Source organism: Kordiimonas lipolytica (assembly GCF_001550065.1).
In genome coordinates, this window is the sequence record NZ_LRUB01000017.1 from 280,517 (window position 1) to 391,465 (window position 110,949).

Sequence of the window (110,949 nt, forward strand, 5' to 3'; positions counted from 1 at the left end):
TGGTTTATGCTAACCCCTGGGTTGAAGGCGGGCAAGCTGCTTTTCAGAGGCTGAGCGCCTCGCCCATCTCGCGGATAGTGTCGATTTTCTGGTTTAGCGGCGACCAGTCGTCGCGCTCGGCGATGTGGGACCAGATGTCTTCCACTTCATCAATCAGCATGGTGCAGGGCGCGTCGCCGTGGAAATAGGGGTGCTTCAGCGCGCCGGGTTTTGCAGGACTATAGCCCTTGAGCGCGTCGCAGAGCTCGCCAAATTCTTTGTAACGCTCTGCCTTGGGGCTGGCCATGGCGCGGTTTTCGCTGATGCCGCCGCCGAACCAGTCGAAGAAGAAGCGCTCATAAGGGAACTGTTCCCTCAGCATGAAATTGTTGATGAGTGTGAGGAGCGCATCATCAACCTTGTCGCCCTTCGGCTTGATGCCCAGCCGCGCCAGCAGCTTTTCACGTAGCGCGGCAAGATAGATGCTGGGGAAGGGCGCCAGCACATCCTTCAGTGCCTGTTCCTCGCAGATATCCGCCAGCGCGCCGCCAAGTTGGTAGATGTTCCAGTGCAGCGCATCGGGCTGGCGGCCGAAGGCATAAAGCCCGGTCTCATCGAAATAGGCAGCGGTGAACTGCAGGTCCATTTTCGGCAGGAAGCGCCAGGGGCCGAAATCGAACACCTCGCCCGAAATATTGATATTGTCTGTGTTCAGTACGCCATGTACGAACCCGGCGGCCATCAGTTCGGCGGCCTGCACAGCCACTCGTTCCATCACAAGGCCAAGGAAATGAAGAGCCTTTTCAGCGGCGCTGCCTTTCATTTCGGTATCGAAATAATATTTCAGGCAGTAGTCCACGAGCTTCGTCAGCTTTTCCTTATCGGTGAAATAGGCGTGGCGCTGGAAGGTGCCGATGCGGATGTTGCCGTGGGTCAGGCGCACCATCACGGCGGAGCGGGTGGGTGAGGGTTCATCCCCGCGCATCAGGCTTTCGCCCGTTTCGATAATGGAGAAGGTTTTTGAAGTGTTCACCCCAAGCGCTTCCAGCATCTCGGTCGCCATGATCTCGCGCACGCCGCCCTTCAGGGTCAGCCGCCCGTCACCGGACCGGCTGTAGGGCGTGGTGCCGCTGCCTTTGGTGCCAAGGTCCATCAATCGGCCCTGATCGTCCCGCATCTGGGCGAACAGGAAACCGCGGCCGTCGCCGATATCCGGGTTATAAACCTGGAACTGGTGGCCGTGATAGCGCTGGGCCAGGGGCGAGGGCAGATTGTCGTCCAGTGGTTCGAAGCGGGCGAAATGTTTGACCCAGTCGTCATCCGACAGGTGATCAAGCCCGACCGACCTCGCAGCCCGGTCATTCCTGTAGCGTTGGATCGCCTGCGGAAAATCAGCCGCCTGAACCGGATCGGCGAAACCTTCACCGAGGTTCAAGAAGGCGGTTTCGGGGCGATAAGTCATCGGCCCTCATTGCTTTCCGGGAAGCCCCAAGTGATATGATCGCTTATATTGGGGCGGGGGCGTTCGGTTGGCTCGTCTGCCTGGTTGCCAAAGAACAGGAAGCCTGCGATCTGCTCGTTTGCCGAAAGGCCCAAACCGTTCGCGACCGTTTTGCTATAGGCCGCCCAGCCGGTCAGCCACTGGCTGGCAAAGCCAAGCGCTGTTGCGGCCACCAGCATGTTTTGGCAGGCCGCGCCGATGGATAGTTCCTGCTCAAGCACTGGGATTTTGTGATCAGGGTTGAGGCACATGATGGCCACCACAAGTACAGGCCCCTGACTAGCGTAGCCCTTCATTTTTTCGGCGACCCTCGGGTCGCGCTCATCTTCAACCACCAGGCCTTCGGCAATCAGGTCACCCAGCTTCTCACGCTCAGCGCCCGTGAGTACCAGGAACCGCCAGGGCGCCAGTTTGCCGTGGTCTGGCACGCGCATACCGGCGGCTAGAATCTTCTCCATCTCGGCCCGGTCGGGGCCCGGTCCAACCATGTCCTTCGCCTTGACGCTGCGGCGGTTCATTAGAAGATCATAGGTGGCTTCGTTGGGCGTGTTGAAGGACATTGATTGACTTTCAGTTTATCGTCGGTTGCTGGCAGGGATATTGGGGTTTGCCCTGCGCCTGTCAATGGGATTAGCCGCCGGTAGGGTCCAGATGTTTGTAGAATATGGTCGTGTCGCCGAAACTGTCATCGGCTTCAATGGTGTAATGGGGCACTGTACCAACGCACGTATAACCCATGCGGGAATAGAGGCCTTCTGCAATATCGCCGGTGGCTGTATCCAGCATCAAAAGGGTGCGGCCTTTCTCCAGGGCGAGCCGCTCCAGCGCGATCATAAGGTTGCGCCCCACGCCGATGCCGCGGGCATCCGGATGGACCATCAGTTTCTGAACTTCCGCCCTGTGGCGGCCGTTGGCTTTCATGCAGGGCGCCAGCTGAACGGATCCGATCACCTTGTCACCGACATGGGCAATCAGCATCCAGACCTGGCCGGATTTCAGTGCGGCATTGACATCATGCCAATAGGCTTCAGCTTCTTCCGGCTCAAGCGGCGCGTGAAACCCGATGGAGGCCCCTTCGCCCACAGTGCGGACCAGCATGTCGACAAAGGCGGGCAGGTAATCTGTCAGGTTGGCTATCTGTTCGATCTTCATCCGAGCTTCCTGAAAAGACGTAAGAAGGCATGATCACCTTCTTGTTTGTTTTCAACATCATACCCATGCGCTATAGCTACTGGCAATCAAGCCCGGAGGAAAAAGATGAAAAAGATTATCGCTGTTGCTGCCATGACCGCAGCGCTTGCAATGCCCGCCGCAGCCGAGGTGGTAGGCGTGAACCCGTCTGCGAAGGTGGATGAGGCAACTGGCATTCGCGTTCCTGCGGGCTTCAAAAGCACTGTATTTGCAGACGGCGTGGGCTTTGCCCGCCATATGGCCGTGTCCGAAAGTGGTTGGCTGTATGTGGCCTTGATGCGACCGCAGGACGGGTTTGGCGCGGTGGCGCTGAAGGACACGGACGGTGACGGCAAGGCGGACGAGCGCAAATATTTTGCACAGGGTTTAACTGGCACCGGCATGGGTATTGAGGGCGGCAAGCTTTACTATGGCACCAACACCTCGATCCTGCGCTGGGATGTGCCGACTGATGGCGCACCCGTGGGTGAAGCAGAAGTGGTTGTGAGCGGCATGGAAGACCGCAGCCAGCACGCAGCCAAGCCTTTCACCTTCGATGGTGCCGGGCACATTTATGTGAACATCGGTGCGCCATCGAACGCCTGCATGGAAAAGATGCGCACCAAGGGCTCGCCCGGCATGGACCCATGCCCGATCCTTGAGGAATTTGGCGGTATCTGGCGTTTTGATCTTTCGAAGGCGGGGCAGAGCCAGGCAGACGGTATGCGCTATGCCACCGGGGTCCGGAACGCCATGGCGCTGGATTGGAACAGCGCGGCTGACAGCCTTTATCTGGCGCAGCATGGCCGCGACCAGCTGCAGAGCTTCTTCCCCGATCTTTATGACGCCGAAGCCAGTGCCAACCTGCCGGCGGAGGAGTTCCACCGTGTGGGTGAAGGCGCGGATATGGGCTGGCCATACGGTTATGTGGACCCCAGCAACGATGGCCGGGTGTTGATGCCGGAATATGGTGGCGACGGCAAAATGACGACTGACCGCGGCCAGATGCCGATGATCGCCTTCCCGGGGCACTGGGCGCCGAATGACATGATTTTTGTCAAGGGTGACAAGTTGCCGATGGGCTATAAGAATGGGGCGTTGATCGCTTTCCACGGTAGTTGGAACCGGGCGCCTTTGCCGCAGGCTGGCTACCGCGTTGTATTCGTGCCGATGGACGGGCAAGGCGAATTGGCAGGTGACTGGGTTACCTTCGCGGACGGCTTCCCCGGCATGGAAGTGGTAAAAAGCCCCCGCGATGCCAAGCACCGGCCTACGGGCCTTGCGGAAGGGCCGGACGGCGCTATTTATATTTCCAGCCTGATGTCGGGCGGACGCATTTATCGGGTGACGTATGAAAGCAATTAATCTTGGAATGGTCGCGGCAGTGCTGGTTTCCAGCACCGCCATGGCGGAAGACGCGCCGGTTGATGTGCGCGAAGTGAAGGGCAAGGCGCTCTATGAAGAGCACTGTGCTTCCTGTCACCAGTTCGACGGTGGCGGCGTGCCTATGCTGCAGCCCGAACTTATCGACAAGCCGCGCGCCAATGGCCCGGTTGGCGGCGTGATTGACATGATCCTGTTCGGCAGCGCCGCCATGAAGCCGACGGACGAAGATTATTCGAACGAGATGCCGGCTTTCGCGCATCTTTCAGACAAAGATATTGCCCTGATTGCCACTTATGTACGCACGCACTTTGACAATAATGGCGGCCTCGTCACTTCTGACGATGTCCGCGACCGCCGACCAGCAAACTGACCCGGAAGCCGAGAACGAGTATTGTGTTCAAAACCCGGAACAATGCGAAGAGATATGGCTCTTCCATGAGATATTGGTGTCGCAAAGGCGCTTGGAGGGTGCCGCTTCCGGTAGCTCCGAAACTATACTGGAGGTCAGGAAGTCTTCGGTAGACAGGCTGGACAAGGTCTTGGGAACCGTCCCGGGTGTTGGCCTGTTCCGACGGGCTGACAGCCGCACGGCGCATCCGACAACACAGGGGCTTTCCATGCGCGGCGTTGGTGCGAATGGGGCGGGGCGTGTTTTGGTCACGCTGGATGGTGTGCCGCTGAATGATCCGTTCGGTGGCTGGATCTATTGGTCGTCTCTCAATTCCCTGGATGTTGGTGATGCCGTTGTACGCAAGGGCGGTTCGCCCGGCGCTTTCGGCGCGCAGGCCCTGGCGGGGCAGGTTGATTTGCGTAGCACAACGCTTAGGGATGCCTATGACGGTGCTCGCGGATGGCTTGGCAGTGACGATAGCAAGAATATCGGTGTTCGCTATGTGAAGGAATTTAAAGGAGGCTCGCTGGCGCTTTCCGGCGGCTATTTCGATACGAATGGCGATTATCTTCTAGCCGAAAATCAGCGCGGGTCTGTGGACGTGCGTGCCGCCTCAGAAACCGCCTATATCGGTATCAATGGCGGCTATGAGTTTGAAGATGCCTATGTTGTAGGGCATGTTCGGTATTTCAAGGAAGACCGGGTGAATGGCCTTAGTCTTGCTGTCAATGAAACGGAGGCGTTGGACGCTTCGTTGACCGTGACGGGCTATGCGGATGCTTTTGATTGGGAGCTGATCACCTATTACCGAACACGCGATTTTGCCAATGTTTTCGCTTCGGCCCGCGATGACCGGACGACCGAACGCGCGGTGCTGGACCAGTTCGACGTGCCTGCGTGGGGGGCGGGGGTGCTGGCGCGCGTGCAGTTTGATGGGGTTGAGTTCGGTATGGATGGCCGCCGCATGAGCGGGGAAACCAACGAACGCTTCCGCAACCTGGGTGCGGGCTTCACCCGCCAGCGCCGGGCGGGCGGTGACCAGTGGACGCTCGGGTTTTACGGTGAATACAGTCATGAGGCGGATTGGGGGGCTCTCTCCGCCACGCTCAGGTATGACCGCTGGCGCACCTACAGTGGCGTGCGGGACGAATATAACATCGAGGACGGCTTCCCCGGCTTCGCTTCGCCAGACCGGTCAGACCTTGTGCCCAACCGCAAGGGCGGCGGATGGACGGGCCGTGTGGGGTATGAACGCGCACTCACCGGTGCGATCGATATGCGCGCGGCGGCCTACAAGACCTGGCGGCTTCCGACGCTGAATGAATATTACCGCCCGTTCCGGGTGGTGAATGACATTACCGAAGCCAACCCGAACTTGACGCCTGAAACGCTCTATGGCGCGGAAATCGGCTTTGACTATGAACCGCTGAATACAGTGAAGCTGTCTGCCACCTATTACCGCAACTGGCTGAAGGATGGCGTGGGCAATGTCACCATCGGCTTCGGCCCGGGCTTTTTTCCGCTGGGCGGCTTTGTGCCGGATGGCGGTGTCCTGAGGCAGCGGGCAAACGTGGATGAAAGCATCACCGACGGCATTGAGCTGGATGCAATGTTGGAGCTTGAAACCCACTGGACGCTCTCCGCCAGCTATCTGTATGCCCGCGCGCGCATCACCAAATTTGACGCCATGCCGGAACTTATTGGTAAGCACCCTGTGCAGACACCACGCCATACCGCCACAGTGCGGGCGGCATATTCTGGCGATGGTTGGGATATGAATATTGAGGGCCGCTATGCCGGTGGACAGTATGATGATGACCTCAATACCCGCCGCCTGGATGCCATCTTCACAGTGAATGCCGGAGCCCGATATGACATTTCAGGCAGTTTCACCCTGACGGCCCAGATGGAAAATCTGTTTGACGCCAAGGTGGTGTCGGCGGTAACTGCTGATGGGCTTGAGACTCTGGCTCAGCGCCGCTTCTGGCGTATCGGTCTTGAAGCCAGCTTTTAGGGGGACATTGTGGCAGTGCCGGTTTTTCATCTTCTCTTGTGCCGCAAAGGCGACAAGCTGCCGCCCTATGTGATCCAGCTGGCGAAAGGCTATAACGCCCAGCTTTATATCGCCAACAATGAAAAGCATGTGCGCACGATGCTGCGTGAGCATCCCATCGACATGGTGCTGATTGGCAGCGGCCTGTCAGCTGAGGTGCGCGGTGCCATGGTGCAGGCCATTGCATCAATCCGCTCAGACCTTTCCATCCACCTTAATGGTGACGTGGAAGGCGGACTATCCTTCCCGCAGTTTATGGAAAAGACACTGTCGGCCTACCTACCCAAGCACTGACTGCTTGCTTTCCGGTATTTTTCTGCTACTACAAAAATCATAAAGAAAAGCTGGCCAACGAGCCCGCAAATATACGACAACGACAGCTTGAGGAATAAACCCATGAAAGCAATCAACGCTATTATTATGTCCGCCGCCTGCCTGACGCTGGGGGCTTGTGCCATCACTATCGACGGCGATGACCATCCACGCAGCTATGACCGCGGCCACGACAGCGTGACAGTAACCCTGCCAAACGGCGACCGTGACCGCTTCTCCTGCCCTGAAGGCACCAGCACGTTTGTTATCAACATGAAGGACGAAGGCAAAGGCATGGTCTATGGCTGCCGCACAAATGGTGCACCGATGCCGGTTGTTGAAGAATAATTGGCGCTATGGCGAAGCGTTTGAAAGCCGGGCATTGCCCGGCTTTTTTGTTGGCTACAGCCAGCGGCGCACCCGCGCCTTGTAGGCTTCAAAGGCGTCACCAAACTTGTCAGAGAGAAATGCTTCTTCCTGCCTGATAATCAGGCTTACGAAAACCCAGGTCAACGCAAGGCAGGTCATGGTAAACAGCCCTGGCGCGACAACAACAGCACCGATTAGGAACAGCATGATGCCAACATAAATCGGGTTGCGGGAAAACTGGTACAGCCCACCGGTGACAAGGTCCATGCCTTCTTCCGCGTCTGGCGGCAGGCCGATGCGCCAGCTGTGCCCCATGTCCATCTGGCTGATCACGGCGATCAGGATGCCTATGGCCATCACCGCCACGCCCCAATGGGCATAGGCGAAGGGCTGCACCATCAGTATGTCATCCAGTGCCGGCCAGAAGGGGCGGGCGAACAGATAGAGGTTCAGCACAATGCCTATGATGCCGGCACTGGCCTCAACCGGGTTACGCTTGCGCCCCAGAAACGCCAGTACACTGACCCCCTCACGCTGGCGCAGGTGCAGGATGCGCGCGAAGCCCCATAAAAGGGCCAGTCCGATCAGGGCCGGTGGGCCATATAAGTTGATGGTGGTTATGCTTGGCATGATATGTCTCCGCTATGGGAAATCCCTTATTCATGCCAAGCATAAAGGTTGAAGCAACTATAAGCTCAAGCCCTTATTTGCCAAATATGCCAGGTTGTTCAAGTTACACTTTTGCTTTAATGTTGCGACACCACGGAGCCAGGGGGGATCATGAAACAGTTCGCTGCATTTTTGCTGGTGGTTTGCGCGGCCATTGCGCCCGTGTGCGCCGAAGATATAACCATCGGGAAAAGCTACACGTTTCATTCAGAAATTCTGGATGAAGACCAGTCCTATGGCGTTGCGCTTCCGGTTGGATATACGCCTGATCAATCTTATCCGGTGATCTATGTACTTGACGGCTGGGAGCTGCAGTTCCAGGCCGTTACAGCTGTTGCGCGCGCCCAGAACATGATGGGGTCCTTGATGCCTGGCGCCATCGTTGTGAGTCTGCCAAGCAACGATCGGTACAGGGATTATTTTGCATCGTCGGATGACACGGATGATGAGGGTCATCACCAGCCATGGATGGCGGCAGCTGGCGGTGGAGAACGCTATCTGCAGGTGCTGCGGCAAGAGGTGTTCCCCCTTATTGAGAAGGCCTACAATGTGAAGCCTTACCGGGTTCTGGTTGGCCACTCAGCAGGCGCGGCTTTGGGGCTTCATGACTTGATGAGCGGAGCCAACAGCTTCAACGCCTATCTGATGATCGATCCGCCGGTTACCATGCAGAGCGGATATCTGCTGAAACTGTCCCAAACCATGGAAGAGGTCGGGGCGCCTAAATTGGCCTTGTATCTGTCATATGTGCCGCATGACGACGGCAAACATATTGCCGCGTTGCGGGAGATGCTGGCCAATATTGAAGCGCGGGCTCCAAGCGGCTTTCGGGCGACCAGCCAGCTGTTTGAAAAGGAAACTCACCAGTCCGTTCAGCTTGAAAGCTATGTTTATGGCCTGCGCGCCATATTTGACGGCTACACTCCACCACCCATTGAGGACGCAGCAAAGGACCCGATGCTTCTGGCGAAGCATTACGCTGGCTATTCAGGCAAATTGGGCGTGGAGTTCCTGCCAGACCAGGCCTTCACTAATACTGTCGCCTACAATGCGTTGAATTATTACCAGTGGCCGGAAAAAGCGCGTCAGCTCTTCCAGATGAATGTGGAAAACTTCCCTAAGTCCAGCTGGGTATGGAGCGGTATGGGAGATTATTACGCAGGCATCGGGGAGACTGAGCAAGCGGCCAAAGCCTTTGAAAAGGCCTTGGCGCTGGAAGCGGACAATTCCTATGCGGCGCAGCGCCTGAAGGACGTGCAAGCCAAACTACAGTAAGCTCACTCTGACTGCATGCCAGCAGCCGTTTCCCGCGCGGCGAGGTCTGCAGAGATGGCCTGGAACGCAGTGACGATCATATCTTTCTGCGCTTTGTTCGCCGGGTCGTTGAAGCCTTTGTTGGCGCTGGTTTTCGCAATCACGATGCCTGTCGTCGGGTCCACATAGATGAACTGGTGATAGATGCCCGCTGCGAAAAAGTCGCCGTGTGGGTTTGTTGGTATCCACCACTGATATCCATAGCCAAACGGCGTTTCCGAGCCCGGGTTGTCGGCGCCGGGCATAAGATGCGGTGCTTCCGGTGTTACGGACGCCTTGACCCATTCGACTGGCACGATCTGTTCATCACCCCAACGGCCTTCATTGAGGTACAGCCGCCCCATCCGCGCCATGTCACGCAGGCTCGCCTGCAGGCCGCCCATGGCCACTTCCATGCCGTGCCCGTCGATCAGGAAATAGGCGTCCTGCTCCATGCCAAGGGGCTGCCAGATTTTTTCCTCAAGAAGCTGGGTGATGGTTTGCCCCGTCACGCGCTTCAGGATCATGCCAAGCACATGGGTGTTGACGCTGACATAGTCGTTATAGGTGCCGGGTTCACGGTCGCGCGGCAGGCTGGTTGCGAATTCGTCGAGGCTGCCACCGGTGCCGATGGTCATGGACATCCGGTTAACGTCTGATGTCAGGTCGCCGTAATCCTCGGTGAAGCGAATGCCGGTGGACATGGTGAGCACATGCCTGAGCGTCACGCCGTCATACCCCGTGCCCTTGAACTCAGGCAGATACTTGGTGACCGGATCGTCCAGATCGTCGATCAGGCCGTCGTGCATCGCAATGCCGAAAAGCGCGGAGATGAAGCTTTTGGTCACGGAAAACTGGATGTGCCGGTCATCCGCCTTTTGCCCCTGGTAATATTCTTCAAACAGGATCGTGCCGTCCTTCGCCACCAGAAGGCCTGTGGTGCCGGTCTCGACCATCAGGTCCTTGATCGACCGTTCTTCGCCGTCATAAATATAGCTGTCGGTGATAGGCTTCAGGTCATAGTCAAAGGCTGAAGGCGTGCCGCTCGCATGCACGGTGGTGGTGTTGAAAAATTCCTTGGTGTTACGGTAATTTTCCGTCAGGTGCTCCACGTCATAGAAACTGGCCATGCGGTAGAAGGCCTGGCCCATATTGACCGCATAATAGCCAAGCGGCACAAGAATGATGATAACCACGGCCCAGAAACCGCGTTTTTTGAATACGGACATAATCCCTCCCCAGGACCCCAAATACACCAATACTGATATTTTTATCAGTTATAGCGGAAGTGGGGAGAAAGCCCCACTCAAAAAAATTTAGGCGCTTCAGGACTGTTCCGGTCAGGCAGAGGCATTCAGCTTGATGATGTCCCAGTAGCCGGTGCGGATTTCCATCTCATCCCCGAAGCCACGCTTGAGCATCAGGTCATGCACCTCCCGAAGCCGCCAGCATGGCACAAACGGCAGCATGTGGTGCTCGATATGGTAATTGACGAAATAGGGCGCGAATGTTAGCCGCTCCAGGGGATTTGCAAGGGTGGTGCGGCTGTTCTTCAACGGGTTTTCAAGGTCTTCCATGGTGGCGTGTTCTGCAATATTGCGCACCCGCAGGAAAAGCTGCTGTGTGGTCATGAGCGGCAACAGCCAGCACAGGAGGAACAGGTCCATCCTGCCCGCCAGCGCAAAGCCGGTGATCGTGAGCGCATAGAAGGCGATCGGCCCTGTATAGAAGGCGCGCAGGCGTTCCCAGCGGCCTTTTTTCTCACCCCATACATAGCGGAAGATGCCCACTTGTGTTCGCAGGAAAACGATACCTGTGAGGTCGCGCAAGATCTTGCGCGCCATGCTGCTTTTTGACACTGGGAAGGGGGTATAGAGATAGTTTTCCGGGTCGGCGTCCGTACGGGTGAAGCGGTGGTGCGCCATGTGCCGCTTCCGGTAGGTGTTCATGCTCAGGATCATAGGCCAGGCGGCCAGCGCCTGCGAAAGCTGTTCATTCAGCCAGCGCGTCTTGAACAGCATGCCGTGGCTGCCTTCATGCATCAGGATCGCCAGCCCAAGCTGGCGGCTGCCGACAATGATCAGGCACAACACCAGGGTGGCGGGGTTCGGGAACAGGGCATAGAGCGCAGTGCTGCCGACAATCAGCCCCCAGCAGTGAAAGAGCAGCCAGAAGCCCATAAGATCCGACCGCTGCCGAAGCCGGTGCGATTCCTCTTTCGTCAGAATATCCGACGGTTTGATGCTGTTCCACTGTGTCGACATGCGTGTCCCCCGACCGGTCTTGTCGTCTTTCATTAATGATAATCATTATGCATGATGAAGGCTGGGTTCGCGAGTCTTAAAAACAATAGCCACGGTGATGGGGCTCAGCTTGCGCAGTAGCCCTGAAGTTTGAACCGATGGCCTATTTGAGAGTGCCTCATTGCGTGCTAGCCTACATCCATGCGTCACCATGTTAGTCGTTTGATATCATTGCTCGTTCTGATTCTGGCCTCGCCCCTAAGTGCGGCGCACGGCGTGGGGGATGCCGCTCTCCTGGAACATCTGTCGCGTCCGCCCATGCTGGCGGCGGTATCCATGTCGCGGGACGGACATTTCCTGTCTGCGCTGCGCCGCAATGGAGATCAGTCGGAACTGGTGGTCTGGTATGCGGACGCGGGGGTTGAGGAAGCCGAAGTGCTGCCCTATGCCTTCGAGGACCTCGACTGGTTGGCCTGGGTTGGCGGCGGGCGGCTTTTGCTGTCGCTGAATGAATATGGCCTGGTTCTATATGACGCCCATGTTCGTCGCCTGAGGCCGTTGATCGACGGTGAGGGGCCCCGCCCGGGCGATTTACCACCTGTGCTCCTGAGCTCGCTGCCGGAAGACCCGCGCCGAATTCTGCTGCAGTGGGAAGATCCCGGCGTGCCTGGCTATCCGGCGGTGTACCGGGTTGATGCAGTGTCGGGCGAAAGCGAAAAGATCGTCGGCGGATGGAAGCCGGTGATCCGCTGGTGGGCGGCGCCGCAAGGGGAGGCGATCCTGGGCGAGGGGTTTGTCAGTCGCCGTCACCGCTTGTTCGCACCGCGCGCTGACGGCAGCTGGAAGATGATCCGCGACCGGGACTATTTTGACGACGATGCGCTTGCGGTTCTCGCGGTGGAAACCGGTGGCGCAACGGCGCTTGTGCTGTCGTCGCACCAAAGCGATACCCGCGCCCTGTGGCGGATGGATGCCCGCAGCGGTGATTTTATCAAGAAGCTGGCCGGCCATGACCGGTTTGACATTATAGCTGCCATACTGGACCCGGAAACCAACATGGCCGTGGGCGCTACGTTTGAGGAAGACGGGATTGAAGACATTGTGTGGGCCAGCCTGCACCGCGACAGGCTGCAGGAAATGGCAAAGCGGGCCAAGGTTCCGAACCTCTCCCTGGTTACAGCAAGCGTGGATGGCAGGCGCCAGCTTTACCGGGGCCGCCTTAAGCACGCGCCGCCACGCTATTTCCTTTATGACGCTGAGATCGATCTCCTGAGCCTGCTGCCTTATGACCCAGCAGATGACACGCTGCCCTCGCCCGATACCGAAGGGGTTTGGATTGATCTTCCGAAAGGAAAGGGGCAGATGCATGCCCTTCTTAGCCGCGCGCACACCCGCCGCGCAATTGTGCTTGTACATGGCGGGCCCGTGAAGCGGGTGACGGCAGGCTACAACCCTTTTGTCAGCTGGTTGACCGCCAATGGATACAGCGTGCTGCAGCCCAATTTCCGCGGCTCCAGCGGGTTTGGCGAAAAGTGGCGCCGGGCAGGCTATGCCGAATGGGGTCACGACATGCAGGATGATGTGCGAACGGCGACGGAGTGGCTGATTGACCAGGACATTGCGGAAAGGGGCCATATCTGTGTGGTTGGCGGTTCCTATGGCGGTTATGCTGCGCTCATGTCGGCGATCAAGGACGATGATTTGATCGGTTGCGCGGTCAGCCTCAATGGCGTGACGTCGATTGAGCTTCTGATCCGCCACCTGAAGGAGGGGCGCTTTCACATGCTGACCATCCCGCGTATTCAGGGACGGCTGTCGAAATGGGCGCTTCGGCGCCGGTCGCCGCTTAACCGGGCCGACCTGGTGCGAGTGCCTGTTCTGCTGTTGCATGCAACGCATGACACCAACGTGCGTTTCGAACATGGCCAGTTGATGCACACTGTCCTGACCCGACTGGAAAAAGACCATAATTTCATTGTACTGCAAGGGGCAGAGCATCAATTGAAGCGACCCGCCGACAAGCGCATCTATTACAGGAACACGCTGAATTTCCTGGATGCTCACATCGGGTCAAGGGCGCCCTGACGGGAATCAATAGTGATGCTTGCTGTTTGTGCTACTTGATGGCTAGAATGAGTTCAGTTGTCTTGTATGGCGTGGGGCCGAGTTTCAAGTGTGGTTGATGGTTACGTGGTAAGTCTGAAAAAGAGGGCAGATGGAATGATACGGGTGGCAGCAGTGTTGCTGTCGCTTGGCTTCCTGTCTTCCCTGCCTATCCATGCCGAAGACGCGAGGCCAATGAAAGTGATCATGCCGCTTTGGGGGCCCAGCATCCAGGCTGATGGCACAGGCATGTTTGTTGATATGTTCCGCTTTGTGCTGAAGGGCCATGAAGACCGCTATGACATTGAATTTGTCAGTTACGACAAGGCGTTGCGTCTGCTTCTCTATAGCGATGTCGATTGTGCCTATCCGATCAGCAAAAAGACGATCATGGTCTCCATGAAGCACACAGACCCGGACCAGATGGTCCAGTCTCTGCCGGTTCTTGTGTCCAAGACTTATCTATTCTCACGTCCCGGCGAGCCGGTCTTCAGCGGCATGGACCAGTTGAAAGACAAGCTTCTCATTCAGATCAGGGGTGAAAATTATAACCATAACTTCAGGATGTCCCAGGCCCGCTTCTGGAACGTGGATACGGAAATCGAAAAGGTACGCGTGCTTCTGGAAGGTCGGGGGGATGCCATGCTTGGCAGCATGCCGGAAATATTGATTTCCTTTGCGGAACTTGGTGTGGAAATACCGCCTTATGATCCTGGTTTTACAGTGCTGGATTATAATAACGCCATGACCTGCCGTTCATCGCCTAAAGCCAGTGCGCTCGTTAACCTGTTCAATCAGCGAATCCGCGAAACGGTTGAGGACGGTAGTTTGCGAGCCCGAGCAGTGGGCCATGGCGTGCCCGAGAGTGTAGTGGATGCATTCCTGCCAAAGCTACCACACTGATAAACCAATCACTCTCTGATGCACCACCATAGAAAATTGGCTTATTTGAGCCGATTTTGCTTCCCGCTTTTCCCGATTTGTGGTTTGTAAAGGCGATGCTTTCCAGCAAGAGAAAGCCAAAGACCTAAAAATGGGGAGTGGCCGCGCCGTCATGATGCAGCGGTCCAAGAGAATATAAAAGGGGTAGAAATGTCCGACACTGTTGTCTCGACCGAAGGGTCACAGGAAAAGGAATTCCTGGGCCACCCGATTGGCCTAACTATCTGTTTCCTAACCGAAATGTGGGAGCGTTTTTCATACTATGGTATGCGTGCGCTTCTGATCCTGTTTCTGACGAAGCACTTTCTGTTTCCTGCCGGTGAGGCAAGCCTGATTTATGGCGCGTACACTGGTCTGGTTTACATGCTTCCTGTGGTCGGTGGCTATCTGGCCGACCGCTATCTGGGTAGCCGTAAAGCGGTGACCTTTGGCGCTATTCTACTGGTGGCAGGGCATATATCGCTGGCCTTTGAAGGGCCACAGGCAGTTATTGACGCTGCGGGCGATGTGACGCGCTCTGATGTGCATGTGTCCGTCTTCTTCCTGTCGCTGGCGCTGATCATCACGGGTGTTGGCTTCCTGAAGGCAAACATTTCCACCATCGTGGGTGCGCTTTATGGCCCCAACGATCCTCGCCGCGACGGCGGTTTCACCATCTTCTATATGGGCATCAACCTTGGTTCGCTTCTGGCAACCATGATTGTTGCAGGCATTGGTGAAACGTACGGCTGGGGTTACGGCTTTGGTCTTGCCGGTATCGGCATGCTGTTGGGCCTTGTCGTTTTCTGGAAGGGCCAGCACCTTCTGGAAGGCCGCGCAGACCCACCAAACCCGGAAGAGCTGAAAAAGCCGATTTTCGCAGGCCTCAGCACCGAATGGTTGATCTATATTGGCGGTCTTGTGGCTGTTGGTGTCATGTGGTGGCTGGTGCAAAACCAGGCGCTTGTGGGCTCCCTTCTGGGCGGCACCGGTGCGCTTATGGTTGCGATCGTACTGGCTTACGGCTTCACAAAATGTACGAAAGAAGAGCGCGAGCGCCTCTGGGTAGCCACGATCCTGATCGTGTTCCAGGTGGTGTTTTGGGCGCTTTTCGAGCAGCAGGGCTCCAGCCTGACGCTGCTTGCAGATCAGCAGTTCAACCGTGATCTTGGCCTTTTCTCACTGACGGCTGCGCAGGTTCAAACCATGAACCCGCTCTTCATTGTGATCTTCGCGCCAATCTTCGCCTGGATGTGGGTGAAGCTGTCGAACCGCGGACTTGAGCCCTCCACCCCTGCTAAATTTGGCATTGCCATGCTTCTTGTGGGTGTCGGCTACCTGCTGTTCTCCTATGGTCTCGGCCTCACAGATGGCCCAAACAAAAGCTTCTTCTGGCTGTTTGTCATCTATCTGTTCATGACCTTGGCAGAGCTTTGCCTCAGCCCGGTTGGCCTGTCGATGATCACCAAGCTTTCGGTGGCGCGTCTCGTCGGCATGATGATGGGCATGTGGTTCCTGTTCACCGCCTTTGCAAACTTCGTGGCGGGCTTCCTTTCCAGCCTGACAGGTGCGGAAGGCCACGGGACAAGCTCGGGCGAACTCAGTGTTGACGCAACAATCGAGCTCTTCCATTCCGTTGGCCTGCTGGCCGTTGGTATTGGTGTGGTTCTGTTTGTGCTGACGCCACTGATGCGCAAGTGGATGCACGGCGTTCACTAAGCGCTGCGACTATGAATATTGGACGGGGCCTGCGGGCCCCGTTTGCGTTTTCGTTGCTTGCGGTGGATTTCTTGGCCCCACTGAGCTGCGGAACGGCTTAGGCAGGTTTTGGGTCTATTAGCGCCTTCACTGCAACGGCATGTAGGTCAACTGTTCCGGCGGCACATATTTGTGCAGGATGGTGGTATAGTCCTCGGTGCTCTGGAAATCCTCGATCGCCTTGTCTATGGCCTCCACCGTGGTGCGGGGCACCGTCAGTTTCGACAGGATAAAGTGGATATAATCGTCATTCAGCAGCGCCGGGTGCACGCCCACCCGGTCGAGGGCGTTCATCTTCTTCAGGATATGGATGCCGTTGAACAGGTCATTGAACACCACGTCCACCCGGTCTTTCACCAGCCAGGTGAACAGAACCTCATATTCGGGTGTCTGCAGGATATATTTCCTGAGTTTCGGGTCCGCCTTGTAGAGCGCCGCGAATTCGTCGCCGTACCAGCTGCCCAACAGTATGCCGATCCGGTTCTTGCCTGAAACCACATCGGCGATGGACATGACATTCTTTTTCTCAAGGTCTTTCAGGCGCATGAACATCACCATGGTTTCACGCCGGTAAGGCCGGGTGAACCAGGCATATTGTTCACGTTCTACCATGCGCGACGCTCCCAGTGACCCGTCTATGGTGCCGAACTTGATGGCCAGAAGGGTTCGCTTCCAGGGCATGACCTTGAGCTCGAACGCGCATCCTGCGGCGCCGAAAGTTTCACGCAAGAGCTCTATGTCCAGGCCAGTGGGGGTGCCATTCTCATCGCGGTAGTGATAGGGCTGCCAGTCAAAGAAGGCGATGGTCAGCTTCTTGGAGCAGGCCGCGTTTTGCGCGCTCGCTGGCAAGGAGAGAGAGGTCAGGATACTCACAACAAGGAACAGTGCAGCATGTCTGGTCATGGCTTTTCCCCGAAGTAATGGGAAACTATAGCATATTTTGCGCGGTTTTGGCCAAGAAGATGCGCCTTTTGGGGCGCTATGGTTGCTGGCCTGCAAACTTCTCGAGCAGGGCGACAGGCAGGTAGCGTTCCGTAATACGGTCTATTGTCCCGTCCTCTTTTAGCCCGGTGATGGCATTGTTGATTGTGGCGACATCTGCTTCGGTCTGTGTCTTACGGCTGAGAAGGATATGAACGCTGTTTACATGCACAGCGAAGGGCAGCAACTGAATGGCGCCGCTGCCAACCGTTCGTTCGGCAACATACCTGCCACCGGCGACGTCATTGACAGCAACGTCAACAAGCCCTGCTTCAAGGGCCCGGAAAAGATTTTCGAAATCCTCGAATGTCTGGATACGTGAGCGGAACACCGGATTGTCTGTGCGGGCCTTCTCGAAAGCCGGGCCGTACCAGCCACCCAGCACAACCCCGACCCGCAGCGGTGTGCTTGTCAGGGCGTCAAAGGATGGCGGCCTTGCTTCATCGACCATGTCGGCGCGCACGAATGCACCGATCACTTCATCTCGCACCGGGACAGTATAATGGCCAAATATGGCCCTGTCTTCGGTGAAGGAAACGGTTGGCATGCCGTCCAGTTCCCCCAGCTCGATATTCCTAAGCGCCCGCTTGAAGGGGATGCGGATAATATGGAGGCTGCAGCCCGCCCTGCCAAAGATCGCGGCCATCAGCTCAATATCCAGGCCGGATGCGAACTGGTCGCCTTCCCAGATGGTGTAGGGCGGCCATTCGATCGCCCCCAGCGTGATCGTTCTGTCGCAACCTTCCGCACTCGCTGGCCGGTCAAGCGCGGCCAGCCAGAAAAGGGTCAGGGCACAGATAACAGCACGAAAAAGCAATTGCGGGTCCTTTCAGGATGCATAGTGCCCCTGAGGAAATTAAATATTTGTGAATACTGGTATGTTGGCCAGTCAGTCGTATTCGTGGTGTTCGCCTGTGCTTGACGGTGCTGTCTAGCCGTTTTGTCGCCGGGCATTTTCTGCTATGGCGGCCCACTTCTTCTGGGTTTTTCGGTAATGACCGGTAGCCCGCCGCAAGCGCGCGGCAACTTCGTCAAATATATGCATTGCAGCATCGGGCTGACCCGAATACTGCAGCAGCAGGCCGTATCGTACGCGCGCTTCTTCCCCTGTCGCATACCCGATGAGGTTTTCGTATGACCCAAGCGCGGCTTCAAGCTGACCTGCTTCTGCAAGGCCGCGGGAATATAGCAAATGCCCTTCCTGGCTATTGAAGCCCGGGTTCTTTTCCTGCAACAGGTCCAGTATCTCCACTGTCTGGTCCGGGCGGCCTTGTTCCAGACTCAACCGCGCCTGTCTCATCAGAATGTGTGGATCGTGCTTGTGGGCGCCTTGCAGGCAGGTCTCGATATGAGGGGCCGCTTCATCCCACTTTTCCAGCGCCATCAGGGCATCGGCAAGGCGCAACCGGTTTTCGGTGCTTTCGACCATATCGAAGGCATGATGTGCTTCCCTCAGCTCCCGTTGTGGGTCCAGGATTTTGACGGCCCCTTTTTTCAGGTTGCCAGCGGCGCGGGTGTTGCCAGCATCAGGCAATACCTGAGTAATGAGATAAATAGCACAGCCAATTCCGGGGGCCATAATGACCAGCCAGATCCAATATTTGTCCCGCCCGGTTTTCACCACATGATAGGCACACCCCAGCTGCAGCAGCACTAGCATAACGAAAATTGGCACGTGAACCCCCTGCATGCTTCCCAGAATGCCCGAACGGTACTGGGTGTCAGGGTCGGAGGCAAGAATTTAGTGTGAAGGGTACTTTAATGGCTTAGGGCAGCAGCAGGATGCGGTTGAAACGGTAGACGTATATCTTGCCACGGTCATTGATATCAATGCGCCAGAAAAGCGTCTCTCCGCCGGATGTCCGCCAGTCCTTGAGGATGAAATCCATCGGGTGCGGGCCAGCTTCTTCTTCGACCACAAGGTGGAAGCCGATCATGCGTTTGCTGCGCTGGCTGAAGAAATATTTCAGTCTTGCGCCTGCGGGCGTGGTGCCGCTGACGGTGAAGGCCAGTTCGTCGGCGAATTCCTCGATCGTCACTTCGCGGTCAATGGTCTGAAGTTCAGAGGCAGGGAACAGGGCGCGGCGATGGAACTGATGCCCGTGAACAAAAGCCGCCATGGCGGGTGTGAGCGTCCTGCGCTCGCCGTCCTCGCCTTCAAACCAGATCGTGCCGTCCGTATCGCCGTAGGTTACGGTGCCGTCCTCGCTGATCATGGTGAAGCGGGCGTCGCCACCAGCCGGTGTGCTTATGCCGCTCGTGACCACTGTGTCATAGGTGCGGCCTTCCACGGTGACATTGGCGCTGGCTTCAATGCGGCCCACATCCTTTGCCTCGCTGTTCCATCCGATTGCCTTGGCGGCTTGCTCGAACAGCATCTCGGGCGTGGGCAGGTCTACGGGCTGCGCCCATGTCCGCGTGGGCGCAAGAACAAGAAAGAAACAGATCAGATACAGGCGTACGGGCATGCCAAAATTCCTCAGTTCGGAAGAATCGCAACCTACCACAGGCAGAGCGCCTAAAACAGCGCCGGGATTTCAAAACGGTTCGTCCTGCGGAGGGAACGGTTCGTCGATCTGAACGAAAGTAGCAATGCTTTTTGATGACTCGGATTAACACGCTTGATACGCTCCGGCGACACGCTGCCAAGGGACAGGGCAGTAACATGGAGAGATTAGTATGAAAAAAGCAATGACGCGGCCCTCATGGCTGCGATCAGGGCTCGCCATCACCGCTATGGGGCTTGCGCTTGCCGCATGCCAGCCAGGCGAGGAGCAGGGCGAGTTTGTCGAGATCAACAAGGATCCGTATCCATCCAGCTACACGCCGCTTCCAAGCAAGCCGACGCTGATCACCAATGTCACCATCCTTGATGGCAAGGGCGGCCGTATTGACGGTGGCTCGATCCTGATGGAAGGCGGCGATATCAAGGCCGTGGGCCAAAGCATTGAAGCCCCCGCGGGCGCTGAGGTGATTGACGGCGCTGGCCGCTGGGTGACACCAGGCATCATCGACACGCACAGCCACCTTGGTGTGTATCCAAGCCCGGGCGTGCGGTCGCATTCAGACGGCAACGAAGTGGGTGAGCCGGTAACGGCAGACGCATGGGTAGAGCATTCCAACTGGCCACAGGACCCGGGTTATATCCGTGCGGCCGCTGGCGGCATTACGGCGCTGCAGCTGCTGCCGGGTTCCGCGAACCTTGTGGGTGGCCGGGCGGTCACGCTTAAGAACGTACCGGGCCGCGTGGCGCAGGACATGAAGTTCCCTGGTGCCCCATACGGCATGAAGATGGCGTGCGGTGAAAACCCGAAACGCGTTTACGGCGAAGGCAAGAATAGCCCGGAATTCCGTCCGCATACCCGTATGGGTAACGTGGCGGGTTACCGCGCAGCCTGGGCAGAAGCGCAGGATTACCAGCGCGCCTGGGACAAGTATGAGCGCGACTATAAGGCCGGCAAAGACGTTCTGCCGCCGAAGCGCGACCTGAACCTTGAGACGCTTGCGGGCGTTCTGAACGGTGAAATTCTTGTTCACATGCACTGCTACCGCGCTGATGACATGGGCACCATGCTCGATGTGATGAAGGAATTCGACTATAAGATCTCTAGCTTCCACCACGCTGTGGAAAGCTACAAGATCGCTGATCGCCTTGCTGAAGACGGTGTCTGCTCCAGCATGTGGGCAGATTGGTGGGGCTTCAAGATGGAAGCTTATGACGGCATCCGCGAGAACATCCCGTTCGTTCACAAGGCCGGCGCCTGCGCGATTGTCCATTCCGATAGTGACAGCGGCATCCAGCGCCTGAACCAGGAAGCAGCCAAGGCCCTTGCCGACGGTCGCAAAGCCGGCGTTGATATCTCCAAGGAAGAAGCATGGCAGTGGCTGTCGCTCAATCCGGCGAAAGCACTGGGCATCGCTGACGAGACCGGCACGATCGAAGTGGGCAAGGACGCCGATATCGTTCTGTGGTCTGGTGATCCGTTCAGCGTTTACACCAAAGCCGACAAGACATTTGTTGACGGTGCCGTGGTGTTCGACCGCCATGATCCTTCCCGACAACCGGTGATGGATTTCGAGCTTGGCCAACCAGGTGAAGGAGACGTGAAATGAGGAATTTGAAATCTCTCATGGGCGCCTCCCTGGTAGCCCTGATGACAGCGGGTGTTAGTGCGGAAGATATCGCCATCACAGGCGGTACGGCCTTCACCGATGGCGGCAGCGGCAAGGTGGAAAACGCCACCGTGCTGATCCATGACGGCAAGATCCAGTCTGTAACGGCTGGCGGTGATGTGCCTGCGGGCTACCGTACGGTGGATGCGTCAGGCAAATGGGTAACCGTTGGCTTCATGGTGTCCGGCAGCAACCTGGGCCTGATGGATGTGCCGCTTTCCGGTAACCTGAATGATGCCCGGGCAACTGGTTCATCGAACGGCATGGGCCTTCAGGTGAAATATGCCTTCAACCCGGCATCCACGCTGATCCCGGTTACCCGCATTGAAGGTGTGACCCGCGCGGTAACGGGCTTCTCGGGCTCGAAAGACATGTGGCGTGGCCAAAGTGCTGTTGTGGCGCTTGCCGGCGATGACATGATCGTTGCCGACTATGTGGCCCTGTCCATCGATATGGACGAAGGCGCGGCCAGCTCGAACGGTGGCAGTCGTGCAGCCCTTTGGGACACGGTCATCACCACCCTTGAAGGCGCGCGCCCAAGCGGCGACGACGACAAGAAGGATGACGAGAAGAAGGACAAGAAACCCAAGTATGACAGCGGCAAGATGGCTCTTGAGCGCGTCATGAAAGGGGAGGTTCCGCTTCTGGTCGAAGTTGAGCGCAAGGCCGACATCCTGAATGTCATCGAACTGAAGAAGCGTTTCGGCATCAATGTGGTGATCACAGCAGGCGCAGAGGCCTGGATGGTGGCGGATGAGCTTGCGGCAGCCGGTATTCCGGTGGTGCTGGACCCATCCCGCAACCTGCCGGAAGACTTCGACACGCTTGGCAACACCAGTGCCGCCGCTGGCCGTCTGCATGCGGCTGGCGTAAAGGTGGCCTTTATGGCGCCTGACACGCACAACAGCCGCTTGGTTGTCCAGAACGCAGGCATCGCGGTTGCCATGGGCATGCCGTGGGAAGCCGCGGTTGACGCCATCAGCAAGAACCCGGCCGAAATCTTCGGTGTGGCGGATAGCTACGGCACTATGGAAGCTGGCAAGGACGCTGATGTTGTGGTTTGGGACGGCGACCCGCTTGAAGTGATGACCAGCGCGGATGCGGTGTTCATTCGCGGCGAGGAAGTGCCGCTTGTGTCACGCCAGACCAAGCTGCGCGATCGCTACAAGGAGCTTTCGCGGTCTCCGGCTTTCAATAAGTAAGCCGACATTGCGAAACACAGAAAGCCGGGGTCATGCCCCGGCTTTTTCATGACAAGAACAGGAGGCTGGAATGCGAGGAATAATCATCGGGATGCTTTTGGGCTTGGTTGCCTTCAGCCCTGCCAGCGCAGGGGAGTTGGCGGAGCGTTTCTCTGCCGCTGCAGGTGACGGCGTGAATGTATCCTATTTCATTCTGGATGATGCGGGTGGCACCGCCGACCAGGCAGGCGACAAGCTTTACCAATCCACGCCTGTGCGTATCGCGAGTGTGACAAAAACCTTCGTGGCGGCGACGGCGCTTCGGCTGGTGGAAGAAGGCAAGCTGGATATCAGCAAGCCGATCAACCACTATATTGACGCGCAGTATGATGACCTGTTGACGTCCGACGGCTATGACACGTCTACTATCACCGTTAGGCACTTGCTGAGCCACACCGGCGGCTTGGTGGACCACACCCACGGCAAGCCTTTCTTCGAGACGTTGCTTTCTGACCCCAGCCACCACTGGACGCGCGAAGAGCAGATAAAGGGGGCTGTCGATTGGCTTGACCCGCTTGGTGCACCGGGCGAGAAATTCAGCTATTCCGATACGGGCTATGTGCTCTTGGGCCATATCATTGAGAAGCAAACAGGCCTGACGCTCGCGGCGGCTGTCAGGCGCTATCTGGCGCTCGACAGCCTTGGCCTCAAGAACACCTATTGGGAACTGGTGGAAGAAAATCCGGATGCCGAAGCACGCCGCGCACACCAGTATTTCCAGGGCATGGACACACACGACTGGAGCGCAACGCTGGACCATTATGGTGGTGGGGGCTTGGTTTCCACCACACAGGATATGGCCACCTTCTTTGCCGCCCTGTTCGGCGGCAAAGTGTTCAAGGACAAAGGCACGCTTGACCTGATGCTGTCACATGACGGCCTGCCGACAGACAGCCCCTACAGGCTGGGCATCTTTGAATATGAAGTGGACGGTGTGACCTTTTATGAGCATTCCGGCTTCTGGGGCACGCTTGTGATGTATGTACCGGCTGAAAAGCGGGCCATCGCGGGCGCGGTGCTGCACCAGAAGCACTTCAAAGCCATGCGCGAGGCGATGGTTGGAGTGATTACTGCAGGCAAGTGATGCCAGTCCGAAGGACCAGAAAAAGGCCGGGTTTCCCCGGCCTTTTTTGTTATTTATATTTCTCGAACCAGGCGAGGATGTTTTCCACCTTGGCCACCAGGCGTGACGGGCGCCCCGCAATGCCGTGCGGGCTGTCGGGCACGCGCACCATCAGCGTGTCGACGCGCCGAAGCTTCAGCGCCTGATAGAACTGCTCGGTTTCCGAAATCGGCGTGCGGCGGTCCGCCTCGCCCGTGATCAGAAGCGTCGGGGTTGTCACATTGCCCACCAGCGAAAGCGGCGAGCGCTTCCAGTAATGTTCCACATGCTCCCACGGCATACCGGGGAACTGGTAAGGGATCTGCCCCAGATAGCTGTCAGCTGTCAGCACCTTCGATATCCAGTTGATCACAGGCTTGGCAACCGCCGCCGCGCGGAAACGGTCCGTCAGGCCAATGGCATAGGCGCTGGCGATGCCGCCTGCTGACCCCCCGGTGATGTAAAGTTGGTCCGGGTCAATGAAGCCAAGGCCGATCATGGCATCGACGCCTGAGTTATGGTCGGCGAAATCAAACTCGCTTGAGTATTTGTTCTGCAGAAGAAGCGCAAAGCGCTCGCCGTAACTGGTGCTGCCCCGGTGGTTATCATAGAAAACCACATAGCCTTCCGCCGCAAAGCGCTGCATCTCTGCCGAGAAATTCGGGCCGTACGAAAGGTGAGGGCCACCGTGGATTTCCAGGATCAGTGGGTATTTCTTGGCTGTGGGGTCAAAGCCCGGCGGCGTGATGTACCAGCCGTGGATTTCCTCCCCATCGATGGACGACTTGTAGGTAATTTCGTGCGTCTGCCCGAGCGTCTTGTGCCCAAGCGCGTCTTCATTCAGGGCTGTGAGCTGCCTGGTCTTGCCGTCACGCACGGTAAAGATATCTGCAGGCCGCGTGCCGCTGCCGCGTGTGAAGGCCACGGTGCCGGCCTTCATGTCAAAGTCGCCGCTGGTGTAGGGGCGGCCAAGCGTGGTGCCGCCTAAGGCGTCCGCCACCATCCGGCGTTTGCCGCGGGTGTCCGTATAGTGCACTTCCGCCAGTCCCCGGTTTTCCATCATGAAATAAAGGCCACGCCCGCGCGCGTCCCAAATTGCCTTGTCAACTGACCGGTCCAGATCTGCTGTCAGGCTTGTTGCTTCACCGCCCGTCAGCGGCATCAGTTTCAGTTCGCGGTTGCGGTATGCGAGTTTTTCACCGTCGCGGGCGAGGAAGGCAATGGTCTTGCCGTCAGGCGATACCGTCGGCGCTTCCTCTGAGCCGGGCGTGTTGGTGACCTGGCGGATCGTGCCGCCCATGCTCACAGCGAACAGGTCGCTGTCACGCTGCTGATATTCCCAGTCCTCATTCCTGTTGGCAGACAGGATAATCTCGCTGCCGTCTGGCGTGAAAGCAAGCGGGCCGTGGTGGTTAAATTCGCCGCTTGTCAGCTGGCGGGCGCTGCCGCCGTCAGCCGGGATGATGAACACATGTCGGAAGGCCGGTTTAAGAATGCCCTGGCCGTCGCGCTGGTACCGCGCCTTCGAGACATATTTCACCTGATCAGACCATGTGGCGCCCTCCGGCTTCTTCGGCATTTTGACCTTCAGCGGTTTATGGTCAGCGGGAACCCGCATGGTGAAGGCGATCTGTTTACCGTCAGGCGACCAGCTGATGTCGCGCGGGCTTTCCTGCAGGTTGGACAGAAGCGCCGTGCGGCCGCTCGCGAGCCACAGCACATAAAGCTGGGTGCTGCCTTCTTCGTTCGAGAGATAGGCGATGCGGTCACCGCTTGGCGACCACACAGGGTTTGAAAAATTCTTGCGCCCCGACATCAGCGGCATATGGCTTGTGCCGTCAGCATTCGCGATCCACAGGTTGGTGCGCGTGCGGTCGGTCATGATGTCGTTGCTGCGGCGTTCATAGACTACCTGCTTCCCGTCAGGGGACACCGCAGGGCCTGTAGCATATTCCAGATTGAAGATGTCTTCTGCGTTGAACAGCGTGGAATTTGCCTCTTCGGCCCATGCAGGTCCGAAGGCTGTCAATGCTGCCACTAAGAAGAGTGCGGGTTTAAACATGTCTTTGTCTCCCTGACAGCTGGCGAATGCCAGCCTGAATTATTCTTGTGTCGCCTGTTTGCGTTTTCCCTGCCTGTAGGCGGCGATCCGAAGGCCAAGGGCAACAAGGCCCAGGATGGGAATCCAGCCCTTCGGGCTTGGTTCCATTATCAGTTTGGGCGTCGACGTGATCATGAAGATAGCCCATATATAGTAGCTGCCTTGCTTATGCAGGCGTTTCCAATGCTTTGCCCCGAATGCCCTGACCCCAGCGTTGTTTGAGGTGAGCGTCATCGCAAGCAGAAACAGATAGGCGAGGCCACCTGCAAATAGCACAGGAGCGGGGCGGCTGGCGTCCGTCAGCGCCAGGTTCGACAGTACCAGCACACCGTGCGTGCCGTGAATCAGCGCGAATGACAGGCCGATGTAGCGGCGGTTTCGCATCAGGAAGCGGGGCCCTGTGCCCGGTGCTAATCGCGCCAGGCTGGAGGCCGTGAACGCGAAAAAGAAGAAGATGAAGCCCATATGGGCCGTTGGGATCATCATGTCCGGCAACGCGGCAACATAGCCGCCAGCCGCAGAAATTTGGCTTGTGATAAACGCCGCCAGAAGAAGTATGACCGGGACAAATATCCTTTTGCCTTCAAAGAGTGCCAACATTCCTGAATTCCCCTTCCTTTCATTGTCGCCTGTTCGGTGCCGGTGTCCAAAGAGTTGACAGGAGCGTCCAGCCTAATGAAAGTCTGACCCAGATACCAAGAAAACAAACACGACAATTAGCGAGTAGCAGCATGCTTGAGATGAAACCGCTAACGGAAGCGGATCTGGAAGCCTACTTCGATCTTTTCAATGACCAGGGCCTAGCGCGAAATGCGGGGACGGTGCCGCATCCGGTTGACCTTGACTGGGCGCGTGAACGCATGATCTCGCGCCGAGAGGCTGAAGCCAATGGCGAGCTCAAGGACCGAGGCTTTTTTGAGGATGGTCGCTTTGTCGGCAGCGGCGGCTATTTTTTCAGGAATGGCGAGCTGGAGATCGGCTATTCCGTGCATAGGAACGAGCGCGGCCGCGGCCTGGCGACACGGATGGCGCGGATGGTGGTTGCCATGGCGCGGGAGGATCGGCTCAAGGGGCCGATCATTGCCAACTATTTTACTGACAACCCAGCTTCTGGGCGGGTTCTTGAAAAAGTTGGTTTTGCAAGAGCCGGGCTTGGCACAGGAACATCCATGGCGCGCGAGGGTGAGATTGAGAGCCAGCGCATGGAGCTGCGGGGAGATGTGCGTGTTGTTGATCCCGTTGTCAGCGATTACCCCGTGCTGTTTGAGCAGCAACTGGACGAAGACGCACGGTGGCAGGCTGGTGCCAGCCGGGTTTATGCCAGTGCCGGGGAATATCAAGCTCACATGGAGGCGGCGATGGCGGCCGGTGCCGTTCGGCGTACGATACTTCATGAAGGGCATGTTGCGGGGTATCTGGCATCGTCTGACCGCCAGGGTATGCGCGAGGTCAGCTATTGGCTTGGAAGGGCACATTGGGGGCAGGGTATTGCGACCAAAGCGTTGGCGGAATTCCTTGACCAAATGGGCACACGAAAGAGTGCCCTGTGTGCCCGTGTGGCCAAGGATCATCCGGCGTCGCTGCGCGTATTGGAAAAATGCGGCTTCGTGCGTATTGGGGAAGACAGCTTCTACTCCGACACCCGCGGGGAGCAGGTCGAAGAATATATCTACCGACTTAATAATCGTTAAATACGATTATTATATTCGTTAATATTCGTTGGAATAGATAAATAGTTTCCACCATATTCAAGGGGAAGCGGCGCCCCGGCTATACCCCTTCCTCACCCTAGTGGCCGGGTCGCTGTCTTCCCAGTTCCTCGCATGCTTCGGTTGATAGCCCCCATACATCGACTGAAGCTGTCGTCCTGCCGCTCCCGGAGATTTCGGGAGCGGCTTTTTTTATTCATAAATCCGGAGGGTTAGGGGGGCGAGCGTTGTCCCATAGGCAAAACAAGACGTGCCACAGGGAGCAAATATGTCAGAAGGCTGGGCAGAACCGGCACTGCGCCAACAGATTGAAGGTCTGGTTGCGATGCTTAATCGCGGTCAGGTTCTGGAAGCCCTTGAGCAGTTTTATGCCCCGGAGGCCCGGGTTTTCGAAAATGACTATCTGTTTGCGGAAGATCGCCTTGAGGCGCTTGCAAGGCAGCGCCCTTTCATTGAACCCTGCCTGTCTATCGATGGTGATGTGAGGCTTGTCTATCAGGATTTGGGGCGCGGCATTTCGGTTTTGAACAACCAGACACGATTTGATCACCCTGAATATGGCCGGGGTCAGATTGACGGCATACATGTGCTCTATTGGCAGGGCGAGCGGGTGGTTCGGGAAAATTATTTTTCCGGATCCAAGGCCGGTGAGGCGCTGACCTTTTGGGAAACTCTGGCTGGCTCTGACCCTGCATAGCGGGCGGTGTGCGTACCGAAGATGCTAAGGGTGTTCAGCGCCAACTTCCTTGATGACTTTTCCCAGGGCTTCAAAGGTAGAGGCGCGTGGGTTGGTTTTCCGCCAGATCAGGCCAATGGTCCGCGTGGGAACGATATCCGCGAAAGGCAGAACCTCCACTCCTGTACCTTCGGTCAGGCCAGCCTCAACGGCCATGCCAGGCAAAAGGGTAATGCCGTGACCTGCTGCAACCATTTGCAGAATGGTGTTGAGGCTGGTGCCGGCCATTTCACGTCTGGCTCCACGGCCAAGAAGCTGGCAGGCCTCCAAGGCATGGTCGCGCAGGCAATGGCCTTCCTCAAGAAGCATCAGCCGCTTTTCATCCAACTCTGTTGATTTGATGCCGCCTTTCGGCGCTTCGCCTGCGGGGAAGGCAACCAGGAACGGATCGTGGAATAGCGGCAGTTCTACTACGTCGCCGCAGGCATAGGGCAGGGCATATAGCACCAGATCCAGCTCACCTGTGCGCACCAGTTCACAAAGCTCCGCCGATTTGTCTTCCCTCAGATGCAGTTCAAGGTCAGGCAGCTTCTTGCTGATAGCAGGCATGATCTTGGGCAGCAGGAATGGCGCTATTGTGGGGATCACGCCCATGCGGACAATACCCTTCAGTGGGTCTTTGGCAGAGGTTGCCAGATCTGTGAGGTCATCCACATCATTCAGGATGCTTTGCGCCCGGCGGACGATTTCTTCCCCAAGTGCGGTGAACATTACGGAGCGTTTGGTGCGCTCTACCAATTGGGTACCCAGAAGGTTTTCCAGTTCTTGCAATCCGGCTGACAGGGTCGACTGTGTCACGTGGCAGGCATCAGCTGCTTTGCCGAAGTGATTGGTCCGGTGCAGGGCCACAAGATATCTAAGCTGCTTCAGGGTGGGAGGAAAGCTCATCGATCAATCCGATTAAATTGCCTGATATAAATTTACCTTGTCACTATAGGTGCCGGCCATGTTTTAGCCAAGCTGAAATCGCGGATATGGCAGGGTGCCTGAATATGGTCACATTTCGCCTCTTTACTACCCGCGCCTGTTAATTGGGGGCAGTGTTTCCAGTTCTATTTTCCTGTGATTGTTTAGCGAAGCCTGGCTTTGGCCAAAAAAATGGCCGGGTAAAAACCCGGCCCGAGTCACGACAGCGAGGATAGTACGGCTGCAGTCACGCAACCGTAATAGGAGTGGGCGCAGTCGAGTCGCGCCCTCTCGCACCTCCTAAGAAACCAAATATCGGCCCTCGGGTCAATGCCTGTCTGCTTCAAATCGTTCAAATCCTTGGTTTTCAGTCATTTTTTCGGGGTGCAGCGCAGCATTTTCTACACTTTGGTGCACTCGGTACAGTCATAGTGGAGTGTCGCAAAATGCTTCGCGTGATCAGGCTTAAGTGATTCGCGCCCAGACCTTAGCCGCGGTTAATGAAACCGTCCGTTACCTTGCATGCCGCAGGGCCTAGAAGCACGACGAAAAGGGTCGGCAGGATGAAGAGAATGAGCGGCACTGTAAGAGTTGCAGGTAGGCGTGCCGCCTTTTCTTCCGCCAGCATCAGGCGCTCGTTTCGGAACTCCGCTGACAGAACCCGTAGGCTGCTGGCAAGCGGTGTGCCATAGCGTTCACTTTGCACAAGCGTCGTGACCACGCCCCTGAGCGCAGGCAGGTCTACACGTTCTGAGAGGTTCAATAGCGCCTGACGCCTTTCCGGCAGGAAGCCAAGCTCAATGGCTGTGAGGGAGAATTCGTCCGAAAGTTCGGGGGCCGCACGACCAAGTTCTTTTGCGACCCTGTTGAGGGCGCTGTCGAGCGTCAGCCCTGCTTCGGCACACACCACGAGAAGGTCAAGGGCATCCGGTAGGGATTTCCTTAGCGCGTCTGTACGTTTGGCTTTGATGTTAGAGACATACATGTCGGGCAGCTTGAAGCCCAAGAGGACAGCAGCGATCGAGAAGACTGGATACATGCCCGCCTTGCTGGACCAGACACCCATGCCGTAAAACATGGTTACGGCCAAAAGCCCCATAATCAACGGCATCGTCAGGCGGGCCACCTGAAAAATCACCAGCGCATCTTTTGATCTGAAGCCAGCCTGTGTCAGTTGGGCTGAGACTTTCTGCGTCTGTTCCTTCTGCAACAGCTGTAGCTTGTCGGCAAGCTTCCGCATGGCACCGACACCGTCTACCTTCTTGACTGGCGAGCGGCGCTTGGAGGTGGTCATCAAACCAGCCTTGAGGGAATCGCGCCTGTCCTGCAGGGACTTCACGCGGCCTTTCATGGGGTCGCGGACCAGGGCGGTCTGATAGATGGTGTACATCACCAGAAGCGCCACAAGCCCTGCAACCACCGAGAGGATATCAATGAACTGAATACCAAGAATGTTTTCGATTTCCTGCATCGGCTTTTAGACCTCGAACTTGATCATTCTGGACATGATGAAGATACCAAAGCTCATCCATAAAAGCCCGCCAATGCCGGCCATGATAGCTTTTGGATGGGTGAATAGAATGATGCCATAGTCATAATTGATGGCGAGGATCGCACCTAGCATGATGAAGGGCAGCAACCCGACGATCCAGGCACTGGCCTTGGCTTCTGACGACAGGGCCCTTACCTTGAGCTTCATGGCTTGCCGGCTACGCAGAATATTCGACAGGTTGCCCAGGGTTTCAGCCAAGTTGCCTCCTGTTTCCCGCTGTACCACAAGTGAAATCACGAAAAATTTGAAGTCTGGTGTGTCCAGCCTATCAGCGGTTTCCCAGAGTGCTTCTTCAAGCTGTTTGCCGAGCCGCATGGCGTCGGTGATTTTCTGGAATTCCACACCGGTTGGTGCGCTCATTTCCTTGGCCACGTTCGAGATACATTCGTTCACTGGCAGGCCGGACTTGAGGCCCCGTACCATAAGGTCCATGGCCTCAGGGAACTGTTTGGTGAAGCGTTCCTTGCGCTTGTTGATGCGGCCTGAAACCCACATATGTGGCAGGCCAAATCCGAGGATAACACCAAGCGCAACGGCAAGCACGCCACCAAAGCCCATGAAGAAAAAGAGGCCACTAGCAGCAACGGCAACGCCGAAGGAAACGGTGGCATATTTAGATAGTTCTATTTCAAGCCCTGCCTGGGCCAGGCGTTTCTGGATCTGATCCTGCCGGGGCAGCATTTCTGCTATCATGCCAGCCAGGCCTGCTTCTGCCTGGCGCAGGCGAATGGACCGTGCCTGTTCGCCCTTCAGTGTGGTCTTGGCGTCAAAGCGGGCCTTGAACTGTTCAAGCCGCGCGCGCGTTTCCTTGCGGCCCTTGCTGAGCATGCCGGTAATGAAGACGCCGAGCACAATCAGGATGATTGTGATCAGCCCGCCGGCCAGAAGGATGATATTCAGATTGGCGCCCTGCATGATCTATCCGTTCATTGCCTCCATCAACGCGCGGTCCAGGCCGAAATATTCGGCCTTCGTCAGGAAATGCGGCCGCACGCCGGTTGAATGGAAATGGCCCACCAGGCGACCGCTTTCGTCCTCACCTGTGAACTCGAATTTGAAAAGATCTTGGGTCGTGATTACGTCCCCTTCCATGCCGACCACTTCGGTCACGTGGGTTGTCCGGCGGCCACCGTCGCGCATCCGCTGCACCTGCACGATCATGTCCAGCGACCCGGCGATCTGTTCGCGGATGGCTTTTGCCGGCAGGTGTAGGCCAGCCATATTCACCATGTTTTCAAGGCGCGTCAGAGCTTCCCTCGGGCGGTTGGCGTGAATGGTGCCCATCGAGCCGTCGTGACCGGTGTTCATGGCCTGCAGCATGTCGATGGCCTCGCCGCCCCGGATCTCACCAAGAATGATACGGTCCGGACGCATCCGGAGGGCGTTTTTTACCAGGTCACGCATTGTAACTTCGCCCTGGCCTTCAAGGTTGGGTGGCCGGGTCTCCAGGCGCACCACATGTGGCTGCTGGAGCTGAAGCTCGGCCGCATCCTCGATGGTGACCACACGTTCGCCCTTGTCAATCATGCGGCTGAGGGCGTTCAGCATCGTGGTTTTACCCGAGCCCGTGCCGCCCGATATGAGGATGTTCAACCGACACGCTCCAGCGATCTTGAGCAGCTTGGCAAGGGGGGCTGTGATTGAGCCGAAATCCAGCATCTTGTCGAGTGTGATCTTGTCTTTGGTGAATTTCCGGATCGAAATCGAAGCCCCATCGATGGCAAGCGGTGGGGCAATCACGTTCACCCGGCTGCCGTCAGCCAGGCGAGCGTCACAGATAGGGGATGTTTCGTCTACGCGCCGACCAACCGCTGTCACGATCCGCTGGGCAATGTTCATCAGGTGCTGGTTGTCGCGGAAATGAATATCCGTGAGAGTCAGCTTACCTTTTTGTTCCACATAGACCTGATTGGGGCCGTTGACCATAATGTCTGAGATAGTGTCGTCTGCCAGCAGGGGTTCAAGCGGGCCAAGACCCAGCATGTCATCAAGAAGCAGTGTAACCAGATCCCGCTGCTCTGAGAGGTTCAGGTTGATCTTTTCCTGAACCAGCAGTTCGCCCACCACTTCTCCGACCTGCTCGGCAAGTTCGTGGCGTGGCAGTTCTGCCGCCGCTGCCGGGTCGATATGCTCCATCAGCAGTGTTTGAACGCGGGTTTTAGCTTCAAACAGAGTCTGTTTGTTGGCATCTTTTGTTTTCGGAGTTTCCGGTGCGGCATCGCCAATGGGGCCGATGTTGGCTTCAGCTTCGTTCAGAAGATAGGTTACCAGGTCTTTTTGTTCCTGCTCTGAAAGCTGGGCCTCTTCGCTTCTCATGATGCGTTCGACCAGCCCTTGCAGCTTTTTGGTTACCTCAGCCTTCTGGGACATCCGAAGTTCGTCGGCTGTGAAATTGTCCTTGAGCTGGGATTCCGCGAGGGAGGCAAGCATTTCGACGGCGCTGACAGTTCCTGCATCTGTGATGGGCGGTGTCGCGGTAGCCGATGGTGTCTGTTGAATTTCCTGCATCGTAGCGACGGAAGGCGAAGCAGCAGTGCTGCTTCTTCCGAAGCCGCTGCCGCGCTTCAGTCCTTGCCGTTTTTTTCCAAATGCCTGCGACTTCATACCGCTTAACCAGTCCTGACTTGCCTAGGTGTACCCGTTGAATTCACTCTCTATAAAAGCGCTATTTCTTTAACAATTTGTCTAGCCACGACCCAGATTTCTGGTTTTCCTCTTCGTCCGCGTCGATTAGCTGCATCAGTTCTTTGTAGGCGGCTGCCGTCTTGCTGTTTGGCACAGCATCGACAACCACTTTCCCTTGCTGTGAAGCTGCCATGGCGGTTTTCGGGTCGAACGGGATTTTGACTTCGACAGAACGCTCAATCGAATTTTCGAAATCTTTTTCTTCGACTTCGTTCGGCACCATGCCGACCTTGTCTGCAACCACATGGATGTCTGCGCTTGGTGCTGCCTGCTTGATGTGTGCCAGAAGGCGGATACAGTCGCGCGCAGCAGGAAGGGAGAAATCTGTCACCAGAATGATGTCCGTTGCTGCCTTCAAAATGTCGGTATGATCGCCCAGCATTTGCCGGGGGATATCAACGATCACATCGGAGTAATTTTCTCCAAGCGCAGTTACCAGCTGTTCAAGCGCCCCCTCAGCGGGTTCACGGAACGCCCCTACAGGTGCTTCAGCCGCAAGGATGGCCAGCTTGTCATGGGGTTTGACCACGGCGCGTTCCAGGAACAGGCCATCAACCCGGTGTGGGTTGTCAAGGGCGTCCGGCAGGCCGCGACCCGGTTCCAGATCAAATTGCATTGCCGACGTGCCGAAATACAGGTCAAGGTCAAGGATTGCGGTGTTCTTGCCCTTTTCTGCCATCAGCCATGCCAGGTTGGTCACGATTGAGCTGGTCCCCAGGCCGCCACGCACGCCAACACATACAATCTGGCGGTTTTCGGTTTTCACTTGTTGTTCCGGTGTTTCCTCCACAGCGACCAGCGCTTCCTGTCCAGCAAGAAGGGCATTCTGCAGAAGCTCAGCCGTTACCGGTTTTACCAGATAATCGAATACGCCAGCATGGATAAGGTCCCGGTACAGGGTAACGTCATTGACGTCGCCGATTGCCAGCACGAGGGTGCCTTCCTCGGCCACGTCAGCGAGCGCCTGCATATCAGCGCGCGGGTCTGCGCTGCCGGAGATGTCGACCACTAGGAATTCAGGGCACGGCATGGCGCCCAGCGCCCGCACCGCCTGGCCGATACCGCCAGAATAAACCATTTCCGGGTTCCAGCCGATTTTGGCGGCCACGCCAGACAAGGTCTGAAGCGTGTCATCATCTACCATGAATGCTGCGAAGGGCTCGCGGGCGGAAGTTTCAACTTTTGCCGTCATGTTCATTTCGCCCTCTTACTTCTTCTGATCGCCAGGCAAGCCAGTACCGGTACCGGAGCCAGATTTTGCCTTGGAATCAGCATTGATAAGCAACGGTGCTACGGCCCTTGCAGTGGATCCTCGGCCTTCTTGTCCAGCTACCAAATCGCGTGGATTGGCAACCATCAGACCAAGGTTGGAGGTGTTCGAACAGCCGAAAAAGCTGCTTGGGTTGTTGCGGCTGTTGTTGCTGCTTTCCGGTGCCCATTCGCCGCAATTGGGCGTAGTTACCACATAGCGCTCCAGATAAAGTACAACGCTTCCGTCTGACGGTAGCCCGCCAAGCGTGGCTGAGCCGCCATAGCTGTAGCCCTGGCTTTTGAGATAATCTTCAAGGGCGCTCAGGCGGGCGTCAGATGCGTTGCCACGATCCAACATCAAAACATCGCCATAGGTGATGTTTGCCGCTTTAAGGAAGCTCTGGATACCGGCATAGGTGGCGCTTGATGGGGTGCTTGTGCCGTCATCTTCCGCCCTGATTTCATAGGGCAGGCGGATCATCTGCACGCTATTGCGCATTGTGGCTTCATAAGGCGAAGCTGTCGCCACATCCGTATGTTGGCATGCCGATAGGCCAAGCAGCCCAAGGCCAAGGAATGCCGATTTCAGAATTTTTGCCTGATAGGTCATGGTCCTGTTCCTTTTCTGCTTTTTTGCCTAGTCCAGCTGGAAGCCGGCTCGCTTCTTCAGCGAGGCACCGCTTTGCTTGTCTTTATTTGCTGCATCGTTTGCAGGTTGCGGCACCCAGGACCGGCCATTCAGATAGCGGTCCATATCGTTGGGGGCAACGAAGCGATCGGTTGGCAGCACCAGCTGACGGTCAGAGACCGGGCGAACAACATAAGGTGTAACGACAATCAGAAGCTCAGTTTCATCACGGCGGAAGGATTCCGAGCGGAACAAGGCGCCCAGGATCGGGATATCGCCAAGGCCAGGAATCTTGTTCGCGTCCTGCACAACATCGTTTTGCAACAGGCCAGCAATCGCGAACGATTGCCCGCTGCCTAGCTCTACCGTCGTTTCTGCCCGACGCGTACTGATAGACGGGATGCTGATGCCTTCAACCCTGATCGCGCCAGCACTTGAAAGGTCGCTCACTTCTGGGCGAACCCGCATGGATATGCGACCGGAGTTGAGGACGGTCGGGGTGAAATCGAGTTTCACGCCAAATTCGCGATACTCAATTGCGATGCCATCACGGCTTGGTACAGGGATCGGAAATTCGCCGCCCGCTAGGAAATTTGCGGCTTGGCCGGTCAGGGCCGTCAGGTTTGGTTCAGCCAGAACCGTCAGGAAGCCCTGTTGGTCCAGCGCGTCGATCGCATAGTTCAAATCCAGCGCATTGCTGACGACGTCGCCATAAATGGATTTCACACCCTGCTCAGGGAATTGGAACAACTTCAGCGGACCTTCGGTGATCGGATCGACGATAATATCTGCCACGTTGCGGCCCGTAATCATGCCAATGCCGAAGTTGGAGCCGAAATAGCCGCCCTCCCAGTTGAAGCCCAGTTGCTTGACCACGCTACGGGAAACCTCGGCGATGCGGACACGCAGGTTCACCTGGGTCGGCTGCATGATTTCCAGCTCGTTAATCACACGGTCTGTCGCCAGAACGTCTTTGGCCAGATATTCAGCTGTGGCCGCCTGGTCCGGGCTGTTAACGCGGCCATGCAGCACGATGATGCTACCGTAGGTGCTGACCGAAATGGCGGTGCCCGGAAGCATATCTTCATAGGCGCGGAAGAGCGCGTCCAGGTTTCTGGTCACCGCCACATTGGCGGCATAGATGGTCTGGTCCTTGTCGTCCAGCGCGTAGAAGCTGGTCTCGCCTTGGGCTTTGCCATAAATATAGATCACGCGCGGTGACTTGACCTGTACGTCAGCCACATTCGGGTCCACAATGAAGACTTCCGCGGCCGGACGGTCAAGCCTTACCAGCGTACCCTTGCCGACCTGTACAGGCAGGGACACTTCGCCAGCATCTACAATGCTGGCACCCGACATGGATTTAAGGGATTCTGCCTGTGCCGGCATAACCGGTGTCAGGGACGTGAGCGCGAGACCGAGCAAGGTCGTTCGCACGATGTTATTCATCTGCCTGATCATTTGCCTCGCTCCTTGCTTTCGCCTGTGCCGTCAACTTCCTGCGCGGTTGAACCACGACGGACAATCACCACATCGCGCTTTTCATCTTCAGCGGCATCGGGGCGGAACTTGCTCACTTCCGGACTGTCCGTGAAGGTAAGCGTGGTACCCACTGGCGGGCTGTCAGGGTCGGAAGGCAGGCTATCATTGCCGCCCACGAGACTACGGAGGCTGAGCGACAGGCTACCAAGGCGCTCCAGCATGGCGACCTTTTCAGCCATCTTCGGAGTGACCTCAAGGGTTGCCGTCTTGGCAATCTTCACTTCTTCCGCATCAGCAGGGCTGCGTTGGTCGACACCAAGTACCCGCACATTCTGGAATACGGTCTCGGACGTTACGTAAGGGATTTTTGTACCTTGCATATCGAAAGATTGGGTCAGGATAACGTCCACCCGGTCACCCGGGAAGACAAAGCCCCCGACGCTGCTGGTGGGTGACAGCTTTACAGTCACAGCGCGCATGCCAGGAGACAGAACCGCCGCCATGAAGCCTTTTTCGCCCTGCGAAACCATCGCAGATTTGGTGACCGGTTCGCCGCCCGAGATCGGCGCACGAACAACCTTGCCTACAATATCTTCGATCTTGCTTTTTGGCTGGCTGTAATAGTCTGCCGCCAGGCCATCTTCAGGCCACGACCGCCAGGACACATGATCCTTTGTCAGGATAGTGCCAACAGGCAGGGGCTTGGATGCAACGAGAATCTTCGCGGCAGGTGCTTGCACCGCCGTTGCTTGCACTTGTCGGCTCTGCTGTTCAAGGCCGCTAAGGAAGCTTCGGGTCAATAGGACCACCAGCAACACGCCGACGCCTGCGACGGCAATTAGAATTAGGCTTCTGGGGTTCATAGTCCCCTCCTGGCTTTTGTCACACACTTCCCAGGCCATGGTCAGGCCAAAGGGTTAATAATTCTTCACGAATTAGGTCGAAAGTGCAGATATCTGGTGGAAGCAGATCCACAGCCCCCCGGCTGAAATCGCGACGCCATAGGGTACTTTGACACTATGTTCCGATTTGTCTTTGCTCCAACGGCTCCAGGCAAGGAGGGCAAGGGCAACAATTCCGCCGATTACTGCAACATAGAGCACAAAAGAGAGCCCCAGGTCCGGGCCGGCGAAAAGGGCCACTGCGGACATTAGCTTTACGTCTCCACCACCCATCGCGCCCGTTGCAAACAGGGCCAGACCGACAAGGAAGACCGAGCCTCCGACAACAATTGGCCATACAAGGGCGGCCATGACATTTGTGCCGGATAGAAGGTCAGCTGCAACTGTTACTCCGAAAAGTCCGACTAGGATCAGGCTAAGGCGGTTAGCGATGCGCCTGGTCTTCAAGTCTTCAATTGCAGCGAGGATAAGCACCACAGCAACGGCCACAAATATGCCTGTATATATGGCTGTCGTTGCTTGCATATCTTGCCTGAGAACTGCTTTCCCGAAATCTGTATTCAGATCCCAATTTCACTAAAAAAGCCGCCGGCAAAAGTTTTCCCCCAGCGGCCTTTTGAGTTTCTTGCTTTCCAACTGTCCGTTGGTAGCCAGCTTAACCTGCAGCAGGCGCTGCTGGTGTAGCAGTTTCAACTTCTGTTGCAACACCTTCAAACATTGCGCTGAGGTCACCGCCAAGGGTGTTCAGTGCAGTGATCAGTGCAACAGCGATGAGGGCTGCGATCAGGCCATACTCGATGGCGGTAGCGCCTTCCTCGTTAGTACGTAGTTTGTTCAAAAACTTAATCATTGGTTTTCTCCAGCTGCCAAGATTGGATGTCACCTTTATAGCGGCGAACAACTAAATAAAAAGTTAACAGCAAGTCTAAAATGCTTTTTATTACAAAGACTTATTGTAAAAACTGAAGTAAAATTAGCTAAAATTTTATCATGCTTAACAAGCTATTGATTATGTTCATGAATCTAGGCATGGGCGACATGAATATCGGGGCGAATTAGGGAGAGTTTTGGGCTTTCATTAGGCTGAAAAAGGCAGCTGGCTGGAAGGCTGTCGTGAAAACTTTAAAAAAAATCGGTGATTTTTAGAACCCGAAAGGTGCTTCCGGGTGCAAAACGAATCGAAAATCAGCGTTATTACAGGACAGCGAAAGACTCGGGGCTAAGCCTTTCATGCTTGCGTGTCCGAGCGAGAATGTTGTTTGCTGTCACTTGCGGCCAATGACTGCTTGGTCAGGGTTGGATTTCCTGCAGGGCGCCAATGCGGGGCCGAAAATAGGATGTCTTGCGGATCGTGTAGCTGTCGAGGAATGAAAATATGAGAGGCTCGTAGCTATAGAATATTTCTGTTGCCAGGATGGTTTCATCGTCCCTTAGCGTTAGTCCTGCGGGAACGTCGATGGCATCACCCTCATCTCCGATGTCACTGCCGTGGACAAGGTTGCCACCACCAGAACGCTGCCAATAGATCGTCGAGGGTACGTCTTCTGCTTGGCTGATAGCGGATACATAGGCGATAGTCCGGGTTTCCGTGTCAAACGGTCTCATGATCTGAGGTACAACCTCGAAAATATCTGCGACAACAGCTTCGGTGATTTCCTCATCCCGGGTGGCCAAGTCAGATACTGCAACCACGGTATGCTGCAGCTTCAAGTGCAATAGAAGATAGTTCCCCACCTCTACGGTTCCCATCAGAAGCACTATATAGAGCGGCATCGACAGTGCGAGCTCAGTCAGAACTGCCCCGCGCTGATCCGAGCAGATGCTTTTGATGATGCGTCTAAAACGGTTCATTGCGGACTGCTACTGTTGCCTGGATGGTGATTGAACGCTCTGCCCATTCGGCGAAGCCGGTGATGCTGTTTGCAGGGTAAGAGAGACGGTAAAGTACTATGTCGCCCGCGTCTCCAAGGCCTGCAGAAGCCATGTCAGAGTCCCATTTTCCGTTGCCATTGACGTCCGAATAGGCTTCGCCTTCGTCGTAGGTGCCACTGTCATTTGCGTCGGTGTATGGCTCGGCGTTGCCGATGTCCGAGAATTGTTCATATACCAGTGTCTCTACTGTCACCTGGTTCATGTCGATCCAGCCAAAAGTTTCCTCTTCGACGATCTGCAGCAACTGCTCTTCGCGCGTCGCTGTTGGGTCGCTACCTCCCGTAACACCAAACCGTGATGCACGAAGGACGGCATTCTCAAGCGCCGCATTGATGAAAAAATAATTTCCTACTTCGAGGACACCGACGATCACGGAAAGCAGGATAGGAAGCCCGATCGCAGCTTCGACTACAACTGAGCCTTCTGTCTGCTTCCGAAATTTCTTTAGCCATTTCCGAATTGCCATAGCCACCTCCTACTTTGAAAGCCTGAGGTTGGATAGTTGCCTGCCAATGGAATCGAAAGCCTCTTCAAGTGACGCGGCGGTGGGCGCATGGAAATAAAAGGATGGGTTGGTGGCGCAGGCGGAGTAGGCAGCCTGCGTACTGCTATCGGGCGTGTCGCCGAAGGTGATGGTGTAGATAATGATACCATCGGCCTTGATGTTTGCGCATGTGGTGTCGAACCGGTCATCCAATTCGTTGCGTGCGTCATAGATATTGTTGAACCCAAAGTCCTCGACTCGGCCGTAGGCGGTATAGTCTGATCCGCCGAGCTCATCATCAGCGCTGATGAACTGGTTTACGCCGTCGGTCAACATCACGATCACTTTGTCCATAAAGGGCTCGTCATGATCCAGCGGCAGCTCTGCGGGGCTGCCAGACCACTGTCCGCGCCAGTTGGGGCTTACGACGCGCCAACCCCAGGTCAGCCCAAGGTTGGCCGCAGTGCCACCGAAGCTCCAGGGCTCCATGGCATCGATGGCATTAAGGATTTTCGTCTTCTCGGCAACCAGTGGTGTGATTTGGGGGCCGCATCCCCTGTTGGGGCCGAGTGCGGTTGAAGAGTTGTTGACTTCTTCAATGGTGCGCACGCCTGTGTCGTCATCGATCCAGGGGTTGTCCTCTTCCGCTTCATACCAGCCCCGTCGCCAGCTGTATTTCCATGTTACATAGTCTGTGTCTTCCCAGAAATAAGGCTCAAACGGTGCGAGGCTGGGGGGCGTATCTGTCTGGTCTTCACCGTCCGGGCGCGCCTCAAGGCATCCCATCCATTCAGTGGGTGAATATTCATTATCCACCTTTGTTTTCCCCGCAGCCGACAGCCAGTCATAATGCGCGTTTCCGACATTGACGTGGGTAATATAGGGAACAACGCCAACCCATAAATTTGTGTTGGTCTCATCATCGCCATACACCACATCAATCAGATTAGCGGCGGCGGTTTTCATAGTGGTAATCTTGTTGTCGCTTCGCATGGAGCCGGTATTGTCCATTACCAGTACAAGTTCCATGCCGCGGGTTTCCCGCGTAATTTCGGTATCTACCGTTACGGTCAGGGAATCGTAACCAAACAATGTCATAAAGGTGGCTTCGACGGTGGCGGTCGCGGTCAGTGTGATCAGTTCATTGTCATCGCTGATGACAATATTCATGTCGCTTGCGGATGCCATGCCGCCCGTAGCTGCTATGTTCGCATTGAAAAATTCAATCGCGTCGGCCTGCATGGTATCTACGTCCATTGCATGGCCAGCGGCCAGCCCGGCAGAGTCCAGTGACTTTTGCAGCACATCCTTGACATAAAAGACGCGCGCACCGTCGATTGTGAGCCCGGCCGCGGCCGTCAGTGTCAACATGCTGCCAGCCACCATGGGCAGAAGGCTGCCGCGCTCATCCTGACCAAGACGCGCCAATAAGCGGTTGGCAGCATCAAGTGCCTTACCTGTCTTTTTTATCCACTGTTTCATTGCCTGAACCTTGGAAACTACCTGTTTGGTTGAAAGGCTGAGCCTCTGGTTGTGGCATGTAAAGAAATGCAGAAAGTTTTAGGTAAATTGCGCCCATGAAATAGTTGGGTTGTGTGAATACGATCTATGATTTTATGTAATGTTTTTAGGAAGTTAAGGTGTGTATTTGGGCAAGTTCAATCGCCAATTTTGCTAAAAAACGGGTTATTTATGCACCGAATGTAAACGAATCTGCAGTAGCGTTTTAGGTCCAGGCAACGTGACCGGAACGACAGGCAAACGATTCGGATGATAAAGCTTTCGGAAATAAAACGCTTCTGGCGTGACGAGACTGCTGGCATGATCACTTTAAGTGCATTCATGTTGCCAGCAATATTGGGTTTCGCCGGGTTGGGCATGGATGTATCAGGCTGGTACATGGAGCGGCGTGATGTCCAGAACCTGACAGATATGGCCGCAATCGACACCGTGCACTCCGGCAATAACTTTACCGACGCTGATCTGCAAGCGCAGGTTTCTACTTTCCTGAATGACCGGGGATTCGACCCCGCCCGGGACACTCTTACGCTGAATACTCCCCCAAGTCAGGGCGATTATGCAGGGCAGACCGGCTTTTATGAAATTATTGTCTCCCGGAATGTAGAGCTGACGTTCCTTAGCGCTTTCTATGCCATTACAGGCAACTCGCTCACCGTCAATGTCTCGGGGCGGGCCGTGGCAGGTACACTCATTATCGGCACTCAGTGCGTCGTGGCACTGGACGACACAGAAGATCGGGCATTGAATTTTTCGGGCAGCACGATTGTGGGGACCGACTGTGGTGTGGCATCTAATAGCGTTAGCGAGCAGGCCATCTATATCGGGGGTAATGCCGAGCTTGATACGGTATCTGTGCAAACTGTAGGTGATATTGAAGTCTCTGGCGGCGGGGTTCTCACGAGTGATTCTCCGCCACAGTCGCTGTCCACTCCCGCTGATGATCCATATACCAGCCTGCCGATCCCAACCGATATGGGGTGTGATGTTTCTGGCAACACAAATGTTGGTGACAATGATGTAATGACGCCGGGTCGTTACTGCGGCAATTTGCGCATCCAGGGTGAGAATATTGTATTTGAGCCGGGCGTATATGTGATCGAAGGTGGCGACCTGATCGCCAATGCGAACTCCGAGTTCTCGGGGGAAGGCGTGACCTTTATTTTCACAGGTGATACCGCCGGTGATGTGGGTAGCATTTCGATGAACGGTAGTGCTACGGCAACGCTTTCCGCACCGACCACAGATGGCGATACATATGAAGGTATCCTCGTTTATCAGGACCCTATTGCCGATTACCGCAGTGCAGGGGTGTCTGCCATCTTCAATGGTGGGGTTAACCTCATGCTTGATGGTGTGATTTATATGCCGCGTGCAGACATCACTTTCACCGGCGGCGCCCAGGCAGAACCATCCTGCCTGCAGGTATGGGGTGCGACGGTTACATTTTCTGGCGATAGCGTAATCGGCAATGATGATACAATATGCGAATCCATGAACCTGGAGACATCTCCACAGTTCCGGATCATGTTGGTGGAGTAGGGAGAAATGGCGTTCCTGCAAAAACTGCGAAAAGACGAAGACGGCTCCATCGTTATTGAGACAGCAGCCATCATGACGGTGTTGGCACTGATTTCTGTTGGCGTTGTAGATTTTGGCCTGGCCTACGCTCGCAATATGCAGCTTTCAAACGCGGTCAGGGCTGGGCTTCAGTATGCGCTCGTGCGCAAGCCCGTGAATGACGATTATTCGGCCATAATCGCCGCAGTTGAAGCCTCCGCGCCGGCGGCGGACCCCAGCGCTGCCCGTGAAGTAACGGCAACGCTATATTGTGAGTGTCCAGACGGATCCGCAAGCGATTGTACCACCACTGGCGGGGTTGATATCACATGTGACGATGGCACGCTCAGGAAGGCCTATCTGGATATAACACTCACTGAAGAATATGATCTTCTGCTGACTTATCCGGCAATAGCAAGCAGCCTTACGCTGAGCCAAACCGTAACAGCGCGGTTGAACTGATATGACAAAGACGTCTCCATATCAGCGACTGAAAGCTTTATTGGGGCGTTTGCGCTGCCGAGATGACGGTGTTGCGGCGGTTGAGTTCGCCATGACAATTCCCATTTATCTGGGCACCATCATCATGCTGATTGAGTTGTCGCGCATCGTCTACACGCAGGCGGTGGTTCTTTATGCGGCAGAGGAAGCGACGCGCTATGCGCTCGTGCATTATGACGCTACATCTAATGACGTACAGGCGATCGCCGAGGCGAACCTGCTGGGGCTGGACCCAGACAACATTACGGCCATAATTATCACATCCCCTGTTGACCCGACGGATCAGACCAAACTGGTGACGGTGGAAGTGCAATATCAATATTTGCCGATCCTGTCGCTAGAGGCATTCCTCAACTTGGGCGATGATGCCGGACTTGCCATAACCGGTGAGTCCAGAGGCTTTTTGACAGAAGAAATACCCTACTAAACTTTCGTGTAACCGCCAGTTTCTCCCAATTACCGCTTGTCTCAAACGGCTATAAGTGGCAACGATTGGGGAAAATGGGTGTGTTATGACGACAGAAAACGAACAGGAAGCCAGCGCAGCCATGAGCGTGGCTGGCGAAGAATATCCAAGTGCCGAGATTTTGGCAGCTGCCAAAGAAAAACGGCGCACTGTGCCAGAAGATGCGGTCTTCAGTTATTTTGTGGCTCCGGATGACCGCCGCATTCGGTATGCCCGGTTTCCAGCAAGCAAGGTTTTGGAGCCCAAAGGCACTGTGATCTTCCTGCCTGGTCGCACCGAGTTCATCGAAAAATTCCTTGAAGATGTGCATATATTTAATGCGCTTGGGTTCGCCTGTGCAGCCATGGACCTACGTGGTCAGGGCATGTCCTGGCGCCCGCACCCGAACCGCGACAAGCACTATGTACGTACGTTCGACACACACCTGACCGATGTGAAAACCCTGTTTGAAGAAAAGCTGATTGGCAAAATGCCAAAGCCTTTCATTCTGATGGGCCATTCGGCCGGCAGTCATGTGATCCTGCGCTTCCTTCGGGAACACCCCGGTTATGCTGATGCAGCCATTACAGTTGCCCCGATGGTGAGAATTGCGACGGGCGGGTTGCCAGATTTTGTCGCCAAGGGGCTGCCGCTAATCATGCGTTATATGGGGCTTGGGGCGGCTTATATTCCTGGCCATACGGCCTTCAAGGAAGGACGCTGGGGCTGGCGCAAGAAACTGACACACGATGATGACCGTTTTGAAGATGAAGACTTCTTCATCAAAACCAAGGACAAGCGGCTGGCCGTCGGCGGGGCAACATACAAGTGGCTATGGGAAGCTTTGAAATCATGTGACAAGCTGAACGCAGAGGGTTGCCCGGAAGGGATCGAAACGCCGGTACTGATGCTTCAGGCAGAGAAAGACAGCATCGTCGACAATGCCGCCCAAACCAAACTTGCCGAACGGATGCCGAATGCCAAACTGGTGGTCATCAAGGGAGCGATGCACGAAATCCTGAAAGAAACCGACGGGATGCGGGCAGATCTGTGGCATGCCATCGCCGCATGGATGGATTTGGAAAATGGCCCTGATTTTGGCGACGATGTGCTGCAGACCAACACACCGGCCCCATTGGAGGACAGTTGAGTTCTTTCCGGTCCCCCCGGCAGTGTGTTCGCTAGAATAGCCCAAAGGTCGTCCTTCGGGCTATTTCGAAGATAGCCTTCGCTGCAGCATGCTTGATATTGCAAAGTCGCTAGGACTGGAGGATATCCATCACCTGCTCAAGAAGTGTCGGGTCCCCCAAGGCCAGGAGCCGCCCACAGTCGCCTGGCGCCTCCCCTTCCCAATTGGTGGCGGATCCGCCAGCACCCCGGATCACCGGGATCAGCGCCATCATATCGTATGGCTTGAGGCCGCTTTCTACCACCATATCCATGTGGCCTGCCGCCATCACGGCATAGGCGTAACAGTCAAGTCCATAGCGAACCAGCCGGATTTCCCTTAGAAGCGTATCGAAACGGTCGCGCTCAACACCCTTGAACAGGCCTGGGTCGGTACTTGAAAGAGTAGCCTTGTCAAGGCTTGGGCAGGCACGGGTTTTGATGGGCATATCATTCAACGTAGCGCCGCCGGGCCAACCCAGATAGCGTTCCTTGATGTAAGGCTGGTCGATCACGCCGATCACCGGCTCGCCATTGTGCCGGAGCGCAATCAGCGTTCCCCAGGTTGGCAGGCCGGAAATGAAAGCGCGTGTGCCGTCGACCGGATCAAGCACCCATTCGAACGGGCCTGCGGCTTCCTTGATGCCAAATTCTTCGCCGAAGATGCCGTGGTCGGGGTAGTGTTCTTCAATCAAGGCGCGGATCGCTTTTTCCGCTCCCTGGTCTGCCTTGGTCACTGGGTCGAAGCCGTCGCCCTTGTCTTTGTCGTCCACACCAATCGGTTGCCGGAAATAGCTGAGCGTGATCTCCGCGGCAGCGTCAGCCAACTTGCAGGCGAAGGCGCAGAGTTCATCAACCTGATCCTTTGAAAGCACATCGGAATGTGGTGTGGCGGTCATGATAAGTTCCCGTGACGTGAGTGAACAAAGATTTTCATCAATGGCGCCTTGCCATTGCGGCCACTTTAGACCACAAATTGCCCGGAAGAAGCAACGGATGTATGGCAATGGAAGCTGATTTTCTGATCGTCGGAGCCGGTATCGCGGGGGCAGGGCTTGCGTACCGCCTGACGCCACATGGCAGGACGGTCATGCTGGATATGGAAGAGCAGGCTGGCTACCACACGACCGGACGGTCCGCAGCCTTTTATGCTGAAACATATGGCGGCCCGAAGCTTCAGCCGCTCACCACTGCTTCCAAAGATTTCCTGACCAATCCGCCAGAGGGTTTCAGTGCGGCCCCACTGATGAACAAATTGGGTGCTATCCATGTGTTCAGGGAGAACCAGCGCACGCAAGCTGAGGCCGTCTTCAATGAAATGCACGGCGCCTTGCCGGGCGTTCGCATGCTGGATGCTGACGAGGTTCTGGAGCAGGCCCCGCACCTCAAAGAGGGCATCTTCGCCGGCGGCATTGACGACCCCGATTGCGGTGACCTGGATGTCGCTGCGCTCCACCAGGGGTATTTGCGTGCGGCTAAGAAAACGGGCGTGGAAGTGCTTCTGGGAGCAGGGCTTGAGGCAGCGGCGCACGATGGTACCATGTGGCATGTAAAAACCCGGTTGGGGCAGGTGAAAGCGCGTGTGCTCATCAACTGTGCAGGCGCGTGGGCAGACGACATTGCCCGCCGCGCTGGCGTTGAGCCGCTTGGGCTGAAGCCGCTCAGGCGAACCATCATTACGGTGCCGAAACATGAGGGCGTGCCGTTTGACCGCCACGGCCCGGTGATTATTGATGTGGACGAAGAGTTTTACTTCAAGCCCGAGGGTAATGGCTATCTCGTCTCCCCCGCCGACGAGACGGAAAGCCAGCCATGCGATGCCCAGCCAGAGCTGGAGGACGTTGCGGTCGCGGCCATGCGGTTTGAGGAAGCGACAGGGATGCCGGTTGAAAAGATTGAGGCCAAATGGGCAGGTCTCAGGACCTTTGCACCTGACAAGGCGCCGGTCATTGGGTTTGATGCTGATCACCCGGCCTTTTTCTGGAATGTGGGGCAGGGCGGCTACGGCATTCAGACATCACCTGCATGGTCTGAATTGGCAGCAAGCCTGGTTCTCAAAGAAGGTGTGCCGGACATGCTTGCCCGGCACGGTGTGATGGCTGAGGCGTATCGGCCTTGTCGCCTGCGTTAATGGCGCCTGCGTCGGCGCCTGCGGTGCCGGGTTTCGCCGAAGGCAAACACCAGGATCAGGGCTCCTGCAACGCCTGCAATGACATCGCCGATCCAGCCTGTGGGCCCAAGGCCAATCACGCCGAACAGGAAATTGCCTATCATACCGCCGAAGATGCCCAGTATGATGTTGCCAAGGGCGCCATAACCCTCGCCCCGGATGATGTGGCCGGCCAGGAAGCCGACGATAGCGCCTGTAATGATGGTTCCGATCATAAAGCCTGCTCCTCCTGGTTGGCGGGGTGTGTGCTGAAGCGGAACAGCATTGCGCCCGAAAAGCCTGTTATAACAGAGCCGAACATGTTGATCGGGCTGAAGCCCAGCAGACCGACAATGAACCAGGCCGCGATTGCCCCTATCGCACCCAGCGCGATGTCGCGGGTGCCGCCAAGGCTTTTTCCTTCAAGAAGTTTTCCTGCAAGCAGCCCGGTAAGGGCGCCAGCCAATAATGCACTGATCATGCTGCCCTCCTAATAGCGGTAGCGCCTGCCGTAACCGCGGTCATAGTCGAACTCGCGGCGGAGCTCGTCATTGCGGTATTGGCTGAGCGCATAAATGGCCCACATGGCAGCCACAGGCCAGCCAATGAAGGTCATCCACAAAAGGGCATTCATCAAACCCTGAAAAGGGCGCCAAATGGTGAAAAACACCATGGGTGGGAAAAGTATCGCCAATATCAGGCGCATCTGATCCTCCTCTATCCTCGCTATGTGTCGACATTTTTTTGTCTTATTTAAAAGATGTGGGAACAGACCGGTGTGTTTTCAAGTTTCGCCGCCTGCAAGCCCTGCTGAAAGCCGCCCCCGGGACGACGATATGTCGCTGCTGTTTTTGATACGCAACCGCCAGCTACTGTGCTATTGAGCCAATCAGGCACATGTTTATGTGGGTTAGGGAAGCCTCTCGAGGCTAGGGGTTGTGTATCGAGATGATCAATTTTCTGCGTAATTTCAAAGTGAATGTCCGTATCTGGACGCTGACTATTCTGGCGTTTCTGGGCATGATTTTCATCGTTTGGGAATTTTCGACGCTGGTCGCGGAACTACAGGCCGGACGCGTGTCGCAGGCTGAGTTCGAAAACCACCAGAACCTGGTGTATATTGTGACAGCCATTCTGATAGCGGCGATCTTTGCCCTGTCTTGGGCCATTACTGCCAGCATCATGGGGCCGCTCAGGCGCCTGCAGGCTGAGCTAAGCTATCTTTCTGAAGGCAAATATGACAAGCCGGTGACCGATACGGACCATGGCGACGGCATCGCCGCCATGGCGCGCGCGGCTGAGTTCCTGCGCAACAACGCGCTTGAGACCGAGCGGCTTCGGCAGGAAGCGGATGACGCGAAGGCGCAGCAAGCCGCGGCAGAGCGTGAAGAGGAAGAACGGCGCCACGCTGAGGAAACGCGCCGCCTGCAGGAAGAGCAGGACAAGGAACGCCAAATGAAGGCCGAGCGGGACGCGATGCGTTCTGACCTTGCGGACAGCTTTGAAAACGAAGTCTCCGGCGTTATCCAGTCGCTCTCCGGCGCGGTGGCCGAGTTGCAGATGGCAGCCGACACCATGACCGATGCGATTGAGCAAACCACGATGGAAGTGAGTGCGGCTGCGAGCGCAACCGACGCCACAAGCCAGGATATGATTTCCGTCGCCGAGGCCACAGAGGGACTGACGGGGGCGATCGGCGAGATCCGCACGCAAGTGGAGCAGGCGAATTCCATCAGCATCAACGCCATGACGGTTACCAAAGATGCCGCAGAGCGCGTAGGTTCGCTGTCGAGCGCGTCCGAACGGATCGCGGAAGTCGTACACCTGATCAACGATATCGCAGAGCAAACCAACCTGCTGGCGTTGAACGCCACCATTGAGGCAGCCCGGGCAGGCGAGGCAGGCAAGGGCTTCGCGGTGGTTGCCAATGAAGTGAAAAGCCTAGCGAACCAGACGGCACGTGCGACGCAGGAAATTGAAGAGCAGGTGGCTGCCATGCAGTCTGCCACCAAGGAAACCGTGGACGGCGTGAATGAAATTCACCGCACCATCAATCAGGTGAGCGAGATTTCCGGCATGATTGCCGCCGCAGTGGTGGAACAGGAAGCCTCAACGGGCGAGATTGGCCGAAGCGTTCAGAACGCCAGCCAGGGCACAGCCAACCTGGGCCAGAACGTCGGCCGGGTGCAGGAAATGGCGCAGAAGAGTGCCGGTGCCGCCAATGTTGTGAATGAAAGCACCGGTGGCCTGACCGACCAGGCCAGCATTCTGGAAGATTCCGTCAACCGCTTCCTGGCGCGCCTGCGCGGATAAGCTAGCGGCTTGTAGGATCAATAAAGGCTCGCCTTTCGGCGGGCCTTTTTCATGAACTGCAGCGAAGAGGCCGGCGCAGATGCCTTTGCCCTAGTTACGCTTTTTCGGGTCGCCGATCGGCCGGTGGCTTTCGATATGGTCAATGTACCAGCCAGGGAAGCCATAGCTTTTGGCTGCCTTCAGGACCTTTTCGATATATTCGGTTGTTGCCTGCTCGGGCTTCATATTATCGCACACATAAACAAGCGCAGGCACGATCTTGCCGCCGCGGGTCATCACCAGCATGGCCTCAGGCCGATACTTATAGTCCGTGAAGGATGACAGGTGCGTGGTGTAAAGCGTTTCAAGTTCATCGTGGGTCAGGTTCGCCAGAATCCCGTATACAACGCCGTCGCCGTTTTCGTGCAGATTGGCAACGGGTTGCATCAGCATTTCATAGCCATGAATGCAGGCTGGCGCAAACGCGCGCTTCTTGATGCCGGCTTCTTCCAAAACGCTCAAGCTGATAAAAGAACCGTAGAAAAAAACCTGTACCTTGCGGTCGGTCATATAACCCTCTCCCAATTTCCCCAGCAGTTTCTTATGAACACGCGCAGGCGTGTTGCGTCAAATATTATCTTATGTGGTGGCTATAGCTTTACTGGGGTCGCTTCATAGCGTTTCACATTGATCGACAAAACCTGCATGCCAGCAAGGGCCTGGCGGAACTTTGCCGTATTTTCCGATTTCAAGTGCCTGGCGAGGGCTTCCTTGGCTTCCCATTCCTCATAGAAACGGAAATTCCCCGGCATATCGATGTCTTCCGACATCTGGTAGGTGATGTTGCCTAGCTCCTTGCGCGCGGCGCGAACGAACTGTTCGAACGCTTCTGTCGCCTCGCGCCGGTATTCCGGCGATATCTCAATCAGGCCTGTTACAATCAACAAGTCGGGCCCTCCCGCAGTGCATTTGGGCCAGTATAGTCACAAGACCTTTCGCAGCTGTTAATGCCACGAGCGCCTTTTGGTTGCATGGGTGCGACCCTTGCGGTCATAGTTGGTGTGAACCAAGGATGGGGAGCGCCATGGTTGATGACAAAAGAACCGACGAGCAAGGGTACACAGATCCGGAAACGGGCAAGCCGATCATCTATGCCGACAATGTGCCTGAGTTGTTGCGGGGTGATTTGATGCTGTCACCAATGCGGCAGCGATATGCAAAACGGCTGGATGAAATGACGCACTTGGAGCGAGCCAAACGCGGTAAGTTAGCTTGGAATTCTTGGGTGATAGCTACAGCAGACAAATGGCTTACTCGTCACGACAGAGCAAACCAGATTGAGGTGGTTATCTCTGCTATAAATTGGATATGCTTCGAGGATGAACTTCCATCAAATGTAAAGTATATTTCACATACTAGCTTCGCTGGGTATTGCTTTCCATGCAATGTCTCTTTTCAGGGCATTACATTTAATGGCAAAGCTGCCCCCCCCTAGCATTCAGCTTGTCGAGGATGTTTCTTTTCCGATTTGCGTTTCATTTGTTGGGGCGTTTTTCTGCCAACAAGCTGATTTTCGTAATGCCTTATTTTCGGGGACTGTGGAGTTTGACAAGAGCAGATTTGTAGCGGACGCAAATTTTAGTGGGGCTGAGTTTCTGGGAAAAGCGCATTTTAGGCAGGTGCTGTTTGAGTGGTTTGCAGATTTCTCGGGCCACGCCCTAGGTTCGATAGGGCCCAATGAAAAGGGGGCTGCACGTTTTGTAGCACACGCGGACTTTCAACAAACGGTATTTGTTGGCGGAGCAAGATTTGCGGGAAGGCAGTTTGTAAGGGGCGTCGAGTTTATTAGCGCCGTGTTCCTTTCTCATTCAGATTTCTCAGGTTTCATTGTACGCCGAGGAGCTTCGTTTCAAGATGTATATTTCGTGGGAAATGCAAGATTTGCATATGCCACAATTGTTGGGGCTGCAAACTTTGATAAGTCGGTGTTTCTTAATGGGGCTAGCTTTGTTGCAGCTAACGTAGGAGCAGGAACATCTCTTGAAAATGTTGAATTTGGAAAAGTAGGCAGGGGACTGCCTAATGTCACTTTCGGGTGGTGGCCTGAACGATTGCGCATAATGTTCTTGGAATTAGTCGAAAAATCGAAGACAGAAAATTGTGTCCCAGATTTCCGAAGTGCGCAATTCGCCATTGCCCCCAACCTGGGACAAACTCATGTGGTGATACCGGATACACCTCCTCTCAGCCTACGCGCATGTGAAAGAATGTTTCTACCCTCTGAAGCATGGCGTGTCGCGGACTCTATGGCGGCGGCAAAGCTCCGGCGCATGCAAGAACTGGCAGCAGATGGACATCATCATTTAGTGGAAAAGCGCTTCTTTAGGGCGGAACTCCTGTGCCGCCGTGGGCATGAAGCTACGGTGCGGGAAACGCTGATGATCAACTTGTTTGAGCTGTTCAGCATGTGCGGCCTGAGTTTCCGGCGGCCTGTCATGTGGTGGCTAGGGTTGTTTGCTGTGTTCTTTGCCGTTTATGGCGGGTTTGCGGGGTTGTTTGAGGCTGGCTGGTCAGTGGAAGACAGCTTTCATCTTATCAATTATACCTTCTCGAACGCGACACCTGTGCTGGGTGTGATCAAGGCCAATGATAGCGCGGCTGTGCAGGCGCTGTTCACTGGCGGGCAGCCGCCCTGGGTGACGCTACTGGCGGGCGTGCATAACCTGATTTCCACAATCTTCCTGTTCTTCGCGCTTCTGGCCATCCGCAACTATTTCAAGCTGGGCTAGTGGCCTTTGCCCAGTGGACCCTGTTTGCAGCGCTGGCGGTACGCCAAACGGGTTCAGGGTGACAGTTGAGAAATAGTGATCACTGTCATGCTGAACTTGGATCAGCATCCATTAGTTTCGTGGATCAAGATAGATTCCGTTCCCTCGCGGCTTTCGCCGCTCGCCCGGAATGACGGAGTGCTGGCATGCGGGAACGCGCAGCAGGCTGGCCTGCTGCGGCGTAAAAATTCTTCATATGGCCGGGTGGCTGTTAGCCGCGCTTTTTCTTGAAGCGGGCAAAGAAGCCTTCGCCTGGCGTATAGGACTGGGCAGCTTCCCATTCCTGCAGCTGGCGGGCATATTGTGCTTTGGTGATACCGTATGTGGGCACAGGCTTCTGCTGTTGCATTGTCTCTTCCTTCGCTTGTCGTATCGAGCCTTTATGTTGGCCCTTTTGTCGTGTTTTTTATGGTGCCTCTTTGGGCGCCTCTTATTCACCTTATCTGGTGATGTTTTTCATAAATACAAGATACGGATTAATGCGGCATTAAAAAGGCGGCGAGCGGTGCAATAAAAAAGGCGATCCGTTTGGATCGCCTTTAGAATTCTCTTTTCCCCTGTACAGGCATGAAGCCTCAGGGAATGACAGCGGCCTTATTCAGCAGCCTTCGCGGCTTTCTTGCGCTCATGCGGCAGCAGGAAGCGCTTGCGCAGACGAATGCTCTCTGGCGTTACTTCAACAAGCTCGTCGTCGTTGATGTAGGCCAGTGCTTCTTCCAGCGGCAGCTTGCGCGGTGTGGTCAGCTTCACGGCTTCGTCCTTGCCAGCGGCGCGGATGTTCGTCAGCTGCTTGGCTTTTTGGACATTCACGTCAAGGTCATTGTCGCGGCTGTGCTCGCCAATGATCATGCCTTCATAGCACTCATCGCCACCTTCGATCATGATCACGCCGCGTTCCTGCAGGTTAAAGAGCGCATAAGTCACGGCCTTGCCGCTTGCGTTCGCAACCAGAACGCCACGCTGACGGCCCTGGATCGGGCCTTTGTAGGCGTCGTAGCGGTCGTAGGAGCGGTTCATGATGCCGGTACCGCGCGTGTCGGTGAGGAACTCGCCGTGATAACCGATAAGGCCACGGGCAGGGGCGTCAAAGGTCAGGCGGACCTTGCCGCCGCCTGATGGCACCATGCCGGTCAGTTCCGCTTTGCGGAGCGACATCTTCTCAACCACCGTGCCCTGATAGGCTTCGTCCACATCCACCTGAACCGTCTCGTATGGCTCCAGCTTCTTGCAGTTTTCGTCCATCTTCATCAGGACGCGTGGGCGGCTGATCGCCAGCTCAAATCCTTCGCGGCGCATGGTCTCGATCAGAACGCCAAGCTGCAGCTCGCCGCGGCCTGCCACCTCAAAAGCGTCCTTGCTTTCGGTTTCGGTGATCTTGATGGCCACGTTGCCTTCAGCTTCCTTCATCAGGCGGTCGCGGATTACGCGACTGGTCACCAGCTTGCCTTCGCGGCCCGCCAGCGGGCTGTCGTTTACGGCGAAGGTCATGGCAAGGGTTGGTGGGTCAACCGGGATGGAGTGAAGCGCTTCCTTGACTTCAGGAACGGCAATTGTGTCGGCTACCGTGGCGGTCTGCAGGCCGGCGATGGCAACAATGTCGCCCGCTTCGGCTTCTTCAACCGGCGTCCGCTCAAGCCCGCGGAAGGACAGTAGCTTCGAGATGCGGCCAACTTCGATCACTTTGCTGTCACGGCTGAGCGCGTGGATTGCGTCACCCACTTTCGCACGGCCCGTTTCAATCCGGCCCGTCAGGATACGGCCAAGGAAGTTGTCACGGTCCAGCATGGAAACCAGCATGGAGAACGGCTTGTCGGCGTTACCATCGGTCACCACTTTCGGCGCCGGAACATGTTCCAATACTTTCTCAAAAAGCGGGTGCAGGTTTTCGCGCGGGCCGTCCAGTGTGTCATCGCACCAGCCGTCGCGGCCGGAAGCATAGAGGATCGGGAAGTCCAGCTGGTATTCGTTGGCATCCAGGTTCACGAACAGGTCGAATACTGCGTCGGTTGCAGCGTCTGGGTCTCCGTCCGGCTTGTCTACCTTGTTTACAACCACGATTGGCTTCAGGCCAAGTGCCAGTGCCTTCATGGTTACGAACTTGGTTTGCGGCATCGGGCCTTCGGCTGCGTCCACCAGCAGAACAACGCCGTCAACCATCGACAGGATGCGCTCAACTTCGCCGCCGAAGTCGGCGTGACCTGGGGTGTCCACAATGTTGATGCGGGTGTCGCCCCACATCACGCTGGTGCATTTCGCCAGGATGGTGATGCCACGCTCGCGCTCCAGGTCGCCCGAATCCATCGCGCGTTCTTCAACGCGCTGGTTTTCGCGCACGGTGCCCGACTGTTTGAACAGGTTGTCCACCAGCGTGGTCTTGCCGTGGTCAACGTGGGCGATGATCGCGATGTTGCGAATATTCTTACTCATGTCTGCTTCCTGGGGGCTGTCGTTGCCCCAACTTAAAAAAGGCTTCCGCTGTTATCGGAAGCCCCCAAATAAAAGATTTGCGCGGCTTATACGCGGGAATGACCGTTGCGGCAAGTGGAAAGGGCAGTGGTGCTAGGGTTTCGCTGTCTTCAAACAGTCATAAAGCTTGCTGCCCTCGGCAAAGGCTGCTGATCGTTTCTTGGACAGTGCCAGATACTGGCCGCTGGCACCAAGGGGCGGTTCCAGAATTCGGATGCGTTGCGGGATTTTCGATTCCGTCATGTGGTAGATGATCATGGCCGAGCTGTCGGCAATGAAATCTATGCGCCCGGACAAGAGGTCGTCTATCAGCGATATGCTGTCGCTGCGTTCCACAAGGGTTGCGTTGCCGTCCCTGACAAAAGCATCGAAATTGTCTTCAAGGAGGGCTTTGGTTCGCACGCCCACTTTTTTGCCCCTCAGGACTTCCAGGCTGCTGAAATGGTCTATGGGGCTGTCTTTGCGAACAATCAGGCTTGGGATCAGGTCAACAAGGGGGCTGACTGGAAAATCGAAATACGCCAGTCGGCTTTCTGCGAAATTGGTGGGAATCACCGCATCTACAATGCCGACCTGGGCCATCATGTAGGCGCGGTTCCATGACGGCGAGATGATAAATTCAACGCTAGCACCACACTTGGCGGTAAGGCTTCTGACGGCATTCACAGCTGTACCGGTTAAGGTGCCCTCTTCGGTTTCACGCACAATAAGGGGCGGTGCCACAATCGCAGAAACGCGAAGTGTAGGTGTTTCAGTGGTCGGGCCGGCGTCGAGCACTGTTCCGGAAAAGATGAATGCGCCAGCCATAAGAAGCGTCGCAATATGCAATCGGGCCCTCCTTGATGAGAGGAGTGCTGCTACTCTCGTGTGAACAGTATACCGCAATCCACTATAGGAAAGGTTAATGATTGTCATTGATTGGTGCGCGCGGCGCCCTGTCGCTCCACCGCCACCGCTTACCGATTAAAGCCTGATTTTGTCGGAGCGAGGTGCGAAGGCTAGGCAGAACAAGATCAAGGTATCGGGAACAGTAAACATGGGCCGTAACGTAGATGAAACGATAGATATCTCCTACAAACTGCTTGGAGTTCTTTGGGTTATTGCTTTGATTTGTCTTTGCGTGAGTTTTGCGGTGGATGAGCATGCGGCAGACTGTCAGTTGGCGACCTACCACATTGATAAATGTTGATCTTTTGGTCAAATCCACCAAAAAGTGTATTTTGCGTCAAGGTGATCATCCGGCAGTATTTCTCGGACCAAGCCGATGCGGGTTGAAAGCCTATCCTTGGGGAGGAGCCGTTTTTTGGATGGGGGCATCTTGCAGACAATTGGCATATCCTGCGGTTTTTAAACGAAAAAAATAGCTATTGCGCCGCTGGTTTGGTGGGGCAGGGCCAAGGCGCAAAGATTGACCTTGCGCCGTATTCAAATTGGCAAAGAAATTGAAAAGCTGTGAGTCGTTGCTGGATTTCTACGTGTCTGAACAAGTGGGCCAACTATTGGGCCAAGTTTTGTGAAAAAAAATTTCAAAAAGAGCACTAGTTAAAATCCATACATTTCATAAACTTATCTAAAATTAACAGATTTTCAAGGATTCGTGACCTACCCTGTACTTGGAATTTGAGTACGAAGCATTTATCTTAATGCTTAGCGGGTAGCCCCCGCGAATGCCCTCCGTGGGCGTTTCCTCCCTGAGCCTGGGCCACGCGAAAGCGTGGCCTCTTTTTATCCGGCAAATATTTTTCGGCACCTGTGGCATTTTTGCTAGGGGGTTCCTCTGCCAACCTCGGCAAGCGTTTCCTGCTGATTTGCGACACTTGGGTTTAGCGATGCGAGCGGGGCGGTCAGCCTGACACATGTGCATTATATTGGCGATGAATGGCGGAGCGAGCGCTCTAGGGCCATTTTCGGTGCATTTCGCATTTTTCACTTATGGGTAGAGTATTGCGAACGCTAGAAAATACGACTCGCTTGTGGCGAGAAGGTCTGCATTTCCCTGCGGTCGTATGCATGAGCCAAAAGAAAAGGGGCGCCGAAGCGCCCCTGATAAACCGTTTTGGGTCAATCCTTAGAAGGTGTAACGAGCCCGTACATAGTACATGCCACCGTTGAAGCCCATTGGGGCCGTTACCGGATACGCGGCACCAGCCACGCCAGCCCATGGGTTGGCGTCTGGGTAGTTGTCGAACAGGTTGTTCGCGCCAACGACAACTTCCAGGTTCTCCATCACATTGTAGCCAATCTCGGCATCAAGGGTGATTTCGGACCCTGCGAACACTGGCAGGCCGAAGGAGTCAAGGTGACGCTCGGTGTATTTGCCAAAGTAGTTCACCCGCGCCAGCATGCGCCAATTGTCTTCATTATGCGTGAAGGTGGCGTTGAACCGGGTTTTAGGCAGGTTGTTTTCCAGCTGGTCCTGACGAAGCTCATCAATGCCACCGCCGAGGACTTCTGTCTTGGTGTAGTTACCAGCAACTGCGATGTTGCTTGAACCGCTATCGAACAGATCCAGAGGGATCGTTGCTACAACGTCAATGCCCTGCGTGCGGGTGTCAAAGTCGTTGATGTAGTAGCGGAAAGCAGCAAGGTCAGCTGCGAAGCTCACGCCGCTATCCAGCAGTGCCTGACGTTCGGCTGCAGTCAGGATTTGCGTAGCAGACTGCGAAATACGGTCGGACACTTTAATGTTGAAATAGTCAACAGTGATGCTTGCTGCACCAACATCCCAAGCCATGCCAAGGGTGAAGGCATCGGATTTTTCAGGGCCAAGAGGCTGAGCGCCTTTGGAGACCGAAACAGGGTTGGTTGGTGGAATGGTACCACGCTGTGCAAGTTGCAGGCGGCCATCAACTTCCTCGAACACTGTCGAGATGTTCACAACCTGTTGCTGACCAACAGTTGGTGCCCGGAAACCGGAGCTGATGGAACCGCGGATGCGGAAGCTGTCGGTTACTTTGTAAAGACCGCTGATCTTGAAATTGGTCGTGGAACCAAAGTCAGAGAAGTCTTCCCAACGGAGAGCCGCGCCGAGGATCAGGTTCTCGGTTACGTCCGCTTCCATATCAACGTAGAACGCGATGTTGGAGCGGTCCCAAGTGCCTGCAACCTGTGGGCTGAAGCCAGAGAAACCGTTGGCGCCAATACCGAAGCCTTGAGTGCCTTCGATGATGTCTCCAACGTCATTCTCGAGCGCGAATGGCTCAGCCAGCACGCCTGTCTCCCAGGATTCGACCTGGCCAATACGAGCTTCAAACTGCTCCTCGCGCCATTCGAAACCGGCGGCTACGTTCAGGTCAGAATAGAAGCCAACGTCGATTGGGTAGGAAAGATCGGCGTTGAAGTTCTTTTCAAGCTGAATGTAGGAACCAAGCTCGAAGTTGTTGGGTGTTGCAGAGCCAAGGCTTGGGTTCACCGTGTTGTTGATGAAGAAGTCAGCCTGGTTGCGGCCCACATGCATGGAAATGTCGTAAGCAAGACCGCTTTCCATTTCACCGCGGTAGCCGAGAGCGATCGCTGCGTCGTTCAGTTTACCGCCGAACTGTGGCGTAAAGCCGCCTGGGAACATTTCGTTAAACACGAAACAGTTTGGATCAGCGAATACTTGAGCGAGCAGCGCGTCCTCGTTATCTGCGCCAACGATGATCGGATCAACCACAGTACCAGTGGTTGCTTCGCCTTCGTTGAAGTTGATGCCGCCCGGGCAGGTGATGCCGTCATCTGGCGTCATGTCACCTACAAGGCGCTGGGTGCCAGATACGTTCACACCGGAACGGGTGTCCGGGTTACGGAAGAAGAAGCCGCCTTCAACTTCACGCTCGGCGTAGTTACCGAACATATAGGCTTCACCGGAACCAGTGTTCAGGCCGGCATTCAGGAAGACTTTCCAGTCGTCACGAACTTCAGGTTGACCCCAGATCTGGGCATATGGCTGGCGAACATTGGTGTTGCCGTCAGCAATCAGGCCCAGGGCATCGTCACGCTGGACGCTGCGGCTGGTTGGGTCTTGCTCGCGCCACTCGGCGGAGAAGTTTGCAAAGCCGTCAGGGCCCAAAGGCAGGCCGATGTTGGCCGCGAACATACGCTGGTCGCCGTCGCCTTCAAAAGTCTGGCCCCATTTGGCTTCAACAGTGCCGCCTTCGGCATCGTCGCGCAGTACGAAGTTCATCACGCCCGCGATGGCGTCAGAACCATACTGTGCGGCCGCGCCGTCACGCAGCACGTCAACTTGCTTGAGTGCGATCGCAGGAATAACTGAGATATCAGGGCCCTGCGCGCCATCGGAAATACCGCCACCAAGGAAGGCGATTACAGCTGCGCGGTGACGACGCTTACCGTTCAGGAGGACCAGCGTCTGGTCTGGTGCGAGGCCGCGAAGGTTCGCTGGGCGAACAAGTGTCGCGGCATCCGAAATTGGCTGCGCATTTACGTTATAGGACGGCACAACAGTTCGCAGCAGGTTCGACATGTCGCCGTCGCCCTGGTTTGCAAACTGATCACCGCTGATGACGTCAACAGGTGCTGGCGTATCTGCCGCAGAACGTGCTGCCCGACGTGAACCGGTTACAACAACTTCTTCAATTGCCAGTCCGCCGTCGTCGGCAGAAGCATTGTCTTGCGCGCTTGCCGCAACAGTTGGCAATACTGCCGCCATCGCTACGCAAGACGTACCTAATAGGAATTTTTTCATGGTGTCCACAGAACCCCTCCGTGTTTTTTAAGGTGTGGTTTCAGTTCTTCGCTGCCAACCTCCCAGAAGCACAGCGAATGCACTCGATACCTACAAAGACGGATAGTAAGCCTGCTTTAGGAATAAAAAGATCAGAAAAAGGGTGCTTTTCTTCGTTGTGGCCAAGAAAAGTTAAAAAGTGTTGTTTTTGAAACACTTGTGTACTGTTTGGTCTAGAAAAGGAAATTTTGTTACCAATATTCGCCTTGCGCGCAATTTTTGGGAACACATATCTGCCCTGTGTCAGCTTGGTTACAATGGCTTTCGTGACTTGTGGACGGGTGATTAATTGGGGGTGGTTGGCTATTCTGCGGCCTTGGGTAGGTCAGTGCACTGCCGGCGGGCGTGGAGTTCTGTGAAGCGAGCAATTAGGTTTTCGCTAAACCACTGAAGTTTATCGTGAATTTCCCCAAACTCGGGCAGCGGCTCCAGTTTGTTTTCGTTCATATAGATGGCGCGGTTAATTTCAATCTGCAGCGCGTGCCGCCCCTGGTTGGGGTTGCCATAATACTGCGTGGTGAAGCCGCCGGAATAGGGAACATTCCGGCGCACGCGGAAGCCGGCGCGGATCAGAAGCTCCTCTGCGATGGATGTCATGTCACGGCTGCAAGCTGACCCCCAGTTATCTCCCAGCACTATATCCGGGCCGTATCGCTTCCCATCCCTGTTTTCTGACGGCATGGAGTGGCAGTCGATCACGACCGCATAGCCAAACTGTTTCCGTCGGGTGCTTATCAGAGCGGCTAGCTTTTCATGATAGGGCTTATAGACTTGATCAATCCGGAAAAAGGCTTCTCGGGCTGGCAGCTGCTTCGTATAGATGGGAACATTTTCCGCCACCAATCTTGGGATAATTCCCAGCCCGGCTTTCACCCTGTGGGTTTCCTGGACCATTGTTGGGTCAAGGGCAGGGGTGAACATGGTGGGGTCCAGTTCCATCTCGTCCCGGTTCAGGTCCAGGTAGGCGCGAGCGTGGGTTGCGACCAATAGTGTGGCACCAGATTCTGGGGCGCTCTTGAATAGGCGGTCCACAAAGGCATCTTCCGATAGCCGCAGTGTATGGTCTGAGAGGTGTGTGGCTGCCCGCATGGCTTTTGGATAGAAGCGTCCGCTGTGCGGCAGGGCAAAAACGAACGGCCCCGGTTTGGGGGCAGGCCGGCACAGGTAGGGGGCTGGCGCCTTCTCGATATTCCCGCTCGTATCGTCGCAGCTTTCTTGTGTCATGGTTTTACCCTATCGCGATTTCGGGGCGAAGTCATCGCAGATCTTGCATGTGGACGGGCTATAAAATTTGGCTTGCGCGGGCGTGGGCAGCGGTGTAAACACTGGCCCGTTCCCACCCGCTTGCGGGTCGGGCCTCCACATATGAATGGGACGGTCGGTTAGCTCAGTTGGTAGAGCGCATCGTTGACATCGATGAGGTCGTTGGTTCGAACCCAATACCGACCACCATTTAAAATCAAGCACATGCAAAACATATAGACTTTCGGCGCGGTACTCAGTGTATCATTAGCGCATCGCACGGAAGTGGCCTCAAGTGCCGAAGGGAGAAAAGTGTTATGGACAGTGAAAACAAGCCATCCCTGCTGGCTCAAATTCGCCGCAACATGCTTGTGGGGCTGTTTACGCTGATCCCCATCTGGCTGACCTTGTTGCTGATTTCGGTAATCCTGGAATTTATCAATGATCTGGCGGCGCCGATTATTAAGTGGATGACGGCGGGCGTCCGGCCAGATAATGCGCTTTATGAAATTATAAAGTCGCCCTTCTTCAATACGTCGCTTTCGGTGATTGTTCTGTTGCTTCTTTTTTATGTGGTCGGCTGGTTGGCGTCGCGTTATGTGGGGCAAAAGGTTCTCACGCTTTTCGAGCAGACGGTCGACCGCATCCCGGTGGCGAAATCCATTTACCGCACCATCAAGCGGCTCGCGGATGCAGTGCAGACCAGCTCGAACGATGTGGAGCGGGTTGTGTTGATTGAATTTCCGTCGCGCGACATGAAGACTGTCGGGCTTGTAACCCGTACGTTCAAGGACACAACAACCGGGCGGGAATTGGCGGCCGTTTATGTGCCGACAACGCCCAATCCCACGTCAGGGTATCTTGAGATTGTGCCGGTGGAATATGTCACGCCTACCAACTGGAAGATGGATGAAGCCATGTCCTTCATTATTTCCGGTGGTGCGGATGTGCCGAAAACCTTTAACTATGACAAAGCAGCCCCGCGCCAGGAATAGCGCGAGGCTGGTGAATGGTTTATTGGGTGTCCATGCCTGCCTGGCTAGGACGCCACTTGTTGCAGGTCTTCTGTTGGCACATCCCAAGACAGGTGATTGTCGTTGAGGATCACCAGATTTTTCGTGGTTATCACATCCGGTACGGCGGAATAGCCCAGAAGCTCCCCTGTTGTGGCTTCCGGGTGCCGCGCCAGCAAAAGCACTTCGTCTGAGCTGAAGTTCGTCAAGCCGCGGGCAATTTCCTGCCCCTTTTCATCATAGATATGCAGGATGTCACCCTTCTGGAATGTATCCGCCACGGAAACGATATCCGTGTGTTTGACTGCTTGCGGGCTTGAAACCAATTCATCGGCGGCGCTCTGTTTCAGGATCAGGCTGCCGGCTACCTGCAGCCTGTTGGTCAGCCATACTTTCCAGGCGGAAGCCGGTGTGCCGATTGCGGTGCAAGTTGTGTGGCGGCGCTCACCCTCAAGAACGGATAGAAGTGGGCGTTCAATCACGCCTTCAGCGATGATCGTGCTGCAACCGGCATGCTGTGCCATGTTGGCTGCCTGCAGTTTGGTGTACATGCCGCCGCTGCCCAGCGCGTTGGTGCCGGTGGTTGCCTCCAGATAGGTGCTGACATCCTCCAGCTTTTCGATGAACTGGGCGCCAGGCTCTGATGGGGGGCGGTCATAAAGTCCGTCGATGCTGGTCAGCAGGACAAGATGATCGGCCTGAATCATCTGGGCCACTTTGGCGGCCAGACGGTCATTGTCGCCCACGCGCAGTTCTTCGGTTGTTACCGTGTCATTTTCGTTCACGATTGGCATGATGCCATTCTCGAACAGGCGCTCTAACGTGTTCTTAATATTGATGAACCGGCGGCGGCCTTCCATGTCGCCCAAGGTGACCAGGATTTGCGCTATATCGAAACCGAATTCGTGGGCGACCTGCTTGTAGGCGTTCAGGAGAAGCGGCTGGCCGTAAGCGGCGGCGGCCTGCTTGTCCAGAATGCCTGCTTCCTCCGGTGTCTTGCCGATCGCGTTCAGTCCGAGGGCGACTGCGCCTGAGGACATAAGCACCACCTCGTAGCCTTGTTCCTTGAGGCGCGCAATGTCGCCCATCAGACCGTGCATGAAGGCATACCGCAGCGTCAATTGCTGGCTGTGGGCCAACAGGCTTGAGCCGATTTTGACGACGATACGCTTGGACATAGACACTACAGAATCTCCTTTTTCATGGCCAAAACTCGGCCCCTCATATAGGGGGCATTGTTTAAATATGCCAGAAATATTTTGAATTAAAATTAATTTCAAACGAAATGGTTGGTGAAAATATTCATATTATCTCATAAAAAACATTAGCTTATGGCTAAAATATGCGTCAGTGTCCCTGACCTTCTAGAAATTTAGACTTGAAAATATCATTCGAATTCTAATATTTAGCTCCAGCCGAGCAGCCACGCTTTTGTCGGGGCAATGCGCTTGGCCAAATGAAATCAAATGCCGGACGGCGTGAAGAAATGGAGTGAAAGAATGGATATTCTGATGGTCGGTTGTGGCCGTATGGGCGGGGCAATGCTGGGATGCTGGAGCACTCGCGAGGATATTCATTTTACTGTTGTGGACCCGGCTAAGCCGGATGTGCCTGCGGGCGTTCGTGTGCTGAGCGAGGCTTCCGCGCTGGGTTCAGACCAGTTCGATATCATTATTATCGCGGTCAAGCCGCAGATGATCGAAGCTGTCATGCCGGATTATACCGCTCGCCTCAAGGATGGTGGCTGCATGGTTTCCATTGCGGCGGGGTTCAGCATGGATAGCCTGAGGCGTGTGCTTGGCGATGCTCCTGTGATCCGCGTCATGCCCAACCTGCCAGCGTTGATTGGCAAAGGCGCCACTGGAATCTATGCCACCAACGATTGCCCGACCGCCCTTAAGGAAACGGTGGGGGATCTGATGGGGCGTATCGGCAAGGCAGTCTGGGTTCGGTCCGAAGACGAGCTTGATCGCCTGACAGCCGTTTCCGGCAGCGGGCCAGGTTATGTATTCCAATTTATCGAAAGCTTTATCGAAGGTGCCAGAGAGCTCGGCTTTGCTGAAAAGGACGCCCGCACGCTGGTTATCCAAACCATGGTTGGTGCGACTGAGATGGCCGCCAGCACAGATGCACCGATCAGCGAGCTGCGTACTTCAGTTACCAGCAAAGGCGGCACCACGCAGGCTGGCCTGGCACAGTTGCGGCAGGATCATATGCTGGACCTGTTGATGAAAAGCACGACCAAAGCCGCTTACGAGCGTGCCCTTGAGCTTAAGTAAGCCCCTGGCCGCACCTCATTTTTCCAATAACACAAACGGAGCCATTCATGACCTCCCTGTCCAACGAAATCAGAGAATATGTCCATTTGCTTGCCAAGCGCGCGAGTATCGCTTCCAGAAAGCTGGCAACGGCAACGACTGAGCAAAAGAACGCTGCCCTGTTGGCTGCAGCACGGGCTTTGCGCGCAGACAAGAAACTGATTGTGGCAGCGAATGAGCGGGACGTTTCCAGCGCGCGCGAAGAGGGCCGCAACGATGCCTTTATCGACCGCCTGATACTGAACGATGATCGGGTGGAGGCGATGGCAGATGCGCTTGAGGCGATTGTCGAATTGCCGGACCCTGTTGGGCGTCAATTGGCGATGTTCGACCGCCCGAACGGCTTAAAGGTTGAACGTGTAGCCGTGCCGATTGGTGTCATTGGTATGGTCTACGAGAGCCGCCCGAACGTGGGGGCGGACGCCGGTGCCTTGTGCCTCAAGTCAGGGAACGCAGTTATTTTGCGCGGCGGATCCGAAAGCTATCATTCTACAAGCGCCATTGTTGCTTGTATGAAGCAGGGCCTTAAGGAAGCCGGGCTGCCGGAAGATACAATCCAGTTTGTTGACACGCGTGATCGGGCCGCTGTAACGCATCTTCTTAAGTGCGCGGAATATGTCGACCTTGTAATCCCACGCGGCGGCAAGGGCCTGGTGAAACTGGTGACGGAACAGGCTGAAGTACCAACACTTCAGCACCTGGACGGGAATTGTCACACATATATCCATGCGGCAGCTGACATTGATAAGGCAGTGGCAATTGTGAAGAATGCCAAGCTGCGCCGTACAGGTATTTGCGGCGCCACGGAGAGCCTTGTAATCGACCGCGAGATCGCGCCAGATGTTCTGCCGCGCCTTCTTGATGCCATGCCAGACTGCGAATTCCGTGGTGACGGGCTCGCCATGACAATCGATGACCGGATCAAAGAGGCTGCTGAAGACGACTTCAGTACCGAATATCTGGATGCTGTCCTGTCAGTGAAGCTGGTGAACGGCGTGTCGAACGCTGTTTCATTCGTGGACCAGCATTCGTCCAAGCACACGGACGCAATCATTACTGAAGATCAGGAAGCCGCAGACCTATTCATGGATATGACCGATAGCGCCGTGGTGATGCATAATGCGTCAACCCAGTTTTCTGATGGCGGTGAATTCGGCATGGGGGCCGAAATCGGCATTGCCACCGGCAAGATGCATGCGCGTGGGCCGGTGGGGCTCGAGCAGCTGACAACCTTCAAATACAAGGTGCACGGTAGCGGCCAGACAAGGCCCTGAGGTGTAACAGCGAAACCATGATGGGCGCCCGGCACCTGTGTGACCGGGCGTTTGCTTAACAGATATATCAAGAACCGAAGGGGTAGGAGACAATGCAGATAGAAGTGATGATTTCACTGGCGGCCTATTTCATTTTGATGATGGGTATTGGGCTCTATGCCTACAAGAAATCCACCGATGACGTATCCGGTTACATGTTGGGTGGCCGGCAACTTAGCCCGGCTGTGGCATCCCTTTCTGCCGGCGCATCAGATATGAGCGGATGGATGCTGATGGGCTTGCCGGGGGCAGTCTATGTCTCTGGGCTATCGAGCGCCTGGATCGCGGTTGGCCTGATGGCCGGGGCATTCCTGAACTATCTGTATGTGGCACCGCGCCTGCGGGTCTATACCGAGATCGCGGATGACGCGATTACCATTCCAGACTATTTTGAAAAGCGATTCCATGACAGCTCGCACATGCTGCGTGTCCTGTCCTCTGTGGTCATCATTATTTTCTTCACGCTTTATACATCTGCGGGTGTGGTTTCCGGTGGCAAGCTTTTTGAGGCTTCCTTCGGCATGTCTTATGAAGTAGGCCTGTTCGCGACTGCAGGCGTGGTTGTTGCTTACACACTGTTCGGCGGCTTCCTTGCGGTAAGCATGACTGACTTCGTCCAGGGCTGCATTATGTTTGTCGCCCTTATTCTGGTGCCTGTTGTCGCTTTCTTCGACATGGGTGGCGGGAAGGCCATCTCCAATACAATTGGTGAGATCGACCCGGGGCTCATGAATATGTTTGGCGGGCTGACGATCGCGGGTGTTGTCTCCAGCCTTGCCTGGGGGCTTGGGTATTTCGGTCAGCCGCATATCATTGTGCGCTTCATGGCGATCAGGACGCTTCGCGACGTGGCAACTGCACGCAATATCGGCATGAGCTGGATGCTCATCACCGTTATTGGTGCGGTGGCTACGGGTAGCGTAGGGCTTGCATATATCGTGAAAAACGGCCTCAGCCTCGAAGACCCGGAAACGGTTTTCATCGTGTTGTCTGAGCTTCTGTTCCACCCCTATATTGCGGGCTTCCTGCTGGCGGCAATCCTGGCTGCGATCATGAGTACCATCTCGAGCCAGTTGCTGGTGTCCTCCAGTTCATTGACGGAAGATTTTTACAAGACCTTCCTCAGGAAAGAGGCGTCGCAGAAGGAATTGGTGTTGGTCGGGCGCCTGTCCGTTCTTGCCGTGTCGCTGGTAGCCATCGGGCTGGCATATGACCGATCCAGTACGATTCTGTCGCTGGTTTCCAACGCCTGGGCTGGCTTTGGCGCAGCCTTTGGACCACTGATCCTCCTGAGCCTGCACTGGCGTCACATGACGCGCGATGGTGCGATGGCAGGTATGATTGCCGGTGCGGCGACCGTACTGTTCTGGATCTATGCGCCTATCACCATTGGTGGCAAATCGCTTTCTGACAATCTCTATGAGATGCTGCCAGGATTTGCGGTCAGCATGCTGGTGTCGATTGTTGTCAGCAAGATGACGGAAGGCCGCGGCGAGGCCGAACGGTCAAAAGCACTGTTCGCGGAAATGGAAACTGAACTGGCAAAGGGCTAGGGGCTACCATTCGACCGTAACAATGATGGCATCGGAATAGAGGCCGGGGGCTGCGTTCTGTCCCCCGGCGATCCGGCCATAGACCGTGTAATTCCGGATTTCGCAGCACAAGAGCGACAGGGTATAACCGTCCGATACGACGGAAGTCCCGCCAGCGCCATCGGCCCAGATGGCTGTATGGGTGACATCCGTATAAAGATTGTAGAGCAAAGTATTACGACCGGAAGCCATTTTCCTGTCTGTCTTCTTGCCGTTTTCGCCCATGCTCAGCGATACCAGATAGGAAATGCTGTCCCCAATCGTGTCCGAGCCGCAGCTGACCTCGACATTGCCTGTGCTGTCGACAGCTTGTTGGGTCAGGGCATTATAGGTCCCGAAGCTTACGGCAGTGGCATTGACGGTGCAATAGCAGCCGGTGCCGCTACAGCTTGCTGCCGCCTGCCAGGACAGCAGGAAGATTGAAGCAAGCATGTAAAGGGCGGCGCGGGTCATCGTTGTATCCTCTTACAAACAACAGGGCGCGATACTGTTTGGCCTATCGAAGCAGAGATTGCTTGAATGTCTATTGTACAGCTTCCTGACGGCATATGGACAAAAAACCGGCGCGCTTTCTGCAGGCCCGAGACATAAGCCATCCCCCGAAAGCCGATTGGGATATCTTCGCCATCGTCTGCGGCATGCATCCTTGAACCCGGAGGAAGATCGTTGCCGTCCTCATCAACAATGTGAAACAGCGCTGCTGTCACTGCCTGCACAGGGAAGTCGGCAGATACGCCGCTGCGTCTTTTGGGAACCACGCGAAGCGAGGTCTTGCCGATATCTGCCGAAAGCGGCAGGTCCAACGGATCGATGGAAAGCCTGTTTTCCTCATAAGCGCGCAGGCCCGTGACCAGTGCATGGCCTGACTTGTTCGTTTTGGTGACAACGCGGTTGTCCTGCATGACGTCCACACCTGCAAAATTGCCTACGCTTACGAGGGCGAAGCTGTCGCGGACGGGCCGCGAAAGATAAGCATCGCCCTTGAGGATAACCAACCCACCCTTGAGGCCCAGGCGCGCCGCATCACGGCCATACCAGTGGCTGACATCAAGTGAGGCAATAGCTTTTGGGCTATCATAGGTGACGCCGGCCCTGCCGCTTTGGGTGTCGTCCTGCCGAATTTCCGCGCGGTAGCCCAGCCCACCCTCATATGGGGCGTTTTGATTGATCCGTGTGGTACCCGCCCAGTCACGGCCTGTTTTTTCCATCGTCACATTGCCAGCCGTGCGCGCCCCCAGCCGGGTTGTGAAGCTGATAAAAAGGCTGGTCTCCCGGAATGCACCGACACGGCGCGAGAAGTTAACGCCCAGCCCGCCCAGCTTGCCGAGTTGCACCGAATAGGTGGCGCCGATGACTTCAAAGTCGTCTCTGTCGCGTTCGTCAACCCGGGTGTAATTGACGGAAATAGACCCTTTGGATTGCATCTCGAACCCGATGTTGGCGCTGCTGCGGCTGCGTGCGGGGCGGAAGTCTTTACTCTCGCCCAGGCGCGTGAAGTCGGCGGTTGTCATTTCATGGGACGCGAATATGCCGAACGTCTGTGATGACCAGCTGGCGTCAAGTTGCAGTAGCCCGCCGACATTTCCGCCGCGAAAGCTGACGGCTGTCGATGTGGAAAGTTGGCCGCCAAAGGGCAGCTTCCAGTCGATGAAGGGGCCAAGGCTTGCTTGTTGGGTTGATCCTTCAAGGTGCATGCCGGCGGTGAAGCTCTGGCTCAACCCTTTGCGGAAACTGCCGGCTATGAATGGTTCCTCATAGTCGTTGCTGGTTGTCCCATAATTTTTCCGCAGCATGCCAAGGGACGCCGAGTAGGAGGCAAGGCCCGGTGTTAGCAGGTCGCGGTTGGCATAGAAGGGTTGCATCAAGACGGTTTCCCTGCCCAGCAGGTCTCGCACCACGACGCGCATGTTGCCTGCGCCCGTGATGATGGGCAGATGCTGGATGGTGAAAGGCCCAGGGTCTATGGGAAGGCTCGACCGTTTGACGTCATTAACGAAGATATCCGCAGTTGACGGCAGTGAGGCAGTGCCCGAGACGGTTGGTGTCGGGAAAGTAATGAAGCCGGGCTGCAGGTTGAAGTCTGTGCCGAAGCGGATGCCTGCAAATCTGACGGGTCGCCCCCAGCCACTGGCCCTTGTCACGCTGTCTCCCAGGTCCAGGCGAAGGCGCTTGTCCGGGAAGTCGATTGTCCATGTTGTTTCAAGCCGGGTCAGGCTGGCGTTCCCTGTCAGGTCTCTTCCCACGAAGGTCGCGTTGCCGGTGCCGCGTTCGGAAAACACAGATAGTTCAGCCAGGCCCCCGCCAAAATCGCTGCCGTCCCCGATTTCCAGGGACAGGTCGTAGTTGAGGAACATGCCCAGTGGTGTTGGGTCCGGGGGAACATGCCGCCAACGCTCGCCCACCTGATGATGAGGAAAGCAGCTTGCTGCACAGCTGATGTCCAAATGCTGGCGGTGCGTATCAAATTCATAAGACAGGCCGGGAATAGCCAGCAGGGGCAGCAGTGAAAAGGTACGGTATGACCGGGGTGTTATAATTGGTGGGACCAGCCCAAGCGAGTCGAGGGCCCGAATGTCCAGATAGAAGTCATCTGGCGTTTCAAGCGCCGCATATATGCCAGGCTGGCTGATGCCGTTCACGGCGACTGTGGTAAAATAGAGTGATTGACGCGGCTCTTCAGCGTCTTGTGCCAATCCGGTGTCGGCAATCCCGAAGATCAGGATTGCCAGTCGGAACAGGGACATCAGCTGAAGGCGCGATGTCATTTTTCCGCCGGAAGTGTTTCCTGATAGATGCCTTGGTCGGTCGCGGCCATTACTTCGAAGCTGTCAGGAAGTCTGGCGGCAAACGGCTCAGCGGTATCAAGACGCCATGTCATTGTCGATCCTGGCAAAATATATTGATGGGTGTTGGCTTCAAAGAAGATTTCATCGTCTTTCACCAGCCTGATGCCCGCCACCAGCGCGTGCGCATTGCCACTGTTTTCAACGGTTGCCCAAAGGCCGCCATCCTGGATGATCTTCCACGACAGGGGCGGCTGGGAAACAGTTTCAGGCTGCAGGAATACCGGAATGCTGATCCGGACGGCAAACTGAACCTGGCTGCCAGAGTCCTCATCAGGTGGGGACGGAACCTCCTGAATATACAGGCGATAGGTGCCTTCCCTGTTCCAGTCGTCATGTCGTGTACCCAGCGCTATGCGAACAACCTGTTCTTCACCGGCTGCTACACTGAATATTGGGGGGCAGGCGATGAGATTGTCTGAGTCCGCATATTGGTCTTTACCACCCGTTTGATCCCACTTGACCAAGCGTAACTGCACGACAGTGTCAGTGGTGCCGCGGTTATGGATGGTCATGGCAGCCAGAGCTGTGTCTTTTGTGAGCGTGATCCGGATCGGGCTGACTTCAAGGGAAGCCGCAGCCTGTGCTGCCTGAAACGGGGCAACTGAAAAAAATAAAAGCACCAAAAATCGTGCGACGTTATTCATGAAAAATTGCTCCCTGCTTCCCTAGAAATCCAGCGCTAAAATGGTGATTTCGCCTGAAGCGCCAGTTTCTCTTTTTTTGGCTGAGTTTCCTCTAGGTAACTGATAGTAGGACGCCTGGCCATATAGATTGCCTGCCTTGTTGATATTTGTTGACTGGTAGGCAGCTGTTTTTATCGAGACGGACTGCTGCCCTGGCCTTTGCACGGCTAGCTGATAATCGGTCTCACGTGTGCATAAAATTTCGAGCGGTTCTGCAGAACCTGCCACCTGTACTCTGGCCATGCGGACAATGCAGCGCGGCAGAACCACAGCTGAGACGCCAATGCGCGCGGTGGGTCTTTTAGTGTTTTTGTGCAAGTTGTTTTCTTGGGGGCTGTCTGCGGCGGCTTGCTGACTGGCAAGCAAAATCTGAGACCAGATGGCCAGAATGGCCGCGCTTCTGGTGGCAGAGCGATGCCAATGTCTGGTCAATAAATCCGCAAGTGTCATGCGTGCATCACCTGTTTCAGCATTGCAGCATTCGCCTTTCCTTCCCCATATGAAGCAGTATAACTCTCTAGAAAGTTACTGTCACTGTTACGGTGTCGCTATAGGACCCGGGGGCTGCGTTCTGAAGCGCAAACAATCTGCCATATACCGTAAAGGTCTGGTTTGATCCGGTACCTGTATCGGACACAGTATCGACGCCAACAGTATCGCCCCAAACTGTGGTGCGCTGGGTGTTTTGATAGAGCGAATAAGTCAGGTCATTGGCGCCGGATTCCATAACGCGGGTGGTCACTGTTGCGCCTTGGCCCGTGCCCTCATCCAGGCCGATGTCATAGTCGGTCGTGTTAGTGCAGAGAACGGTCAGTGTTACGGTGCCATCGATATCTGTTGCAGAAAACGGGTCATAAACGCCAAAGGCCAAATCTGTTGCGCTGACGGAGCAGGTAGCATTCACGGTTGCAGTGACCTGAAATGTATCGGTTTGCGCCGACGCGCCCGAAGTTGCGGTCATCCCCAACAGTAAAGTCGCACTAACAAGGGCAAGAAACTTTGCCACGTGATACCGTATCTGAGTTTTAAAATACTTCATATCTCCAGCTCCTTGTTGGCTAGAAAATATATCTACATATAGCTTATATGATGTATTCTTAATTTTATTTAAAGAGATCACAATCTGTCTTGTGTTTGTTTGCGGCAAACTGTCGCGATATAACGCTATTAATGATACCATGAGTTATTTTTTACATCTTTAAGGCGCTTTTTCTGACGTGAATTGCTCTGCCTGTGGCCGAATGAACAAGAGGAAAAGCGTTGCTGACAGCCCGGCTGCGGCAAACATCATACACATCACCATGATCTGGTAGCGCGCTGCGACAAGGGGCGATACGCCGGAAAGGATTTGCCCTGTCATCATGCCGGGCAGCGATACCAGCCCAACAGCAAACAAGCTGTTTGTGATGGGAATGAGGGCCGCTTTGAGGGCCACCGAGCGTGCGGTCAGATAGTCGTCGCCGCGCTTCATCTCTGCGGCGAGGCGTTCTGCAGCAAGGCTGACACTGTTCATTGAAGCTGCGAAAATCATCCCAGCCAGCGGGACCATGACTTGCGGTTTGAACCACGGGTCGGGGCGCAGAACTCCTTGTGTGATCAGGGCTAGGACAGAGCCGCCCCCAAGTGCGATTGCCAGTAACGCGACCGGATACAGCGTGCGTCTGGAAAGCTTGGTTGTCCTTAGTGAAATCCAGCTGGAAACAAGGGCCATTATGGCCAGAACCGAGACGACCACCCAGGGCGTTTCCGCTGCGAACAGGTAAACCAGGAAATACCCGATGAGCGACAATTGAAGGATCATTCGGGCAAAACCATATAGGGTTTCCCTCGCGTCACGTGACCATGTGTGCAGGATGGCGACCACGACGGCGACCGGCAAGAGCGCCAGCGCCAGATTGGCCAGTGGGATAGTGTGGGTCGCATCAGCCATGTTTCGGCTCCTGATTTTTATCTACGGCAAGTGATAAGCACGTTCGATTTTTATCAGGAAAGTCATATATTCACACGCTGCAATTCTTTAGCGTGTCTGTCATGCGGCTGCGCCTTCTTCCTTTGGTATTGCCAGATAGATGTTCCCTTTTTCGTCAGTTTTTGTCTCAAGGGCGGGGGTGCAGCCTTCGTTCGCGCCCTGTGCGGTGCCGGTTTTCAGGTCAATCACCCAATTATGAAGCGGGCAGGCAACGGAATGGCCATGCACAATCCCTTCCGACAAGGCAGCGTGTTTGTGTGGGCACTCGTTTTTCAGGGCAAAAATCCTGTTGTCCGAGGTACGAAACAGCGCCACTTCAAAGGCGCTCGTATAAATGCGGCGGGCCCCGCGGGCCGGGATGTCGTCAATATGACAGACAAGGGTAAAAGTGGGTTGAAATGTCATCGCTTCATCCTGCTGGGATTTTATTCTGATTGGGCGTCTTATTTTCTGCCTGCTGTGTCCGGACTCTGGCGTGAATTAGCAAGGCACGTGCCAGCATGGGAGGTGCTCAAGAATGAAAATAAAAACAGAGATTTAGTCCTTTTTTGAGACTATTGATGCAATTCCAACGAGAAAAACCTGATTATAATTTAGACATCGGCCAAAAAAATAGTCAGCCCAACTAACTCAGGGCGCCAAGCATGCTGGGGCGGCGGTGGGCAGGTTGCACCGGATAGTCATATGGGCTACAAAAGCCGCGCCCTGTTCGACATATGCTGGCGCCCGCCTATGTCATAGACAATCAACCGATTTGTGACTTTTCAGGAGTGCTTCCCATGCAATCATTCATCCCCCCGAAACGCACACTGATGGGGCCCGGCCCATCGGACGTTCACGACCGTATCCTCGAGGCAATGGCACGCCCCACACTTGGTCACCTGGACCCTGAATTCCAGCGCATGATGGAAGAGCTGAAGGAAGGCCTGCGTGCACTTTTCAAAACTGAAAATTCCATGACTTTCCCGGTCTCGGCTCCCGGTTCAGCGGGTATGGAAATGTGCTTTGTCAACCTGATTGAGCCCGGCGACAAGGTCGCCGTGGTCAAGTACGGTGTGTTCGGCGAGCGGATGAAGGAAAATGTGATCCGCGCCGGTGGCGTGCCTTTGATGGTGGAATTTGAATGGGGAAAGGCCCCGCTGCCGGCAAAAGTGGCAATGGTGCTGGAAGCCAACCCAGACGCTAAAATTCTGGCCTTCGTGCACGCAGAGACCTCCACGGGGGTGTGTGCAGATGCCAAAGCACTGTGCGATCTGGCGCGGGAATATGATTGCCTGACCATTGTTGATGCCGTGACCAGCTTGGGTGGCCTGCCGGTTGAGGTGGACAAATGGGGCATCGACGCCATTTATTCCGGCAGCCAGAAATGCCTTTCCTGCACGCCGGGGCTTTCACCTGTAAGCTTTTCCGAGCGCGCGCTGGACCGCGTGCGGGCACGTAAAACGCCAGTACAAAGCTGGTTCCTGGATCTCAGCCTGGTGATGGCATACTGGGACGGCACGGGGGGGCGGTCCTATCATCATACGGCGCCTGTGAATCCGCTTTACGGCCTGCATGAAAGTCTCGTGATGCTGTTCGAAGAGGGGCTTGAAGAAAGCCATGCCCGCCATGCGGTGATGCATGAAGGCCTTGTGGCAGGCCTTGAGGCAATGGGGCTTGAAATGCTTGTGGATGCCGACGTGCGCCTGCCCATGCTGAACGCGGTCAAGGTGCCGGACAGCATCGATGAAGCCGCGGTGCGTGCGCATCTCCTGGCGGAATATGATCTGGAAATCGGTGCAGGGCTTGGGCCGATGGCGGGCAAGGTATGGCGTATCGGGCTGATGGGAACATCCGCACGCGAGGAGAATGTGGAACTGTGCCTGACCGCACTCGCCGACGCGCTTGGCCGGCAGCAGATGCATGTGGATGGCATCAAGGCGCTGGAAGCTGCGCGCGCCGCCATGAGCGACGACTAGGCTTCAAAAGTCAGTTCCTGCAGATGATAGAGGGCGGGGATTTCCCCGCCCTTTTTACTCGCTCTTACCAATCAATTTGCGCCACATGCGTCTTTCGCACGCCAGGCTGCCGCCAGTAAGCGTGCTGGTGGCGGCCAGAACGATCAGAAGCCACATTACTTTGTCTGCCTGTTCTGTGCCTTTCAGCAAGAGGGCGCTGCCGATCAGCGCGGCAGCCCACAAAATTGCCTGGGTAACTTTTTGGCGTCCGCCGGCGTTTTTTTGGTTGATATCAGGTTTGGTGTCCTCGGTCATAACTTTCCCTTTTTGTTTCCTTGGGGTTCTTTAATGTAACCTATAGGTATCAAATAGGGATAAATTAAGGCCATGTCAAGAGCATGCCCAAATTTTGTCTATGATGGACTTGATCCAAAGCCTGGCGCAGTTCGTAAAAGAGACATTCCTCGTTTAAGCGACCCCCAAAGGGTCTCCTCCCTCTCCATCCAAAGGAGGCCCTCGCTGACTGACCCGCCCCGTTCCCCCGAGGGCGGGTCAATTTTTTGGCGTCCGACCGATCATTCAGTCCAATTTACATCTTGAGGTCGTCATATTATGCCGCCATGGTGCGCGGAAACTGAGATGGGAATGTTATGACCAAATTCGTAGCGCTGTTGCGTGGCATCAATGTGGGTGGCCACAAGAAAATCAACATGGCGGACCTTAAGGAAGTGGTGTCAAAATGCGGCTTTGCGGGCGTGCAGCATTATATCCAGTCGGGCAACCTGGTCTTTGATGGCAAGGGCACGGCAGAGGCGGCCAGGAGCAAGCTGGAACGCGCCATCGAAAACGCCTTCGGCTTTCCTGTGGATATTATGGTGCTATCGGAAAACGGCTTCCGCGGGGAAGTAGCGGCCTGCCCATTTGCTGATGGCGATAGCCCGAAAGGTGAGCTTGATCCCAAGTTTCTGCAGTTAGCTTTCCTGAAAGGTACGCCAGACGCAGCGCATATCGAAACTCTCTTCAGCGCATACGAAGGGCCGGAGATGATTGCGTATAAGGGGCACACGATCCATATCTATTTCACTGAAGGGTCTGGCCGGTCAAAATTGACACCATTGCTGACCGACAAGAAGCTGGGTGTGCCAGCCACTGCGCGCAACTGGAACACGGTTCAAAAGTTACTTTCCATGCTGGACGGCTAGGCTTGCGAGCTTCAGTCTTCGTCAAGTACGCCGTGCGCTGCTTTTAGCCCTGTCTGGATGTCGGTATTGTCTGGAAAGCGCTTGATGCCGATCTCAAAGAGAGGCAGTGCTTTTTCGGGCATGCCGCCTTCAAGATAGGCATTGCCGAAGCTTGTCAGCCAATAGGCGCTGGTGTGGGTCAGGAACTCAGGGAAGGCGTCCAGCACTTCCGTCAGTGTGTTCATGTTGCCTTCACGAACCGATATCATCGCGATTCTGTGGATCGTCTCATTGTCCACCTCTGGCGCGGTGCCATATTTTGAAGCCCGCGCCTCGTAGAAGGCACGCACCGCGGGGATGCCGCCGAAGGCCTGATATTCGGCCACATCTTCGAACCGTATCCAGCGATAGTCGGCGAAGGCTTCATTCAGGCCCAGGGCGATTGTGCGGTAGGCGGTGGTGACATGCTCTTCGTCGGTATATTCCTTGACCGTCCATTTGATGCGGTCGCCGGCATTTGCCTCAAGCGATTCCCGGATGGCTTGTGCTGCCAGAGTGACCACGCCTTCATTGTCAGCAATTGCAATCACAAGCTTGGTGTTAGAGTGTGGCGCGGCCTTGAGTGTTCCAGTGAACGTACCAATAAAGTCGCGGTCAAGCGGCCAGGTGCTGGCGGTGACATAGGTGTCGAACAGGGTGCTGTCGGCGATAAAGCTGTTCATCACCATGCGCCCGGCATATTGCCAGCCGAACAGCAGGCGGACATCCCCAGCGCCGTAGCGGTCGGTCATGAAGGGTAGTAGCTCGTCCTTGAGGAAGCGCTGGTAGGCGGCAGCATTTGCAACGAAGTCGGCGGCGCGGTCATCGAACACGGCGGAGCTCTCGATGCCAACAACGATCAGATCAGGGACTTTGCCGAAATCCCCAAGGCTTTTCGCCAGCCCGATGCCGTGACTGAAATAGCGTTGGCCATCCAGCAGGTACAGGACCGGATAGCTTTTGCCCGAGCTAGCGTCATGGCCTTCTGGCAAGTGAACGCGAATAAAACGGTCGCCATCTAGGGCCGTGGAGCTAATGCGGTGGCGCGTCCCCACCACAATGGCTTCTTCGCCAGTTGCCGCACTGATATTTTTGCTGAAGGCGGGCGTCGCAAAAAGCAGCGCACCAAGCGCCAACACAAAAAGTCGATAAGCCATAAAGCCGGATCCCCATCTGGAAGTTTCGTTACCTTGTAACGTCAGTGAGGCACTATTGCTATAGGCGATTGGTTTAGCCGGGGGTGCTTCAGGCTGCCTTCTGAGCATCCTTCTGTGCAGCTTTGGCTTCACGCCACAATTGTGCAACAGCAGCCATCAGGCTTGGGCGCGTGGCCGCAAGATACAGGCGGTTGTCCGGCAGCTCGGCCTTCAGCCGGAAATAGGCTTTCTCAAGCGAATGGTATGGCATGCCAGGAAACAGGTGGTGCGTTGCATGGAAGCGGAGCCCTACAGGTGCCCAAAGCGCAGAGATATAGCGGTTGCCAGGGATGTCCACGCTATCGAGGAACTCTTCCTGCTGGGTCATGCGCTCGCGCCCGCCGTTCCTGTAGGCGTGGGCGGCCAATGTGCGCAGGCCGTTCAGCACAAAAATCAGGATCGTGACTACATACCACACGGCCAGGAGCTTCCAGGGCAGGGTACCCATATACATCAGGCCAAGGGCCACATAGGCATAGATGCCGGTGAAGATGTCTTCCAGGAGCCAACCCGCGACCTGATCTTTCTTGGGCTCTGGCCGGATATAGGCGAAATCAATGACCAGCGAGCTGGCACGCTTCCAAACATAGCGGCGGAAGGCGGGAATGATCAGCGTCAGCGGCATCAGCACCGTATAGCGCAGCAGCAGCAGGCCAGGCACGATCAGCGCCTGCACGATGAAAGCCACAATCTTCCATGGTTTGTCCACGGCGAACGGCAGATATTCGCCGTCTTCTGCCGTGCCGTATACTTGCGGTTTATGGTGGTCGATATGCACGTCGGCATATGTATAAGCCGGCACCATCATGGGCATGCCGCAGAAGGCATTGAAAAAGCGCCTGAAGGCCGTGAAAGTACCTTTGCGGAAATGCGCGATCTCATGAATGAAGATAACGGCGCGGTAGAGGCCGAGCGTGGCCACAACAAGGGCAAGGATTTGCATCAGCGAATAGTTGGCAGCCATGGTTGCCACAGCAACCGCGCCCCAGCCGATGGCAGCTGAGAGCGTAAAATCTGTCCAGTAGATGCGGGCGTCAGGCTTCCACAGATCCTTCACCAGCTTGCGCGCTTCCTTCAGCGGGAAGTCAGCCGCTTCCGGGTGCTTGCCCGAGCGGACGGGTGCACCTGTCGCCGCGTCTGTCACCTTTTCTACAGTCATACTCTCTTGCATGTCATTCTCTTGAGCTGCGATCATGTTCGGACCACAGCGAAAATCAGTTGTGCGCCTAATTGCCATAAAATCGCCGAAAGGCAAAGCGTCTTAAAGCCGCACCTGCCTCACAAATCCTTGACTTTGGGCAAGCGCCCGGCGGCTTGTGGGGTATTTCTGTGGCCAAACTATGTTCCGCGCGCAGGGCAGCGGTGCATAATTGTGCTCTTTTTTTCAGGCCTTTGTCCGTCTAATCTTGCGGACTGGACAGAGAGGAATTTTGGAACGTGCTCGATTATCAGGCATTGCTGGACTATATCGCTGAGGCAGTGCAGCCGCATTTCGGCAAAGGGAAAGTGGCGAATTATATTCCTGCGCTGGGGCGCGTGCCGGCCAGCAAATTTGGTATGGCAGTGCAGTTGGCGTCCGGTGAAAGCTTCACGGTCGGGGATGCGTTTGAGCCATTCTCTATCCAGAGTATCTCGAAGCTTTTCGTGCTGGAACTCGTCATGTCCCACTTTGGCGACATGGTCTGGACACGGGTTGGCAAGGAACCATCGGGCGACCGCTTCAACAGCTTGATCAAGCTGGAAATGGAACAGGGCGTGCCCCGCAACCCCTTCATCAATCCTGGCGCACTCGCGACGCTTGATCTGCTGATGGGCCTGAAGGGTGATACCAAGCACCGTATCCGCAACTATCTTCGGTTTTTGGCGATGAATGAGGCGGTTGATACGGATGCTGCGGTAATGAATTCCGAACTGGCGCACTCGGACCTTAACCGTGCGATGGCCCACCTGATGAAAAGCCACGGCAACATCGACCAGGATGTCGATACTCTACTGGAAACATATTGCTACCAGTGCGCCATGACCATGAGTTGCAAGGATCTGGCGCTTGCGGGCTTGCCGCTCGCAACAGGCGGTTATTCGGCCCTTCATGACGCTGCCGTCGTCTCTGCAGCGCAAGCCAAGCGCATCAATGCCGTGATGTTGACATGCGGTATGTATGATAGCGTCGGCAGCTTCGCCTACCGTGTTGGCGTGCCAGCCAAAAGTGGGGTGGGCGGCGGCATTCTGGCGGTTATACCAGGCAAGATGAGCGTGGCAGTCTGGTCGCCGGAACTGGACCAGTTCGGTAACTCATACGTGGGTACAGCTGCGCTTGAGATGTTCACAAGCATGACCCACAGCAGTATCTTCTAGGAACAGGGTTAGCCCGCGTTCACAGCTCGCCAGCGCTTTTCCAGGATCACGATTGTTACCAGATAGACCGCGACAACAGCCAAGGGCACCGCAAGGAAGCGGTCGTTCGGGAATAGGTACCAGGCGCCCAGGACGAGGCCTGTACGAACAATGCCGTGAAATAGCCCAACCCAGTGTTCAATGGCCCATGAGAGCGGCACCCACATCAGCCCCGTCAGGATGCCAACTGTAAGCGGCAACGACGTATAGTCCTGCTGCAGGAAGGGAATGGCAATGGCAAAGACAAGAAGGGCCATAACAACAGTCTGAAGGAACAGGCTGTCGAAGGTGTTCTTTGGCCTGTTTTTGCCAAGCAGGTCTTCACCTGTGAATTTAGAGATCAGTACACCGAGATAGAAGATCGATCCGGTACAAATGAACAATAGCCACACTGCGTGCTGTGGCGCGAGCTGGGGTGCCACGGCACCCACAATTGCCCAGGCAATGGTTCCTGCGACCGGCATCGCCAGGAAGCGGCGTTTCTTGTAATCGGCCCTCTGGTCTTCCAGCGATCTGGTTGCTTCAATAGTCATTGGTTTTCCCCCACCGTTTTCCTAATTGCAGGTTTTAGTGAGACAAAGAAGGGGAAATGTCCAGCCCCGTTGTGAGCATGGCGAGTGTGGCAGGTTAGTCCACAGTCGATGTGGCTGCCTGCATCATGTCGAAGTTGCCTTCACCTACAAGCTTCTTGTACGCCACCTCTATTTTTGTCGCGAGTTCAGGGCGCAGGTTGGCCCCGCCTGCCAGGTAAAGCGTTAGTCCTATGTTGAGGTCATATACTGGCTTGAATGCGCCCCGCCAGGCTCCGTTATGCTGTTGTTCTGTGCTATAGTTGATCATGCTGCCAGGGAAAAGGTCCACACGCTCGGCCTCTACCATCTTGAGGGTGCCGGGCTGGTCAAGGTCCGTTGATCGGATGATGCTGGCCTCCGGCAGGCCGGTGCTTTGCAGAATGCTGCATGAGATGTCACCACGAACGCAGATGACGGAAAAGTCCCCCGCCATAAGACGTTCGTGCGTGTAGATGCGCGTGTCATCCTTGCGTGCAAACAGCCTGTAATTGTCAAACGCCAGGGGCACCAACCACCGAAAGCGTTTCTCCCTGTTGGGGATGCGGGCGATGGAATAGATCAGCACATTGTCCGCCGTTTCGGCATAGCGTACCGCTCGTGCCCAGGGACCAATGGTGATGGTATAGTCCAGCTCAGTTGCTTCCATTACCTTGTTGACGAGCGCCGTGGCTTCTCCGGCAACGCTGCCATCATCGGCGGGGAAATTATAGGGTGGATAATTTTCTGTGACGATAAAGACATCCGCGGCGCGCACGCAGCAAAAGCTGCTGAAAATCAGCAAGCCAACAAGAAACACTAAGCTCTTGACCAAAAGCCGACGCCTCCCCATTGCACGCCCCACCATTGAATTGTAGCCGGATAACGGCTTGGGCGCACGTGTTTGTTGGTGGCAGGGTCACGCAGTGGTTGTGTTCATGCCTTTGCTACAGTTACTCCAGCGCTTTCAACACATCCGCTGCGAAGCTATGAATCTGGAAACCTTCGCCGCCAGCAGGGTCATGCCCGCGCCGCACTATCACCAAATTCTTTGATGGGATGATCATCAGTATCTGGCCCCTGTTGCCGAGGGCCGCGAAGCTGTCATTCGGTAGTTCCGGAAAGCGTTCGTTATAGAGCCAGAATTGGGCGCCGTAGCCCGGGATTGCGCTGCCATTTGCGCGAGCAGCAGGGGGCTGGCTTGGGGCTGAGGTGGCTACATATTTGGCCCAGCCTTCAGGCAGGATGCGCTCGCCGTTCCAGGTGCCGTCATTCAGATAAAGAATGCCAAGGCGCGCCAGATCCCGCGACGTGGTCCATACCTGGCTGGACATCACAAAGTTGCCGCCCCAGTCCACCTCCGGCACGGTATCCAGCATGCCGATCTTGTGCAGCAGTGCCTCGAAAGGAAACTCCAGATAGGCCTGTTCGTCGCCTATCGCGTCCTTGAGTGCGCGCACAGCAAGAAGCGTATCGTTATTGGCATATTTCCAGCGGCTGCCCGGATTTACTTCAAGGGATGTGCGCATGGCCGTGTCGTCCACCCGACCACCACCGATATAAAGCCGGTCTGTGCGGTTACCCGCCTGGTTGCTGTCCAGTCCCGATGCCATATGCAAAAGGTTTTCCAGCGTGATGCCCTTGCGCGGATCAAGCGGCGACTGCCAGCTTGCCACTGGTGCGGGCGCTTTTATGTCAATCTGTCCTTCTTCTACCGCTGCGCCGATGACACTGGCGGCAATGGATTTGGCGACGGACCATGTGCGCTGGCTGGTGCGGTGGGTATAACCGTCGATATAGCTTTCAATCAGGATTTCATCCGGGCTTGCAACCAGAAGTGCGGTGGTGAAGGCATCCTTGCCGTATTTAGGGTCCTTGAAAGCGCGGGCTACGAGTGCGGCAAGTGCTTCATTGTCTGCCTCTCCATAGTTAGACGGGATGCGCGACCATGGGGCGCTGTCATTGCGCGCCGGAACGTCAATATCAATGCGGGGCAAGGCTGCGGTGGTCTCCGCCTTTGCACCAACAGGCAACTGCGTGCAGCCAAGATGGGGACGCCATTGGCTGATGCGTGGCGGAAGCGTATCGCTGAAGGCAACGGTGACGCGCTTGGCGTCATGATCGATTTTTGCTTCAAGTGTTGGCACAACATCAGCTACCAGTGGGTAGATGCCCGTCAGTTCCTGCGCTTCTATCTGCTCTGGCGACTTGCCGCCGTTGAAAGTGGCGCTGCAGGTGAAGGCAGCCTTATAGCCAGCTGCATAGGCGCGGATCGTGGCATCGGTTTCTTGTGCGAACCCGACTGTGGAAACGCTGGTAGCTAGCACCAGCGCGGCGATGACATTTTTCATGGTTGTGTCCCCTTTTTCTCAGAGTGTCATCTGAGGCGTGGGAACGCAAAGTCAAATGGCTGTGAACTCACCGTTCGACAATATCTCGCTTCATGGGGGCCAGGATCGCCAGCAGACGGTTTTGCGTGTGAAACGGTACATCGGCCTCACTCATCGCCTGTTGCAGTTGTTCCACCAGCGCATTGAATTCAGCCTCTGTGATCCCAAGCTTTATGTGGGATTTCTTCATGTTCACGCCCTTGTACCGGCAGGGGCCGCCAGTGGCCTCGCAGATCTGGTCCACCAGCAGGCGGGCCAGGCGGTCTTTCTTGGTTTGCTTGAATTGGTGGGCGGTGCGTGGGTCCGCGAATGTCCGATCCACCAGCCGGTTGGTAAAACGAGTTATGTTGTCGAGCCCGCCCAGATCATCATAAAGGCTGTCGGCATTCGCGACCGGCGCTGCACCGAGCAATGCAGCGGCAAGAATGAGTGTCTTCAGTTTCATGATTTAAAACCCCAGTTGGAGAGACAGGTAGAAGCCGCGCTGACGCCCTTGCAGCGCGATTTTCCCAAGGTCAGTATAGGCGGCAGTGATGGTGAAGTGCTTGCTTGGCAGCCAAACCACATAGGCAGCCATGGCATCGTCTTCTTCCGCGAAAGCCAGGTTGTCGGGCTTAGTACGATAGTCTGCGCCGACTACAAAATGGCGGCTCAGGAGGTAAGCGGCAGACCCTTCAAACTGCAGCGACCTGCCCGAACCGTTCGGGCCTCCAAAGCCCAAAAGGCCGAACTGGTTGGCTCGCGTCGCCCGCGCGGTGCCGGTGAGCACCAAGCTTTTGTCCAGAAGGATTTTGGTGGCAGCCAGATAGAGATCGATATCGTCATCACCTTTGGCGCCGACCGCGCGCACAATCGCGCCTTTGTCGGCTTTCTTATACTGCGCGCCCAAGGAGACCTGCGGCATCCATTTATCCTGGTCATAGACAGCATCCCCGAACACTTTCACCTTGGCGCCGACGATGTCCTGGTTGAACTTGAACCCGTCCCCCAGGCCCAGCCTGCCGCCGGCGCTGCGGGTGTTAAACCATTGCCGGGTGAAGCTCAGCTCAAGGCGGTCGAAAAGCCCCACCGTGACGCCTGTGGCGTTTAGGGTGAAATCACCTGTCGTGACATAGGTATGGTGCGCACTGCCGCCGATTTGGCGGTTGGTGCCATAGCCGGAAATAACGGCCCAAGGGTTCAGGCCACTGCCGCCAGCTCCTTCAACCTGAATCACACCTGGTGTGGCCAATATCTTGCCGCTGCCAAAAAGGCTCTCCTCGGCGTGGGCCGCTCCAGTCGCGATAAGGGCCAGAAATATCAGTATTTTTTCCATGCGAAGCAGCTTTCCATTCCCCAGGCGTTATAATGCATACTTAATTGGTCAGTTATTAAGAACGAATAAAAATTCATTCTCTGTTACGACAAATCTTGATCCTTGGATGATGCGGCCTAGTTGATGACATGAAAATGTGTTCAACCAACAGCGAGTCGACCAATGCGTCTTGAATATAGCGATGAAGACCTGGCCTTCCGCGCGGAAGTGCGGGCGTTTCTGGAAGAAAGGCTGCCAAGCCATGTTTCCGAGCGAACAAAAGCTGGCCTCGGGCTTGAGAAAGAAGATTATCTGAACTGGCAGCGCACCCTCTTGGAAAAGAATTGGGTGGCGCATTCATGGCCAGTTGAGCATGGCGGATCAGGCTTTACGCCGTTCCAGAAGCACATCTTTGAAGAAGAGTGTGTGCGGGCTGGTGCGCCGGAGCTGCCGCCATTCGGCCTGTCGATGCTTGGCCCTGTGTTGATTGCTTTCGGTTCCGATGAACAAAAGGCCCACTATCTGCCACGTATTCTCGATGGCACTGACTGGTGGTGTCAGGGCTATTCCGAGCCGGGATCAGGGTCTGACCTCGCAAGCCTGAAGACTAAAGCCGTGCGCGACGGTGATCATTATATTGTCAATGGCCAGAAAACCTGGACCACGCTTGGTCAGTATGCGGACTGGATTTTCTGCCTGGTGCGCACCTCCTCAGAAGGCAAGCCACAGACCGGCATCAGCTTCCTGCTGATTGACCTGAATACGCCCGGCGTGGAAATGCGTCCGATCATCACGATCGAAGGCGGCCACGAGGTGAATGAGGTGTTCTTTGACAATGTCAAGGTGCCAGCTGAAAACCTTGTTGGTCAGGAAAATATGGGCTGGACCTATGCCAAATACCTGCTGCAGCACGAACGTGTTGGCATTGCAGGCGTGGCAGCCGCCAAGGAAGGTCTGAAGCGTCTGAAGAAGATTGCGGCCGAGACCGATGACGGCGAAGGTGGCAAGCTGATTGATGATGCCCATTTCGCGGAACGTATCGCCAATGTGGAAATCGATTTGATGGCCATGGAACTGACAAACCTACGTGTGCTTGCGGCCGCCCAGGCCGGTGGTGCGCCGGGCGCTGAAAGTTCCATGCTCAAGATCAAAGGGTCAGTGATCCGTCAGGAAATCAGCGACCTGATGCGCCGGGCTGTTGGCCCATATGCGCTGCCGTTCATGCCGGAACTGGATCAGATGGGCTCGAACGCCGAGCCGCTTGGGCCTGATGGGGCGCATTTGTTCGCAGGCCAATATTTCAACCGCCGCAAATATTCCATTTATGGCGGCTCAAACGAGATTCAGCGCAACATCATCTCCAAGATGATCCTTGGGCTTTAAGGGAGGGTACAGTTATGGATTTCAATCTCTCTGATGATCACCGCATGCTCAAGGACATGGTGTCTCGCTTTGTGCGCGAGCAATGCGATTTCGAAAGCCGCCTGAAGCTGATCAGCTCGGAAAAAGGGCATGATGAAGCGGTGTGGGCACAAATGGCTGAACTGGGCCTTGTGGCTGCGGTGTTGCCTGAGCGCGTTGGCGGCCTGGGTGGCTCTGGCCTTGATATCATGGTCGTGGCCGAAGAGCTCGGCCGCGGTATCGTGGTGGAACCTTTCCTCGCAACAGCCGTTCTGGGCGCAGGCCTGTTGGCTGAAGAAGCAGCGGAAGGCCGTGGCCCGGCACTTTTGGACGATGTTATCGGCGGTGGCCACAAGCTGGCGTTTGCCCATTATGAGCCGGGCGCGCGCTACAATGCCGCGAAAGTTGACGCGAAGATCGAAGGCGGCAAGCTTTCGGGCGCGAAGTCGATGGTTGTCAACGGCGGTGATGCGAACACTCTGATCGTGTCGGCCAAGGACGGTGACAAGCTGGTGCTGTTGCTGGTTGCGACTGACGCCGATGGCGTGTCCATGCGTACCTTCAAGACCAATGATGGTTTCGGCGCAGCCGAGATTACCTTTGACGGTGTTTCCATCGCTGCAGACGATGTGCTGCTCTCAGGCTCTGCGGCCGAAGACGCCCTTGGCCGTGCAATTGCGCGCGCTACACTGGCGCTTTGCGCGGAAAGCCTGGGCGCTATGGAAAATGCCCGCGACGCGACGCTTGAATACTTGCGCACGCGCACGCAGTTTGGTGTGCCTATCGGCAAATTCCAGGTGCTTCAGCACCGCCTTGTGGATGTGTGCCTGGAGATTGAACAGGTTCGTTCGATCGTGCTTCTCGCGGCGTCCAAACTGAATGCCGAGGACCGTGACAAGCATCTGTCAGCTGCCAAAGCCCTAGTTGGCCGTGTGGGCCGCCAGGTGGCTGAGGAATCAGTTCAAATGCACGGCGGCATTGGTGTGACATGGGAACTGGAACTGGCACACGTTGCCAAGCGGCTTGTGATGATCGACCATTATTTCGGTGATACCGACTATCACCTGAAGCAGTTCCAGAAGCTGTCGAAAGCGGCCTAAAGCCTGCATTCCGAAACAATAGAAAGCCCGGCCATTTGGTCGGGCTTTTCTTGTTTTGCCTCAGTGTGTCGTGTGCCTCGGGCTGCCTATCCTTTTGCGCCGATCCTGTAGCTGAGCGGGATGGTTAGTGACACGCTCTCTTTGTTTTCCGGCAGTTTCGGGAAGCTGATGCGCCGCATCAGGTCGATGGCTTCGTCGTCGAGGATCGGATTGCCCGAACTTTCAACAACCTGTTGGGCCATGATCGTGCCGTCCATGGCAATCTGTACTTTGACCCTGACGGTGCCCTCAATGCCTTCTTCTATAAGCTGTGTCGGATACCCCTGATTGCGCGCCAGAATTCGGGATACATCGCGCTGCCAGCCTTTCCAGTCCGGTGTGGCCTGGGCCACTTGCACTTCTGCGCCCAATCGAGTTTGTTGGTCATCCATGTTGAACCGCAGCGGAATCTTGAAATTGAAACTGGAAAGCCCTTCAGGCAGCGGGGGCAGCGGATTGATCCTGTTCAGGATTTGAAGCACCGATCCGTCAAGCACATTGTGCCCGGACGACTGGTTGATCTTGAAGCCGATAATGTCACCGTTTTGACCAACGGTAACCTCGACCTTAACGGTACCCTCCAGCTTGGCGTCCAGGGCACGCTTGGGGTAGCGTTGCTTGGAGGCGAAGGCGTCATAAACCCGTTCGCCCCAAGTGGCGAGATCATAATCTTGTGCGGAAACAGATGGTGAATTGGCGCAGCAAATAAGCGCAAACAGGCCCAGGGCGAGCATGTTTCGGGGGGACGTCGGCGACATTGCGCGTTCTCCTTGCGGAAAGAGCTAAAGCAGTAAAACGCAAAACTGTCGGGCAGGCCTTTCACACCGAAAATCGGATGGTTGTCTGTCCTCTGTAGGAGAGAATAGGTAACATTAGTTTAAATCAAATTAACAGCATTTTAGTGCCGGGCGCGCACGCCACCTTTGGCCGGCTGGCCTGGTTCAAGAAAATGTGATCGGGGGAGGGCTTATAATTTTGGTTTTCAGCCCCATTTCTGATGGGCCCGGGGCGATCCCCTACCTCCCCCCCCTGAAGCTCCGGGATTGCCCGTGCGTCAGCCCCCATTAGGCGCACGGGCTTTAATTTTTTGGCGGTGTTAGAACTGACCCGAAAAAGAGATGCGGAAGCCCTGGTCGCGGACACGCTCCGAGATTTCAGTGCCGATGAATGTGTCGCCACGGGTTGGGCTGTAGAGATAGCGAATTCGGTCCCTGCCGACCCCGCCGATGCTCCAGGCTCGCAGGGTAATTCTGACGCCTTTGACGGCGGTGGTCTCAATAAAGCCACCCCAGCGACTGGCGCCTTCAAAGTCTTCAAACTCATTGACGAAAAAGCCATGCCAATTGAAGCGGCTGTTATAATCAACGCCCCAGGACCATTCGGTGTCCGGTATGTCATGACGGAACTCAACGACATATTCGAGCGGAACGAAGTTATGCAGGCGCCGTTTTTGGCCAGTGAGCGGGTCCAGGAAGCTACTGTCTTTCGCATCAAGCTCCACTTCAATCAGGCCGCCTTTCAGAACTTGGTCGGTAGGGATGCTAGCCTGGGCTTCCAGGCCCCAGCGCCTGGCGCTTCCTACATTGGCACGGCCCTGTCTGCCTGAAGGCAGGATGATGCGCTCCAGTACATCATCTTTCCATTCATAGAATAGTTCGACAGATAGTGCGCCACGTTCGCCAAATTGGTAGTTGAATGTGCCCTGCAGCCGGTCAGTGCGGTCTGGCCTCAGGTTTGGGTTGCCCGCGAACACGCGGTCATCGGATGCGTCTGCGCTTGCAGCAAAATCTCCAAAATCCAGTTGACCGACACTGCGTTCAGCGGAAAGCCCGACCTGCAGATCAGGTGTGACCGTATAGGTGATGCCAACGGAAGGCTTCAGGAACTTGAAAGTCTGTGCCTGGTCAGTTGCGCCGCTTGTGGAAATTTGGCTGATTTCGGCTTTAATGCCTCCGTCCATTGTTAGTGTGTCGTTCAACTTCCACACAAGATTGGTAAAAGCTTCTGCACGCTTTTCTTCCACGCGCACGGGCTTGGCGGGCAGGGCAAAAAGCTCAGCCCCGGTTCCGTCTGTCTTCACAATATCAAGGCTGGCATTCAGGGTGTTGAAGGCGCCTTCTATTCCGAACTCAGGCTGCACCATTGCGCCACCATTTTTACCAAGCGTTGTTCGGAAAATGGTTTCCGTGTTTTTTTCTTTTGCCGTGAAATGCGTCGTGTCCAGCAAAGTTGCTTCAGGCATTTCGTTGGTGATCAGGTCGCGTGCCGTCCAGTCCGCTATGGTGGTCAGGCCAATAAGCCGCCATTTCCAACCGCTTTCGAAAGTGCGGGACCAGTCGGCGCCGAATTCTCCTGAATACTCTTCAAAGTCGTGGTCATCGAAAAAACGGTCGGCGACCGGGTCTGTTGGTTCTCCTGTGCCGCGGCCAAGGCGCTCTGTGTCGCCGTACCAGCTGTCAAAACCAAATCGACCGTTCAGTTGAAGCCTGCCGCCAAAGACGTCACGCCCTGCATCAAATGACAGCGAGGCATCACGGTTGCGTTCGTCCCGCACTTCGGTTTGCAGTCTTGTCTTGGTCCCTTCGGCATCACGCGCAGTAATAACCGCGTCGCGAGATTCATTGATCATGAAGCTTTCCAGCTGGAATGATGTATCCCAGCCAGCCAGTTGGGTCGAAAAGGAGGCACCTGCAGATGGCATGATCCGGTCCGGTCCTACCTTGCGGATGTCAACGGACCAAGTGCCGGTGCTGACATTCTTCAGCCGTACCACATTCGCCACCATGCTTTGGCCTGCCGCTTCGCCAGCGCCAATGGCGCCGCGCTGCACTTCGATATGGGAAACCTGTCCCGCGGGTATCCGTGAGAGGGCTTCACTTAGTCCACCGGACTTCGATGTGGGGCGAGTGCCGTCGATCAATACATTGCCAGCGGTGCCGCCGAAGCCTCGTGCACTGGAGCCGCTGTCGAAAACGAAGCCAGGCAGCCGGTTGATCATGTCCAGGGCTGTTTGAGGGGTATATTGCTCGAAGAACTCGGCATCAAAAGACTGATGATCGACGTCAATAACCACTGATGCACTGGCCCCTACCGCCGCATCAGACGCTGCTGCTGACGCGAAAGAAGAAGCAAGTACGATCCCGAATATAATGGAACCGCAGGCCTGTCGTGTGGCCTTGGTTGGCATTCCAGAATTCCCCAGAGTTAACCCACGGCAGGGCTGCGCAGGATTAATATGTTATATTGTTCGGCTTCAGCCTACAGTCAAGGCCTTGATTTGGATGCTCTTTTGCGGTGAGTTGAGCCCGGCTCGCGACAAATCGTTTCAACCATTTTTGACTTTTGTCGCCACTCTCATCCTGCCTTCACTGGGCATCAAGAGAAGAGCACAATACTGCCCGATAATATTCCAACTAATTTTGTACGAATTTACAATTGCGAAAGGAATTCACCCATAAGGTGACCTTGGGGCGTAATCGTTGTTCGAGGGGTATTTACATGGTTCCTGGAAATGCAGGAGACGGCACTTTAGGGTCATCATTTGAAGCGTCAAGCATCGCTGGAGAACTAGACGAACTACCATCCGCAAATGCCGATATGCAGCTATTGGTCGGCGAGGATTCCATGCGCGCTGGTATACGTAGTGCACAGCTTCGAGAGATGTTTGATCACTATATTTCGCTGCGCCCGGAAAAGGGCAAGATGCCGCCCCGAGATTCATTCAGCCCTGCAGCACTTCCACGCCACCTGCCCAATATATTTCTGGTGGAGGTAGAGCCCCAGGAAGATGGCGTGCCGGATTACCGCTACCGCGTATTCGGGACGGCTCTCAGCGTCCTCTTTGGTGCGGAAATGACCGGGAAATTGGTCAGCGAATTCACCGATCATAACCGTGCTGAACGCTCCCGCCGTATTCTGGATCACGTGGCGCTTCTGCGGCGGCCGGTGCGTACGGCTGGCAACTTTGTCTCGAAAAACGGCATGTCGGTGTTTGGCGAGTCTATTGTTCTGCCTTTTGGTGAAGAGGGAAGGGTGACGCACATTCTGGCGGATCTCGATTACGATCAGGTCGACTAGTCTCTGACAGTTCTACATTTCGTTGAAACGTCCGAAATTGGCGTGCAGAAAGCTGCGCGGCACACTATGTTGCGAGGTGATCAAGGCATAGGTGCTCAAAAGGAAAACATCGTGACACAGCCAAGTTTGCAGATGGGCCCGCGCCAGTGGGGCCTGCTGGCAATGCTTTCCATCCTTTGGGGTGCATCCTTCATGGCCATTGAGGTCGCAGTCGGAGCGTTGCCGCCACTGACTGTGGTGGCCATCAGGGTCTCATTTGCCGCATTTGGACTATTCCTGTTTATGAAGGTAACCCGTGTGCCGCTTCCTGGCGCCGGGCACGCGGACAGATGGAGGGTCTGGGGCGCGTTGGCCGTGATGGGACTTCTGAATAACATTATGCCATTTTCCCTTATAGCCTGGGGGCAGACCCAGATTGCATCCAGCCTTGCCTCCATCCTGAATGCCACGATGCCCCTGTTCACTGTTTTCGTTGCGCACTTCTTTATTCATGATGAACGACTGACAATGCGGCGCTTTTCAGGTGTTCTGATCGGCTTTATGGGGGTCGTGTCCATTATTGGGCCGGGCAGTCTTGCCGGCATGTCCGGTGAATTGATGGGGCAGTTGTCGGTTCTTGCGGGGTCACTCTCCTATGCCTTTGCGGTGGTCGCGGGAAGGCGGTTTGTCGGGCTTGGATTGCAGCCTGTCCAGATGGCTTTTGGGCAGGTGACGATGGCGGCCATCATGCTGGTTCCTGCCGTTCTTGTCATAGATGCGCCATACCTGTTGCCGCTGCCTGAAGCAAAGGTTTGGGCTGCACTGCTGTCACTGTCGCTCCTGTCTACCGCGCTTGCTTATCTTCTGTATTTCCGTCTGATCGCCGAAGCAGGCGCGACCAGCGCGTCCCTGGTGACGCTCACCATACCGGTTGTAGCAACCACATTTGGCGTGCTGTTTCTGGGGGAGCGGCTGGAAGCCGGTCACGCTGCAGGGCTGGTGCTGATTGGCGTTGGTCTGATGGTGTTGGACGGCCGTTTGATCAGGCGGCTACGAAACCGGCTTGCCGGGCGTGCCCTATAGGCCGCGGGCGGGGTGTATGCAGGGAAGAGCTTCAGGGCATATAGACTATCGGGGATAGCCCAAGTTTTTTCAGATAGTCTGCCATTTCACCGGATGCGGCCAATTCTTCCAGTCTGTGATTGAACTCTTTGATGAATGCCTTGTTGTTGGCGGTGTCATGGCAAACGATACGGATGCTGGGCACTGGAATGGGGTCATAATTTGGGTCATGAGGCGGAAGCTCCTGGCCCAGGCTTTTAAACACGAAGTAGGCGTCCGGCATATTGGCGATCATGGCATCAACAGTTCCTGTTTCCAGGATTTTGGCCTTGTCGACCTCATCTGCGATCGGCACATATTCAACGCCGATATCACCCATTGAATTCGGGACTTTTGCACCAAGGGCATACGCCAGTTTCTTGCCTCGCAGGTCTGCCTGACTGTGGATGATAGAGGTTGCATCCCGGGAGAATATCCGCATGGGCGACCTAAGCATGGCGCTGCTTTCGATATAGCTTTCGCCCTCGCTCCAATCGCCTGTCCGCATGAGCGTATCAATGCTTTTCGGGTAGATGCAGCTTGTCCTGTCGCGCTTGAAGCTCCGCATGGCGCGTTTATAGGGAGCCACCAGATAGTTCTCCTGTGCCAGGTCAGAGCCAAGAGTGAAGCGGGCATAGTCATTATAGAAACCGCTGCCGTCAGCATCGAGTGTGATACCCCAGCCGGTGGCGAAAATATGGGGAATTTTAAGTTCTGGATGATGAGCCTTGCTGGGGCGCGTGACAATTGTCAGAAGGAAAACAAAGACTAATAACAGGGGAATGTGACGCATCCAGCAGTCCTTGATGAAAGGTTGATCGGTTCCTTCACTGGTGACTATAGCAGTAAAGATCAAGAATGCGCAAAGCCTGAGGGCGTCTGCGGGTTTCGGCGGGTGTTTAACCGGAGTAATGGCTCTTGATTCGTTGGATAGATTGGTCGCACCAGCCCAGATAGTTTTTCTGGAACCGATGGCCTGAAATCTGTGTCATCTACATGAATAATTGCTCTTCCGACAGGCCATAAGGATAGGTGGGGCTTTCGGCTTTCTACACTGACCCACGGCTTGCTGGACGAATCAATAGGCTTGTATTTGGTGGCGATTGGCGCAAGCCTGTAGGCATGAAACAGAGAGTGTAGCTATGACCCCTGCCGAATTCAGATGCCTGCGCGAAGGGCTTGGCTTGTCGGAGCGCGATATCTCCATGCTAACACTGGCTACGGAAGCACAGGTGAAAGCATGGGAGCAAGGGCGCGAGGCCGTGCCTGAGCGAGAAGGCGGCCTGTTGGCGGATCTGGAGCGCGAGGTTGAGCGCCGCCTGGCAGGCGCGCTTGAGCACGCTCAAGCGAAAGATGTAGTTACCCTCAAGCTCTTCAGAAATGCACTTGATTTCAAGAAAAGCGGGCCGGACATGAGCCCCATACCGCCGATGCTTGCCTATCGCTGCCATTCGGCCTTAGTCGGGCGGCTTTGTCGGGCCCTCAAGCGCGATGGTCGCAATGTTACTGTCATCTATTCTTGACGCGGCATGTGGGCTGCCGGGGTCAAGCCTTGGGATGTCAGAAAGGCCTGAAGCCTACCGTCCTTGATCAATTCCTCAAGATGGCTGTTGAAGCTTTCTATGAATGCCTCATTGGTTTCAGACCGATAGCAGACCAAGCCGATTTCAGTTGAATCAATCGAGAACCTCGGGTCAAAGGGCGGCAGGCCCGTGCCCAAGCTGTCAAATACAAACTTGGCGTCCGGCAAAACCGCTACCAGTAAATCTGTCCGGCCTTCCAGAAGCATACGCGCTTTGCCAACTTCGTCCGACACGGCGACAAAGTTGGCCCCAGAGCCTTTGAGAAGCTTGGGTGCATCCGACCCCAGCGCAAAAGCAACTGTCAACCCTTTGAGGTCTTCGAGCCGGGCCGGTGGGTGGGTGCCATGTGGGCTGAAAATGCGGGACTGTGCCGCCACCACGCTGCGGCTGCCAACGAATTGGTCTGGCTTTTTAATCGTGCCTGTGCTGACCAGATAACCGAGGCTGTTTGGATAGAGGCAGTCTGCCTGCTTGGCAAGGAATGCACGTTTTGCTCGCTTATAAGGCAGGATTTCATAGTCAATCGAGCCAAGGCTTGTTGGCAAGACCAGTTTGGCAAGATCGTTATAGAAGCCGGTACCATTGGATTTCAATGTCAGGCCCCAATCGGTGGCCATAACATGCACGGAGTCCTCAGCGGCACAGAGCGATGGTGCTACTGAAAAGAACAATCCGTATACTGCTGCACCAAAGGCGCGGCGTGCCAGTGCGAGGACCATAAGTTATTGCTTCCCACATGCGCCCCCCAGCGCGCTACCAGCATACCGTCTAACTTATCTCCTTGGCAAATGCTGGTCGATTGCCTGATGTATGGGCAGGGGGGTAGAATGATGCAGCAAGGAAGGATTGAGGATGGTACGTTTACTGCTGTTTTTGGGTGTTTTTCTGTTTGCTGTGGCACCTGCTTCAGGGGCGCAGAAAATTGAGATTGCTCCACGCGAAGAGGCCCTGACATTTGCTCGTTCTTATGAGAATGGGATTCCGCAAAAGCTATTGCTGGTTATTCGTTACGAAAACGAAACAATAACTGGAATCGATGTATCTCAGGCGCTTGGTCGGCCGGTGTTTGATCCGATCATTCTCTATAATGAACTTGGGCGTGACGCTATTCTCGCCGCCTTGGAGGTGATACCTGACAGCGCGGCCGTGACCCTGCCGATCACAAGTCTTGGGATGCCGGTTGGACTCGGCGGCAGCCACATCGCTGCAGGCGCGAATTTTCCGGCTCATGCTGATGACGCTGAAGTGGAGGACGGGCCGTTCCTTTTTCCCAAACAGGTCCAGCCGACGCATTGGACAGCGCCGATTCCATCGGGGGATGGGCTGCTGGACTATGAGGCAGAACTTTGCTTTGTGCCCTTGCGGGATTTCCCACCGGTGCGCACATCGCGCGAGATAGGGTTGATCCTGTGCAACGATGTGACCGACAGGGCATTGCTTCTGCGACATATTGATGCGTTTGACATTGAGTCCGGCCAAGGCCTCACAACAGGCAAAAGTGCTCCCGGCTACTTGCCGGTGGGAAACCTGTTTGTCATCCCGCTGGATGCTGAAGGTTTTGCCCAGTCCTTGACGCTCGAGCTATCGGTAAATGGGGAAATCCGGCAGTCGGCACCTGTGTCACGCATGGTCTGGGGTCTTCCTGAAATTCTCCGGGAAACTGAAGCTCGAAAAGACCGCCAGTGGGTTTTCCGTGGCTCCCGGGTCGGTCTGCCGACCCGCAACGGCAGGGTGCCGGCGCGTGCCATGATCATGTCAGGTACGCCCGCGGGTACCGTGTTTGAAGGTATTCGCACCATGCACAAGGTGCGTGGTTTTCTGGACTATGCCCTAGGTGGATGGGACCGCCCGATGCAGCAATGGGTCGTAGACCGGTACATCCGTGAAGAGCAAAAGCTGGGGCGGTACTTGAAGTCCGGGGATATAGTCCATGTGCGGGTTGACCGAATGGGCGAGCTTCGGAATCCTGTCAAAATCTCTAGGGATGAATGACCATAATAACTTGCGAAAGTGCAGCCTTAGGTCCCGGTTTTGTCCTTTTATTTCCGCGCCTTGAAATAAAATTTCACTTTTTAATCTTTTCCTTGTTGACAATTGCGTGGCGCTTCGGTTAGTGATGCAAATATCGGATGGCCTCAATAGGAGGGGCCTCGAGTATTTAGGATTTTAGGAACATGACCACCCTTTGGAAACAGATGTATGCAGTGAAAGGCGCGCAGTTTATTTGCGTCCGTCTTGCATGCATTCCGGAGGGGAGAGAACTTTAAGCCACCAGGGCTGAAAAGTTGAAAAGGTTCCAAACCCCTCCGAAGCATCGCTCCGGAGGGGTTTTTTGTTGAGCCACCGACTTTGAAGCCCGCAATCAACCCTGACGGAGCCTGATTGAAGCAGACGATAGAAAGACCCGAGTACGGCACGTTTAGAGTTGAATTTGCGAGGACAAGAAATGAACCCCCGGGGTGCGGTAAGCGACCTTTGCCAATCCTCGGGGTCCATAAATTGAAAGAAACATGGCCCGGGATATGCATGGGCAAAATGGTGAGACAGAGACATGACAGCAATTGTTAACATACGGCCCGGCGAGACGGGCGAAGAGCGGTTTAACGAGTTCCGAGAGGGTCAGCCGCTGAAGATTGCTCGCGCACGGCGGGGCTTTGGCGGCTTTATTACGCTCGATTTGGGCGATCCGTGCGAAGCGGATGCGGTCACGGGCGATGCCCAGTGGCAGTGGCATCTGTGGATCTACAGCTGTGACTGGGACCTGTATCTGGATGATGCACGGATTCTGTGGCGGCGTGAAAGCGATACCGCGCGGGCCAGTCACATCCTGTCGAAACTGGAAGGCGAAAGCCTTACTGAGATTGAGCATGACAAGGCAGACGACTGTTTTGTGTTCACCTTTACAGGTGGGTTCCGTCTGCATGTAGACCCGGACTTTTACGGCTATGACGCCGGGGATGACCTGTTCATGCTCTTTAAGCATGGCGAGCGCGATGTGCTCTCCTATTCCCCGAAACGACGTTTTTACAAGGCAGCTTAAGATGACCAGTGCAGCGTATGACATGACCGTAGACCACCCTGATTTCGAGATCAGCGTGAGCCTGGAGATTGATACACAGGAAAGTTCACCCGACGCGGTGACAAAATCCTTGGGCGTCTTTCCAAGTCTTGTCACGCGCAAGGGCGAGCCTGAGGCGCCGGAAGGCGAACACCATAGCGTGCTTACGCACCAGGCGCTCAATAGCCATAATATCTGGCGGCTCGACAGTGGCCTCCCTGCTGCCAACACAACGCTCGCGGACCAGATTGACGCGCTTCTCGACCGCCTGGAAGGCAAGGAAGATGAAGTGCAGAAGTGGGCGGAAGGCGCGCATGTGTTTGTCGCGGCCTATGCTTACCACCGGGTGCCGGTTCTGACCCTGAGCCCTGAACAGATGAGCCGCATGGCGGCGCTTGGGGTGACGTTGGAGGTCGATTTGCATGACCTCACGCATGCCCAGGATAATGATAATTAACGGAGACAGACGATGGAAAAATTTCATGACGTAATGCTGCCGCGGGATGTTGAGCAGTTCGACCTGAAGAAGGGTGCTAAGGGCGCGATCATCGGGTCTGGCCTCACTCACCAGCGTGTCTATACCGCCGAGTTTCCAAGCATTCGTGGCGGTGCTTCCACCCTGCTGGAGCTGGACGCCGACGCGTTCGACAGCCTTGGTGAAGTTGTGGTTGTCGCCGGTTGGCGCCAAAGCGCAAGCCAGATGGGTCATCACTAGATGCCTGCCTTGCTGGCATCACTGAGTGCATTGATTGAGTTTCTTTAGCCCCTGATTCCTCCCCCGGCCTCCCCTTTGGCCATCAGGAATCCCCTGGCGTCGGCATCCTCCCCTTAAACCGGCGCCAATCCTCAGCCCCCTCGCTTCCGCGAAGGGGCTTTTTTTTAGGTTCAGCCAGAGTCCTGTGGCCGATTTGCAGCAGTCAGTTGTGGAGTGAGCTTGGGAAAGCAGATTCCACTTCACCAAATCTTTGCCTCACCGTCGAATGGGCTAAAATGACAATCGGGAGTGGGGAATGCGCGACAAGTTTTTTGATATCGCAGATACGGCGGCCGAAACCTTTGCCAAGCTGGTTTTGTTGCTGCTGTTTGTTGCTTGTACCATTTTCCTGATGGTTGATGCCGCGCCTGTTGGCATCGTTTTCTTCTTTGTTGTGCTTAGCTTTGCCCGCTGGGTTTGGGCGAAGCCGTCCGAGACGGACGATCAATTGGTTGATTGACCCTTCGCGCGTGTTCGGGCCTACACCTTCAATAGAATAGACAGTTCGTCGGCTGCGTCCAGAATAGGGCGGGACGACCTTTCCACGCGCGCGCTAATGAGCGCCCCTTCAAACGCGGACAGAATCAATGTGGCTGTCGCCCGGACCCTGGCACGAGGCCAGTCATGGCTTAACAGCATATCTGTTATGGCTTGTTGCCAGTGCCCGAAAGACGCTTTTGCAACCGGGGTGATGATATCGGAAGTAGGTACTGTCTCAAGAACTGTCGTTGCGACCGGGCAGCCGTCAGTGAAGCCAGACTTTTCCATCCACTGAGACAGCAGCGCCGCATAAGCCTGCACGAAATCGGCCGGACTTTCGGCCGAACCTGCCAGTTCGCGGAAAGTGCGTGTGGCAACCTTGCTGGCGGCCTCAAGGGCCGCGGCGCCAATGGCCTCCTTGCCTTCCGGGAAATAATAATAAAGCGATCCACGCGGCGCGCCGGACCGTTTCAATATTTCTGCTGTTCCGGTGGCGGCATAGCCCTGCTTGCGGAACAATACAGCCGCAGCATGAATAAGGGCAGCCTCATGCTTTGAGCGGTTTTGAGCAGTCTTTTTTCGCTTGGATTCTGGCTTTTCGGCTATGGCGTTGCTCATGGAAAATTCCCGAAATTTGACTCTTGGGCTTGACTTTGGTTAAAAGTTATACAGATCAGTCTATATAATCAACAATTATCGAGGATGGAAAAATGACACAGGAAGCAGTTGGCAGCGAAGCCGGATACCAGCATGGAGCCAGAGAAGCGGTAGAGATGGTAGCTGAACGCACCGTTGCGACAACGGAAACGATGCGAGCTATCGTGCAGGTTTCACCCTTCACGCGCTGGACCGGGTGTGAAGTTCTGACGTGCGAGGAGGGCGTGTGCGAAGTACGGATGCCTTTTCGGAAAGACCTGACGCAGCATCATGGCTTTGTCCATGGCGGGATCATCGGTTTCCTGTCAGACAATGTCTCGGCTGCTGCTGCCGCGAGCGTTGTGGGCGATGTTGTGACTGCCGACTATAGCGTCAAATTGCTTGCCCCGGGAATTGGTGATGAGTTTATGGCGCGGGGTGAGGTTGTAAAAGTCAACAAGAGGCTGGTGGCTGTCGAGAGCCGCGTTTTCGCGGTAAGTGACGGAAAACAAAAGTTGATTGCCGTCGGGGCGGCTACTATTTTACCAGTATAAAATAAACTTTTAATTGTTTTTTGTTCCCAAGGCAGGCGGGAACGCCTATGGTTATTTCTTGTCGAGAACTGGTTTTGGGGGATGACTTATGTCGGACGGGACAGGCACGCGACGCGAGAAACTAACTATATCGACCATTCTGTGGGCGCTTTTGACCGCCCTGTTCTTTTCGGCTGCTTTCTATCTTGGCGAAGGATAGATCACGAGATGCGCTGAAATTCCGTGGCGGCCATCAAGTCGCCGATCAAGGTTGATTTCGAACCCTTCGCATTTACATGGAAAATGGCGCGAAAGTCGTCTGCTTTCTTTGCGATGTTGGGGTCCGTATTGTCTGGAAGGCCTACATCATTCGGAAGTAGCATCATCTGGCTGCTGCCGTAAGCATTGCAGGCAAAATAGGTTCCCCAGAAGCTGCTTTCTTTCTCCACCAGCTTGATGCCCAGGGCCTTCTCCAGGTCGTGGCGGGCGTCGCCAATTTCGGCCTGGCGTGTGCCAAATATCATTTCCTGCTCATCCGCTTTTTTCCCCTCTTTGGGTTCAGATGACGGCGCCTGAATGGGGTGATCCACGGTCTTCTTCATCTTGAGGCGCAGGCCAAAAATGGGGTCGAAGGGCGCGTGATCCTGCAGGAACAATTTCAGCGGCAGGTGGAAGCTGATAATGATAACCCCGAAGGGAAAGAAATACAGGCCCCTGGCCAGGGAGGCCCAGCTGACAGGGGCTGCGCCGCCTTTCGTGACACGGTAGCCCAACAGGCGGGCACCGATTGTGCTTCCATGCATCATCAGTGCCGGCAAGGCAAACAGAAGGGCATTAAGCGCCACAATCATGGTGAAGTCAAAGCCGGTCAAGACATCGGGCTTGCGGTCAAAAACCAGTTTGAACAGGCCAAATACACCAATGAACCCGATAACTGCATCAATCGCGAAGGCGGATACCTGCCCAAACCAAGGCGCTTCCCTCAAAACTGTCTTTTTCACCGCCACCCCTACAGTCTACATCTTTACCTGCATTCTTTAGCGCAGGCTTGTATTTATCCCTCTACAGCATAATGAGTGTTTTGTTAACACGAATTGACATCCTGTATCGCTTTGATTTCATGATCGCAAAAGCGTGGGCGTGATAGTAACGTGCGGTGATATACGGGAGAGGGAAACTGGAATGACAGGACATAGTGGTAAGGCCAATGCAGAAGGCATGGTTTCACTGATACTGCGCGACGCCGGGCGACTGTTTGCTCGTGTGTGGAGTCGGGCTGTCATCGTCTGTTTTGTGATGGTCTTCTCCCTTTTGGCCATCGGCGGCGTGCTTCAATTGTTTGGCGTTCCGATTTTTGAGGTTCAGCCCGAACCCGGCTGGCGGTTTGATATCTTTCTTTTCAATTGGTTGGGGTGGCTGCTCAACTATCTCGCATATATGGTTCTAGTGGGAAAAATGCTGGCCGGGAATAGCCGGGCCGGGAAGATACCTAATGGCCTGATGGTGCGCGCCGGGGTGCCGGTGTTTATGCTGATGGCAATGCCAAGTGCGTTCGTATCCACCTGGATGCCTGACGGGGATTTGACGCGCGAATATATCATTATGATGGTGCCTCAAAGCCTCTTTGACGTGTCGCTTTCTGTCATTGCACTTTTTTGGTTTTTAAGGCGCCTGGCGCGCCGGGCAGATGGGTTGGCCAGTCCAGATTGGCGCGAAATGCCCACCAGAGTTTCACTCACGCTGGTGATCTTGCTCGCGGGTTTTCTGATCGGGTCTGAACTGTTGTACACAGCACTTGGAAGCATCGAGTGGCAGGTCATGACAGGTAGCGACGACCTTTCTGCCATCATGGGGCTCGTGGCCTTGATCGGGGCGATTGTAGCGCTTTACCTGAATGTGATTGTTACCCCCAGCTTGATTGCGGCTTGGTACCGCAACCTGCCGTCTGTGAAGGCAAGCAGCAGCGGGATCAAGGAAATATTCGCATAGGCGGCTTACAGCTGCTCTTGTGCTGAAGCGCAGGACCGGTTCCGGAGAAACCCATTAATGCCCCAGCGTCTTGCGCTCCAGCGGGCCCAGATAATAGGTCGGGTCAATGCCTCGGGCTGAAAGGAAAGCGGCCAGTTCGCCACTGTCTCTCAGTGTTTTGATGCGGGCATTGATGCGGGCAATCATGTCCTCGTTTTCCACTGTGCGGTGGCAAACAATGGCAATGTTGTCGTCATTGATAGTGAAAGACGGATTGTAGGGTGGCATCGGCTTGCCAAGTTCGCGGAAGACAAAAAGCACATCCGGCATATAGGCGATCATCAACTCAACTCTGCCGCTGATCAGAAGCTCGGCTTTGCCTTTCTCGTCATTGACCGGAATGAAGGATGCGCCAAAACCGTCCAGCAGGCGTGGGACTTCCGCCCCCATTGGGTAGGCGATCACCCTGTCTGTCACATCTGCTTTTTGAGAAACCGCTGGCGTGTCATACCGGGAAAAAATATGGGCCACGCTGCGGAGCATGAAATAACTTTCCACGAGTCCGGACGTATCATCGACGATTCCGGTGGCGGCCATATAGTTCAATGTGCTGGGATAGTGGCAACCCGTTTTGTCCTGGGCAAATATCCGGTTCGCGCGGCGGTAAGGCACGATGTCGTAGCGCGGGGTGCGGGCAATTTCATCCAGAACCAGGTGCGCCAGATCATTATAGAAACCTGTACCATCTTCAGCGAGCGTCATGCCCCAGGCAGTGGCATAGATTTTCCCTGCCTTTTTTTGGGCGTCATCGGCCTGCTGTGCCGATACGTCTACCGTTAGGGTAAGGAAAAGGAATGCTGAGATAAGTCTCGTTACAATCATAAACGGTCCAGTTGCGACCCCAATATTCATGATAGGCCAACAGGGCTTGGCAGGCAATGGTTTAAGGTTTTGGCTGCGGCAGGTAGCTTGCTGCATCAAGGCGGTTTTCCAGCATCAGGGCGTGTGCCTTGCCGCCCTCAAGGACAGCCATGGCGTGGGTGTTAAAGGCTGCCAAAAAGGCCCTGTTTTTGGGTGTGTCGTGGCAGGTGACGCGTGCCAGCGTATTGTTCAGCTCATACTCCGGGTTGAACGGGGGCAGGGGTTTCTGCATGGCCTCAAACACAAACTTGGCATCGGGCATTGCAGCTGTCATCAGGTCAACCCTGCCTGACAACAGCATCCTCGCTTTGTCACTTTCGTTGGCGACCGCGATGAAGTCCGCATTGGCGCCGCGAAGGAAAAAGGGCACCCGTGATCCCATGGCATAGGCGACGGATCGGTGATCGACGTCGTGAGCACTGGCCGGTGGGGCGGTTCCTGGCGGGGAGAAAACATAGACCTTTACGTTGAGTATTCCTCTGGTATCGATCAAGCCATCGGCGGAAGAAATTTCACCACCATCCATCAGGAGGTCGATGTTGCTGGGATAGAGGCAACTTTCAGTGTTCCGGTAAAACAAGGCCTTGGCACGCCTGTAGGGCAGGATGTCATACTGTACCGGTGTTTCCAAACCGTCCAGGAACAGCCTGATCAGCTCGTTGTAAAAACCCGACCCATCCTCCGACAGCGTCATTCCCCAGGCGGTCCCATAAATCTGAACACCGCCTTCCGCAACCTCAAAGGGCAGGGGCTTTATGTTCTGAGGCTGTTTGGTCGGGGCGATGATATTTCCGGATTGTCCCTTCAAGAATAGCATGACAGCGGCAGCACCCAGAAGGATGGCTATGGTCCATGTCAGTGATGTCTTTTTCATAGGAGCTCCGGTGCAACTGAAGCGTCAGTATATCAGAGGACAGCGTTCAGGGGGAAGCGCTAGTGTCCTTCGGGCAGGTGAGATACAGGGCGGAGTTATGGCCGTAGCCTTAATAGAGATGGGTAAGGCAGACTTGGGTTGGATTGCCAACTATTTGCCTCCGAATAGGCACAGGTTAGCGCAAGTGCCATTGACCGACGTTCAGCCCTTCTTCTATGTGGATGTATATTAGAATTGGCACAATTGCCCAATCGGCCCAGATAATTATGTCCAGATAACTTTAATGGCATTTTGAGAAGGAAGCGCTGGATGGCGTCTATTGCACGAATGATGGTAGTGAAATCTTTGGGGCTTGCCCTGTTGCTGTCCTTTTGGGACCCGTCATCTTACGCACAGGACCATGAAACGATCCCACCTCCGCGTAAGCTGACAACAGAGCTGAGCGAGCGGGCCGCTGCTAATTATCAACGATACTGCGCCCTTTGCCACGGGGCGAACCGCGAAGGCTATGCCAACGACCATGCGCCCTCCCTAAGAAGTGAAAGCCTGTTCCAGTCAGGCGTGCCGCACGCGGTCCTTAGGCCGCTTTCATATGGGCGCGAAGGCACCGCCATGGGCGGTTACCTTGATGAGGTTGGCGGTCCGCTGACGCTGGATGAAACATGGGATCTGACATATTGGCTTTTTTGGGAATCCGGCGTCGACCGCGTGAAGCTTTCAACCAACCCTGTGCACGGCGACATCCGGCGCGGCAAAGTGGTGTATCAAGAAAACTGTGCCAGCTGCCACGGTGTGAACGGCGAGGGCGTGAATGCCCCGGCGCTTGGGAACCAGTCTGCGCTGGCGCACAATACAGACGAGTTTATCCGATATGCCATCCGCTATGGCCGCAATGGCACCCCAATGCCTGCCTGGGGTGAAACCCTGTCCGACGCGGATATTGATAATGTCACCGCCTTTCTGCGCAGTCGTGCCAGCGGTTGGAGCATGCAGAAACCTGTGCTCAAGGCGATGCCCGCGCCAGATGAATATGTCATCAACCCGGATGGTGAAGACCCGGATTTTGACCTGACAGAGGGGCGGTATGTTTCCGCCACAGACCTGCTTGCAGCAATGCAGGGCAAGAAGCGCATGGTGCTTTTGGATACACGGGTTACGTCCGTGTGGCAGCGAGTGCATCTGGAAGGCTCCATCCCCATCCCCTATTATACCAACTTCGATGAGCTGGCCGACCAACTGCCGAAAGACGTGCAGATTGTGGCTTATTGTTCCTGCCCGCGGGCTGCCGCCGACCATGTGGTCAACAAGCTTAGGCGCCGTGGGTATGAAAACACAGCTGTGCTCTATGAGGGCATTTTCGGATGGATGAATATGGGCTATCCGGTGATGCGCGGAGATTTTGAAGTCGCGGCGGACTAGGGGCGGCACGGCGATTGCGTTAGCAACCAAGATCCTGTCTACCCGTACATTCCCTCAGGGGAGCTGAGTATTATTGGCATATTTGACCCGAAAGTGACATTTTGGACACTTCGCGGTTGAAGGTCTTTCCGGCATTGTCCCGCTGTTTCTAGTAAAGACAGCGAAAGGACAAATATGTTGGAACTAATAATTTTGGGCACCTTTGCCCTCCTGGCGGTGGTCGAGATGGTTCGGCCCCGTCAACACTATGCGGCGTCGCCTTTTTGGCGTACTCGTGGCGCCATCGGGTTCATACTGTATCTGGCCGTCGGTACATTTGCCCCTTTTCTTTGGGATGATGTGCTGGCAAGTCACCGGCTCTTCGACCTGACAACTCTGCCGGTCTGGCAGCAGGCGTTAATCGGTTTTCTGGTTGCGGAACTGGTTGGATACAGCTGGCACCGCAGCATGCACACCTCCAATTTCCTGTGGCGCGCTTTCCACCAGATGCACCATTCAGCAGAGCGGTTTGATATCTGGGGTGCCTTCTATTTCAGCCCGCAGGACATGGTGGGTTTCACATTCTTTGGCAGCCTGGCGCTGGTCGGCATTGTGGGTATCGGCGGTGAGGCAGGACTGGTCGTGAACCTCACGCTCCTGTTCCTGACAGCGTGGCAGCACATGAATATCAAGACGCCTCACTGGATGGGATATATCATCGTGCGGCCGGAATCTCATTCAGTGCATCATGCGCGTGGCGTGCACAAATATAATTATTGCGACGTGCCGCTGATCGACATGCTGTTCGGCACCTTCCGGAACCCGAAAGAGATCATTCCTGAGGCGGGTTTCTATGACGGCGCGTCGCTTGAGGTCCCGAAGATGATCGCGGGCTTCGATGTGTTATCCAGCTACGCGGGGCCGAGCCCGGCGAATACAGCACGCGCAAGCGAAGCGACAGCGGGGCGGGCCTAGGCCAACTGGGCCATAGGTTTCCCCAGATTACGGATGGCTTGGTATTTTTGCCGGTATTTTGCGGGTGAAACCCCGGCCATCCGTTTGAAAAGACGGCGGAAAAAAGCCGAATCCTCATACCCGACAGCCGCGCTGATCTCCTCCACGCTCTGAAGCGTGGTTTCCAACAGTTGCTTGGCTTCCTCTACTCTTACGGTCTGAACATAGGCCACAGGCTTCATGCCAGTGGCGCTGGTGAAGCGGCGTTTGAAAGTGCGTTCGGCCAAACCGGACTTTTCAATCATTCGGGTCACTGGTTGTGGTGCATGGTAATTGTCTGCAATCCAGGACTGGCATTCACTGATGACGGCATCATCATGCTCCCTTTTGGGTGCTGGCCCGGTGAAAGGCAATTGGCCGTCGGCCCTGTCGCCAAGCAGGTAGATTTTCGCTGTTTGGGATGCTGCTTCATAGCCGAAGAAGCGCTTGATCAGATAGAGGCACAGTTCCATCCAGGACGAGGAACCACCTGTTGTTATAATGCTCTCGTCGTCCATCGCGCAGGAGAAGATAAGGTCAGGCTTCAGCTTGACGTTTGGGTATGCTGTTTCGAACAGTGCTGCCCCGGCCCAGTGGGTTGTGGCCACACGGCCATCCAGAAGCCCTGCTTCCGCGAGAAGCGCCGCGCCAGTGCACACCGAACAGATGTTGGCGCCCCGGGCGTGTTGTTCGCCAATCCAGCGTGCGCTTGCTTGCCAGTGCTCGGTATCGCGGAAGTCATCGCCAAGCAGGAAGTCAGGCGCAATGATCACGCTGCCCGGGGGCAGGTCTTCCAGGCCTGCTTCCGGCATGATCGGTATTTTTCCAACACAGGTAAAAACGCCCTTGATAGGCGAGGCGATGCGGACATCGAAGCCGTCAATATGGGTATCCTCTCCTGTCAGGGCTGTCCACATGCTGCCTACGGAATCCAGAATTTCATACAGACAGTAGAGCACCGAGCCCGTGGTTTCGGGTAGCGCAACGATATCTATCCGCGGTTTCACAATAGTCATCTTTTCTTCCTACGTGGCATAAAGGGACCGAAAATGTCATTTGAGACACTTAATTGATTGGCGGCGATTTGGCAAGGTGTCAGGTATTGAGCGACAAGCAGCCCGGCCAGGCATTGCGGGCCGCTTGTCTTTCATGCCTTGCAGCCTCGCAAGCAAGGACGGATCAGTTGGGGGATGTCTTCCTGACTGGTGTCGGGTGATGCTCCTCCCACACTAACCCCACAATCCACCCCGGCTGGTCCGTCCTTTTCAAGGTAGAGTGCACCAGCCCAAGGTTGGGGAAAACAATAGGGCTTGACCTTGTAGTAAGCTTTAAGGTGTATGATTGATGCCGACTCAAGAAAAAGGAGTGCGGCATGGCAGGCATGACCATCGGGGAATTGGCTAAATCGACAGGCATCGGCGCAGAAACCATACGCTACTATGAACGCAGCGGTTTTTTACCGGCGCCGGACCGGATGCCGTCAGGCTATCGGGTGTATGGTGGTGACGCTCAAAAACGTGTGCGCTTCATCAAGGAAGCGCAGGCGCTCGGCTTTACGCTGAATGAGATCAAGGAGCTGTTTTCGCTTACTGACGACCCTGAAGCTGATTGCGCCAGTGTGAACGCCCGCGCCCGCGCCAAGCTTGAGGAGATCAATGAAAAGCTGAGGAAGCTGAAGCTGATGAAAAAGAGCCTGGAGCGGCTCTCTGACTATTGCCCGGCAGATGAGCATCCGCTTACGGAATGCAGCATCATCAACTATCTGTACGGCAAATCAGGCCTCGATGGCTAAATCGCGTCGTCAGCGGCCCAACTGGCGTTTGGCGGTGGCCCTAAGGGCAATGTAATTGTCCTGGTTTTCTTTTGCGATGCTGGCGCAGTAGGCTTGGGTGGTCATGTTCCCTCGTTCTTTCGTTTCCCGCCGCTCGGCAATGGATGTTGCAAATTCGAAGGCGTAGATGTCCTGGCCCAGGTCACTGATGAAGGTCCTGACGTCTTCTGGGCTCATATCGCCAAACTTGGACCATTCGGTCTCCTCATAGTGTGCAATGATGATTTCGCTGAGGTTCTTGAGCGCCAGCTCATTCAGGATCGGCATATTCACGTTCAGTTCGTGGCGCCTGCACATATGCACATAGGAACGGAACCGGGCGGGCCCCAAAGCGTTGTGATACAGCGGATGGTTGGTTTTGCGCACCGCAAGCCATTTATCCAGCGACCAGGTCCTGAGGGCCGCCAGGTCCTCGTTTTCGGCCTCAAAAAGTGGGTCTGGTATCGGGAAGCTTGGTGTGTCTTGCGCTGCCAGCCCCTGGCCGCAGGCCATCAGGAATAGGGCGCAGAGAACGAGCCTGAAATCAAACATGTCTTGTTTCCTTTGTTTGGCCCGATTTTGGCGGTTTTCTTCTTTGGTGCAACCGTTAAGATGCGGCGTGAGAGAGGAAAATTACCACGATGATAGCTGCGTTTATGACACTATGGCTTGCTGCGGCCCCGCCCGCGGACTGTGCTCCTGTTGAAAAAGAGATCCACGGCACGTCCCTTGAAGGGCAGTTGATGCCTGGCCAGAAAGTGATGGCGGTGCCACCTGGCTGCCGGGACATGCAGCGGATGGATTTTGTGATCTTCACTTCAAGCGAGAGTGTCAATCTGGTGATCAAGCAAATCTGGGGTATGCCTGGGGATATACTGTCGGTCGATGACAAAGGCTATGTGTATGTCAATGGCGAGCATGTGCTGACGCCGTTTGATAAGCCCTACCGGTTGAACCCCTATTTCAAGCGCAAGCTGAAGAAGTTTGAGGGCGAACTGCATGACTATCTTTTGATGGGGCATCCGGGCAGCCTTGATAGCGGCAGGGTCGGGCCCATTGCCTATAAGGACATTGTTGGAATCGTGGAAAAGGAAGAAGGCCGCGCGCGGCCTTAAGGATTGATTGCCGAAAGCTGGCTCCGGTACCGTCGGCTGGCCGGCACGATTGAGCCATCACGGAGGCTGATCTCGGCGTCGCCGTCTGACTTGGGCTTCACAGACGTGATGCTTTCGGCATTGACGGCATATGACCGATGCACACGAATGACATTCAGCCCCGCTTCGGAAAGCTGGCTTTCCAGCCGTGCCATGCTCAGGCGCACAAGATGCATGGTGCTGCCTGCATACAGTTCCACATAATTGCCGGCGGCCTTGGCATAGAGGAAATCTGACGGCTTTATCCAGATCAGCTCGCTGCCGCATTTGAAGGCGAGGCGCTTTTCCGGCGTGTGGCTGGTGCCTTCCTTCAGGGCTTGTTCGCGCCGGACCAGTGCCTGTACGAGATACATGAGCGACACGAACAGGATATAGGTCACGACATCCTTGCGGTATTCATAAAGGGCATCCCGCCAAACCACGTCGAGGAAGCTATAGTTTTTCCCAAGCAGGCCCCAGAAGATCAGTTTCCTGAGGAATACCATGCCTGCCACGTGAATAGCAGAAAAGGCAATGCTGAGCCCCAAGTGCGCGAGCACGGCTTTCTTCATGCCGTCTGCATCAAGCGGCAGCCGACGCACAAACCAGCTGACGACAGGAAACAGCAGAATGATGAAAACGGCGCTTGTAGCTTCGGTAATCCAGGGGATGTATGTGTCAAGCTCATCGCCGCGGCGGTCTGCGTCCGTCAGGATCGACAGGGCATTGACTGCCACAATCACCAGCGTGACCAGCGAGACCACGCCCCACAGGAAGCGTTCGTTCCAGCTGGGAAGGCAGTCATTGTAGAATTTCCGAAGCCCTTTCATGCCTGCCACTATATCGCCGCGGGCCATGTCGCGAAACTGCAAAGCAAAGCGTCTTGTCCCGAATATGCCGCCGCTCGTCCCAGGACGGCGGCTACTAGGCCCTTGAGCCGCATAAGAAAGCCGCCGCTCGTCCCACCGGTGCGGTGGTTCGCGTCAGGCCATCTGGCCGTTTCGGAGGTGTCATGATTTTCTGTGCGAACCCGAATAAAACGACGCGAGGAAAAAATGACAAACTCAATAAACACCCGGCGGCACGACCTGGACTGGCTCAGGGTTATCGCCTTCGGCCTGCTGATTTTTTATCATGTGGGCATGTATTATGTAACGTGGGGATGGCACGTAAAAAGCCCCTATGAAAGCGACTTCCTTGAGCCTGCCATGATGCTGCTCAACCCATGGCGTCTGTCGCTCCTGTTTGTGATTTCTGGTATTGCAGTTCGTTTCGCTGCGGACAAGGCAAGTGCGGGCAGCTTCGCCTGGTCGCGCCTGAAACGGCTGACAGTTCCATTCTTTTTCGGTGCTTTCGTGATCGTCGCGCCGCAGACCTATTTTGAATTGCTGCGCGTAGGCGCAATTGAGCCCGGATACTGGGATTTCTACACGGGGTATGTGGATCTTGACCAGCGCTGGCAGGTGTTCACGCCCACCTATAATCATCTTTGGTATGTGCTTTATGTGCTGATCTATACGCTCCTTGTCATTCCGCTGCTGCCCCTGATGCGGGGGCTGAAGGCGGGCGTGCGCCTGCAGCAGCTGATGCAGACACCGCTGGTTCTGGTCGTGCCTGCGCTTTTGTTTGTGCTGTACCGTTTCACAACTGACGTAACCTGGCCGGAAACGCACGATATTCGCGGTGATTGGGGTGCCCATATTCGCTACTTCAGCTATTTTGTCGTGGGTTTGTTGGTTGCCAAAAGTGACGCTTTCTGGACCGGGATTGCCCACCAATGGAAATTGTCGCTTGGGCTTGCTGTTGTCGGTGGCGCGACGCTTTCGCTTGTTTGGGCCAATTGGGATATGCTCGACGTTGATGGTGTCTTCATGCAGTTGGCGCGCGCGGCCCGTATTTTCTATATCTGGTGGGTCATTTGTGCACTCTTTGGTGCCGCACAGCGCTATCTGAACCACCCAAGTCAGACGCTCAGCTATCTCACGGAAGCGGTATTCCCATACTATATCCTGCACCAGACGGTCATCATCGTGATCGGTGTGGCGGTGGCTCCTTACCTGCTCGGCGCCGTGCCTGAGTTTCTTCTTGTCACGTTTGGGACCATCGGCGCATGCATGCTGCTCCATGAGTATGTCATCCGCCGTGTCGGGTTGCTGCGGCCGCTTTTTGGCCTGAAGCCGAAAGCGGCGAGCCCGGTTGGCAGGCCTGCAATGGTCAAGGCCCAGACGATCTGAGGGTTAACGAGAAGCGGCGCAGCCACTATGGCCGCGCCGCTACATAATCGGTGTATCCATGATGTTATGCCGCCAGTTTTTGTGCCCGCAGCACGAGGGTTTCAATTCGTGCGCTTTTCACAGTGATAATCTGACGTACCTTGTTCAGAAGCACGCCGGCTGAATGATCGTCCATGTCCGAGCAATCAAGCTCAATCCACTGGAAGCCTTCTTCCGTCATCCGGGCGGAAACGGTGTCGCAATCCTGACCGCGGATCGAGAAAAGCTCCAGCACGCGCGACAGGGTGTTCGGGTCATATTCCGCCATGACGGAAAAACGGGTTCGGGTATTTCCTCGCAATACCATGACTTGGGTCTCCACTAAAAAACGCCGCCCCCGCCCGACTAATCGGGCCCTTCTGGGGTGCGGCTTTGTGTCTAAGATGTGATTAATTTAGCCCAAGAGGTGCGAGAAAAGGTTCCTATTGTCGCAGGTTTAGCATATAAAGTGAGAAAATTTCTCATTTAATAATGGCAAATCGAAACTATGGCCGACAATATTGACGATCTTGACGCACGTATCCTGAATTTGCTGCAGGAAGACGCGCGAATCCCGCTGGTGGACCTGGCCGAAAAAGTCGCCTCAAGCCGCTCGGCCGTTTGGCGCCGTATCCAGAAAATGGAAGAGGCTGGCGTGATTGCCAGACACACCGTGATCCTGGATGCCGAAAAGGCGGGGCTTGGCGTCTTGGTGTTTGCGCAGGTGAAGATGCATGCCCACAGTCGGGATGTGTTGCCGGATTTCATGGAAAAGGTGCGCGGTTTTCCCGAGGTGATCGAATGCCACACGCTGATGGGGGATATCGATTTTATCCTGAAGGTACGGGTCAGGGACGTTCAGGCCTATGAAGAGTTCTTCTGGAACCACTTGTCGCAGATCGACGGCGTGCGCGAGATCAATAGTTCCATTGCCCTGACGGCCGTGAAAAACACCACCAAGCTGCAGGTGACGGCGAATTAATCGTTTGGTCTGAACACGCGTTCCAGATAGTCGCGGTATAGCGCAACCTGCTGCGGCAGGACCGATTTTTCGCCCAAAGAGCGCGACACAACGATGCCGCCTTCAATGAGCGTGGTCAGGAGGTCGGCCATCACATCCATATCCACCTCGCCTTTTGGCGGGTATTTTTCTGCAATCGCTTCCAGACGGTCCCGGAACAGGTCCCGCCATTCCAGAATGCCCTGTTTGTTCAGGTCATGGATTTCCTTGTTGAACAG

General features: G+C 55.5%; 114 protein-coding genes and 1 tRNA gene (1 of these 115 running past the window's edge). 49 read left to right on the forward strand and 66 right to left on the reverse strand.

Annotation, left to right across the window (positions count from 1 at the left end; genetic code table 11):
- Window positions 1-43: 43 nt before the first annotated feature.
- The 3 genes from KORM41_RS09390 to KORM41_RS09400 form a co-directional block, all read right to left on the reverse strand.
- Window positions 44-1,441 (reverse strand): protein adenylyltransferase SelO family protein, encoded by a 1,398-nt coding sequence (locus KORM41_RS09390; RefSeq protein ID WP_068143748.1) that lies wholly within the window; start codon window positions 1,439-1,441, stop codon window positions 44-46.
- Complete coding sequence (locus tag KORM41_RS09395; RefSeq protein ID WP_068143750.1) at window positions 1,438-2,040, reverse strand: nitroreductase family protein; 603 nt, start codon at window positions 2,038-2,040, stop codon at window positions 1,438-1,440. Before KORM41_RS09395 ends, KORM41_RS09390 begins: the two co-directional genes overlap by 4 nt.
- A 70-nt stretch (window positions 2,041-2,110) precedes the next feature.
- On the reverse strand, window positions 2,111-2,632 hold the full coding sequence (locus tag KORM41_RS09400) for a GNAT family N-acetyltransferase (protein WP_156431853.1): 522 nt from the start codon (window positions 2,630-2,632) through the stop codon (window positions 2,111-2,113).
- 105 nt (window positions 2,633-2,737) lie between these two features.
- On the opposite strand from KORM41_RS09400, the gene KORM41_RS09405 reads away from it, so the two are divergent.
- The 5 genes from KORM41_RS09405 to KORM41_RS09425 all read left to right on the forward strand — a co-directional run bounded on the left by KORM41_RS09405 (window position 2,738) and on the right by KORM41_RS09425 (window position 7,140).
- Complete coding sequence (locus tag KORM41_RS09405) at window positions 2,738-4,015, forward strand: PQQ-dependent sugar dehydrogenase (protein ID WP_068143751.1); 1,278 nt, start codon at window positions 2,738-2,740, stop codon at window positions 4,013-4,015.
- Complete coding sequence (locus KORM41_RS09410) at window positions 4,002-4,406, forward strand: c-type cytochrome (protein ID WP_082719662.1); 405 nt, start codon at window positions 4,002-4,004, stop codon at window positions 4,404-4,406. Before KORM41_RS09405 ends, KORM41_RS09410 begins: the two co-directional genes overlap by 14 nt.
- A complete protein-coding gene (locus KORM41_RS09415) occupies window positions 4,378-6,441 on the forward strand; it encodes a TonB-dependent receptor (RefSeq protein WP_231727066.1) in 2,064 nt (687 codons plus the stop codon). The genes KORM41_RS09410 and KORM41_RS09415 overlap by 29 nt, the downstream gene beginning before the upstream one ends.
- 9 nt (window positions 6,442-6,450) lie before the next feature.
- Window positions 6,451-6,774 carry a hypothetical protein gene (locus tag KORM41_RS09420; RefSeq protein ID WP_068143757.1) on the forward strand — a complete coding sequence of 108 codons (324 nt, stop codon included), beginning with the start codon at window positions 6,451-6,453 and terminating at the stop codon, window positions 6,772-6,774.
- A 102-nt stretch (window positions 6,775-6,876) separates the two neighbouring features.
- Complete coding sequence (locus KORM41_RS09425; RefSeq protein WP_068143759.1) at window positions 6,877-7,140, forward strand: hypothetical protein; 264 nt, start codon at window positions 6,877-6,879, stop codon at window positions 7,138-7,140.
- A 54-nt stretch (window positions 7,141-7,194) separates the two neighbouring features.
- On the opposite strand, the gene KORM41_RS09430 is transcribed toward KORM41_RS09425, so the two are convergent.
- Window positions 7,195-7,791: a methyltransferase family protein gene (locus KORM41_RS09430; RefSeq protein ID WP_068143761.1), complete on the reverse strand. Its 597-nt coding sequence runs from the start codon at window positions 7,789-7,791 to the stop codon at window positions 7,195-7,197.
- Window positions 7,792-7,941: 150 nt separating this feature from the next.
- On the opposite strand from KORM41_RS09430, the gene KORM41_RS09435 reads away from it, so the two are divergent.
- Window positions 7,942-9,105 carry an alpha/beta hydrolase-fold protein gene (locus KORM41_RS09435; RefSeq protein ID WP_068143762.1) on the forward strand — a complete coding sequence of 388 codons (1,164 nt, stop codon included), beginning with the start codon at window positions 7,942-7,944 and terminating at the stop codon, window positions 9,103-9,105.
- Between the two features lie 2 nt (window positions 9,106-9,107).
- Here the strand turns inward: KORM41_RS09435 and KORM41_RS09440 are convergent, their stop codons facing one another.
- Window positions 9,108-10,352 (reverse strand): serine hydrolase domain-containing protein, encoded by a 1,245-nt coding sequence (locus KORM41_RS09440; RefSeq protein WP_068143764.1) that lies wholly within the window; start codon window positions 10,350-10,352, stop codon window positions 9,108-9,110.
- Between the two features lie 111 nt (window positions 10,353-10,463).
- Complete coding sequence (locus KORM41_RS09445; protein ID WP_068143766.1) at window positions 10,464-11,387, reverse strand: fatty acid desaturase family protein; 924 nt, start codon at window positions 11,385-11,387, stop codon at window positions 10,464-10,466.
- A 210-nt stretch (window positions 11,388-11,597) separates the two neighbouring features.
- Between KORM41_RS09445 and KORM41_RS09450 the strand changes: the two genes are divergently transcribed.
- The 3 genes from KORM41_RS09450 to KORM41_RS09460 all read left to right on the forward strand — a co-directional run bounded on the left by KORM41_RS09450 (window position 11,598) and on the right by KORM41_RS09460 (window position 16,109).
- On the forward strand, window positions 11,598-13,451 hold the full coding sequence (locus tag KORM41_RS09450; RefSeq protein ID WP_231727067.1) for an alpha/beta hydrolase family protein: 1,854 nt from the start codon (window positions 11,598-11,600) through the stop codon (window positions 13,449-13,451).
- A 135-nt stretch (window positions 13,452-13,586) separates the two neighbouring features.
- Window positions 13,587-14,372: a type 2 periplasmic-binding domain-containing protein gene (locus KORM41_RS09455; RefSeq protein WP_068143769.1), complete on the forward strand. Its 786-nt coding sequence runs from the start codon at window positions 13,587-13,589 to the stop codon at window positions 14,370-14,372.
- A gap of 189 nt (window positions 14,373-14,561) precedes the next feature.
- A complete protein-coding gene (locus tag KORM41_RS09460) occupies window positions 14,562-16,109 on the forward strand; it encodes a peptide MFS transporter (protein ID WP_068143772.1) in 1,548 nt (515 codons plus the stop codon).
- 126 nt (window positions 16,110-16,235) lie between these two features.
- Here the strand turns inward: KORM41_RS09460 and KORM41_RS09465 are convergent, their stop codons facing one another.
- The 4 genes from KORM41_RS09465 to KORM41_RS09480 form a co-directional block, all read right to left on the reverse strand.
- A complete protein-coding gene (locus KORM41_RS09465) occupies window positions 16,236-17,051 on the reverse strand; it encodes a substrate-binding periplasmic protein (RefSeq protein ID WP_068143775.1) in 816 nt (271 codons plus the stop codon).
- 76 nt (window positions 17,052-17,127) lie between these two features.
- Window positions 17,128-17,946 carry a substrate-binding periplasmic protein gene (locus KORM41_RS09470; protein WP_068143777.1) on the reverse strand — a complete coding sequence of 273 codons (819 nt, stop codon included), beginning with the start codon at window positions 17,944-17,946 and terminating at the stop codon, window positions 17,128-17,130.
- Window positions 17,947-18,060: 114 nt separating this feature from the next.
- Window positions 18,061-18,804: a hypothetical protein gene (locus KORM41_RS09475; protein ID WP_156431854.1), complete on the reverse strand. Its 744-nt coding sequence runs from the start codon at window positions 18,802-18,804 to the stop codon at window positions 18,061-18,063.
- 91 nt (window positions 18,805-18,895) lie between these two features.
- Window positions 18,896-19,597 carry a hypothetical protein gene (locus KORM41_RS09480; protein WP_068143781.1) on the reverse strand — a complete coding sequence of 234 codons (702 nt, stop codon included), beginning with the start codon at window positions 19,595-19,597 and terminating at the stop codon, window positions 18,896-18,898.
- Window positions 19,598-19,808: 211 nt separating this feature from the next.
- Here KORM41_RS09480 and KORM41_RS09485 point away from each other — a divergent pair, with 211 nt between their 5' ends.
- The 3 genes from KORM41_RS09485 (at window position 19,809) to KORM41_RS09495 (ending at window position 23,627) form a co-directional block, all read left to right on the forward strand.
- Window positions 19,809-21,242 (forward strand): amidohydrolase, encoded by a 1,434-nt coding sequence (locus tag KORM41_RS09485; protein WP_197420920.1) that lies wholly within the window; start codon window positions 19,809-19,811, stop codon window positions 21,240-21,242.
- Window positions 21,239-22,504, forward strand: coding sequence for an amidohydrolase family protein (locus KORM41_RS09490; protein ID WP_068143783.1), 1,266 nt, complete (start codon window positions 21,239-21,241; stop codon window positions 22,502-22,504). Before KORM41_RS09485 ends, KORM41_RS09490 begins: the two co-directional genes overlap by 4 nt.
- 70 nt (window positions 22,505-22,574) lie before the next feature.
- Entirely contained in the window at window positions 22,575-23,627 is a 1,053-nt protein-coding gene (locus KORM41_RS09495; protein WP_082719666.1) for a serine hydrolase domain-containing protein, read from the forward strand.
- A gap of 49 nt (window positions 23,628-23,676) precedes the next feature.
- On the opposite strand, the gene KORM41_RS09500 is transcribed toward KORM41_RS09495, so the two are convergent.
- Both KORM41_RS09500 and KORM41_RS09505 read right to left on the reverse strand, forming a co-directional pair.
- Window positions 23,677-25,707 carry a S9 family peptidase gene (locus tag KORM41_RS09500; protein ID WP_068143787.1) on the reverse strand — a complete coding sequence of 677 codons (2,031 nt, stop codon included), beginning with the start codon at window positions 25,705-25,707 and terminating at the stop codon, window positions 23,677-23,679.
- Window positions 25,708-25,746: 39 nt separating this feature from the next.
- Entirely contained in the window at window positions 25,747-26,346 is a 600-nt protein-coding gene (locus KORM41_RS09505) for a cytochrome b family protein (protein WP_068143789.1), read from the reverse strand.
- A 131-nt stretch (window positions 26,347-26,477) separates the two neighbouring features.
- Between KORM41_RS09505 and KORM41_RS09510 the strand changes: the two genes are divergently transcribed.
- Both KORM41_RS09510 and KORM41_RS09515 read left to right on the forward strand, forming a co-directional pair.
- Entirely contained in the window at window positions 26,478-27,437 is a 960-nt protein-coding gene (locus KORM41_RS09510; protein WP_068143791.1) for a GNAT family N-acetyltransferase, read from the forward strand.
- A gap of 286 nt (window positions 27,438-27,723) precedes the next feature.
- Window positions 27,724-28,152, forward strand: coding sequence for a hypothetical protein (locus tag KORM41_RS09515; protein ID WP_068143793.1), 429 nt, complete (start codon window positions 27,724-27,726; stop codon window positions 28,150-28,152).
- 24 nt (window positions 28,153-28,176) lie between these two features.
- On the opposite strand, the gene KORM41_RS09520 is transcribed toward KORM41_RS09515, so the two are convergent.
- The 13 genes from KORM41_RS09520 to KORM41_RS09580 all read right to left on the reverse strand — a co-directional run bounded on the left by KORM41_RS09520 (window position 28,177) and on the right by KORM41_RS09580 (window position 41,495).
- Entirely contained in the window at window positions 28,177-29,079 is a 903-nt protein-coding gene (locus KORM41_RS09520; protein WP_068143795.1) for a hydrogen peroxide-inducible genes activator, read from the reverse strand.
- Between the two features lie 505 nt (window positions 29,080-29,584).
- Window positions 29,585-30,568 (reverse strand): type II secretion system F family protein, encoded by a 984-nt coding sequence (locus KORM41_RS09525; RefSeq protein WP_068143797.1) that lies wholly within the window; start codon window positions 30,566-30,568, stop codon window positions 29,585-29,587.
- A 6-nt stretch (window positions 30,569-30,574) separates the two neighbouring features.
- On the reverse strand, window positions 30,575-31,564 hold the full coding sequence (locus KORM41_RS09530) for a type II secretion system F family protein (RefSeq protein ID WP_068143799.1): 990 nt from the start codon (window positions 31,562-31,564) through the stop codon (window positions 30,575-30,577).
- A gap of 3 nt (window positions 31,565-31,567) precedes the next feature.
- The gene (locus KORM41_RS09535; protein ID WP_231727074.1) at window positions 31,568-33,157 is read right to left on the reverse strand and encodes a CpaF family protein; all 1,590 of its coding nucleotides are present in this window, start codon (window positions 33,155-33,157) and stop codon (window positions 31,568-31,570) included.
- A 157-nt stretch (window positions 33,158-33,314) separates the two neighbouring features.
- Complete coding sequence (locus tag KORM41_RS09540; protein ID WP_231727075.1) at window positions 33,315-34,526, reverse strand: AAA family ATPase; 1,212 nt, start codon at window positions 34,524-34,526, stop codon at window positions 33,315-33,317.
- Between the two features lie 15 nt (window positions 34,527-34,541).
- Window positions 34,542-35,195 (reverse strand): CpaD family pilus assembly lipoprotein, encoded by a 654-nt coding sequence (locus KORM41_RS09545; RefSeq protein WP_068143805.1) that lies wholly within the window; start codon window positions 35,193-35,195, stop codon window positions 34,542-34,544.
- A gap of 27 nt (window positions 35,196-35,222) precedes the next feature.
- Window positions 35,223-36,674 (reverse strand): type II and III secretion system protein family protein, encoded by a 1,452-nt coding sequence (locus KORM41_RS09550; RefSeq protein WP_068143807.1) that lies wholly within the window; start codon window positions 36,672-36,674, stop codon window positions 35,223-35,225.
- Complete coding sequence (cpaB, locus tag KORM41_RS09555; protein ID WP_068143809.1) at window positions 36,671-37,558, reverse strand: Flp pilus assembly protein CpaB; 888 nt, start codon at window positions 37,556-37,558, stop codon at window positions 36,671-36,673. The genes KORM41_RS09550 and cpaB overlap by 4 nt, the downstream gene beginning before the upstream one ends.
- A gap of 72 nt (window positions 37,559-37,630) precedes the next feature.
- On the reverse strand, window positions 37,631-38,122 hold the full coding sequence (locus KORM41_RS09560; RefSeq protein WP_068143811.1) for an A24 family peptidase: 492 nt from the start codon (window positions 38,120-38,122) through the stop codon (window positions 37,631-37,633).
- Between the two features lie 130 nt (window positions 38,123-38,252).
- A complete protein-coding gene (locus KORM41_RS09565) occupies window positions 38,253-38,447 on the reverse strand; it encodes a Flp family type IVb pilin (protein ID WP_068143814.1) in 195 nt (64 codons plus the stop codon).
- A gap of 440 nt (window positions 38,448-38,887) precedes the next feature.
- On the reverse strand, window positions 38,888-39,448 hold the full coding sequence (locus tag KORM41_RS09570) for a TadE/TadG family type IV pilus assembly protein (protein WP_068143816.1): 561 nt from the start codon (window positions 39,446-39,448) through the stop codon (window positions 38,888-38,890).
- Window positions 39,435-39,995: a TadE/TadG family type IV pilus assembly protein gene (locus tag KORM41_RS09575; protein ID WP_068143818.1), complete on the reverse strand. Its 561-nt coding sequence runs from the start codon at window positions 39,993-39,995 to the stop codon at window positions 39,435-39,437. Before KORM41_RS09575 ends, KORM41_RS09570 begins: the two co-directional genes overlap by 14 nt.
- 9 nt (window positions 39,996-40,004) lie before the next feature.
- Complete coding sequence (locus KORM41_RS09580) at window positions 40,005-41,495, reverse strand: TadE/TadG family type IV pilus assembly protein (protein WP_068143820.1); 1,491 nt, start codon at window positions 41,493-41,495, stop codon at window positions 40,005-40,007.
- 288 nt (window positions 41,496-41,783) lie between these two features.
- Here KORM41_RS09580 and KORM41_RS09585 point away from each other — a divergent pair, with 288 nt between their 5' ends.
- The 4 genes from KORM41_RS09585 (at window position 41,784) to KORM41_RS09600 (ending at window position 45,187) form a co-directional block, all read left to right on the forward strand.
- Window positions 41,784-43,073: a Tad domain-containing protein gene (locus KORM41_RS09585; RefSeq protein ID WP_068143821.1), complete on the forward strand. Its 1,290-nt coding sequence runs from the start codon at window positions 41,784-41,786 to the stop codon at window positions 43,071-43,073.
- A gap of 6 nt (window positions 43,074-43,079) precedes the next feature.
- Window positions 43,080-43,553 (forward strand): TadE/TadG family type IV pilus assembly protein, encoded by a 474-nt coding sequence (locus tag KORM41_RS09590; protein ID WP_068143823.1) that lies wholly within the window; start codon window positions 43,080-43,082, stop codon window positions 43,551-43,553.
- A gap of 1 nt (window position 43,554) precedes the next feature.
- A complete protein-coding gene (locus tag KORM41_RS09595; RefSeq protein ID WP_082719668.1) occupies window positions 43,555-44,019 on the forward strand; it encodes a TadE/TadG family type IV pilus assembly protein in 465 nt (154 codons plus the stop codon).
- Between the two features lie 85 nt (window positions 44,020-44,104).
- Window positions 44,105-45,187, forward strand: coding sequence for an alpha/beta fold hydrolase (locus tag KORM41_RS09600; RefSeq protein ID WP_068143827.1), 1,083 nt, complete (start codon window positions 44,105-44,107; stop codon window positions 45,185-45,187).
- Window positions 45,188-45,296: 109 nt separating this feature from the next.
- Here KORM41_RS09600 and hisN read toward each other — a convergent pair whose 3' ends face one another.
- Complete coding sequence (hisN, locus tag KORM41_RS09605) at window positions 45,297-46,103, reverse strand: histidinol-phosphatase (protein WP_068143829.1); 807 nt, start codon at window positions 46,101-46,103, stop codon at window positions 45,297-45,299.
- A 101-nt stretch (window positions 46,104-46,204) separates the two neighbouring features.
- Between hisN and KORM41_RS09610 the strand changes: the two genes are divergently transcribed.
- Window positions 46,205-47,335, forward strand: a complete 1,131-nt coding sequence (locus KORM41_RS09610) for an NAD(P)/FAD-dependent oxidoreductase (RefSeq protein ID WP_068143831.1) — start codon at window positions 46,205-46,207, stop codon at window positions 47,333-47,335.
- On the opposite strand, the gene KORM41_RS09615 is transcribed toward KORM41_RS09610, so the two are convergent.
- Genes KORM41_RS09615 through KORM41_RS09625 form a run of 3 tightly spaced genes read right to left on the reverse strand, consistent with a single transcriptional unit; the run spans window position 47,332 to window position 48,059 of the window.
- Window positions 47,332-47,589, reverse strand: a complete 258-nt coding sequence (locus KORM41_RS09615; RefSeq protein WP_068143832.1) for a GlsB/YeaQ/YmgE family stress response membrane protein — start codon at window positions 47,587-47,589, stop codon at window positions 47,332-47,334. The genes KORM41_RS09610 and KORM41_RS09615 overlap by 4 nt on opposite strands.
- A complete protein-coding gene (locus KORM41_RS09620; RefSeq protein ID WP_068143834.1) occupies window positions 47,586-47,834 on the reverse strand; it encodes a hypothetical protein in 249 nt (82 codons plus the stop codon). The genes KORM41_RS09615 and KORM41_RS09620 overlap by 4 nt, the downstream gene beginning before the upstream one ends.
- 9 nt (window positions 47,835-47,843) lie before the next feature.
- On the reverse strand, window positions 47,844-48,059 hold the full coding sequence (locus KORM41_RS09625; RefSeq protein ID WP_068143836.1) for a hypothetical protein: 216 nt from the start codon (window positions 48,057-48,059) through the stop codon (window positions 47,844-47,846).
- Between the two features lie 242 nt (window positions 48,060-48,301).
- Here KORM41_RS09625 and KORM41_RS09630 point away from each other — a divergent pair, with 242 nt between their 5' ends.
- Window positions 48,302-49,666, forward strand: a complete 1,365-nt coding sequence (locus tag KORM41_RS09630) for a methyl-accepting chemotaxis protein (RefSeq protein ID WP_068143838.1) — start codon at window positions 48,302-48,304, stop codon at window positions 49,664-49,666.
- Window positions 49,667-49,756: 90 nt separating this feature from the next.
- Here the strand turns inward: KORM41_RS09630 and KORM41_RS09635 are convergent, their stop codons facing one another.
- Both KORM41_RS09635 and KORM41_RS09640 read right to left on the reverse strand, forming a co-directional pair.
- On the reverse strand, window positions 49,757-50,215 hold the full coding sequence (locus tag KORM41_RS09635) for a gamma-glutamylcyclotransferase family protein (protein ID WP_068143840.1): 459 nt from the start codon (window positions 50,213-50,215) through the stop codon (window positions 49,757-49,759).
- A gap of 80 nt (window positions 50,216-50,295) precedes the next feature.
- Window positions 50,296-50,592 carry a putative quinol monooxygenase gene (locus KORM41_RS09640; protein ID WP_068143842.1) on the reverse strand — a complete coding sequence of 99 codons (297 nt, stop codon included), beginning with the start codon at window positions 50,590-50,592 and terminating at the stop codon, window positions 50,296-50,298.
- A gap of 137 nt (window positions 50,593-50,729) precedes the next feature.
- Here KORM41_RS09640 and KORM41_RS09645 point away from each other — a divergent pair, with 137 nt between their 5' ends.
- Both KORM41_RS09645 and KORM41_RS21805 read left to right on the forward strand, forming a co-directional pair.
- Entirely contained in the window at window positions 50,730-51,140 is a 411-nt protein-coding gene (locus KORM41_RS09645) for a hypothetical protein (protein WP_068143843.1), read from the forward strand.
- Complete coding sequence (locus KORM41_RS21805) at window positions 51,118-52,434, forward strand: pentapeptide repeat-containing protein (protein ID WP_156431855.1); 1,317 nt, start codon at window positions 51,118-51,120, stop codon at window positions 52,432-52,434. Before KORM41_RS09645 ends, KORM41_RS21805 begins: the two co-directional genes overlap by 23 nt.
- A gap of 250 nt (window positions 52,435-52,684) precedes the next feature.
- On the opposite strand, the gene KORM41_RS21810 is transcribed toward KORM41_RS21805, so the two are convergent.
- The 3 genes from KORM41_RS21810 to KORM41_RS09660 form a co-directional block, all read right to left on the reverse strand.
- Window positions 52,685-52,822 (reverse strand): hypothetical protein, encoded by a 138-nt coding sequence (locus KORM41_RS21810; RefSeq protein WP_156431856.1) that lies wholly within the window; start codon window positions 52,820-52,822, stop codon window positions 52,685-52,687.
- Between the two features lie 245 nt (window positions 52,823-53,067).
- Complete coding sequence (typA, locus tag KORM41_RS09655) at window positions 53,068-54,900, reverse strand: translational GTPase TypA (protein WP_068143846.1); 1,833 nt, start codon at window positions 54,898-54,900, stop codon at window positions 53,068-53,070.
- A 132-nt stretch (window positions 54,901-55,032) separates the two neighbouring features.
- Window positions 55,033-55,746: a substrate-binding periplasmic protein gene (locus KORM41_RS09660; RefSeq protein WP_231727077.1), complete on the reverse strand. Its 714-nt coding sequence runs from the start codon at window positions 55,744-55,746 to the stop codon at window positions 55,033-55,035.
- A 229-nt stretch (window positions 55,747-55,975) separates the two neighbouring features.
- On the opposite strand from KORM41_RS09660, the gene KORM41_RS22210 reads away from it, so the two are divergent.
- A complete protein-coding gene (locus tag KORM41_RS22210; RefSeq protein WP_231727078.1) occupies window positions 55,976-56,128 on the forward strand; it encodes a hypothetical protein in 153 nt (50 codons plus the stop codon).
- Between the two features lie 879 nt (window positions 56,129-57,007).
- Here KORM41_RS22210 and KORM41_RS09665 read toward each other — a convergent pair.
- The 3 genes from KORM41_RS09665 to KORM41_RS09670 all read right to left on the reverse strand — a co-directional run bounded on the left by KORM41_RS09665 (window position 57,008) and on the right by KORM41_RS09670 (window position 60,889).
- Complete coding sequence (locus KORM41_RS09665; protein WP_231727080.1) at window positions 57,008-59,590, reverse strand: TonB-dependent receptor plug domain-containing protein; 2,583 nt, start codon at window positions 59,588-59,590, stop codon at window positions 57,008-57,010.
- A 76-nt stretch (window positions 59,591-59,666) separates the two neighbouring features.
- Window positions 59,667-59,894 carry a hypothetical protein gene (locus KORM41_RS21815; RefSeq protein WP_156431857.1) on the reverse strand — a complete coding sequence of 76 codons (228 nt, stop codon included), beginning with the start codon at window positions 59,892-59,894 and terminating at the stop codon, window positions 59,667-59,669.
- A gap of 74 nt (window positions 59,895-59,968) precedes the next feature.
- Window positions 59,969-60,889 (reverse strand): N-formylglutamate amidohydrolase, encoded by a 921-nt coding sequence (locus tag KORM41_RS09670; RefSeq protein WP_068143850.1) that lies wholly within the window; start codon window positions 60,887-60,889, stop codon window positions 59,969-59,971.
- Between the two features lie 152 nt (window positions 60,890-61,041).
- On the opposite strand from KORM41_RS09670, the gene KORM41_RS09675 reads away from it, so the two are divergent.
- Window positions 61,042-61,117, forward strand: a tRNA-Val gene (locus KORM41_RS09675).
- Between the two features lie 107 nt (window positions 61,118-61,224).
- Window positions 61,225-61,902: a DUF502 domain-containing protein gene (locus KORM41_RS09680; protein ID WP_068143852.1), complete on the forward strand. Its 678-nt coding sequence runs from the start codon at window positions 61,225-61,227 to the stop codon at window positions 61,900-61,902.
- A 44-nt stretch (window positions 61,903-61,946) separates the two neighbouring features.
- Here the strand turns inward: KORM41_RS09680 and proB are convergent, their stop codons facing one another.
- Window positions 61,947-63,104, reverse strand: a complete 1,158-nt coding sequence (gene proB / locus KORM41_RS09685) for a glutamate 5-kinase (RefSeq protein WP_156431858.1) — start codon at window positions 63,102-63,104, stop codon at window positions 61,947-61,949.
- A gap of 315 nt (window positions 63,105-63,419) precedes the next feature.
- Between proB and proC the strand changes: the two genes are divergently transcribed.
- From proC to putP, 3 genes are all read left to right on the forward strand, one after another.
- On the forward strand, window positions 63,420-64,199 hold the full coding sequence (proC, locus tag KORM41_RS09690; RefSeq protein WP_068143857.1) for a pyrroline-5-carboxylate reductase: 780 nt from the start codon (window positions 63,420-63,422) through the stop codon (window positions 64,197-64,199).
- 47 nt (window positions 64,200-64,246) lie between these two features.
- On the forward strand, window positions 64,247-65,512 hold the full coding sequence (locus KORM41_RS09695) for a glutamate-5-semialdehyde dehydrogenase (RefSeq protein ID WP_068143859.1): 1,266 nt from the start codon (window positions 64,247-64,249) through the stop codon (window positions 65,510-65,512).
- A 92-nt stretch (window positions 65,513-65,604) separates the two neighbouring features.
- A complete protein-coding gene (gene putP, locus KORM41_RS09700) occupies window positions 65,605-67,104 on the forward strand; it encodes a sodium/proline symporter PutP (RefSeq protein WP_068143862.1) in 1,500 nt (499 codons plus the stop codon).
- Between the two features lie 3 nt (window positions 67,105-67,107).
- Here the strand turns inward: putP and KORM41_RS09705 are convergent, their stop codons facing one another.
- The 7 genes from KORM41_RS09705 to nirD form a co-directional block, all read right to left on the reverse strand.
- A complete protein-coding gene (locus KORM41_RS09705; RefSeq protein WP_068143863.1) occupies window positions 67,108-67,596 on the reverse strand; it encodes a Csu type fimbrial protein in 489 nt (162 codons plus the stop codon).
- Window positions 67,593-69,908, reverse strand: a complete 2,316-nt coding sequence (locus KORM41_RS09710; protein WP_068143865.1) for a fimbria/pilus outer membrane usher protein — start codon at window positions 69,906-69,908, stop codon at window positions 67,593-67,595. The genes KORM41_RS09705 and KORM41_RS09710 overlap by 4 nt, the downstream gene beginning before the upstream one ends.
- The gene (locus KORM41_RS09715) at window positions 69,905-70,609 is read right to left on the reverse strand and encodes a fimbrial biogenesis chaperone (protein WP_231727097.1); all 705 of its coding nucleotides are present in this window, start codon (window positions 70,607-70,609) and stop codon (window positions 69,905-69,907) included. Before KORM41_RS09715 ends, KORM41_RS09710 begins: the two co-directional genes overlap by 4 nt.
- 45 nt (window positions 70,610-70,654) lie before the next feature.
- Window positions 70,655-71,122, reverse strand: coding sequence for a hypothetical protein (locus tag KORM41_RS09720; RefSeq protein WP_068143869.1), 468 nt, complete (start codon window positions 71,120-71,122; stop codon window positions 70,655-70,657).
- Window positions 71,123-71,189: 67 nt separating this feature from the next.
- Complete coding sequence (locus KORM41_RS09725) at window positions 71,190-71,711, reverse strand: Csu type fimbrial protein (RefSeq protein ID WP_068143871.1); 522 nt, start codon at window positions 71,709-71,711, stop codon at window positions 71,190-71,192.
- Window positions 71,712-71,870: 159 nt separating this feature from the next.
- The gene (locus KORM41_RS09730; protein ID WP_068143873.1) at window positions 71,871-72,602 is read right to left on the reverse strand and encodes an ABC transporter permease; all 732 of its coding nucleotides are present in this window, start codon (window positions 72,600-72,602) and stop codon (window positions 71,871-71,873) included.
- Window positions 72,603-72,701: 99 nt separating this feature from the next.
- The gene (gene nirD, locus KORM41_RS09735) at window positions 72,702-73,046 is read right to left on the reverse strand and encodes a nitrite reductase small subunit NirD (RefSeq protein WP_068143875.1); all 345 of its coding nucleotides are present in this window, start codon (window positions 73,044-73,046) and stop codon (window positions 72,702-72,704) included.
- 374 nt (window positions 73,047-73,420) lie between these two features.
- Between nirD and KORM41_RS09740 the strand changes: the two genes are divergently transcribed.
- Window positions 73,421-74,599, forward strand: a complete 1,179-nt coding sequence (locus KORM41_RS09740) for a pyridoxal-phosphate-dependent aminotransferase family protein (protein WP_068143877.1) — start codon at window positions 73,421-73,423, stop codon at window positions 74,597-74,599.
- A gap of 54 nt (window positions 74,600-74,653) precedes the next feature.
- On the opposite strand, the gene KORM41_RS09745 is transcribed toward KORM41_RS09740, so the two are convergent.
- Complete coding sequence (locus tag KORM41_RS09745) at window positions 74,654-74,893, reverse strand: hypothetical protein (protein WP_068143878.1); 240 nt, start codon at window positions 74,891-74,893, stop codon at window positions 74,654-74,656.
- Between the two features lie 335 nt (window positions 74,894-75,228).
- Here KORM41_RS09745 and KORM41_RS09750 point away from each other — a divergent pair, with 335 nt between their 5' ends.
- Window positions 75,229-75,780: a DUF1697 domain-containing protein gene (locus KORM41_RS09750; protein ID WP_068143880.1), complete on the forward strand. Its 552-nt coding sequence runs from the start codon at window positions 75,229-75,231 to the stop codon at window positions 75,778-75,780.
- Window positions 75,781-75,791: 11 nt separating this feature from the next.
- Here KORM41_RS09750 and KORM41_RS09755 read toward each other — a convergent pair whose 3' ends face one another.
- Together KORM41_RS09755 and KORM41_RS09760 are read right to left on the reverse strand one after the other, a co-directional pair.
- Window positions 75,792-76,955 carry an alpha/beta hydrolase gene (locus KORM41_RS09755; protein ID WP_068143882.1) on the reverse strand — a complete coding sequence of 388 codons (1,164 nt, stop codon included), beginning with the start codon at window positions 76,953-76,955 and terminating at the stop codon, window positions 75,792-75,794.
- Between the two features lie 88 nt (window positions 76,956-77,043).
- Window positions 77,044-78,153, reverse strand: a complete 1,110-nt coding sequence (locus tag KORM41_RS09760; protein ID WP_197420922.1) for a fatty acid desaturase family protein — start codon at window positions 78,151-78,153, stop codon at window positions 77,044-77,046.
- A 278-nt stretch (window positions 78,154-78,431) separates the two neighbouring features.
- Here KORM41_RS09760 and KORM41_RS09765 point away from each other — a divergent pair, with 278 nt between their 5' ends.
- Window positions 78,432-79,349 carry a glutaminase gene (locus KORM41_RS09765; RefSeq protein ID WP_068143885.1) on the forward strand — a complete coding sequence of 306 codons (918 nt, stop codon included), beginning with the start codon at window positions 78,432-78,434 and terminating at the stop codon, window positions 79,347-79,349.
- 8 nt (window positions 79,350-79,357) lie between these two features.
- Here the strand turns inward: KORM41_RS09765 and KORM41_RS09770 are convergent, their stop codons facing one another.
- The 5 genes from KORM41_RS09770 to KORM41_RS09790 form a co-directional block, all read right to left on the reverse strand.
- A complete protein-coding gene (locus KORM41_RS09770; RefSeq protein WP_068143888.1) occupies window positions 79,358-79,921 on the reverse strand; it encodes a DUF7010 family protein in 564 nt (187 codons plus the stop codon).
- Between the two features lie 94 nt (window positions 79,922-80,015).
- A complete protein-coding gene (locus KORM41_RS09775; RefSeq protein WP_197420923.1) occupies window positions 80,016-80,771 on the reverse strand; it encodes a substrate-binding periplasmic protein in 756 nt (251 codons plus the stop codon).
- Window positions 80,772-80,889: 118 nt separating this feature from the next.
- The gene (locus KORM41_RS09780; RefSeq protein WP_068143892.1) at window positions 80,890-82,287 is read right to left on the reverse strand and encodes a serine hydrolase domain-containing protein; all 1,398 of its coding nucleotides are present in this window, start codon (window positions 82,285-82,287) and stop codon (window positions 80,890-80,892) included.
- A gap of 67 nt (window positions 82,288-82,354) precedes the next feature.
- Window positions 82,355-82,771 carry a group I truncated hemoglobin gene (locus tag KORM41_RS09785; protein ID WP_197420924.1) on the reverse strand — a complete coding sequence of 139 codons (417 nt, stop codon included), beginning with the start codon at window positions 82,769-82,771 and terminating at the stop codon, window positions 82,355-82,357.
- Between the two features lie 3 nt (window positions 82,772-82,774).
- Window positions 82,775-83,641 carry a DUF3034 family protein gene (locus KORM41_RS09790; protein WP_068143894.1) on the reverse strand — a complete coding sequence of 289 codons (867 nt, stop codon included), beginning with the start codon at window positions 83,639-83,641 and terminating at the stop codon, window positions 82,775-82,777.
- A gap of 162 nt (window positions 83,642-83,803) precedes the next feature.
- Here KORM41_RS09790 and KORM41_RS09795 point away from each other — a divergent pair, with 162 nt between their 5' ends.
- Window positions 83,804-85,003 carry an acyl-CoA dehydrogenase family protein gene (locus KORM41_RS09795; protein WP_068143896.1) on the forward strand — a complete coding sequence of 400 codons (1,200 nt, stop codon included), beginning with the start codon at window positions 83,804-83,806 and terminating at the stop codon, window positions 85,001-85,003.
- A 14-nt stretch (window positions 85,004-85,017) separates the two neighbouring features.
- The gene (locus KORM41_RS09800) at window positions 85,018-86,121 is read left to right on the forward strand and encodes an acyl-CoA dehydrogenase family protein (protein WP_068143898.1); all 1,104 of its coding nucleotides are present in this window, start codon (window positions 85,018-85,020) and stop codon (window positions 86,119-86,121) included.
- An 86-nt stretch (window positions 86,122-86,207) separates the two neighbouring features.
- On the opposite strand, the gene KORM41_RS09805 is transcribed toward KORM41_RS09800, so the two are convergent.
- Together KORM41_RS09805 and KORM41_RS09810 are read right to left on the reverse strand one after the other, a co-directional pair.
- The gene (locus tag KORM41_RS09805) at window positions 86,208-86,918 is read right to left on the reverse strand and encodes an energy transducer TonB (protein ID WP_082719674.1); all 711 of its coding nucleotides are present in this window, start codon (window positions 86,916-86,918) and stop codon (window positions 86,208-86,210) included.
- A gap of 338 nt (window positions 86,919-87,256) precedes the next feature.
- Window positions 87,257-89,347 (reverse strand): TonB-dependent receptor domain-containing protein, encoded by a 2,091-nt coding sequence (locus KORM41_RS09810; RefSeq protein ID WP_068143902.1) that lies wholly within the window; start codon window positions 89,345-89,347, stop codon window positions 87,257-87,259.
- 311 nt (window positions 89,348-89,658) lie between these two features.
- Between KORM41_RS09810 and KORM41_RS09815 the strand changes: the two genes are divergently transcribed.
- Entirely contained in the window at window positions 89,659-90,237 is a 579-nt protein-coding gene (locus KORM41_RS09815; protein ID WP_082719675.1) for a PAS domain-containing protein, read from the forward strand.
- A gap of 111 nt (window positions 90,238-90,348) precedes the next feature.
- Window positions 90,349-91,299, forward strand: a complete 951-nt coding sequence (locus tag KORM41_RS09820) for a DMT family transporter (RefSeq protein ID WP_231727082.1) — start codon at window positions 90,349-90,351, stop codon at window positions 91,297-91,299.
- 31 nt (window positions 91,300-91,330) lie between these two features.
- Here the strand turns inward: KORM41_RS09820 and KORM41_RS09825 are convergent, their stop codons facing one another.
- Window positions 91,331-92,110, reverse strand: a complete 780-nt coding sequence (locus tag KORM41_RS09825; RefSeq protein WP_068143908.1) for a substrate-binding periplasmic protein — start codon at window positions 92,108-92,110, stop codon at window positions 91,331-91,333.
- A gap of 349 nt (window positions 92,111-92,459) precedes the next feature.
- On the opposite strand from KORM41_RS09825, the gene KORM41_RS09830 reads away from it, so the two are divergent.
- Complete coding sequence (locus KORM41_RS09830) at window positions 92,460-92,840, forward strand: helix-turn-helix domain-containing protein (protein WP_068143910.1); 381 nt, start codon at window positions 92,460-92,462, stop codon at window positions 92,838-92,840.
- Here KORM41_RS09830 and KORM41_RS09835 read toward each other — a convergent pair.
- On the reverse strand, window positions 92,831-93,619 hold the full coding sequence (locus KORM41_RS09835) for a substrate-binding periplasmic protein (protein WP_068143912.1): 789 nt from the start codon (window positions 93,617-93,619) through the stop codon (window positions 92,831-92,833). The two genes, KORM41_RS09830 and KORM41_RS09835, sit on opposite strands and share 10 nt — an antisense overlap.
- 133 nt (window positions 93,620-93,752) lie before the next feature.
- Here KORM41_RS09835 and KORM41_RS09840 point away from each other — a divergent pair, with 133 nt between their 5' ends.
- From KORM41_RS09840 to KORM41_RS09860, 5 genes are all read left to right on the forward strand, one after another.
- The gene (locus KORM41_RS09840; protein WP_068143913.1) at window positions 93,753-94,892 is read left to right on the forward strand and encodes a fumarylacetoacetate hydrolase family protein; all 1,140 of its coding nucleotides are present in this window, start codon (window positions 93,753-93,755) and stop codon (window positions 94,890-94,892) included.
- A 559-nt stretch (window positions 94,893-95,451) separates the two neighbouring features.
- Window positions 95,452-95,940 carry a hypothetical protein gene (locus KORM41_RS09845; protein ID WP_068143915.1) on the forward strand — a complete coding sequence of 163 codons (489 nt, stop codon included), beginning with the start codon at window positions 95,452-95,454 and terminating at the stop codon, window positions 95,938-95,940.
- Between the two features lies 1 nt (window position 95,941).
- Window positions 95,942-96,415 (forward strand): DUF4279 domain-containing protein, encoded by a 474-nt coding sequence (locus KORM41_RS09850; protein ID WP_068143917.1) that lies wholly within the window; start codon window positions 95,942-95,944, stop codon window positions 96,413-96,415.
- Between the two features lie 12 nt (window positions 96,416-96,427).
- The gene (locus KORM41_RS09855; protein WP_068143919.1) at window positions 96,428-96,673 is read left to right on the forward strand and encodes a hypothetical protein; all 246 of its coding nucleotides are present in this window, start codon (window positions 96,428-96,430) and stop codon (window positions 96,671-96,673) included.
- 295 nt (window positions 96,674-96,968) lie between these two features.
- Window positions 96,969-97,172 (forward strand): hypothetical protein, encoded by a 204-nt coding sequence (locus KORM41_RS09860; RefSeq protein WP_068143921.1) that lies wholly within the window; start codon window positions 96,969-96,971, stop codon window positions 97,170-97,172.
- A 20-nt stretch (window positions 97,173-97,192) separates the two neighbouring features.
- On the opposite strand, the gene KORM41_RS09865 is transcribed toward KORM41_RS09860, so the two are convergent.
- Entirely contained in the window at window positions 97,193-97,810 is a 618-nt protein-coding gene (locus KORM41_RS09865; RefSeq protein ID WP_082719677.1) for a TetR/AcrR family transcriptional regulator, read from the reverse strand.
- A 92-nt stretch (window positions 97,811-97,902) separates the two neighbouring features.
- Here KORM41_RS09865 and KORM41_RS09870 point away from each other — a divergent pair, with 92 nt between their 5' ends.
- The gene (locus KORM41_RS09870) at window positions 97,903-98,382 is read left to right on the forward strand and encodes a PaaI family thioesterase (RefSeq protein ID WP_068143923.1); all 480 of its coding nucleotides are present in this window, start codon (window positions 97,903-97,905) and stop codon (window positions 98,380-98,382) included.
- 200 nt (window positions 98,383-98,582) lie between these two features.
- Here KORM41_RS09870 and KORM41_RS09875 read toward each other — a convergent pair whose 3' ends face one another.
- Entirely contained in the window at window positions 98,583-99,362 is a 780-nt protein-coding gene (locus tag KORM41_RS09875) for an RDD family protein (RefSeq protein WP_068143925.1), read from the reverse strand.
- A 181-nt stretch (window positions 99,363-99,543) separates the two neighbouring features.
- Between KORM41_RS09875 and KORM41_RS09880 the strand changes: the two genes are divergently transcribed.
- The gene (locus KORM41_RS09880; RefSeq protein ID WP_068143927.1) at window positions 99,544-100,350 is read left to right on the forward strand and encodes a hypothetical protein; all 807 of its coding nucleotides are present in this window, start codon (window positions 99,544-99,546) and stop codon (window positions 100,348-100,350) included.
- Window positions 100,351-100,404: 54 nt separating this feature from the next.
- On the opposite strand, the gene KORM41_RS09885 is transcribed toward KORM41_RS09880, so the two are convergent.
- Window positions 100,405-101,211 carry a hypothetical protein gene (locus tag KORM41_RS09885; protein ID WP_068143929.1) on the reverse strand — a complete coding sequence of 269 codons (807 nt, stop codon included), beginning with the start codon at window positions 101,209-101,211 and terminating at the stop codon, window positions 100,405-100,407.
- 61 nt (window positions 101,212-101,272) lie between these two features.
- Complete coding sequence (locus KORM41_RS09890) at window positions 101,273-102,124, reverse strand: hypothetical protein (RefSeq protein WP_068143930.1); 852 nt, start codon at window positions 102,122-102,124, stop codon at window positions 101,273-101,275.
- A gap of 309 nt (window positions 102,125-102,433) precedes the next feature.
- Here KORM41_RS09890 and KORM41_RS09900 point away from each other — a divergent pair, with 309 nt between their 5' ends.
- Complete coding sequence (locus KORM41_RS09900) at window positions 102,434-103,543, forward strand: c-type cytochrome (RefSeq protein WP_068143934.1); 1,110 nt, start codon at window positions 102,434-102,436, stop codon at window positions 103,541-103,543.
- 174 nt (window positions 103,544-103,717) lie between these two features.
- Window positions 103,718-104,497, forward strand: coding sequence for a sterol desaturase family protein (locus KORM41_RS09905; RefSeq protein ID WP_082719679.1), 780 nt, complete (start codon window positions 103,718-103,720; stop codon window positions 104,495-104,497).
- Here KORM41_RS09905 and KORM41_RS09910 read toward each other — a convergent pair.
- Entirely contained in the window at window positions 104,494-105,531 is a 1,038-nt protein-coding gene (locus KORM41_RS09910) for a GlxA family transcriptional regulator (RefSeq protein WP_068143936.1), read from the reverse strand. The genes KORM41_RS09905 and KORM41_RS09910 overlap by 4 nt on opposite strands.
- A gap of 356 nt (window positions 105,532-105,887) precedes the next feature.
- Between KORM41_RS09910 and KORM41_RS09915 the strand changes: the two genes are divergently transcribed.
- The gene (locus KORM41_RS09915) at window positions 105,888-106,307 is read left to right on the forward strand and encodes a heavy metal-responsive transcriptional regulator (protein ID WP_068143937.1); all 420 of its coding nucleotides are present in this window, start codon (window positions 105,888-105,890) and stop codon (window positions 106,305-106,307) included.
- Between the two features lie 9 nt (window positions 106,308-106,316).
- Here the strand turns inward: KORM41_RS09915 and KORM41_RS09920 are convergent, their stop codons facing one another.
- Complete coding sequence (locus KORM41_RS09920) at window positions 106,317-106,877, reverse strand: hypothetical protein (RefSeq protein WP_068143939.1); 561 nt, start codon at window positions 106,875-106,877, stop codon at window positions 106,317-106,319.
- A gap of 104 nt (window positions 106,878-106,981) precedes the next feature.
- Between KORM41_RS09920 and KORM41_RS09925 the strand changes: the two genes are divergently transcribed.
- On the forward strand, window positions 106,982-107,440 hold the full coding sequence (locus KORM41_RS09925; RefSeq protein WP_231727084.1) for a S26 family signal peptidase: 459 nt from the start codon (window positions 106,982-106,984) through the stop codon (window positions 107,438-107,440).
- On the opposite strand, the gene KORM41_RS09930 is transcribed toward KORM41_RS09925, so the two are convergent.
- Window positions 107,437-108,330 carry a LytR/AlgR family response regulator transcription factor gene (locus KORM41_RS09930; RefSeq protein WP_068143943.1) on the reverse strand — a complete coding sequence of 298 codons (894 nt, stop codon included), beginning with the start codon at window positions 108,328-108,330 and terminating at the stop codon, window positions 107,437-107,439. The two genes, KORM41_RS09925 and KORM41_RS09930, sit on opposite strands and share 4 nt — an antisense overlap.
- 183 nt (window positions 108,331-108,513) lie before the next feature.
- Between KORM41_RS09930 and KORM41_RS09935 the strand changes: the two genes are divergently transcribed.
- Complete coding sequence (locus KORM41_RS09935; protein ID WP_068143944.1) at window positions 108,514-109,692, forward strand: acyltransferase family protein; 1,179 nt, start codon at window positions 108,514-108,516, stop codon at window positions 109,690-109,692.
- 64 nt (window positions 109,693-109,756) lie between these two features.
- Here the strand turns inward: KORM41_RS09935 and KORM41_RS09940 are convergent, their stop codons facing one another.
- Entirely contained in the window at window positions 109,757-109,999 is a 243-nt protein-coding gene (locus tag KORM41_RS09940) for a hypothetical protein (RefSeq protein WP_068143947.1), read from the reverse strand.
- Window positions 110,000-110,218: 219 nt separating this feature from the next.
- Here KORM41_RS09940 and KORM41_RS09945 point away from each other — a divergent pair, with 219 nt between their 5' ends.
- The gene (locus KORM41_RS09945; RefSeq protein WP_068143949.1) at window positions 110,219-110,692 is read left to right on the forward strand and encodes an Lrp/AsnC family transcriptional regulator; all 474 of its coding nucleotides are present in this window, start codon (window positions 110,219-110,221) and stop codon (window positions 110,690-110,692) included.
- On the opposite strand, the gene KORM41_RS09950 is transcribed toward KORM41_RS09945, so the two are convergent.
- A protein-coding gene (locus KORM41_RS09950; protein WP_068143950.1) for a TetR/AcrR family transcriptional regulator crosses the window boundary here: on the reverse strand, window positions 110,689-110,949 show its end. It continues 366 nt past the right edge of the window; 261 of the gene's 627 nt are visible here — the last part of the coding sequence; its start codon lies beyond the right edge, outside the window; the stop codon is at window positions 110,689-110,691. The genes KORM41_RS09945 and KORM41_RS09950 overlap by 4 nt on opposite strands.

What these genes read in the sequence shown, in the direction of transcription:
- KORM41_RS09815 (WP_082719675.1), top strand. Translation starts at nt 89,659, where the DNA reads ATGGTTCCTGGAAATGCAGGAGACGGCACTTTAGGGTCATCATTTGAA.
- KORM41_RS09465 (WP_068143775.1), bottom strand. Translation starts at nt 17,051, where the DNA reads ATGACCAGACATGCTGCACTGTTCCTTGTTGTGAGTATCCTGACCTCT.
- KORM41_RS09625 (WP_068143836.1), bottom strand. Translation starts at nt 48,059, where the DNA reads ATGCGCCTGATATTGGCGATACTTTTCCCACCCATGGTGTTTTTCACC.
- KORM41_RS09595 (WP_082719668.1), top strand. Translation starts at nt 43,555, where the DNA reads ATGACAAAGACGTCTCCATATCAGCGACTGAAAGCTTTATTGGGGCGT.
- KORM41_RS09865 (WP_082719677.1), bottom strand. Translation starts at nt 97,810, where the DNA reads ATGAGCAACGCCATAGCCGAAAAGCCAGAATCCAAGCGAAAAAAGACT.
- KORM41_RS09660 (WP_231727077.1), bottom strand. Translation starts at nt 55,746, where the DNA reads ATGGCTGGCGCATTCATCTTTTCCGGAACAGTGCTCGACGCCGGCCCG.
- KORM41_RS09575 (WP_068143818.1), bottom strand. Translation starts at nt 39,995, where the DNA reads ATGGCAATTCGGAAATGGCTAAAGAAATTTCGGAAGCAGACAGAAGGC.
- KORM41_RS09615 (WP_068143832.1), bottom strand. Translation starts at nt 47,589, where the DNA reads ATGATCGGAACCATCATTACAGGCGCTATCGTCGGCTTCCTGGCCGGC.
- KORM41_RS09545 (WP_068143805.1), bottom strand. Translation starts at nt 35,195, where the DNA reads ATGACCTATCAGGCAAAAATTCTGAAATCGGCATTCCTTGGCCTTGGG.
- KORM41_RS09505 (WP_068143789.1), bottom strand. Translation starts at nt 26,346, where the DNA reads ATGTTGGCACTCTTTGAAGGCAAAAGGATATTTGTCCCGGTCATACTT.
- putP (WP_068143862.1), top strand. Translation starts at nt 65,605, where the DNA reads ATGCAGATAGAAGTGATGATTTCACTGGCGGCCTATTTCATTTTGATG.
- KORM41_RS09760 (WP_197420922.1), bottom strand. Translation starts at nt 78,153, where the DNA reads ATGACTGTAGAAAAGGTGACAGACGCGGCGACAGGTGCACCCGTCCGC.
- KORM41_RS09590 (WP_068143823.1), top strand. Translation starts at nt 43,080, where the DNA reads ATGGCGTTCCTGCAAAAACTGCGAAAAGACGAAGACGGCTCCATCGTT.
- KORM41_RS09540 (WP_231727075.1), bottom strand. Translation starts at nt 34,526, where the DNA reads ATGACGGCAAAAGTTGAAACTTCCGCCCGCGAGCCCTTCGCAGCATTC.
- typA (WP_068143846.1), bottom strand. Translation starts at nt 54,900, where the DNA reads ATGAGTAAGAATATTCGCAACATCGCGATCATCGCCCACGTTGACCAC.
- KORM41_RS22210 (WP_231727078.1), top strand. Translation starts at nt 55,976, where the DNA reads ATGGGCCGTAACGTAGATGAAACGATAGATATCTCCTACAAACTGCTT.
- KORM41_RS09395 (WP_068143750.1), bottom strand. Translation starts at nt 2,040, where the DNA reads ATGTCCTTCAACACGCCCAACGAAGCCACCTATGATCTTCTAATGAAC.
- KORM41_RS09940 (WP_068143947.1), bottom strand. Translation starts at nt 109,999, where the DNA reads ATGGCGGAATATGACCCGAACACCCTGTCGCGCGTGCTGGAGCTTTTC.
- KORM41_RS09810 (WP_068143902.1), bottom strand. Translation starts at nt 89,347, where the DNA reads ATGCCAACCAAGGCCACACGACAGGCCTGCGGTTCCATTATATTCGGG.
- KORM41_RS09885 (WP_068143929.1), bottom strand. Translation starts at nt 101,211, where the DNA reads ATGATTGTAACGAGACTTATCTCAGCATTCCTTTTCCTTACCCTAACG.
- KORM41_RS09480 (WP_068143781.1), bottom strand. Translation starts at nt 19,597, where the DNA reads ATGCCCGTACGCCTGTATCTGATCTGTTTCTTTCTTGTTCTTGCGCCC.
- KORM41_RS09840 (WP_068143913.1), top strand. Translation starts at nt 93,753, where the DNA reads ATGGTACGTTTACTGCTGTTTTTGGGTGTTTTTCTGTTTGCTGTGGCA.
- KORM41_RS09740 (WP_068143877.1), top strand. Translation starts at nt 73,421, where the DNA reads ATGCAATCATTCATCCCCCCGAAACGCACACTGATGGGGCCCGGCCCA.
- KORM41_RS09635 (WP_068143840.1), bottom strand. Translation starts at nt 50,215, where the DNA reads ATGACCGACCGCAAGGTACAGGTTTTTTTCTACGGTTCTTTTATCAGC.
- KORM41_RS09790 (WP_068143894.1), bottom strand. Translation starts at nt 83,641, where the DNA reads ATGGAAAAAATACTGATATTTCTGGCCCTTATCGCGACTGGAGCGGCC.
- KORM41_RS09580 (WP_068143820.1), bottom strand. Translation starts at nt 41,495, where the DNA reads ATGAAACAGTGGATAAAAAAGACAGGTAAGGCACTTGATGCTGCCAAC.
- KORM41_RS09880 (WP_068143927.1), top strand. Translation starts at nt 99,544, where the DNA reads ATGACAGGACATAGTGGTAAGGCCAATGCAGAAGGCATGGTTTCACTG.
- KORM41_RS09410 (WP_082719662.1), top strand. Translation starts at nt 4,002, where the DNA reads ATGAAAGCAATTAATCTTGGAATGGTCGCGGCAGTGCTGGTTTCCAGC.
- KORM41_RS09435 (WP_068143762.1), top strand. Translation starts at nt 7,942, where the DNA reads ATGAAACAGTTCGCTGCATTTTTGCTGGTGGTTTGCGCGGCCATTGCG.
- KORM41_RS09560 (WP_068143811.1), bottom strand. Translation starts at nt 38,122, where the DNA reads ATGCAAGCAACGACAGCCATATATACAGGCATATTTGTGGCCGTTGCT.
- KORM41_RS09710 (WP_068143865.1), bottom strand. Translation starts at nt 69,908, where the DNA reads ATGACATCGCGCCTTCAGCTGATGTCCCTGTTCCGACTGGCAATCCTG.
- KORM41_RS09795 (WP_068143896.1), top strand. Translation starts at nt 83,804, where the DNA reads ATGCGTCTTGAATATAGCGATGAAGACCTGGCCTTCCGCGCGGAAGTG.
- KORM41_RS09730 (WP_068143873.1), bottom strand. Translation starts at nt 72,602, where the DNA reads ATGGCTGATGCGACCCACACTATCCCACTGGCCAATCTGGCGCTGGCG.
- KORM41_RS09600 (WP_068143827.1), top strand. Translation starts at nt 44,105, where the DNA reads ATGACGACAGAAAACGAACAGGAAGCCAGCGCAGCCATGAGCGTGGCT.
- KORM41_RS09870 (WP_068143923.1), top strand. Translation starts at nt 97,903, where the DNA reads ATGACACAGGAAGCAGTTGGCAGCGAAGCCGGATACCAGCATGGAGCC.
- KORM41_RS09530 (WP_068143799.1), bottom strand. Translation starts at nt 31,564, where the DNA reads ATGCAGGGCGCCAATCTGAATATCATCCTTCTGGCCGGCGGGCTGATC.
- KORM41_RS09785 (WP_197420924.1), bottom strand. Translation starts at nt 82,771, where the DNA reads ATGAAACTGAAGACACTCATTCTTGCCGCTGCATTGCTCGGTGCAGCG.
- KORM41_RS09665 (WP_231727080.1), bottom strand. Translation starts at nt 59,590, where the DNA reads ATGGCGGCAGTATTGCCAACTGTTGCGGCAAGCGCGCAAGACAATGCT.
- KORM41_RS09535 (WP_231727074.1), bottom strand. Translation starts at nt 33,157, where the DNA reads ATGCAGGAAATTCAACAGACACCATCGGCTACCGCGACACCGCCCATC.
- KORM41_RS09585 (WP_068143821.1), top strand. Translation starts at nt 41,784, where the DNA reads ATGATAAAGCTTTCGGAAATAAAACGCTTCTGGCGTGACGAGACTGCT.
- KORM41_RS09835 (WP_068143912.1), bottom strand. Translation starts at nt 93,619, where the DNA reads ATGGTCCTCGCACTGGCACGCCGCGCCTTTGGTGCAGCAGTATACGGA.
- KORM41_RS21805 (WP_156431855.1), top strand. Translation starts at nt 51,118, where the DNA reads ATGGCAAAGCTGCCCCCCCCTAGCATTCAGCTTGTCGAGGATGTTTCT.
- cpaB (WP_068143809.1), bottom strand. Translation starts at nt 37,558, where the DNA reads ATGAACCCCAGAAGCCTAATTCTAATTGCCGTCGCAGGCGTCGGCGTG.
- KORM41_RS09830 (WP_068143910.1), top strand. Translation starts at nt 92,460, where the DNA reads ATGACCCCTGCCGAATTCAGATGCCTGCGCGAAGGGCTTGGCTTGTCG.
- KORM41_RS09680 (WP_068143852.1), top strand. Translation starts at nt 61,225, where the DNA reads ATGGACAGTGAAAACAAGCCATCCCTGCTGGCTCAAATTCGCCGCAAC.
- KORM41_RS09550 (WP_068143807.1), bottom strand. Translation starts at nt 36,674, where the DNA reads ATGATCAGGCAGATGAATAACATCGTGCGAACGACCTTGCTCGGTCTC.
- KORM41_RS09890 (WP_068143930.1), bottom strand. Translation starts at nt 102,124, where the DNA reads ATGAAAAAGACATCACTGACATGGACCATAGCCATCCTTCTGGGTGCT.
- KORM41_RS09570 (WP_068143816.1), bottom strand. Translation starts at nt 39,448, where the DNA reads ATGAACCGTTTTAGACGCATCATCAAAAGCATCTGCTCGGATCAGCGC.
- KORM41_RS09455 (WP_068143769.1), top strand. Translation starts at nt 13,587, where the DNA reads ATGATACGGGTGGCAGCAGTGTTGCTGTCGCTTGGCTTCCTGTCTTCC.
- KORM41_RS09905 (WP_082719679.1), top strand. Translation starts at nt 103,718, where the DNA reads ATGTTGGAACTAATAATTTTGGGCACCTTTGCCCTCCTGGCGGTGGTC.
- KORM41_RS09780 (WP_068143892.1), bottom strand. Translation starts at nt 82,287, where the DNA reads ATGAAAAATGTCATCGCCGCGCTGGTGCTAGCTACCAGCGTTTCCACA.
- KORM41_RS09925 (WP_231727084.1), top strand. Translation starts at nt 106,982, where the DNA reads ATGACACTATGGCTTGCTGCGGCCCCGCCCGCGGACTGTGCTCCTGTT.
- KORM41_RS09520 (WP_068143795.1), bottom strand. Translation starts at nt 29,079, where the DNA reads ATGAGCTTTCCTCCCACCCTGAAGCAGCTTAGATATCTTGTGGCCCTG.
- hisN (WP_068143829.1), bottom strand. Translation starts at nt 46,103, where the DNA reads ATGACCGCCACACCACATTCCGATGTGCTTTCAAAGGATCAGGTTGAT.
- KORM41_RS09630 (WP_068143838.1), top strand. Translation starts at nt 48,302, where the DNA reads ATGATCAATTTTCTGCGTAATTTCAAAGTGAATGTCCGTATCTGGACG.
- KORM41_RS09400 (WP_156431853.1), bottom strand. Translation starts at nt 2,632, where the DNA reads ATGAAGATCGAACAGATAGCCAACCTGACAGATTACCTGCCCGCCTTT.
- KORM41_RS09515 (WP_068143793.1), top strand. Translation starts at nt 27,724, where the DNA reads ATGTCAGAAGGCTGGGCAGAACCGGCACTGCGCCAACAGATTGAAGGT.
- KORM41_RS09500 (WP_068143787.1), bottom strand. Translation starts at nt 25,707, where the DNA reads ATGTTTAAACCCGCACTCTTCTTAGTGGCAGCATTGACAGCCTTCGGA.
- KORM41_RS09805 (WP_082719674.1), bottom strand. Translation starts at nt 86,918, where the DNA reads ATGTCGCCGACGTCCCCCCGAAACATGCTCGCCCTGGGCCTGTTTGCG.
- KORM41_RS09850 (WP_068143917.1), top strand. Translation starts at nt 95,942, where the DNA reads ATGACCAGTGCAGCGTATGACATGACCGTAGACCACCCTGATTTCGAG.
- KORM41_RS09855 (WP_068143919.1), top strand. Translation starts at nt 96,428, where the DNA reads ATGGAAAAATTTCATGACGTAATGCTGCCGCGGGATGTTGAGCAGTTC.
- KORM41_RS09460 (WP_068143772.1), top strand. Translation starts at nt 14,562, where the DNA reads ATGTCCGACACTGTTGTCTCGACCGAAGGGTCACAGGAAAAGGAATTC.
- KORM41_RS09910 (WP_068143936.1), bottom strand. Translation starts at nt 105,531, where the DNA reads ATGACTATTGTGAAACCGCGGATAGATATCGTTGCGCTACCCGAAACC.
- KORM41_RS09825 (WP_068143908.1), bottom strand. Translation starts at nt 92,110, where the DNA reads ATGCGTCACATTCCCCTGTTATTAGTCTTTGTTTTCCTTCTGACAATT.
- KORM41_RS09405 (WP_068143751.1), top strand. Translation starts at nt 2,738, where the DNA reads ATGAAAAAGATTATCGCTGTTGCTGCCATGACCGCAGCGCTTGCAATG.
- KORM41_RS09800 (WP_068143898.1), top strand. Translation starts at nt 85,018, where the DNA reads ATGGATTTCAATCTCTCTGATGATCACCGCATGCTCAAGGACATGGTG.
- KORM41_RS09900 (WP_068143934.1), top strand. Translation starts at nt 102,434, where the DNA reads ATGGCGTCTATTGCACGAATGATGGTAGTGAAATCTTTGGGGCTTGCC.
- KORM41_RS09670 (WP_068143850.1), bottom strand. Translation starts at nt 60,889, where the DNA reads ATGACACAAGAAAGCTGCGACGATACGAGCGGGAATATCGAGAAGGCG.
- KORM41_RS09770 (WP_068143888.1), bottom strand. Translation starts at nt 79,921, where the DNA reads ATGACTATTGAAGCAACCAGATCGCTGGAAGACCAGAGGGCCGATTAC.
- KORM41_RS09755 (WP_068143882.1), bottom strand. Translation starts at nt 76,955, where the DNA reads ATGGCTTATCGACTTTTTGTGTTGGCGCTTGGTGCGCTGCTTTTTGCG.
- KORM41_RS09915 (WP_068143937.1), top strand. Translation starts at nt 105,888, where the DNA reads ATGGCAGGCATGACCATCGGGGAATTGGCTAAATCGACAGGCATCGGC.
- KORM41_RS09510 (WP_068143791.1), top strand. Translation starts at nt 26,478, where the DNA reads ATGCTTGAGATGAAACCGCTAACGGAAGCGGATCTGGAAGCCTACTTC.
- KORM41_RS09610 (WP_068143831.1), top strand. Translation starts at nt 46,205, where the DNA reads ATGGCAATGGAAGCTGATTTTCTGATCGTCGGAGCCGGTATCGCGGGG.
- proC (WP_068143857.1), top strand. Translation starts at nt 63,420, where the DNA reads ATGGATATTCTGATGGTCGGTTGTGGCCGTATGGGCGGGGCAATGCTG.
- KORM41_RS09945 (WP_068143949.1), top strand. Translation starts at nt 110,219, where the DNA reads ATGGCCGACAATATTGACGATCTTGACGCACGTATCCTGAATTTGCTG.
- KORM41_RS09705 (WP_068143863.1), bottom strand. Translation starts at nt 67,596, where the DNA reads ATGACCCGCGCCGCCCTTTACATGCTTGCTTCAATCTTCCTGCTGTCC.
- KORM41_RS09430 (WP_068143761.1), bottom strand. Translation starts at nt 7,791, where the DNA reads ATGCCAAGCATAACCACCATCAACTTATATGGCCCACCGGCCCTGATC.
- KORM41_RS09565 (WP_068143814.1), bottom strand. Translation starts at nt 38,447, where the DNA reads ATGATTAAGTTTTTGAACAAACTACGTACTAACGAGGAAGGCGCTACC.
- KORM41_RS09440 (WP_068143764.1), bottom strand. Translation starts at nt 10,352, where the DNA reads ATGTCCGTATTCAAAAAACGCGGTTTCTGGGCCGTGGTTATCATCATT.
- KORM41_RS09490 (WP_068143783.1), top strand. Translation starts at nt 21,239, where the DNA reads ATGAGGAATTTGAAATCTCTCATGGGCGCCTCCCTGGTAGCCCTGATG.
- KORM41_RS09645 (WP_068143843.1), top strand. Translation starts at nt 50,730, where the DNA reads ATGGTTGATGACAAAAGAACCGACGAGCAAGGGTACACAGATCCGGAA.
- KORM41_RS21810 (WP_156431856.1), bottom strand. Translation starts at nt 52,822, where the DNA reads ATGCAACAGCAGAAGCCTGTGCCCACATACGGTATCACCAAAGCACAA.
- nirD (WP_068143875.1), bottom strand. Translation starts at nt 73,046, where the DNA reads ATGACATTTCAACCCACTTTTACCCTTGTCTGTCATATTGACGACATC.
- KORM41_RS09485 (WP_197420920.1), top strand. Translation starts at nt 19,809, where the DNA reads ATGAAAAAAGCAATGACGCGGCCCTCATGGCTGCGATCAGGGCTCGCC.
- KORM41_RS09620 (WP_068143834.1), bottom strand. Translation starts at nt 47,834, where the DNA reads ATGATCAGTGCATTATTGGCTGGCGCCCTTACCGGGCTGCTTGCAGGA.
- KORM41_RS09425 (WP_068143759.1), top strand. Translation starts at nt 6,877, where the DNA reads ATGAAAGCAATCAACGCTATTATTATGTCCGCCGCCTGCCTGACGCTG.
- KORM41_RS09695 (WP_068143859.1), top strand. Translation starts at nt 64,247, where the DNA reads ATGACCTCCCTGTCCAACGAAATCAGAGAATATGTCCATTTGCTTGCC.
- KORM41_RS09525 (WP_068143797.1), bottom strand. Translation starts at nt 30,568, where the DNA reads ATGCAGGAAATCGAAAACATTCTTGGTATTCAGTTCATTGATATCCTC.
- KORM41_RS09495 (WP_082719666.1), top strand. Translation starts at nt 22,575, where the DNA reads ATGCGAGGAATAATCATCGGGATGCTTTTGGGCTTGGTTGCCTTCAGC.
- KORM41_RS09725 (WP_068143871.1), bottom strand. Translation starts at nt 71,711, where the DNA reads ATGAAGTATTTTAAAACTCAGATACGGTATCACGTGGCAAAGTTTCTT.
- KORM41_RS09720 (WP_068143869.1), bottom strand. Translation starts at nt 71,122, where the DNA reads ATGACACTTGCGGATTTATTGACCAGACATTGGCATCGCTCTGCCACC.
- KORM41_RS09920 (WP_068143939.1), bottom strand. Translation starts at nt 106,877, where the DNA reads ATGTTTGATTTCAGGCTCGTTCTCTGCGCCCTATTCCTGATGGCCTGC.
- KORM41_RS09745 (WP_068143878.1), bottom strand. Translation starts at nt 74,893, where the DNA reads ATGACCGAGGACACCAAACCTGATATCAACCAAAAAAACGCCGGCGGA.
- KORM41_RS09845 (WP_068143915.1), top strand. Translation starts at nt 95,452, where the DNA reads ATGACAGCAATTGTTAACATACGGCCCGGCGAGACGGGCGAAGAGCGG.
- KORM41_RS09415 (WP_231727066.1), top strand. Translation starts at nt 4,378, where the DNA reads ATGTCCGCGACCGCCGACCAGCAAACTGACCCGGAAGCCGAGAACGAG.
- KORM41_RS09390 (WP_068143748.1), bottom strand. Translation starts at nt 1,441, where the DNA reads ATGACTTATCGCCCCGAAACCGCCTTCTTGAACCTCGGTGAAGGTTTC.
- KORM41_RS09860 (WP_068143921.1), top strand. Translation starts at nt 96,969, where the DNA reads ATGCGCGACAAGTTTTTTGATATCGCAGATACGGCGGCCGAAACCTTT.
- KORM41_RS09935 (WP_068143944.1), top strand. Translation starts at nt 108,514, where the DNA reads ATGACAAACTCAATAAACACCCGGCGGCACGACCTGGACTGGCTCAGG.
- KORM41_RS09750 (WP_068143880.1), top strand. Translation starts at nt 75,229, where the DNA reads ATGACCAAATTCGTAGCGCTGTTGCGTGGCATCAATGTGGGTGGCCAC.
- KORM41_RS09445 (WP_068143766.1), bottom strand. Translation starts at nt 11,387, where the DNA reads ATGTCGACACAGTGGAACAGCATCAAACCGTCGGATATTCTGACGAAA.